This window comes from Streptococcus australis, assembly GCF_047463015.1.
Taxonomy (GTDB): domain Bacteria; phylum Bacillota; class Bacilli; order Lactobacillales; family Streptococcaceae; genus Streptococcus; species Streptococcus australis_F.
This window is the reverse complement of the sequence record NZ_JASHER010000002.1, coordinates 115,343-230,685: the sequence shown is the minus strand read 5'-3', so window position 1 is coordinate 230,685 and position 115,343 is coordinate 115,343. Positions and strand designations below refer to the sequence as shown.

113 protein-coding genes, 1 tRNA gene, 3 pseudogenes and 1 other annotated feature (2 of these 118 running past the window's edge) are annotated in these 115,343 nt (G+C 43.5%); of the genes and pseudogenes, 25 read left to right on the top strand and 92 right to left on the bottom strand.

From position 1 onward, the window contains the following. The 6 genes from QM873_RS02935 to QM873_RS02910 form a co-directional block, all read right to left on the bottom strand. Positions 1–661: the 5' portion of a GNAT family N-acetyltransferase gene (locus QM873_RS02935; RefSeq protein ID WP_006597235.1), read on the bottom strand. The gene continues 209 nt to the left of window position 1, outside the view; 661 of the gene's 870 nt are visible here — the first part of the coding sequence; it begins with the start codon at positions 659–661; its stop codon lies beyond the left edge, outside the window. Positions 662–724: 63 nt separating this feature from the next. Beyond that, positions 725–1,354 (bottom strand): orotate phosphoribosyltransferase, encoded by a 630-nt coding sequence (gene pyrE, locus QM873_RS02930; protein WP_006596443.1) that lies wholly within the window; start codon positions 1,352–1,354, stop codon positions 725–727. Between the two features lie 387 nt (positions 1,355–1,741). Then, entirely contained in the window at positions 1,742–2,434 is a 693-nt protein-coding gene (gene pyrF, locus QM873_RS02925) for an orotidine-5'-phosphate decarboxylase (RefSeq protein ID WP_006596444.1), read from the bottom strand. Positions 2,435–2,809: 375 nt separating this feature from the next. Then, a complete protein-coding gene (locus QM873_RS02920; protein ID WP_006596445.1) occupies positions 2,810–3,748 on the bottom strand; it encodes a dihydroorotate dehydrogenase in 939 nt (312 codons plus the stop codon). A gap of 10 nt (positions 3,749–3,758) precedes the next feature. After that, positions 3,759–4,565: a dihydroorotate dehydrogenase electron transfer subunit gene (locus tag QM873_RS02915; protein ID WP_195549809.1), complete on the bottom strand. Its 807-nt coding sequence runs from the start codon at positions 4,563–4,565 to the stop codon at positions 3,759–3,761. A 191-nt stretch (positions 4,566–4,756) separates the two neighbouring features. Beyond that, on the bottom strand, positions 4,757–6,124 hold the full coding sequence (locus QM873_RS02910) for a DUF6688 domain-containing protein (RefSeq protein ID WP_414278769.1): 1,368 nt from the start codon (positions 6,122–6,124) through the stop codon (positions 4,757–4,759). A gap of 138 nt (positions 6,125–6,262) precedes the next feature. On the opposite strand from QM873_RS02910, the gene QM873_RS02905 reads away from it, so the two are divergent. Then, entirely contained in the window at positions 6,263–7,171 is a 909-nt protein-coding gene (locus tag QM873_RS02905) for a LysR family transcriptional regulator (protein WP_048689847.1), read from the top strand. Positions 7,172–7,242: 71 nt separating this feature from the next. Here QM873_RS02905 and QM873_RS02900 read toward each other — a convergent pair whose 3' ends face one another. From QM873_RS02900 to rpiA, 8 genes and pseudogenes are all read right to left on the bottom strand, one after another. Then, positions 7,243–7,974 (bottom strand): NAD-dependent protein deacylase, encoded by a 732-nt coding sequence (locus tag QM873_RS02900; RefSeq protein WP_414278768.1) that lies wholly within the window; start codon positions 7,972–7,974, stop codon positions 7,243–7,245. 10 nt (positions 7,975–7,984) lie between these two features. After that, the gene (locus QM873_RS02895; RefSeq protein ID WP_414278767.1) at positions 7,985–8,743 is read right to left on the bottom strand and encodes a hypothetical protein; all 759 of its coding nucleotides are present in this window, start codon (positions 8,741–8,743) and stop codon (positions 7,985–7,987) included. Beyond that, a complete protein-coding gene (gene deoD, locus QM873_RS02890; protein WP_414278832.1) occupies positions 8,743–9,453 on the bottom strand; it encodes a purine-nucleoside phosphorylase in 711 nt (236 codons plus the stop codon). Before deoD ends, QM873_RS02895 begins: the two co-directional genes overlap by 1 nt. 548 nt (positions 9,454–10,001) lie before the next feature. Beyond that, positions 10,002–11,276 (bottom strand): annotated as a pseudogene (locus tag QM873_RS02885) (chloride channel protein). A 5-nt stretch (positions 11,277–11,281) separates the two neighbouring features. After that, positions 11,282–12,091 carry a purine-nucleoside phosphorylase gene (locus QM873_RS02880; RefSeq protein ID WP_061563907.1) on the bottom strand — a complete coding sequence of 270 codons (810 nt, stop codon included), beginning with the start codon at positions 12,089–12,091 and terminating at the stop codon, positions 11,282–11,284. A 13-nt stretch (positions 12,092–12,104) separates the two neighbouring features. Continuing rightward, entirely contained in the window at positions 12,105–12,647 is a 543-nt protein-coding gene (locus QM873_RS02875) for a DUF1697 domain-containing protein (protein ID WP_238656328.1), read from the bottom strand. A gap of 1 nt (position 12,648) precedes the next feature. Beyond that, positions 12,649–13,860, bottom strand: a complete 1,212-nt coding sequence (locus tag QM873_RS02870; RefSeq protein WP_414278766.1) for a phosphopentomutase — start codon at positions 13,858–13,860, stop codon at positions 12,649–12,651. Positions 13,861–13,986: 126 nt separating this feature from the next. Next, positions 13,987–14,664 (bottom strand): ribose-5-phosphate isomerase RpiA, encoded by a 678-nt coding sequence (gene rpiA, locus QM873_RS02865; RefSeq protein ID WP_040803071.1) that lies wholly within the window; start codon positions 14,662–14,664, stop codon positions 13,987–13,989. Between the two features lie 162 nt (positions 14,665–14,826). On the opposite strand from rpiA, the gene mnmE reads away from it, so the two are divergent. Beyond that, a complete protein-coding gene (gene mnmE, locus QM873_RS02860; protein WP_414278765.1) occupies positions 14,827–16,200 on the top strand; it encodes a tRNA uridine-5-carboxymethylaminomethyl(34) synthesis GTPase MnmE in 1,374 nt (457 codons plus the stop codon). Between the two features lie 44 nt (positions 16,201–16,244). On the opposite strand, the gene QM873_RS02855 is transcribed toward mnmE, so the two are convergent. The 3 genes from QM873_RS02855 to QM873_RS02845 form a co-directional block, all read right to left on the bottom strand. Beyond that, a complete protein-coding gene (locus tag QM873_RS02855; RefSeq protein ID WP_414278764.1) occupies positions 16,245–17,057 on the bottom strand; it encodes a PrsW family glutamic-type intramembrane protease in 813 nt (270 codons plus the stop codon). Between the two features lie 253 nt (positions 17,058–17,310). Beyond that, complete coding sequence (locus tag QM873_RS02850) at positions 17,311–17,598, bottom strand: hypothetical protein (RefSeq protein ID WP_414278763.1); 288 nt, start codon at positions 17,596–17,598, stop codon at positions 17,311–17,313. A gap of 977 nt (positions 17,599–18,575) precedes the next feature. Continuing rightward, positions 18,576–19,196 (bottom strand): tetratricopeptide repeat protein, encoded by a 621-nt coding sequence (locus tag QM873_RS02845; protein WP_414278762.1) that lies wholly within the window; start codon positions 19,194–19,196, stop codon positions 18,576–18,578. A 687-nt stretch (positions 19,197–19,883) separates the two neighbouring features. Between QM873_RS02845 and QM873_RS02840 the strand changes: the two genes are divergently transcribed. The 3 genes from QM873_RS02840 (at position 19,884) to QM873_RS02830 (ending at position 23,259) form a co-directional block, all read left to right on the top strand. Then, positions 19,884–21,140 carry an MFS transporter gene (locus QM873_RS02840; protein ID WP_229099947.1) on the top strand — a complete coding sequence of 419 codons (1,257 nt, stop codon included), beginning with the start codon at positions 19,884–19,886 and terminating at the stop codon, positions 21,138–21,140. Between the two features lie 65 nt (positions 21,141–21,205). Next, positions 21,206–21,937, top strand: a complete 732-nt coding sequence (locus QM873_RS02835) for an ABC transporter ATP-binding protein (protein WP_195611011.1) — start codon at positions 21,206–21,208, stop codon at positions 21,935–21,937. 17 nt (positions 21,938–21,954) lie between these two features. Continuing rightward, positions 21,955–23,259 carry a beta-carotene 15,15'-monooxygenase gene (locus QM873_RS02830; protein WP_195611013.1) on the top strand — a complete coding sequence of 435 codons (1,305 nt, stop codon included), beginning with the start codon at positions 21,955–21,957 and terminating at the stop codon, positions 23,257–23,259. Positions 23,260–23,628: 369 nt separating this feature from the next. On the opposite strand, the gene QM873_RS02825 is transcribed toward QM873_RS02830, so the two are convergent. From QM873_RS02825 to QM873_RS02805, 5 genes are all read right to left on the bottom strand, one after another. After that, positions 23,629–23,700 (bottom strand) — tRNA-Arg (locus tag QM873_RS02825). 43 nt (positions 23,701–23,743) lie between these two features. Then, on the bottom strand, positions 23,744–24,091 hold the full coding sequence (gene rplS / locus QM873_RS02820; RefSeq protein ID WP_003003254.1) for a 50S ribosomal protein L19: 348 nt from the start codon (positions 24,089–24,091) through the stop codon (positions 23,744–23,746). Positions 24,092–24,208: 117 nt separating this feature from the next. After that, complete coding sequence (locus QM873_RS02815; RefSeq protein WP_414278761.1) at positions 24,209–25,420, bottom strand: chloride channel protein; 1,212 nt, start codon at positions 25,418–25,420, stop codon at positions 24,209–24,211. Between the two features lie 9 nt (positions 25,421–25,429). Continuing rightward, entirely contained in the window at positions 25,430–25,702 is a 273-nt protein-coding gene (locus QM873_RS02810; protein ID WP_414278760.1) for a chorismate mutase, read from the bottom strand. Continuing rightward, positions 25,693–26,154 (bottom strand): flavodoxin, encoded by a 462-nt coding sequence (locus tag QM873_RS02805; protein WP_414278759.1) that lies wholly within the window; start codon positions 26,152–26,154, stop codon positions 25,693–25,695. The genes QM873_RS02810 and QM873_RS02805 overlap by 10 nt, the downstream gene beginning before the upstream one ends. A 176-nt stretch (positions 26,155–26,330) precedes the next feature. Here QM873_RS02805 and QM873_RS02800 point away from each other — a divergent pair, with 176 nt between their 5' ends. The 3 genes from QM873_RS02800 (at position 26,331) to QM873_RS02790 (ending at position 28,917) form a co-directional block, all read left to right on the top strand. Beyond that, positions 26,331–27,269 (top strand): DHH family phosphoesterase, encoded by a 939-nt coding sequence (locus QM873_RS02800; RefSeq protein ID WP_414278758.1) that lies wholly within the window; start codon positions 26,331–26,333, stop codon positions 27,267–27,269. Between the two features lie 178 nt (positions 27,270–27,447). Next, positions 27,448–28,452 carry a hypothetical protein gene (locus QM873_RS02795; protein WP_414278756.1) on the top strand — a complete coding sequence of 335 codons (1,005 nt, stop codon included), beginning with the start codon at positions 27,448–27,450 and terminating at the stop codon, positions 28,450–28,452. 222 nt (positions 28,453–28,674) lie between these two features. Continuing rightward, positions 28,675–28,917 carry a type B 50S ribosomal protein L31 gene (locus QM873_RS02790; RefSeq protein WP_023023047.1) on the top strand — a complete coding sequence of 81 codons (243 nt, stop codon included), beginning with the start codon at positions 28,675–28,677 and terminating at the stop codon, positions 28,915–28,917. A gap of 101 nt (positions 28,918–29,018) precedes the next feature. Here the strand turns inward: QM873_RS02790 and ldcB are convergent, their stop codons facing one another. From ldcB to hemW, 18 genes are all read right to left on the bottom strand, one after another. Continuing rightward, positions 29,019–29,792, bottom strand: a complete 774-nt coding sequence (ldcB, locus tag QM873_RS02785; protein WP_129269674.1) for an LD-carboxypeptidase LdcB/DacB — start codon at positions 29,790–29,792, stop codon at positions 29,019–29,021. Positions 29,793–29,802: 10 nt separating this feature from the next. Next, positions 29,803–31,596, bottom strand: a complete 1,794-nt coding sequence (locus QM873_RS02780) for a TcaA second domain-containing protein (RefSeq protein WP_414278755.1) — start codon at positions 31,594–31,596, stop codon at positions 29,803–29,805. An 80-nt stretch (positions 31,597–31,676) separates the two neighbouring features. Beyond that, on the bottom strand, positions 31,677–32,891 hold the full coding sequence (locus QM873_RS02775; protein WP_414278754.1) for a DUF6574 domain-containing protein: 1,215 nt from the start codon (positions 32,889–32,891) through the stop codon (positions 31,677–31,679). Between the two features lie 98 nt (positions 32,892–32,989). Continuing rightward, positions 32,990–33,271 (bottom strand): rhodanese-like domain-containing protein, encoded by a 282-nt coding sequence (locus tag QM873_RS02770; protein ID WP_129269024.1) that lies wholly within the window; start codon positions 33,269–33,271, stop codon positions 32,990–32,992. Positions 33,272–33,291: 20 nt separating this feature from the next. Continuing rightward, positions 33,292–33,783: a prolyl-tRNA synthetase associated domain-containing protein gene (locus QM873_RS02765; protein ID WP_129269022.1), complete on the bottom strand. Its 492-nt coding sequence runs from the start codon at positions 33,781–33,783 to the stop codon at positions 33,292–33,294. Positions 33,784–33,816: 33 nt separating this feature from the next. Beyond that, the gene (locus QM873_RS02760; RefSeq protein ID WP_129269020.1) at positions 33,817–34,410 is read right to left on the bottom strand and encodes a uracil-DNA glycosylase family protein; all 594 of its coding nucleotides are present in this window, start codon (positions 34,408–34,410) and stop codon (positions 33,817–33,819) included. 52 nt (positions 34,411–34,462) lie between these two features. Further along, positions 34,463–35,869 (bottom strand): dipeptidase PepV, encoded by a 1,407-nt coding sequence (gene pepV / locus QM873_RS02755; protein WP_129269018.1) that lies wholly within the window; start codon positions 35,867–35,869, stop codon positions 34,463–34,465. 136 nt (positions 35,870–36,005) lie between these two features. Next, positions 36,006–36,611, bottom strand: a complete 606-nt coding sequence (locus QM873_RS02750) for a nitroreductase family protein (protein ID WP_048788949.1) — start codon at positions 36,609–36,611, stop codon at positions 36,006–36,008. A 79-nt stretch (positions 36,612–36,690) separates the two neighbouring features. Beyond that, positions 36,691–37,527, bottom strand: coding sequence for a metallophosphoesterase family protein (locus QM873_RS02745; RefSeq protein ID WP_129269016.1), 837 nt, complete (start codon positions 37,525–37,527; stop codon positions 36,691–36,693). Positions 37,528–37,622: 95 nt separating this feature from the next. Next, complete coding sequence (uvrC, locus tag QM873_RS02740) at positions 37,623–39,455, bottom strand: excinuclease ABC subunit UvrC (RefSeq protein WP_414278753.1); 1,833 nt, start codon at positions 39,453–39,455, stop codon at positions 37,623–37,625. Positions 39,456–39,538: 83 nt separating this feature from the next. Beyond that, complete coding sequence (locus QM873_RS02735; RefSeq protein WP_023023028.1) at positions 39,539–39,733, bottom strand: hypothetical protein; 195 nt, start codon at positions 39,731–39,733, stop codon at positions 39,539–39,541. A 329-nt stretch (positions 39,734–40,062) separates the two neighbouring features. Further along, positions 40,063–40,431, bottom strand: coding sequence for an Imm6 family immunity protein (locus tag QM873_RS02730; RefSeq protein WP_023023026.1), 369 nt, complete (start codon positions 40,429–40,431; stop codon positions 40,063–40,065). A gap of 462 nt (positions 40,432–40,893) precedes the next feature. Further along, positions 40,894–41,853, bottom strand: coding sequence for a CPBP family intramembrane glutamic endopeptidase (locus QM873_RS02725; protein WP_414278752.1), 960 nt, complete (start codon positions 41,851–41,853; stop codon positions 40,894–40,896). Positions 41,854–41,865: 12 nt separating this feature from the next. Then, positions 41,866–42,495 carry a TIGR01906 family membrane protein gene (locus QM873_RS02720; protein WP_414278751.1) on the bottom strand — a complete coding sequence of 210 codons (630 nt, stop codon included), beginning with the start codon at positions 42,493–42,495 and terminating at the stop codon, positions 41,866–41,868. After that, on the bottom strand, positions 42,488–43,258 hold the full coding sequence (locus tag QM873_RS02715) for a TIGR01457 family HAD-type hydrolase (protein ID WP_306474651.1): 771 nt from the start codon (positions 43,256–43,258) through the stop codon (positions 42,488–42,490). The genes QM873_RS02720 and QM873_RS02715 overlap by 8 nt, the downstream gene beginning before the upstream one ends. Then, a complete protein-coding gene (locus tag QM873_RS02710) occupies positions 43,248–43,952 on the bottom strand; it encodes a hypothetical protein (protein ID WP_174705357.1) in 705 nt (234 codons plus the stop codon). The genes QM873_RS02715 and QM873_RS02710 overlap by 11 nt, the downstream gene beginning before the upstream one ends. After that, the gene (locus QM873_RS02705) at positions 43,934–44,692 is read right to left on the bottom strand and encodes an acyl-ACP thioesterase domain-containing protein (RefSeq protein WP_154852678.1); all 759 of its coding nucleotides are present in this window, start codon (positions 44,690–44,692) and stop codon (positions 43,934–43,936) included. The genes QM873_RS02710 and QM873_RS02705 overlap by 19 nt, the downstream gene beginning before the upstream one ends. A 3-nt stretch (positions 44,693–44,695) precedes the next feature. Beyond that, on the bottom strand, positions 44,696–45,826 hold the full coding sequence (hemW, locus tag QM873_RS02700) for a radical SAM family heme chaperone HemW (protein ID WP_414278750.1): 1,131 nt from the start codon (positions 45,824–45,826) through the stop codon (positions 44,696–44,698). A gap of 318 nt (positions 45,827–46,144) precedes the next feature. Here hemW and QM873_RS02695 point away from each other — a divergent pair, with 318 nt between their 5' ends. Next, positions 46,145–47,668 carry an ATP-binding cassette domain-containing protein gene (locus QM873_RS02695; protein WP_195610759.1) on the top strand — a complete coding sequence of 508 codons (1,524 nt, stop codon included), beginning with the start codon at positions 46,145–46,147 and terminating at the stop codon, positions 47,666–47,668. Between the two features lie 34 nt (positions 47,669–47,702). Here QM873_RS02695 and proC read toward each other — a convergent pair whose 3' ends face one another. The 7 genes from proC to QM873_RS02660 all read right to left on the bottom strand — a co-directional run bounded on the left by proC (position 47,703) and on the right by QM873_RS02660 (position 53,603). Beyond that, on the bottom strand, positions 47,703–48,518 hold the full coding sequence (proC, locus tag QM873_RS02690) for a pyrroline-5-carboxylate reductase (RefSeq protein ID WP_343094058.1): 816 nt from the start codon (positions 48,516–48,518) through the stop codon (positions 47,703–47,705). Between the two features lie 3 nt (positions 48,519–48,521). Continuing rightward, positions 48,522–49,766 carry a glutamate-5-semialdehyde dehydrogenase gene (locus QM873_RS02685; protein ID WP_195610757.1) on the bottom strand — a complete coding sequence of 415 codons (1,245 nt, stop codon included), beginning with the start codon at positions 49,764–49,766 and terminating at the stop codon, positions 48,522–48,524. A 12-nt stretch (positions 49,767–49,778) separates the two neighbouring features. Further along, positions 49,779–50,888 (bottom strand): glutamate 5-kinase, encoded by a 1,110-nt coding sequence (gene proB / locus QM873_RS02680; RefSeq protein ID WP_195610756.1) that lies wholly within the window; start codon positions 50,886–50,888, stop codon positions 49,779–49,781. A gap of 146 nt (positions 50,889–51,034) precedes the next feature. Continuing rightward, positions 51,035–51,925, bottom strand: a complete 891-nt coding sequence (locus QM873_RS02675; RefSeq protein WP_154858308.1) for an RluA family pseudouridine synthase — start codon at positions 51,923–51,925, stop codon at positions 51,035–51,037. After that, the gene (gene lspA, locus QM873_RS02670; protein WP_048716749.1) at positions 51,915–52,376 is read right to left on the bottom strand and encodes a signal peptidase II; all 462 of its coding nucleotides are present in this window, start codon (positions 52,374–52,376) and stop codon (positions 51,915–51,917) included. Before lspA ends, QM873_RS02675 begins: the two co-directional genes overlap by 11 nt. A gap of 3 nt (positions 52,377–52,379) precedes the next feature. Next, positions 52,380–53,282, bottom strand: coding sequence for a LysR family transcriptional regulator (locus QM873_RS02665; protein ID WP_048690250.1), 903 nt, complete (start codon positions 53,280–53,282; stop codon positions 52,380–52,382). A 21-nt stretch (positions 53,283–53,303) separates the two neighbouring features. Beyond that, entirely contained in the window at positions 53,304–53,603 is a 300-nt protein-coding gene (locus QM873_RS02660; protein WP_343094060.1) for a hypothetical protein, read from the bottom strand. Positions 53,604–53,820: 217 nt separating this feature from the next. Between QM873_RS02660 and QM873_RS02655 the strand changes: the two genes are divergently transcribed. After that, the gene (locus tag QM873_RS02655; RefSeq protein ID WP_343094061.1) at positions 53,821–54,609 is read left to right on the top strand and encodes a hypothetical protein; all 789 of its coding nucleotides are present in this window, start codon (positions 53,821–53,823) and stop codon (positions 54,607–54,609) included. Between the two features lie 201 nt (positions 54,610–54,810). Here QM873_RS02655 and QM873_RS02650 read toward each other — a convergent pair whose 3' ends face one another. Continuing rightward, complete coding sequence (locus QM873_RS02650; protein ID WP_343094062.1) at positions 54,811–55,020, bottom strand: helix-turn-helix domain-containing protein; 210 nt, start codon at positions 55,018–55,020, stop codon at positions 54,811–54,813. Positions 55,021–55,076: 56 nt separating this feature from the next. Between QM873_RS02650 and QM873_RS02645 the strand changes: the two genes are divergently transcribed. From QM873_RS02645 to QM873_RS02615, 7 genes are all read left to right on the top strand, one after another. Then, positions 55,077–55,460, top strand: a complete 384-nt coding sequence (locus QM873_RS02645) for a DUF2513 domain-containing protein (protein WP_343094063.1) — start codon at positions 55,077–55,079, stop codon at positions 55,458–55,460. Between the two features lie 483 nt (positions 55,461–55,943). Continuing rightward, positions 55,944–56,291 carry a helix-turn-helix domain-containing protein gene (locus tag QM873_RS02640; RefSeq protein WP_343094064.1) on the top strand — a complete coding sequence of 116 codons (348 nt, stop codon included), beginning with the start codon at positions 55,944–55,946 and terminating at the stop codon, positions 56,289–56,291. Positions 56,292–56,301: 10 nt separating this feature from the next. Beyond that, complete coding sequence (locus tag QM873_RS02635) at positions 56,302–56,688, top strand: ImmA/IrrE family metallo-endopeptidase (protein ID WP_343094065.1); 387 nt, start codon at positions 56,302–56,304, stop codon at positions 56,686–56,688. A gap of 102 nt (positions 56,689–56,790) precedes the next feature. Continuing rightward, entirely contained in the window at positions 56,791–57,255 is a 465-nt protein-coding gene (locus tag QM873_RS02630) for a DUF6978 family protein (RefSeq protein ID WP_343094066.1), read from the top strand. Next, positions 57,248–58,036 (top strand): DUF1828 domain-containing protein, encoded by a 789-nt coding sequence (locus tag QM873_RS02625; protein ID WP_343094067.1) that lies wholly within the window; start codon positions 57,248–57,250, stop codon positions 58,034–58,036. The genes QM873_RS02630 and QM873_RS02625 overlap by 8 nt, the downstream gene beginning before the upstream one ends. Before the next feature lie 116 nt (positions 58,037–58,152). Next, on the top strand, positions 58,153–58,800 hold the full coding sequence (locus tag QM873_RS02620; protein ID WP_343094068.1) for a site-specific integrase: 648 nt from the start codon (positions 58,153–58,155) through the stop codon (positions 58,798–58,800). Between the two features lie 12 nt (positions 58,801–58,812). Continuing rightward, the gene (locus QM873_RS02615) at positions 58,813–59,256 is read left to right on the top strand and encodes a site-specific integrase (RefSeq protein ID WP_414278749.1); all 444 of its coding nucleotides are present in this window, start codon (positions 58,813–58,815) and stop codon (positions 59,254–59,256) included. Positions 59,257–59,341: 85 nt separating this feature from the next. Here the strand turns inward: QM873_RS02615 and rpmA are convergent, their stop codons facing one another. The 5 genes from rpmA to QM873_RS02590 all read right to left on the bottom strand — a co-directional run bounded on the left by rpmA (position 59,342) and on the right by QM873_RS02590 (position 62,999). Further along, positions 59,342–59,635: a 50S ribosomal protein L27 gene (gene rpmA, locus QM873_RS02610; RefSeq protein ID WP_003002805.1), complete on the bottom strand. Its 294-nt coding sequence runs from the start codon at positions 59,633–59,635 to the stop codon at positions 59,342–59,344. 16 nt (positions 59,636–59,651) lie between these two features. Next, positions 59,652–59,996 (bottom strand): ribosomal-processing cysteine protease Prp, encoded by a 345-nt coding sequence (locus QM873_RS02605; RefSeq protein WP_006596492.1) that lies wholly within the window; start codon positions 59,994–59,996, stop codon positions 59,652–59,654. Between the two features lie 15 nt (positions 59,997–60,011). Next, positions 60,012–60,326, bottom strand: a complete 315-nt coding sequence (gene rplU / locus QM873_RS02600; protein ID WP_003007734.1) for a 50S ribosomal protein L21 — start codon at positions 60,324–60,326, stop codon at positions 60,012–60,014. Between the two features lie 33 nt (positions 60,327–60,359). Continuing rightward, positions 60,360–60,447 (bottom strand) — a sequence feature (ribosomal protein L21 leader region). 167 nt (positions 60,448–60,614) lie between these two features. Further along, positions 60,615–61,835: a tRNA uracil 4-sulfurtransferase ThiI gene (gene thiI / locus QM873_RS02595; protein ID WP_414278748.1), complete on the bottom strand. Its 1,221-nt coding sequence runs from the start codon at positions 61,833–61,835 to the stop codon at positions 60,615–60,617. A 21-nt stretch (positions 61,836–61,856) separates the two neighbouring features. Further along, positions 61,857–62,999, bottom strand: coding sequence for a cysteine desulfurase family protein (locus QM873_RS02590; RefSeq protein WP_129268985.1), 1,143 nt, complete (start codon positions 62,997–62,999; stop codon positions 61,857–61,859). A gap of 240 nt (positions 63,000–63,239) precedes the next feature. Between QM873_RS02590 and QM873_RS02585 the strand changes: the two genes are divergently transcribed. Together QM873_RS02585 and QM873_RS02580 are read left to right on the top strand one after the other, a co-directional pair. Then, complete coding sequence (locus tag QM873_RS02585; protein ID WP_414278747.1) at positions 63,240–63,803, top strand: hypothetical protein; 564 nt, start codon at positions 63,240–63,242, stop codon at positions 63,801–63,803. Between the two features lie 107 nt (positions 63,804–63,910). Beyond that, positions 63,911–64,315, top strand: coding sequence for a DUF6556 family protein (locus tag QM873_RS02580; protein WP_414278746.1), 405 nt, complete (start codon positions 63,911–63,913; stop codon positions 64,313–64,315). An 85-nt stretch (positions 64,316–64,400) separates the two neighbouring features. Here QM873_RS02580 and rfbB read toward each other — a convergent pair whose 3' ends face one another. The 10 genes and pseudogenes from rfbB to yghU all read right to left on the bottom strand — a co-directional run bounded on the left by rfbB (position 64,401) and on the right by yghU (position 71,526). Continuing rightward, positions 64,401–65,447, bottom strand: a complete 1,047-nt coding sequence (gene rfbB / locus QM873_RS02575; protein WP_126404123.1) for a dTDP-glucose 4,6-dehydratase — start codon at positions 65,445–65,447, stop codon at positions 64,401–64,403. Further along, entirely contained in the window at positions 65,444–65,983 is a 540-nt protein-coding gene (locus QM873_RS02570) for a hypothetical protein (protein ID WP_414278745.1), read from the bottom strand. The genes rfbB and QM873_RS02570 overlap by 4 nt, the downstream gene beginning before the upstream one ends. Positions 65,984–65,989: 6 nt before the next feature. Next, positions 65,990–66,583: a dTDP-4-dehydrorhamnose 3,5-epimerase family protein gene (locus QM873_RS02565; protein WP_414278744.1), complete on the bottom strand. Its 594-nt coding sequence runs from the start codon at positions 66,581–66,583 to the stop codon at positions 65,990–65,992. After that, on the bottom strand, positions 66,583–67,452 hold the full coding sequence (gene rfbA, locus QM873_RS02560) for a glucose-1-phosphate thymidylyltransferase RfbA (protein WP_006596504.1): 870 nt from the start codon (positions 67,450–67,452) through the stop codon (positions 66,583–66,585). The genes QM873_RS02565 and rfbA overlap by 1 nt, the downstream gene beginning before the upstream one ends. A 92-nt stretch (positions 67,453–67,544) precedes the next feature. After that, a pseudogene (locus QM873_RS02555) lies at positions 67,545–67,688 on the bottom strand (zinc transporter); the annotation flags it as partial. Further along, a pseudogene (locus QM873_RS02550) lies at positions 67,665–67,842 on the bottom strand (ZIP family metal transporter); the annotation flags it as partial. The pseudogenes QM873_RS02555 and QM873_RS02550, both read right to left, overlap by 24 nt. 221 nt (positions 67,843–68,063) lie before the next feature. Continuing rightward, complete coding sequence (locus tag QM873_RS02545; RefSeq protein WP_414278743.1) at positions 68,064–69,170, bottom strand: NAD(P)/FAD-dependent oxidoreductase; 1,107 nt, start codon at positions 69,168–69,170, stop codon at positions 68,064–68,066. Between the two features lie 9 nt (positions 69,171–69,179). Continuing rightward, on the bottom strand, positions 69,180–69,977 hold the full coding sequence (locus QM873_RS02540; protein ID WP_414278742.1) for a Nif3-like dinuclear metal center hexameric protein: 798 nt from the start codon (positions 69,975–69,977) through the stop codon (positions 69,180–69,182). Then, entirely contained in the window at positions 69,955–70,653 is a 699-nt protein-coding gene (locus QM873_RS02535; protein WP_414278741.1) for a tRNA (adenine(22)-N(1))-methyltransferase, read from the bottom strand. The genes QM873_RS02540 and QM873_RS02535 overlap by 23 nt, the downstream gene beginning before the upstream one ends. An 81-nt stretch (positions 70,654–70,734) precedes the next feature. Further along, positions 70,735–71,526, bottom strand: coding sequence for a glutathione-dependent disulfide-bond oxidoreductase (yghU, locus tag QM873_RS02530; RefSeq protein ID WP_414278740.1), 792 nt, complete (start codon positions 71,524–71,526; stop codon positions 70,735–70,737). Between the two features lie 139 nt (positions 71,527–71,665). On the opposite strand from yghU, the gene add reads away from it, so the two are divergent. Then, entirely contained in the window at positions 71,666–72,685 is a 1,020-nt protein-coding gene (add, locus tag QM873_RS02525) for an adenosine deaminase (protein ID WP_414278739.1), read from the top strand. A 306-nt stretch (positions 72,686–72,991) separates the two neighbouring features. On the opposite strand, the gene QM873_RS02520 is transcribed toward add, so the two are convergent. The 6 genes from QM873_RS02520 to recJ form a co-directional block, all read right to left on the bottom strand. Next, positions 72,992–74,179: a glycerophosphodiester phosphodiesterase family protein gene (locus QM873_RS02520; RefSeq protein ID WP_123159278.1), complete on the bottom strand. Its 1,188-nt coding sequence runs from the start codon at positions 74,177–74,179 to the stop codon at positions 72,992–72,994. Between the two features lie 21 nt (positions 74,180–74,200). Beyond that, positions 74,201–74,887: a DnaD domain-containing protein gene (locus QM873_RS02515; RefSeq protein ID WP_120702020.1), complete on the bottom strand. Its 687-nt coding sequence runs from the start codon at positions 74,885–74,887 to the stop codon at positions 74,201–74,203. A gap of 9 nt (positions 74,888–74,896) precedes the next feature. Next, positions 74,897–75,841, bottom strand: coding sequence for a homoserine O-acetyltransferase MetA (gene metA, locus QM873_RS02510; protein ID WP_414278738.1), 945 nt, complete (start codon positions 75,839–75,841; stop codon positions 74,897–74,899). A gap of 101 nt (positions 75,842–75,942) precedes the next feature. Beyond that, complete coding sequence (locus QM873_RS02505; protein ID WP_003002788.1) at positions 75,943–76,455, bottom strand: adenine phosphoribosyltransferase; 513 nt, start codon at positions 76,453–76,455, stop codon at positions 75,943–75,945. 155 nt (positions 76,456–76,610) lie between these two features. Continuing rightward, positions 76,611–77,204 carry a TipC family immunity protein gene (locus QM873_RS02500; RefSeq protein ID WP_414278737.1) on the bottom strand — a complete coding sequence of 198 codons (594 nt, stop codon included), beginning with the start codon at positions 77,202–77,204 and terminating at the stop codon, positions 76,611–76,613. After that, the gene (gene recJ / locus QM873_RS02495; RefSeq protein WP_414278736.1) at positions 77,204–79,417 is read right to left on the bottom strand and encodes a single-stranded-DNA-specific exonuclease RecJ; all 2,214 of its coding nucleotides are present in this window, start codon (positions 79,415–79,417) and stop codon (positions 77,204–77,206) included. The genes QM873_RS02500 and recJ overlap by 1 nt, the downstream gene beginning before the upstream one ends. A 585-nt stretch (positions 79,418–80,002) precedes the next feature. Here recJ and QM873_RS02490 point away from each other — a divergent pair. Next, positions 80,003–81,952: a Cna B-type domain-containing protein gene (locus QM873_RS02490; protein WP_023022951.1), complete on the top strand. Its 1,950-nt coding sequence runs from the start codon at positions 80,003–80,005 to the stop codon at positions 81,950–81,952. A 221-nt stretch (positions 81,953–82,173) separates the two neighbouring features. Here QM873_RS02490 and QM873_RS02485 read toward each other — a convergent pair whose 3' ends face one another. The 10 genes from QM873_RS02485 to miaA form a co-directional block, all read right to left on the bottom strand. After that, positions 82,174–83,532: a hypothetical protein gene (locus QM873_RS02485; protein WP_414278735.1), complete on the bottom strand. Its 1,359-nt coding sequence runs from the start codon at positions 83,530–83,532 to the stop codon at positions 82,174–82,176. A gap of 351 nt (positions 83,533–83,883) precedes the next feature. After that, positions 83,884–85,350, bottom strand: a complete 1,467-nt coding sequence (locus QM873_RS02480; protein ID WP_414278734.1) for a hypothetical protein — start codon at positions 85,348–85,350, stop codon at positions 83,884–83,886. A gap of 307 nt (positions 85,351–85,657) precedes the next feature. After that, the gene (locus tag QM873_RS02475) at positions 85,658–86,440 is read right to left on the bottom strand and encodes a hypothetical protein (protein WP_414278733.1); all 783 of its coding nucleotides are present in this window, start codon (positions 86,438–86,440) and stop codon (positions 85,658–85,660) included. A 333-nt stretch (positions 86,441–86,773) separates the two neighbouring features. Next, complete coding sequence (locus QM873_RS02470; protein ID WP_414278732.1) at positions 86,774–87,178, bottom strand: GNAT family N-acetyltransferase; 405 nt, start codon at positions 87,176–87,178, stop codon at positions 86,774–86,776. Position 87,179: 1 nt separating this feature from the next. After that, positions 87,180–87,890, bottom strand: coding sequence for a class I SAM-dependent methyltransferase (locus QM873_RS02465; protein WP_414278731.1), 711 nt, complete (start codon positions 87,888–87,890; stop codon positions 87,180–87,182). 10 nt (positions 87,891–87,900) lie between these two features. After that, on the bottom strand, positions 87,901–88,656 hold the full coding sequence (locus QM873_RS02460) for an SDR family NAD(P)-dependent oxidoreductase (RefSeq protein WP_414278730.1): 756 nt from the start codon (positions 88,654–88,656) through the stop codon (positions 87,901–87,903). Between the two features lies 1 nt (position 88,657). Continuing rightward, a complete protein-coding gene (gene rnz / locus QM873_RS02455) occupies positions 88,658–89,587 on the bottom strand; it encodes a ribonuclease Z (protein ID WP_195348018.1) in 930 nt (309 codons plus the stop codon). A 10-nt stretch (positions 89,588–89,597) separates the two neighbouring features. After that, positions 89,598–90,218: a cystathionine beta-lyase gene (locus QM873_RS02450; RefSeq protein WP_414278831.1), complete on the bottom strand. Its 621-nt coding sequence runs from the start codon at positions 90,216–90,218 to the stop codon at positions 89,598–89,600. Then, positions 90,202–91,452 (bottom strand): GTPase HflX, encoded by a 1,251-nt coding sequence (gene hflX, locus QM873_RS02445; RefSeq protein WP_195562879.1) that lies wholly within the window; start codon positions 91,450–91,452, stop codon positions 90,202–90,204. The genes QM873_RS02450 and hflX overlap by 17 nt, the downstream gene beginning before the upstream one ends. After that, positions 91,439–92,329, bottom strand: coding sequence for a tRNA (adenosine(37)-N6)-dimethylallyltransferase MiaA (gene miaA / locus QM873_RS02440; RefSeq protein WP_414278729.1), 891 nt, complete (start codon positions 92,327–92,329; stop codon positions 91,439–91,441). The genes hflX and miaA overlap by 14 nt, the downstream gene beginning before the upstream one ends. Before the next feature lie 83 nt (positions 92,330–92,412). Here miaA and QM873_RS02435 point away from each other — a divergent pair, with 83 nt between their 5' ends. Further along, the gene (locus tag QM873_RS02435; protein ID WP_003002781.1) at positions 92,413–92,583 is read left to right on the top strand and encodes a DUF3042 family protein; all 171 of its coding nucleotides are present in this window, start codon (positions 92,413–92,415) and stop codon (positions 92,581–92,583) included. A gap of 319 nt (positions 92,584–92,902) precedes the next feature. On the opposite strand, the gene QM873_RS02430 is transcribed toward QM873_RS02435, so the two are convergent. From QM873_RS02430 to QM873_RS02400, 7 genes are all read right to left on the bottom strand, one after another. Then, positions 92,903–93,208: a DUF4298 domain-containing protein gene (locus QM873_RS02430; RefSeq protein WP_414278728.1), complete on the bottom strand. Its 306-nt coding sequence runs from the start codon at positions 93,206–93,208 to the stop codon at positions 92,903–92,905. Continuing rightward, positions 93,205–96,888, bottom strand: a complete 3,684-nt coding sequence (gene addA, locus QM873_RS02425) for a helicase-exonuclease AddAB subunit AddA (RefSeq protein WP_414278727.1) — start codon at positions 96,886–96,888, stop codon at positions 93,205–93,207. The genes QM873_RS02430 and addA overlap by 4 nt, the downstream gene beginning before the upstream one ends. Then, a complete protein-coding gene (gene rexB / locus QM873_RS02420) occupies positions 96,885–100,163 on the bottom strand; it encodes an ATP-dependent nuclease subunit B (RefSeq protein WP_414278726.1) in 3,279 nt (1,092 codons plus the stop codon). The genes addA and rexB overlap by 4 nt, the downstream gene beginning before the upstream one ends. A 404-nt stretch (positions 100,164–100,567) precedes the next feature. After that, positions 100,568–101,332 carry a CPBP family intramembrane glutamic endopeptidase gene (locus QM873_RS02415; protein ID WP_195550570.1) on the bottom strand — a complete coding sequence of 255 codons (765 nt, stop codon included), beginning with the start codon at positions 101,330–101,332 and terminating at the stop codon, positions 100,568–100,570. A 286-nt stretch (positions 101,333–101,618) separates the two neighbouring features. Next, positions 101,619–102,293: a potassium channel family protein gene (locus tag QM873_RS02410; protein ID WP_195550563.1), complete on the bottom strand. Its 675-nt coding sequence runs from the start codon at positions 102,291–102,293 to the stop codon at positions 101,619–101,621. A 9-nt stretch (positions 102,294–102,302) separates the two neighbouring features. Beyond that, positions 102,303–103,685: a TrkH family potassium uptake protein gene (locus tag QM873_RS02405; RefSeq protein WP_195550564.1), complete on the bottom strand. Its 1,383-nt coding sequence runs from the start codon at positions 103,683–103,685 to the stop codon at positions 102,303–102,305. 31 nt (positions 103,686–103,716) lie between these two features. Further along, positions 103,717–104,481: a nucleoside phosphorylase gene (locus tag QM873_RS02400; RefSeq protein WP_195214016.1), complete on the bottom strand. Its 765-nt coding sequence runs from the start codon at positions 104,479–104,481 to the stop codon at positions 103,717–103,719. Positions 104,482–104,637: 156 nt separating this feature from the next. On the opposite strand from QM873_RS02400, the gene QM873_RS02395 reads away from it, so the two are divergent. Further along, complete coding sequence (locus tag QM873_RS02395; RefSeq protein WP_414278725.1) at positions 104,638–107,352, top strand: DEAD/DEAH box helicase family protein; 2,715 nt, start codon at positions 104,638–104,640, stop codon at positions 107,350–107,352. Positions 107,353–107,552: 200 nt separating this feature from the next. Here the strand turns inward: QM873_RS02395 and QM873_RS02390 are convergent, their stop codons facing one another. From QM873_RS02390 to QM873_RS02380, 3 genes are all read right to left on the bottom strand, one after another. Beyond that, positions 107,553–108,590: a zinc-binding dehydrogenase gene (locus QM873_RS02390; protein WP_195550206.1), complete on the bottom strand. Its 1,038-nt coding sequence runs from the start codon at positions 108,588–108,590 to the stop codon at positions 107,553–107,555. Positions 108,591–108,679: 89 nt separating this feature from the next. After that, complete coding sequence (gene hemH / locus QM873_RS02385) at positions 108,680–109,774, bottom strand: ferrochelatase (protein WP_414278724.1); 1,095 nt, start codon at positions 109,772–109,774, stop codon at positions 108,680–108,682. A gap of 110 nt (positions 109,775–109,884) precedes the next feature. Beyond that, on the bottom strand, positions 109,885–110,784 hold the full coding sequence (locus tag QM873_RS02380; RefSeq protein WP_195550204.1) for a cation diffusion facilitator family transporter: 900 nt from the start codon (positions 110,782–110,784) through the stop codon (positions 109,885–109,887). Positions 110,785–110,915: 131 nt separating this feature from the next. On the opposite strand from QM873_RS02380, the gene QM873_RS02375 reads away from it, so the two are divergent. Next, positions 110,916–111,455, top strand: coding sequence for a TetR/AcrR family transcriptional regulator (locus QM873_RS02375; RefSeq protein ID WP_229038969.1), 540 nt, complete (start codon positions 110,916–110,918; stop codon positions 111,453–111,455). Between the two features lie 38 nt (positions 111,456–111,493). Beyond that, entirely contained in the window at positions 111,494–111,826 is a 333-nt protein-coding gene (locus QM873_RS02370) for a glucuronide permease (RefSeq protein ID WP_195214023.1), read from the top strand. A 63-nt stretch (positions 111,827–111,889) separates the two neighbouring features. Here QM873_RS02370 and QM873_RS02365 read toward each other — a convergent pair whose 3' ends face one another. The 3 genes from QM873_RS02365 to QM873_RS02355 form a co-directional block, all read right to left on the bottom strand. Then, on the bottom strand, positions 111,890–113,410 hold the full coding sequence (locus tag QM873_RS02365) for an ABC transporter permease/substrate-binding protein (protein ID WP_195550203.1): 1,521 nt from the start codon (positions 113,408–113,410) through the stop codon (positions 111,890–111,892). Further along, a complete protein-coding gene (locus tag QM873_RS02360; RefSeq protein WP_123159289.1) occupies positions 113,403–114,131 on the bottom strand; it encodes an ABC transporter ATP-binding protein in 729 nt (242 codons plus the stop codon). Before QM873_RS02360 ends, QM873_RS02365 begins: the two co-directional genes overlap by 8 nt. 427 nt (positions 114,132–114,558) lie before the next feature. Next, positions 114,559–115,343: the final stretch of an alpha-glucosidase gene (locus QM873_RS02355; RefSeq protein ID WP_195550202.1), read on the bottom strand. It continues 823 nt past the right edge of the window; 785 of the gene's 1,608 nt are visible here — the last part of the coding sequence; the start codon falls outside the window, past its right edge — the gene reads right to left on this strand; it ends in the stop codon at positions 114,559–114,561.

Genomic DNA, 115,343 nt, shown 5'->3' with positions numbered 1-115,343 from the left:
AGGTCGTTCCCTGAGATAGATCCACCGTAACAGAAGCAAGAACTTGCTCTTGGTCACGCAAGACAAAGAGACGGGTATCCTGCCCCTCGAGAGACTCGGTCGCATACTTGAGGGCATAGTCAAGATCTGTCTCAAAAGCCTTGGATTGAAAATGCGCGATCTCTTGGAGCATGGACTCCTGAACTTCTAACACCATCAGCCCTTCTCTCTTCTCATGGTCGGTGACCTGACAAGTTGCCTCCAACCACAGTTCGTGGTCTTCCTCCTCTGCCTCCACAAAATGAAAATGACTGAATAATTCCGGATGTTGCTCCAAAAACCGAACCTCTGATACATACAGTCGGTCTTCTAACTGATAGTCTTGGGCCAAGTCCATAAAGTCTTCCCATAAGGAACGAGCAATCCCTTGTCTACGAAAAGAAGGTGTCACAAAGAGCTGAACCTCAGCTTCTTTGGGTTCATCCGCATAGATGGACAAAAATCCAACCAGTTGTCCCTCCACCGATGCAAGGATAAAGGCTGGCATCGTTAAATCAGCATTATAGAGATTATCCAAATAGGGCAAGCGATAAGTATGGTCAATTTGGTGACAGGCTCTTACAAGCTGTTCACACTGCTTTTTTTCTTCTAAACTTAGACGAATCCGTCTTTCAAGCTTCATGAAATTTCCTTTCATCACAAAAACAAAAGGAGAGCCAAGCTTTGGCCCTCCTCCATTATTTCTTTAGTCTTGCCAGGTTTCTTGGTTTTCTTTGAAACGGCGTAACAGTTCCAAACCTTCATTAGTGATATAACCCTGTTCTTCAGCCAAATGAATCAATTCAGTATAGTTTGACAAGGTTTCAAGTTGAACGCCAGCTTCCGCAAATTTCTTATCTGCTTTCTCCAATTGGTAGGTGAAGATAGCCACCACACCAAGGACATCTGCTCCTTCACGCTTCGCAGCTGCGACAGCATCTAAGACAGACCCACCAGTAGAAATCAAATCTTCAACCACCACCATCTTTTGACCTTGTGGTACACGGCCTTCGATTTGGTTTCCAGCACCATGGTCTTTTGGTTTGCTACGAATGTAGGCAAATGGCAAATTCATCTTGTCCGCAATAATGGCACCATGAGGAATCCCCGCAGTTGCCGTTCCAGCAATCACTTCTACTTCTGGGAAAGCTTCCTTGATTTTGTCCACGAAGCCATTTTCAATCAAGGTACGAGTTTCTGGATAAGCGAGGGTCACACGATTATCCGTATAAATAGGGGACTTGATCCCAGAAGCCCAAGTAAAAGGCTCTTCTGGTTTCAAATAAACAGCTTCAATTTTTAGAAGATGGCTGGCAATATCTTTAGCTAATGACATGATAACTCCTTTTTTACGATTTTAATCGAATACGAATTAAATCAATGATTTATTTTTAAATAACTGTACAGGTTAGTAAATAGTTTAGGGAAGGCTCTATCAGGCTTCCCGTAGAACTACAAAAGTTTAACTTTTAGTAGCAATTAGTGTTCCGACGATTATGAGAATAAAACGATACTTTTTATTCTCATAATCTAGTGAATAGTTTAGGGAAGGTCCTATCGGACTTCCCGTAGAGCTACAAAAGTTTTACTTTTACTTGCAATTATTATTCCGACGATCACAGAAGAGAAACGATTTTTTCTCTTCTGTGATCTAGTGAATGCGTTAGGGAAGGTCCCATAGGACTTCCCGTAGAGCTACCAAAAGTTCCACTTTTAGTAGCTCTTACGCATTCCATTGTCTCTTAATTTCATGGTAGGCATCCCATGGGTTTTCTGCTTGTATGATCGGACGTCCAACCACGATGTAGTCTGAACCGATGGCATGGGCTTCTTGTGGGGTCATGACCCGTTTTTGGTCACCAATTTCTGCTCCTGCAGGACGGATCCCTGGGGTGACGCAGACAAACTCTTCGGATGTAGCTTTCTTGATCAAATCTACTTCATGGGCTGAGCAGACAACGCCGTCCAAACCAGCTTCTTGAGCCTTACGGGCATAATTAACAACTGATTCTTGGACAGTGGTTTGGATGTTTTGGCAATCTCGCATGTCTTCTTCACTGGTAGAGGTCAACTGAGTCACCGCCACCAACTTAGCTCCTGGTCCAAGTGCCTTTTTGGCTTCGCGCATCATCTCTACACCACCGGCTGCATGAACTGTCACCATATCCACTCCAAAGGTACCTAGGACAGACATGGCTGACTTAACCGTATTTGGGATATCGTGCAATTTTAGATCCAAGAAAATGCTATGGCCACGACCTTTCAGATAGTGAACAATTTCTGGTCCGACTGCATAGAAAAATTCCATTCCGATTTTTACAAAAAGTTTTTCATCTTCTGGGAAATGTTCTAAAAAGTTTTTGACATCTTCAAAAGCTGGAAAGTCAAGGGCGATGATGGGACGTTCTTCACGCATGGGTTTCTCCTTTTTATGGCTGACATTTTTTCCACAAAAAAACCTTGCCCGAGGCAAGGTTACACGAAAATTAGGTAGTATCTACCCTGATTCACCGTCTAGACCTTAGGAGCCTCTCTGGACCACTTTAAAGGTTTTTCTACATTGTAGTACGATATGAAAGAAAAGTCAAGAAATAATCATAAAACGTTCGGATTCAATCTTTTTTTTTCATTCTTCGACTAGGTAAGATTCACAAACATGTCAAATTCTTGACGAAGATTCGATTTTCCTGTAAAATTTTTGTATGCTGAGTAAGGGTTGTTTTAGTTGTAGCTTACTCAGTAGCCTGTTGGAGTTGTAGCCAGCAGGCGTTTTTTGTTCTCTTGATGATCCTTATAATAGATTTTCTCGGACATGCCGACGCAAATCTTCCAAGCTAGTTATTCCATACTGATCCATGACCTTTGGTAAGTCTTGGATAATGGTCGGACAAGCATATGGATCTGTAAAGTTAGCAGTTCCGACTCCGATTGCAGAGGCACCAGCAATCATCATCTCAATAGCTGCTTCTGCTGAATCCACGCCACCCATGCCAATAATCGGCAGTTTGGTCGATTGGGCTACTTGGCGGATGAGTTTCAATGCTACTGGGAAGATAGCTGGTCCTGACATACCTCCGGTGCCATTGGCAATGATGGGCTTGCCTGTCTTGAGGTCAAAGCGCATCCCGACCAGCGTGTTGATCATGGTCAAGCCACTCGCTCCTGCATCTTCTGCAGCCTTGGCGACTTGAGTAATGTCCGCCACACTAGGTGTTAATTTGACATAGACAGGGACGGAGGAAGCTTCTACCGCTGCTTTTACTGCATCATAAGCCAACTCTGGAACCTGTCCGATTAAGAGGCCATTGTTGCCATGATCTACGTTTGGACAAGAGATATTGAGCTCGATGGCCTTGACATTTGGCGCTTGCGAGATCTTGCCAGATACCGTTGCATACTCTTCATTGGAGAAGCCAGCTACATTGGCGATAATCGGTAGCTCCGGATAATGCTGGGCCAACCAAGGAAGTTTCTCTGCTAGGACCACGTCTACGCCTGGATTTTGGAGCCCAATGGCATTGAGCATGCCTGCTGGCGTCTCAGCAACGCGTGGTGTCGGATTTCCGAAGCGAGCCTCAGCAGTTGTCGCCTTGATCATAATGGATCCAAGCAGGTCTAAGTCATAGTATTTGGCATATTCCTGACCAAAGCCAAAACAGCCAGAAGCCGGAATAATGGGATTTTTCAAGTCTAATCCTGGTAAGGATACAGCTAATCGATTACTTGTCATACTTTCCTCCCTACATCACAATCGTACCAGTTTCAAAGACCGGTCCGTCTTCACACACGCGCTTATTAGCTGCTTGGCTTTCATTTTCCAGATGCACTACACAGGCATAGCAAGCACCCATCCCACAAGCCATACGCGATTCCATAGAAATGTAGGCGCGAGGATGGTCATGGAATTTGGTATTGACATATTTGAGCATACCAGGTGCCCCACAAGAATAGATAGCATCAAACTCCTGGTCCATCTGATCAACGATTGTTGACACATAACCCTTGGTACCATATGAACCATCGTCTGTTGTAATGGTGACTTGGCCGTACTGCTTCAATTCTTCTTCCAGGATCACAGCTTCTTTATTGGCAAATCCAAGGACAGAATGGACTTCTACTCCCTGCTCATGTAGCTGTTTGGCCACTTGAACCAAAGGAGGTACTCCAATTCCGCCACCGATAATCAAGGCACTCTCCCCTTGACCAAGACCTTTTAGGTCAAATCCATTTCCTTGAGGGCCCATGACACTGAGGAAGCTACCGACAGGCAGCTGAGAAAAGATGGCTGTCCCTCCCCCTTCTACCCGATAGATGAGGCGACAGGTCTGGCTGCCTGGATCTATCTCAGAGATAGAAATAGGACGACGGAGGAGCTTAGAGTCATCCGGTACACGGATATGGAGAAACTGCCCCGGCAACATCTGCTCCACCATTTCCCCCTTCAAGACCATTGAAAAAATCCGTGGCGCAATCTCTTCTTGAGCGATTAACTCCATGTCTTCCATCATGATTTTTCCAAACCGTTTTTTACAGCTATCACTGACCATTGGTTTCCTCTTCTTTCTTCCAGCAAAAAAGACCTCGCAAAAGCAAGGTCCTACAAATTATCAGCTAGACTCGGTCCGCTGATCTTTTTTCTGTCTTTCCTTGCAGGCCTCTCTGGACCCCTTAAAGGTTAAATTTGTCTCATTATATCGCTCTCCTTGTCGCTTGTCAAGTAGAAGCCCGATGGCTCCGCTCATTTCCCATCTGTCTCAGGAGAAAACCCTTCTGGTACCGGTGGGATATACTGTAAAGCGATACGATTTTCAGGCTTGCGATCGACCAAGTAGAGAACCAACAAGAAGAGCCATTCCAGGGGCTTCATCAGATAGTAAATGATATCCATGGCCCATTTCTTCTTGATATGTTTGGCAAAGGGATAGCCATAGCGGTCATAATTACGACGCAGGAATCGATGGAAACGTGGCGTCTTTTCTTCTAGAACCTGCTCAAAGGCATTGGCAATACAGAGCTGGCGATTCACCACAACAGGATGACCATGCCGGACTCCCATCCGTTGGGGCTTGACCACCTTTTCATGACCACCTGCCGCAATCGTGCAGAGATAGTGCTCATCCATGATGAGATTCTGAGGAGGGATCTTTTCTGAGAAGGTCCAATCTGCCGTATTGGTCCAGGCCTTGACCAAGCTATCAGGACGTTGACCAAAGAGCATGAGGACCATGACCAATACCGCTAATGAGGGGAGGGCAAAGACGACTGCCAACCAAGGCCAGTGTTTGGATTGGTGGAGGATCAGGTGAAAGCGCTGGAGAATTGGATTGTCATAAGCCTTAATGGGATCAGCACCCTCCCACTCTTTTATCCTGGTCCGCAGGAGACTAATAGAATAAACCAACAAGAAGACCGTGTGACAACCGATGACTTGCAACTGGATGTCAAACACCGCTAACAATACCAATCCCATCAATATCCCACTGATACAAAAGATATTTAAAAGTGGGGACAAGGAATTAGCATCCCTATAAGAATAGATGACCAAAGCTAGGAAGGAAATCAGTGCCAAAGTAAGAATCGTCGGGAGTGCCTCCGACCAAATCATGGTATGCTTCTGCTCATTGATGAGCTGTTTGGTCCAATCATAATCTGTCAAATCCTTTACTAGATAGATGACGAAGGATTCCAAGATACAGCCAAAGACTCCTATCCAAAGGATCACAAAGTACTTGCGATTATTGACCCTTCGTTTAATTTTTTCCTCTTCTTTCTCATCGTAGACACCGACCAGTTCCTTATCCAAGGTCTGAGCCTGTATCGAAGACCAGCGAGAAATAACATACAAAATCACAAAAATATTGGGAACAAAATAACTAACCCCTAGGGCATGAACAAGAATTGTAACACTGTATATTGCGACTCCAAAAATAGCATTCCAGAAACCCAAAGCTTGGATATTTCCTGGTAAGCTACCAAGGATTAGAAAAACAGACAAACCAAGAAAGATCAGTAAATTGGTCATAAAGTTTATCTTTACTAAACTGGCTAAAAATTTGGTCTCCAGTTCCTGATTCCATTTTTTGTACCAGAAAACGATTTTCTTCATCACATCTCCTCCATCATTTCCCTCATTTTATCAAGCTACAATTAATCCTTCAATTCTAAACATGTTTTATAGGGAAAAATCCTTCTAGAGACTGATACTAGCTAGGATTTTCTGTCAAAAGTATGTTAAAATATAAGCATGAGAATCCAACAATTACATTACATTATCAAAATCGTCGAAACAGGCTCTATGAATGAGGCGTCCAAGCAACTCTTCATCACCCAGCCAAGTTTGTCCAATGCTGTGCGGGACTTGGAAAAAGAAATGGGAATTGATATCTTCATCCGTAATCCCAAAGGAATCACTTTGACCAAGGATGGGATGGAGTTCCTTTCTTATGCCCGTCAAGTCGTCGAGCAGACCCAACTCCTAGAAGAACGCTATAAAAATCCAGTAGCCAATAGGGAGCTCTTTAGCGTGTCCTCCCAGCACTATGCCTTCGTAGTCGAAGCCTTCGTCTCTCTCCTCAAGAAAAGCGATATGGAGAAATACGAGCTCTTCCTACGGGAGACCAGAACCTGGGAAATCATCGATGACGTCAAGAACTTCCGTAGTGAGATCGGTGTCCTCTTCCTTAATGGGTACAACCGGGATGTCCTTTCAAAAATGCTGGATGACAGCCACCTTAAGGCAACCCACCTCTTCACTGCCCAACCTCATATCTTCGTCAGCAAGACTAACCCTCTAGCGAACAAAGAGGTGGTGAAATTAGAAGATCTAGAAGACTTCCCTTATCTCAGCTACGACCAAGGGACCCACAACTCCTTCTACTTCTCAGAAGAGATCCTCTCCCAAGAGCATCACAAGAAGTCCATCGTTGTCAGTGACCGTGCCACCCTCTTCAATCTCTTGATTGGTCTAGACGGCTACACCATTGCGACTGGGATCCTTAATAGCAACCTCAATGGAGACAATATCGTTTCCATCCCGCTAGATATCGATGATCCAATCGAGCTGGTCTACATCCAACACGAAAAAGCTAGCCTCTCTAAGATGGGTGAAAAATTTATCGAATACTTACTTGAGGAAGTCCAATTTGATAAATAAGAACTAACTAGCTACACAAGCACAATAAAACACCTGAACAAAGTGGGTTTCCACTTCTCTCAGGTGTTCTTTTATTGTCTTAATTTCGAAAACACTTCCCCAATCTTCCCTTCGATGACCAGGTCTGCTTGCTTGTCCTGTGGGATACTGGTCTTATTGATGACGACCAGCTTCTTCCCTTGGAAATACTGGATCAAGCTGGCTGCTGGGTAGACAACGAGGGAGGTACCACCGATAATCAGCAAATCAGCTTCTTGGATGGCTTGGGCTGCTTGGCTAAAGACGTCCATATCGAGAGGTTCCTCGTAGAGGGTTACATCCGGCTTGACGACATTACCACAGTCCAGACAGTGTGGAACAGGCCCTTCCAAAGCTAGAAAGGACTCTAAATCATAAAATCGCTGGCAACTCGTACAGTAATTACGGTCGGCACTACCATGGAGTTTCAAGACTTTTTTAGACCCTGCCATTTCATGGAGACTATCAATATTTTGCGTCACCACTGCCTTGAGCTTACCGGTCTCTTCCAGCCAAGCCAGATAGCGATGGGCTGCATTGGGCTTGGCATCTGGATAGAGCAAGTATTTCTTATAGAAGTCGAAAAAGTCCTCTGGATAGCGCTCAAACATGGTATGAGAGACCAGTTGTTCTGCAGTAAAATGGCGCCCCAATGTGACGCTATAGACGCCGTCCGAACTCCTAAAATCTGGAATATTGGATTCTGTAGAGACGCCTGCCCCACCGAAAAAGACGATCCGTTGACTCTGATCAATGATTTCTTGCAACTCTTTCAGTTTATCCATGTCTTCCTCCTTACAAGAGTGCCTCGATAACAGCATTGGCCTGGTCGAAGTAAAAAGGTTCTCGCTGGTAAATAATCCCCGTCTCCTGAGCCAAGCTCACCAAGAGCTCCATAAAATGCTGGGAGGAGAAACCAGTCGTCCGGTGCAATTCTTCCTCATCAAAGGGTTTGATCAAGTGGGCCAGAGGATTGCGGACAGATTTCTCCAACTCCCGCAGTTGCTTGGCCGCATCCTTGATGGAATCTGTCAAGTCCAAGAGTAAGATCAACTCCGTCAAACTGGACGAATTGACCGCACTCTCGCTATGGAATTGTTGCAATGCTGGATTGTCAGAGGCCCGAATCTTGTCAAACTTCCAATGGTCATAGCTGGACTCTTTAGAGTTGTGAATGTAGTCCGCAATATCAGGGATCTGCATCTCAATCAAACGCATAAAGATCCGATAAATAGCTGGACTCACCGCCCGAATAAAGTCGATAATCTGCTCGTTGCGGAGCTTGGCTTCTAAATCATACAGATAGTTCGCCAACTGTTCCTTTTCAGGATTTTCATGCCAAAAAAGCTGAAAACCTGTTGCATCTAGCAAGTCAGTTTTCAACTTTTGGTTCATGATTGGTTGGATATTGAGCTCTCGACGCTCGGCCATTAACTGCAATAATATCAAGACCAGTTCTGGCACACTCTTCTGCTTCCTAGCAGAGCGTAGGGCCCGACTATACTGGTAGGTCTGAAGGTCGTAGAGCCACTCATCATGAAGGTTTTCTGTCATTAGTCTGCGATCAAGGTTTCAAGACCAACTTTCATCATATCAGTGAAAGTATTTTGACGTTCTTCTGCAGTCGTATCCTCATCTGGATTGACCAAGCTATCAGAAATGGTCATGATGGCAAGGGCATCCACATGGTGTTGAGCAGCAAGATAGTAAAGAGCCGCTGCTTCCATTTCCACAGCTTTCACGCCCCATTTACCAAGCTCCAAGTTCTTTTCAAAGTAGTTTGAATAGAAGACATCAGAAGACAAGACATTCCCAACGTGAGTGGTCATACCAAGGTCTTTGGCAATGTAGTAGGCCTTATCAAGCAAATCAAAGCTTGCGATTTGTGGGAAATCGTATTGAGGCCAGTCGTTACGGATGATGTTTGAGTTGGTTGCGGCAGCTTGCGCCAAGACCAATTCACGGACGTGGACATCGCCATTCAAAGAACCAGCTGTACCCACACGGATCAATTTCTTCACGCCGTAGTCCACGATCAACTCACGCGCATAGATAGAGATGGATGGCATCCCCATTCCAGTTCCCATAACAGATACACGATGACCCTTGTAAGTACCTGTGTAACCAAACATGTTCCGGACTTCGTTAAAACATACAGCATCCTCAAGGAAATTCTCAGCGATAAATTTCGCACGAAGAGGATCTCCAGGAAGAAGAATTTTATCAGCAATTTCACCTTGCTTAGCAGCAATATGGATAGACATAATTAAGATATAAAGGGTGACAGAGAACAAAGTAAAAATAGGAAACTGACGACGCATCGCAGATGCTAGACAGTTTATCTTTTTTACACAGTTCTCCGCCCGTATTCAGTTCAGCGAATACAGTTAACCCATCCTTTCTTTTTTTATTGAGTGTTTTGAAAAGCTTTCCGCTCGTGTTCAAATCAGAACACATGCTCTACCTTTCTTTTTTATTTTTTTAGAATAGGCGTTAAAGAGGCAAAGTAAAAATAGGAAATCCGACAAAGATGCTACGCATCTAGAAGGATTTATCTTTTTTACACAGCCTCTAGCCCGGGTTCAATTCAAACCCGAACTACCCTTCCTTTAATTTTTTGTTTTGAAAAGCTTTCCGCTCGTGTTCAAATCGCAACACAAACTCTAGCTTTCTGGATTCATCATAGAGGCCAGGCATCAAAAGTGAGGTTTATTCCAGCCCCAACAAGCCTGGTTCCTTATATGCTTAGTTAAATTATACCATAAGAAGATAGGTTTCATCTAGCTTGTAGGTTTAATCCTCTATATAAAAACTACTGAATCTTATCTACTGGAGACTCCTTTATTTTTCTCCCCATCAGACGATCCAATCCTTTGGACAAACCAACAGTTAGAAAAGCTGTCAGCAAGAGATAGGGTAGAGCTGTTAACCCTTGTCCCGTAAACCCAAGGACCAAGCCAGTTGCAGATAAGGGAGCTTTTAAGGTCACTGTCAAAAAGCAAACCGAACCTAGGAGAAAGAAAGCTGGAGTATTTCCAACACCAAGTACCAAAGAGATGAGGGCTGCTCCTGCCATTCCCAGTGCAAAGGAAGGCGTCAGAGTCCCTCCATAGGCACCTGCCCAAAAGGTAAGCAGAACGACTAGAGCTTTTAGGGTTAATAGAAGAAAGATTGTCTGCCATGTGGCCCCATTGAGGATTTCCTGAGCCATCATCCGCCCATTTCCAAGCAGGTGGGGCTGGAAGCTTGCTAGACAAGCTAGGAAAACAAATGCTAATGGCAAAGTGATAAGAATTCGTTTGTCCTTGATTCGATGATTGGCGGCCTTCTTTGTGAAACGGGCAAAGAGCCAGGCGACTGGAGTCAGGAAGGCAATGAAGATAACTATCTGCCATAAGACTGTAGGTGACCAAGTTATTTCGGGCACTTGATAGAGGGCTCTGTCTGAAATGACCCAACCTGCCGTATAAGCAGCCACATAAGTGGTAATCCCGGCCAAGACAAAGCGTTTCATCGAAAAAACCAGCCCCAAGGTTTCAAAGATAAAAAAAACACTGGTTAGGGGCACTTGGTAGACCGCTGCCAAGCCTGCGCCAGCCCCACAAGCAATCAGAAAGATGCGGTCCTAAAACGATAAGTCTAGTGCTCGTCCAAGCGGAGTTGCCAACAAGGCCCCAATCTCCCGTGGTGCCCCTTCTTTTCCAACTGGTGCTCCAGCTCCTACAGCAATAATTTGCCAGGTGGAATGGAGCAACTGTTTCCAAAAATGAAGACGATGATGGGAAGATTCCTCCTTCATCTGGCCCTTAACAGAGAGAATATTTCCCTTTCGCTGTAGGAGATACCAGACCAAGGCTGAGCTGGCACCAACAAGAAACAGACTGAGCCAAATCCGTGAAGGCGCCACTCCATCCGTCAAGAAGCCAGACTGGTGCTCTGAACGACCAAAAGCCAATCCTTCCACTAACTCTAAAAGGTAATGAAGCAGGATACCAGCTAAACCCGAAACAAGACCTAGCAGACAAGCTGCTAGGACTAGTCTTCGTTTATTGGGAATTGTTTTAAGGGATCTCACAATTCTTTTCAAGGATCTTACAATTCAGCAAGAATCGCTTTTAGCAAACCTTTGAAGTCTCCCTTAACGCGCTCTGTCACTTCTACGACTTCTTCGTGGTTGAGCTCTTCTTGGAAACCAGCCGCAAAGTTGGTAATACATGAAATACCAAGAACTTTCAAACCAGAGTGAGCAGCAACGATAACTTCTGGAACAGTTGACATACCGACAGCATCTGCTCCAAGAGTCTTATATGCACGGATTTCAGCTGGAGTTTCATAGGTAGGACCTGTCACACCGATGTAAACTCCATCATCCAATTTAATACCCAATTTGTCCGCTACTTGATGAGCAGTCTCACGGTATTCTGGAGTGTAAGCTTTCGACATATCAGGGAAACGTGGACCAAAGTCATCCAAGTTTTCACCAATCAATGGGTTTTGACCAGTCATGTTGATGTGATCAGTGATGGCCATCAAGGTACCAGGACCGAAGCCAATACCACCTGCAGCGTTGGTGACAAGCACTCCTTCACATCCCAAAACTTTCATGACACGAACTGGGAAAGTCACCACTTCCAATGGGTTTCCTTCGTAGAAGTGGAAACGACCTTGAAGGGCCAATACCTTACGTCCAGCAAGATCACCATAAACCAATTTACCAGCGTGTCCGACTACTGTGGATTGACCCCAGTTTGGAATGTCAGAGTAGTCTACTACGACTGCATTTTCGATTTCTTCAGCCAATTCTCCAAGACCTGAACCAAGGATCAAACCGAACTCAGGAGCTTCGATTCCTTTGCCCTTCAAAAATGCTGCTGTTTCATTGATTTTTGCTAATAATGTCATTGTGTTCCTCCTATTATTTCTTAAGTAATGTACCGATTTTGTCAAAGGTGTTGGCGTTGCGAATAGTGATCTGGCGGTAGAAAGGCATCTTCATCAGATGTTTGTGGTAGGCCGTTTTAGCATAGCTTTCTTCTGAGAATTTCCCCCAGAAAAGCGCTACCTTGCCAAAGTGGAGCACTTCTTCTCCCAATTCTAAAGCCAGCAGCTTCTCTTCTACGGATTCCCTATCTAAGCCCTCGGTGTAAAAGAGGACATCCTTGCGAGCCATCTCTTCTGTCCACCAGTTCGGCAAGTTCGCACATTCTGCTTCATAGTCTTCTCGACTCAGCAGAGAAAAACGCTCAATAAAGGGATAATGGTTCTCAAAGAAGGTCGACAGGCACTCTACTAACTGAGATCGAGAAAGATCCGTCGTAAAGAAGATATTGCCACTATTGATGTAGGTTTCCACTTGGCCAAGTCCTAGGTCGGTCAATTGCTGACGCAGATCCGCCATGGCTACCTTATTCTTGCCACCAACATTGATTCCTCTTACGAGTAAAGCAAAACGCATCATCTTAGACCAATTTATCTAAGAAGCTTTCACCGATCATGGCTTTCTCAACGCCGAAGTTGTCCGCAACTGTAGCTGAGATATCCGCAAAGTGTCCAACTGGGATCAAGCCACTACCCTTGAAGGATGGACTGTAAGCCAAGAATGGGATGTATTCACGCGTATGGTCTGTACCAGCATAAGTTGGGTCATTTCCATGGTCAGCCGTGATCATCAAGAGATCATCTTCTTTCATGGCAGAGATAATTTCAGGCAAGCGCTCGTCAAACTCATGCAAGCAATCACGGTAACCGTGTGGATCACGACGGTGTCCGTATAGGGCATCGAAGTCTACCAAGTTGGTAAATGAAAAGCCATGTTTGAAGTCTTCTGATTTCATAGCTTTGATCAAGTTGTCAATCCCGTGGCTGTTTGATTTGTTGTGGCCCATATCGTGGTTGATACCAGCGCCGTTGAAGATATCGCTGATCTTACCAACTGAGTAAGTATTGATACCAGCTTCATTCAATTTGTCCAAAACAGTTGGCGCAAATGGTGAAACAGCCAAGTCACGACGGTTAGCCGTACGTGTGAAGTTTCCTGGCTCTCCAACATAAGGGCGGGCGATGATACGTCCAAGAAGAGCAGGACGTTCCAATGTAATAGAACGAGCGTATTCACAGATACGGTAGAGTTCATCCAAAGGAATGATGTCTTCGTGAGCTGCGATTTGAAGAACTGGGTCAGCTGATGTATAGATGATCAACTCGCCTGTTTCCATTTGACGTGGACCGAAGTCATCGATGACAGCTGTACCAGAATAAGGTTTGTTAGCTTCGCGGATAACCTTACGACCTGAGAATTCTTCAATCTTTGTAATAATTTCTTCTGGGAATCCATTCCAGAAAGTATCAAATGGTTCTGTAATATTAAGACCCATGATTTCCCAGTGACCTGTCATGGTATCTTTTCCAAGAGAGACTTCTTCTAACTTCGTTGCGTAACCAGTTGGATTGCTCTCAGCAGGTACAGTTTTTAAGGGTTGTTCACGCGGAATATTTCCAAGACCTAGCTTTGCCATGTTTGGTACATTCAAACCAACTGCTTTTGAGATGTGTCCAAGTGTGTCAGATGCGCCATCAGGTACACTGGCATTGACAAAGTTATTAGCATCTGGAGCTGCTCCGATCCCTACTGAATCCAATACAACTAAATGCATACGATTATATTTTGGCATTTTGAATGTCTCCTTTATAATTTAAACTGAATACAGTATAACACAAATTTTTGAAAATGTAACGCTTTCATATAAAATTTTATAAATAAGTTTCATATCCTCAGAAAAAAGGACAAAATGCCCTTTTTAAAGTGATTTGCTAATGATTTTTGGACCTTCTGGTGTCCCGACAATAACTTTTGAAACCATTCCTAAGAAGAGACCATGATCGACAACACCGACAGTCCGGTCCAACTCTTCTGCTAAGGCTTCAGCGTCTGGGATCACTTTCAAATCCAAATCAATGATAAAGTTACCCTGATCAGTCACAAAACGCTGGCCATCTTTTTCACGATAAGCTGGTGAATAGCCCTTCTTCTCAAAATGACGGAAAAGATTCTCTGCCCCGTATTGAACCACTTCTACTGGCAGTTTAAAGGCACCAAGCGTCTCCACTTGTTTAGACTCATCGACAATCCAGATGCAGTCTTTTGAGTTGGTCGCAACGATTTTCTCCATCAAGAGGGCACCTCCCCCACCTTTGATGCCGTTCAAAGCAGGGTCTACTTCATCCGCACCATCTACGGTCAAGTCTACCACTTCTACATCGTCAATGGCTTTGAGAGGAATTCCCAAGCCTTCTGCCTGTTCATAGGTCACGCTTGAGGTCGTAACAGCAGTAATCTTCAAACCTTCTTCCTTGATGCGACGTCCCAATTCAGCCACAAAATAATAAGCAGTTGACCCTGTACCAAGACCTACAATCATGCCGTCAGTAACAAACTCAGCCGCCTTAATCCCTACCTGTTCTTTTAGGTTTACCATCATAGACCTCCATTTCTATTCATATTTAGTATAGCATATTGGACGACAGATTTCACTAGTTAACTGAAAACCTTTTCAACTTCTCCTTCTAAAAGCAATATCTTGCCCGACTTGCTAGTTTACGATAGAATAGAAGGGAATACACAGGAAAAGAGAAGATACATGATTACTAGAGAATTTGATACTATCGCTGCTATCTCGACTCCGCTCGGTGAAGGGGCTATTGGGATCGTCCGCTTGAGCGGGACAGATAGCTTTAAAATCGCACAAAAGATCTTTAAGGGTAAAGACTTGAATAGCGTGGCTAGCCATACCCTCAACTACGGCCATATCGTGGATCCAGATAAGGATGAGATCCTCGACGAAGTTATGGTCGGAGCCATGCGCTCTCCTAAGACCTTTACTCGCGAAGATATCATCGAGATCAACACTCACGGTGGGATTGCGGTGACCAATGAAATCCTACAATTGGTAATCCGCGAAGGCGCTCGATTAGCTGAACCAGGTGAATTTACCAAGCGGGCCTTCCTCAATGGTCGTGTCGATTTGACCCAGGCTGAGGCGGTCATGGATATTATCCGCGCTAAGACTGACAAGGCTATGAACATCGCTGTCAAACAGTTGGACGGATCCCTCTCTGATCTCATCAACAACACGCGCCAAGAGATCCTCAATACCCTGGCTCAGGTCGAAGTCAACATCGACTATCCAGAGTACGACGATGTGGAGGAAGCAACGACCGAGATCATCCGTGAGAAGACCACTGAGTTTGAAGCCCTCTTGACCAATCTCCTCAAGACAGCTCGTCGTGGTAAGATCCTCCGCGAAGGGATCTCTACTGCTATCATCGGCCGGCCAAACGTCGGTAAATCTAGCCTTCTGAACAACCTCCTGCGCGAGGAAAAAGCTATCGTGACCGATATCGAAGGGACGACCCGAGACGTTATCGAGGAATACGTCAATATCAACGGTGTTCCTCTCAAGCTGGTCGACACGGCTGGGATCCGTGAGACAGAAGACATCGTTGAACGCATCGGGGTGGAACGCTCTCGCAAAGCCCTCAAAGAAGCCGACCTGGTCCTTCTGGTCCTTAATGCTAGTGAACCACTGACTGATCAGGATCGTCAGTTGCTGGAAATCTCACAAGACAGCAACCGCATCATTCTCCTCAACAAGGTCGATCTCCCAGAGAAGATTGAAATCGACCAACTGCCAGAAGATTACATCAAGATTTCGGTTCTGAAAAATCAAAATATCAACCACATCGAAGACCGGATTAATGCCCTCTTCTTTGAAAATGCTGGCCTGGTCGAGCAAGATGCTACTTACCTCTCCAATGCCCGCCACATCTCTCTCATTGAGAAAGCTGTTGAAAGCCTCCAAGCAGTCAACGAAGGCCTGGCCATGGGCATGCCAGTAGATCTGCTCCAAGTCGATCTGACCCGCACTTGGGAAATTCTCGGAGAAATCACAGGAGATGCTGCTCCAGACGAGCTCATCACCCAACTCTTCAGCCAGTTCTGTCTTGGAAAATAACCATCAAAAAAATCGTATGTTTGAAACATACGATTTTTCTATTACTAATTCCCTTGGTCCAGACTTTGGACGGTGAGGGAGGCTTGGTAAATCAAGAAGAGTCCTACTGCTGTCAAGAATGGAATAGCGAGAGGGAGTTCTGTCTCGATTTGGCCAAATGGTGAATTGCCGACAAAGTGAAGGCCAAAACCAGATACAAAATAGAACCAACCCGTCAGCATCAACTCCTTGCGACCTTTTGTCGATTGAACGATTAAGAAGAGACCCACCATGAAAAGAGCTGTGTAGACCCAATGTGATACGACCCCATTCATGATCCGACCTAGGATACCAGATACTGCGTAAGAGAAGCCTTCTGGCATGTCTTGACGGATATAGGCAAAGTCCTCTACGATCTGGAAACCAAGACCAGATGCAATCGCTAAAAGGAAGATGGATTTGATCCGACGTACATTGAACAAGTAGAGGACAAAGAAGATTGGAATCAACTTGAAGGGTTCCTCAAAGAGGGGGCCTGCGATGGCACTCTCATACTGATTCCAAAAATCGCTATTTGGCGCTACGGCTTGAATCATCTCGTGGAAATAGGTATTGGCAAAACTAGACAACCAACCTGCGATAAAGCCCCCACCTAGGAGAGAAAAAAGAACCGGAATCCAAGACAACTTCCACTTCTTGGCGAAATGAAAGAGAGCCCAAACAGCAGGAATCGCATAAACTAGGAGCAAGAGGACAGAGATACCAATAATCCCATACTGGCTGCCTGTCATCCAACCAGCTGTGATAGATTGCGTCTCATAGGCCAGACCAATCGAGAGCAAGAATAAAAATAGAAACAAAATCGATTTGCGTTTCATAAAAAACCTTTCTTTAAAACAATTAAAAAGGCTGGAAGCCCAGTCTTTTTGTCTATATGGATATTGTAACAATAAAAGCTTAAAAAAACAATAAATGGCTACGGGTAATAGAGGCTGCTGGTGACTGCAAATTATTGAAGGCATTTTGGGACCATTCAAAACAACAGAGCTCTAGAACTAGGAAACATTAATACTACCACTCCACACATCCCACGTAAACGAATTCCCTTATGTTTTTTAATATTCTTCAAAACTATATCTTAAATAATTTATTTAATCTTTCTAACTCTGATACATTCATACACACTTCTACTCCAGTAACTACCCCCTTACTATAAATAATTCCACAAGAAAACACAATTCTATATTTACTCAAAATATTTGACAATACTACAAATGCTTCTAAAGCATAATCCTCTATAGTAATAAAACAATTATTTTCATCTTTAAAAAACTCTATAAATCCAATATCCTTACACCTATCACGTAAATGAAACCTAAGTGATTTTAAATAATAATCAAAAAACACATCACTCTCCATAGAAAATCCCTTCATTTTTAAAATATTCTATTATATCATACAAAAAATAAGTTTTGTGACCATTCGAAACAACACAGCAAGTTAAAATAAGGCTTTGTCCGTATCCGACTTGAAAAAGTGTGCACCGATTCGGTGCTTTTTTGTCTTGTTTTATTTATCTCTAATCAGTCATTATATTAACTTTATTTTACTCCTTCCTTCTTCAAAAATCAATTCATTATATCTAGATATTCCATCAATTGTTAACTTTAAATTTACAAAAATTCGCATTCACGAGTTACTTTAGATGGTGGATAAACTCCTATTTATATAACATTTCCCATTTATTTTCTGTAGAGACTTTCCGCTGTGAAAAAAGTGCCCTAGGCTCAAGAATTAGTCACGGAACTTCTACGATTTCTAGTAACCCAAAAATGTTTTTGAGCTAATCATTGTCAATTATGTACTTTATTTAAGTGAAAACTAAAAATTTTTCAATTGTACATTCATACAAAAACACGGCTCATGAATCATGGCCGTGTTATATTTTACTTAAGCTAGTTAGCTAGTTCTCTTAGTTAATATTTACATACCTTTTATTTGCTTTAATTCCTTTATCTCTTTTAGAATACTAAAAATATAGAAACTAAATAGAACTATACCTAAAAAAGATAAAACAAAGAAACCAGACGTAAGTTTTTCGCCTCTAACAGCTAGTACTCCAAGGGAAAAAATACCGATAGCCATTATGGAAATTATGAGGATAAACCACAAGTAAATCATATAAAACTTATAAAGATAGCAAAAGGACATATTTTTTTGTTTAGGCTTATCCTTCCATTCTAAATAAAAGAAATAAGGTATAAAAATAATTAAAATAAATAGAAATTCCATTTCTATCACAACCTCTCATCTTATTCCCCTTAATCAAATACATAATTTATAGCATATTAAAACTTTTTATTTAGGCAAACTAATAACAAAAACTAAATGTAAAATCATTCGTGAATCAATTCCTCAATTTCCTTTATCCCTTCAAACTCTCCAACACTTTCGAAAAGTTCTATAGCTCGTTTGAAATGTCTATTGGATAATTCCGTATCTTCCAAAGCTAAATAGATTTCACCTAACCCTCTATAGCTACAAGCTTGAGAAATCACATCATCAGTTTCTAAAGATTGTTCCAGTGATAGATTCATGAATGTAAGAGCTTCATCAAGGTTGTTTAATTTAAATCTCACATAGCCTTGTTCGTAGTTATTCACAGCTTTCTTTAGATTATCATTTGGAAAATGCTCTTCAATTATCTTCTCTTCATCTTTAATGAGTTTTAAAGCCTTATGGAAATTCCCCTGTTCCCTGTAGATCATCGCTAATTGATGTAATCCAATATGTTCATTTTCTTTATCTTCATTTAGTTGAGCTAATAAAATGTATTTCTCAAAAATATGTGTACATGAAACATAGTCTTTTTCTGCCAATAATAAATACCCCATCAGATTTAAAAGGCTAAAATCTGTACAGGTATCAATGGAAAAATCTTGTTCAACCAACTTTTTAGCTTCTGATGTTTTTCCCTCCAGAAACAAGTTCCAAGCTGTATCAAGTTTAGAGACCATCTATTTCCCCCTTTCAACTATAAACAACCTTCATAAAATAAAATCACTCTACAAGAATGTGCTAAACACTTTAATCCACTAAGCTAAAGTGTAGCAAAAAGCCCAAATAACTACTATTTGGGCAAAATGTTACTTAGTTTCTTTTTAAAGGAGCAATGATTAACTGAATAATATAAGCTAGAACTACAAGTGATAATAGAAAGAAAATAGAATATATAAAATAGATTTGCATATCTGATACCTCCTAAATAAAAGAGATAAGCCATCTTTTCCTCAATATTATTGTACTCCCGTTAGAAAGCGGTGTCAAGTGTTATGATAAATAGTATCAACATCTGGAATAAATTTAAAGCCTACAAAAAGCAAAATAAATCAATCTGTTTCATTTTGAAATCCTTTAACGATTGTAAAATATATCCTATTTTAGAAGAGGTACGTAAGAAGTTATCAATTTAGATAATGTCAAAGCAAGAGAGAAATATAATTAGTAAACATAAATACAATATTTTCTACATTTTTTAATATACTTTTATTAGTATAATTGGTAAAATCTTAATTAACAAAAATTATGGTTTATCTACTATCCCAATTACCTTACAACGCAGGTTCATTGAATAGGATCAGATAACCGAATCAGTGTTGAAACGAATGGAGGGGGTTAATATTAAGAATTTAATAAGTGATAAAATGTCTAATAGACAAATCATCAAAGACTTTATTAGTAGTTTTATTAGTTCTTTAAGTGGAAAAGCTTTTAATTTCGCCTTAGGATTAATGTTACTGGACCAAACAAAATCGGCAATGAGTTTTGGAATCAACATGATCATCTATCCTTTAGTCAGTTTGATTTTCTTGGTTCCAATCGGTAATTTAGTAGACCGATACCGTCATAAAAAGATCTTAATTTATAATTTTATCTTTAGGCTTATAATCTTTCTTCTGTTTTATGCTTTTTATTTTTTAACGAATTCATCTACTATCTTATACCTCGTAATCCCGTTTGTCATACTTCACTCTGTTACAGTTAACATCAATGATACTTGTTATTCAGCCTCTATCCACGAGTTAGTAAATGATACAAAAATTCAACGATTAAGCTCTGTTACACAAACTGCCATTGCTATCGCAACCATGCTTTCCCCAGCTATTGGAGTCATTTTTTATAATTGGTTAGGCTTCTCAGGCTTTATTCTCATAGAAATCATTGCAAATCTCCTTGCTTTAGGTGTCTTACTTACCATGAAATTCTTCTATGAACACGATGGGCAGGAAGCTGAGATCAAACAGAATGAAAACCATCAACACGGGGTTAAAGAAATTATCCGATTTTTAAAAGAAAATCAGATTGTCAAATATATTATTCTTGTTAGTGTTGTACTGAATTTTTTCTATACTTCCATTAGCATTGGAGTACCATTTGTAGTCAAAGAGCAACTCTTATTAGATAATGCGACAGTAGGTATCCTAGAAACTATGTCTGCGGTTGGAATGTTATTAGCCAGTGTGTCTATGTCACTATTGCCAGACAAAAAAGAAAATAATACACTTCTCTCTAATAGAATTCGCATTCCACTTTTTCTTCTAACCATCGCTATCGTTGGTTTGGGTATTACATTTGCAACTACTAACACCCAAGTGATTATTTCTTCCGTTGGCGGTTTATTTATGGGAATTATCGCATTCACTCTTGTTATTCTAAATATTGTCGTCATGACTTATCTTCAAAGTAGCATTGAAACGAATTATTTAGGAAGAGTAATGAGCACTTTATTCACACTAAATACATCTATTATGCCGATAGGTACCATTGTATTTACTTATCTATTTCAAAAGGACATAAACGGAGGTCTGATATTCATATTTGGAGGTGTTTCTCTCCTGATCTATACCATGATAATGTTACCTCGAATATATAGAATACTCCAAAAAGAACACATTTATTGATATTGACAGAATTAAAATATTGTATAATTAAATCAAAGATGACACTGGAATCAGGAGGATTTATTATGGTTAATAATGTAGCTGTTAAAGTCTCAAACCTTTCAAAAGAATTTTTGTTAGGGCAAGACAAAACTGTCTCTATTTTGAAAGATGTTTCTTTATCTGTCAATTATGGGGAATTTGTATCAATCCTTGGTGTCAGCGGTTCTGGAAAATCTACTTTATTAAGTTGTTTATCAAGTTTATCTGAACCAACAAGTGGCGAAGTTGTTATCAATGGTGTGAATCCATACACTTTAAAAGAAGGGAAACTTGCTAAATTTAGAAGGCAAGATATTGCAATTATTTTTCAAAATTATAATCTGGTACCCGCTCTACCTGTACTAGAAAATGTTACACTTCCTCTGAGACTCTCAGGAAAGAGTGTTGATAGCAATAAAGTAAGAAGAATGTTGGATAGTTTGAATTTTAAAGCAGAACTATCATCATTAGTTGCTACCTTATCAGGTGGAGAACAGCAAAAAGTGGCTATTACTCGTGCAATAATAGCTGATAGTAAAATTATTTTTGCTGATGAGCCAACAGGAGCTCTGGACAGCGTCTCAAGAAAACTTATTTTTGAAACACTTCGTAATTTAGCGAGTCAAGGAAAATGTGTTTTTATGGTCACTCATGATATTGAGTTGGCTTCAAAAACTGACAGAGCACTCATTTTAAAAGACGGAAAAATATCTCGACAAATTATTAAACCTTCAGCTGATGAGCTCTACCAAGCACTTGAAAGTAGTAAAGATTAATTTGAGGAGAATTTATTATGCTAAAATTAATCATTTACCAATTTCAGTACTCAAAAAGACAATGGTTAGGAACAATACCATTACTATTTGTATCTAGCCTGATTGTTGGAACATCTTTATTTGGTATTGCTAGTGCAATAAAGACTGCTAATATTAACGCTTCACAACTTTTTCAAATGCTAATAGTTTTTGGCGGGACTACTCTATTTTTCCTTATTTCAAATAATATAAGACTGCTAATAGATATCTTTAAAAAGGATTACCAATTATGGGCTATCTTAGGCGCAAGCAGAACTCAGCTGTCTTTACTTGTATCTGGACAGTTCTATTTAATGGCAGTGATTGTTAGTAGTATTGGTACAATACTTTCATTCTTCATGGCAGATAGTTACTACAAATTTTTACAAAATTTATTAGGAAGAGATGAGTTACCTGATTTGGTTATTACAGCCAACATTCAATCAATTTTATTGAGTGTTTTTATAGTCCCAACAATTGTCGGGATAGGGGCTTACTTTTATTCAAGTCGAATACTTAAAATAGCATCAATATTAAAACCAAAAAAGAAAAAAAGAAAAGTTACAGTAACTGGCTCTGTTCGTTTATTCCTATGGTTACTATGTATAGGTTTTATTGTTTCAGCAGGTTTTAGCAGAAATAAAGAAATAATTGCAACACAGTCAAGCATAATATTATTTTTATTAATTATTCACATCCTTATTATTCAATCACTATCTCCATCAATTCAAATGTTTCTAATAAAATTTTTAATGAGGATATTTCCAACTGAAAATTATGTAATCAATACAGGCTTTTGGAATCTACTATCCAATCCTAGCTATTTGAAAAGTATACAAACTTCAATGAGCATGGGAGTAACTCTCATTTCTGGGTTTATTCTTTACACCCAAAATATGTATTCATTCATGAATACAGCAAACGGTGTACAAGAAGCAAGAGCTTCCTTTATTGCTTATCTGTCTGCTCCAATTATTCTGATTATTACTAGTTCTATTTCTCTTACAATTTTATCTTCTAATAAAGATGTTGAGGACATTAAACAGTTAAAGACACTAGGAGTGTCAAGATTACAACTTTTTAAAATACGTATAGCCGAGGCAATAATACATTCGGTATTAATTTTATTAGTATCAGTAGTTTTCAATTTAATTATTTTACTTTTAGTTAGCTTTATTGGCCAACTTTTAGGCCGTAGTTTAGTAGATATATCAGGTTTCTGGCAACCGAGTCTTATAGTTATTTCTTTGTTAGTTATTTTTTATAGTATTACAAAGGGATTTTATATATTTCGAGATAGATAAATTGGAATAGTTACTGATTCAAAAAGAACACTCTTATTGACATTGAAACAAAAGCAAATACTAAAATGAAAAAGACAAGGATAAAGCACCTTGTCTTTTTAAAATACTAGCATCTTAGACTAATAATAAGACTTTTTTCATAATTTAGCACCTTTTTAGTAACCAGTTAAAAATACGGATGTATAGTCCAGATAAAGACAATTCAAATTAGATTACGTCTATTTATTTATTTTATCTTTTATTTGCTTTAAATCCTTTATCTCTTTTAGAATACTAAAAATATATAAACTAAATAGAACTACACCTAAGGAAAGTCTCGAAAAAAAGAATCTCTATTCAAATAGAAAATCCCTCATCGTCATAAATTCATGTCCCCTGCCGGAATCGAACCAGCAACTACTCCTTAGGAGGGAGTTGTTATATCCATTGAACTAAGGGGACCTATAAAAAAAGAAGCGAGATCACTCCCGCCTCCTTATTCGTCTTAACGACGGATTTCTTTAATACGAGCTGCTTTACCTTGCAATGCACGAAGGTAGTACAATTTCGCACGACGTACTTTACCGTAACGTACAACTTCAATCTTTTCTACACGTGGAGTGTGTACTGGGAATGTACGTTCAACACCGACACCGTTAGAGATTTTACGAACAGTGTACATTTCAGTGTGTCCTTGACCTTTACGAGCGATAACAACGCCTTCAAAGATCTGGATACGTTCACGAGATCCTTCGACAACTTTCGCGTGTACACGAACAGTGTCACCAGGACGGAATGCAGGGATATCAGTACGAAGTTGACCTTCAGTCAAGCTTTGGATTAATGGATTCATTTTATTCTCCTATCTTCGTCAATCTTGAGGGCTACTCCCCCAGCGGATAAACTGTATTTTTGTGCTTCCATTACGCACAAAGTTTATAATACCAAAAGAATGTCCGTTTGTAAAGGATTATTGCAACTTTTTCGCAACTTTTTGTCCACCATAGATAGACAAGGCTGGAAAGAGACGCGTAGCGACCAGACAGACCAAGAGAAAGGCTGGCCAATGCTGGAAACCAAAGACCTCACACCCGATCAAGATGGGGCCAATCGTCGTCGAAGTTGCTCCGGCGAAGACTGCTGCATAGCCCAAGGCCGCTACCAGATAAACCGGCAGTCCAAAGAAAGGAGCTAGCCAGACACCTAGACTCGCCCCGATAGAAAAGAGCGGGGTCACTTCTCCTCCCTTATAGCCTGCAGCAATGGTCGTTACCGTAAAGAGGAGCTTGAGGATCCAGTCTGCTCCAGTGATCAAGCTCTTCCCATCAGCTCCCGCAAAACTTTGGGAGATCAGATTGGTCCCCAGTCCTGTATAGCGACCTGTCCCAATCAGATACAAGAGAATACTCAGACCGAGACCGACTACTCCGATCCGCATATAGGGATTGGCAAAGGTCTTGACAAAGCTTTGTTTAAACTGGCCTAGAAGATAGGCAAAGAGCTTGCCTGTCAGACCAAAGATGACTCCTAAGACCAGCAACTGCAAGACTACTAGAGGCGATAGGGAGAGCTTATCTGAGATGACCTGGGTGAACTTCTCTAGCCCCAAGGTGTGAGAGGTCCAACTAGCGACAAAGGCTGCGATGGTAGCAGGATAGAGAGCCCGCCACTCCAGTCTCCCAACCACTAGGACCTCCATAGCAAAGAAGATAGCGGCTAGAGGCGTCTGAAAGAGACCACCGAAGCCGGCAGCCATCCCAGTGACCAAATAGATCCGTGAAGCGTCTGGGCCAAGTCCCTCTCTTCGTAGAGCATGGGCGACCGTCCCACCGAGCTGGACCGCCACTCCTTCTCGACCAGCGGATCCACCAAAGAGATGCGTCATCCAGGTAGAAAGAATAGTCAAAGGGATCAAGCGCTTGGGAATGTCTTTCTCCTTTCCCTCAGCCACTTCAAAGAGCAGCTCCATCCCTTTTTGACTCTTGCCCCCATAGGTGCGATTGAGATAGGTGATCAAGATACCTGCTAGAGCTAGAAAGGGCAAGAGATAGAGTAGATTATCTGTACGAACTTCTCCAATTCCAATCAAGACACGGCCAAAGAGGGTATCAATCACCCCAACGATCGCACCGATCATAAGCGCATCTAGGGTATAAACAAAGGTTCTTTTAATCATCGTCATCTCAGCACCCTAGTCCGCATCTAACTGATCGGCTTGATAGCCTCTGGAGCGCTTCATCAAGTCCCGATAAGTGGCAAGGATGGTTTCTTCATAGCGTTTTTCCTGGACCAAGCCGGCTACATTGGCTAAGACTTCTTCCTCTCTGGCCCGGTCCAAGACTGGGTTTTGATGGGTTTCTTTGTAGCAAATGACATCTTCCACACAGTGCATCCGGCGTTCTAATAGACGGACCAATTCTTTATCAATACTGTCAATCTCTTGGCGAATCTCCTCTAGTTCCATACACTGGCCTCCTCACTTTTTGCTACGACTTCTTCTGCAAAAGCTTCTAATTTTTCAATATCTTCATCTTCAGCTGACAAGTCTACCTTGACGCACTCAGAACCTTTAACCGCACCAGTCGCTGCAAAGACACGATCAAAGTCATCGACTGCCTTACAGAACTCGTCGTAGAAGGTATCACCGGATCCAACAACACCGTAGATCTTACCATTTAAGTCAAGACCCGCTAAGTCTTCATAAAAGTCTACGATTTCATCAGGAAGCTCACCATCACCGTAGGTATAGGTCGCTACGACTGCAATATCAGCTTCAAGAAAGTCCTCTGCGTCTACTGTTGTACATTCGTCGACTTCTACTTCGACACCAAGATCACGAAACTTATCTGCTACGATATCAGCAATCTCTTCTGTATTTCCTGTCATACTTGCAAAAACAATCTTTGCTAATGTCATAATTCCCTCCAAATAATAATCTTATGACATTATACCACTTTCGCGCGCATTTTGCATAGGGAAGTACTGGGAGCCTGGCATTGTTCGGAAATTGTCCACCTGAGGCTAGACAACCTTTTTCTTTTCCAAATGTCCTCCTTATGCTAAAATTGAAAGAGAATTAAATGAGGTACTATATGCAGATCACACAGGACATTTTAGAGAAAATCAACCACTACGATACCATTATCCTTCACCGCCATATGAATCCGGATCCAGACGCGATCGGAAGCCAGGTCGGTCTGAAAGAAATCATCCAGACCAACTTCCCAGATAAAAGAGTCCTAGCTACCGGCTATAACGAGCCGACACTTGCTTGGATGGCTAGCATGGATACTGTCACAGATGAGGACTATGCAGGTGCCCTGGTCATTGTCTGCGATACTGCCAACACTCCTCGCATCGATGACAAACGCTACACAAGCGGCGATTTTCTGATCAAGATCGACCATCATCCAAACGACGATGCCTACGGAGATCTCCTCTGGGTAGATACAGATTCAAGCTCTACGAGCGAGCTTATCACCCTCTTCGCTCTTGAACAAGAGCTTGAGATCAGTCCAGAAGCAGCCCGTCTCCTCTATGCTGGTATTGTCGGAGACACTGGACGCTTTCTCTACCCTTCGACGACCAGCCGGACTTTCGAGATGGTTGCCCACCTTCGTAGCTTTGACTTTGACTTTGCAGGTCTTTCTCGTCAGATGGACAGCATGAGCTCTAAGATTGCCAAGCTTCAAGGCTATGTCTATGACCATCTCGAAATCGATGAAAATGGAGCTAGTCGCGTGACCCTGACCCAAGAGCTCCTCAAACACTACCAAATCACAGATGCCGAGACCGCTGCGATCGTCTCAGCACCTGGTCGGATCGAAGACGTCAGCGTCTGGGCTATCTTTGTCGAGCAAACTGATGGCCACTACCGCGTCCGTATGAGAAGTAAGGCTCTGGTGATCAATGAGATTGCAAAACGCCACGATGGTGGAGGCCACCCACTCGCCAGTGGAGCCAATTCTTATTCTTTAGAAGAAAACGAGCAAATCTATCGAGAACTACAGGAAGTTGCCAAGGCCAAATAGATAGTGAAAATCAAGCAAGCAGGTCAGTCGTTTCTAGTGGAGACGATTGGCCTTTTTTCATTTTACACAAAAACGAATGAATTTTAATAAGATTTAGAAAAATGTGAACGATTTCTTAAATTTCCATTCCAGTTTGAGCTTATTTATGCTATAATAATCACAAAAAAGGAGACGTTTTATGCATAAACATCGTATTTTTATCATTGTCGCAGCAGCTCTTACTGCCATTTCTACCTTTTTGCCATGGAGTACATTCAATGGTGGATCCTACGGAAGTTATTCTTTCAGTGGAATTCGAGGTGAATTTGGATGGGTCATCGTTGTCCTAGCTATTGGTGCCATCGTTCTAGCTTGCCTTCCAAACATTGCTCCACCAATGAACAAAAATTTTTCCATTGGTGTCATTGCTATCGGTATTCTTGAAAGCTTAATTACGATCATCACTATGTTTAGAGTCTTGGGTGCTTCATCTGAATTCGGTGATGGCTTTTCTATTGGTTTTGGTTTGATTATTGCAGTCATTGCAAGTATTGCTCTTGTGATCACAGGACTTCTTGCCATGTCTGGTGGTAAAATCACTAAAGGGACATTCCAAGAACTTGCATCAACAAGTAGAGGATTCGCACAGTCTGTTGCATCATCTGTCCAATCACCACAACAACCGGGTCAACCTGGACAACAACAATGGCAACAACCACAACAAGGATTTGGTCAGCCTGCCCCAGGACAAGGCTTCCAACAAGCGCCTCAACAAGGGTTTGGTCAGCCTGCTCCAGGACAAGGGTTCCAACAAGCACCTCAACAAGGGTTTGGTCAACCTGGTCAACAACAATGGCAACAACCGCAACAAGGCTTTGGTCAGCCTGCTCCAGGACAAGGGTTCCAACAAGCACCTCAACAAGGGTTTGGTCAACCTAATCAACAACAATGGCAACAACCGCAACAAGGGTTTGGTCAACCTGCTCCAGGACAAGGGTTCCAACAAGCGCCTCAACAGCCTCAGCAAGGGTTCCAACAAGCGCCTCAACAGCCTCAACAAGGGTTCCAACAAGCACCTCTACAAGGTTTCCAACAAGCGCCTCAACAAGGGTTCCAACAAGCACCTCAACAAGCTTGGCAACCACAAGAGCAACAGCAACCTCAACAACAAGAACAGCCAACTACTGAACCTGGTCAAGAATAAAAAGATTTCTATTGATCTTGCATGTCTAACATTTCCTTTCTAGGACTGTTAGACAGAGTGGGAAAAGCTTACCTAACAGGATGAACTTCTCCCACTTTTTTTCTTTATAAAATGCGAAAAATTTGGTAAAAATCCTTGCCAAACTCTTTTGTTTTTGATAAACTAACTTAGTAACAATCTATGGCTCGGAAAGAGACCATGGCAGAAAGGAATTATTGCAAAATGAAAAAAGATATCCATCCAGAATATCGCCCTGTTGTCTTCATGGACACTACTACTGGTTATAAGTTCCTTAGTGGTTCAACTAAGTACTCTAACGAGACTGTTGAATTCGAAGGTGAAACTTACCCATTGATCCGTGTTGAAATTTCATCAGACTCACACCCATTCTACACTGGACGTCAAAAGTTCACTCAAGCAGATGGACGTGTGGATCGTTTCAACAAAAAATACGGTCTCAAATAAGAAACCAATCAAAACCACTTCCACTTGGCAGTGGTTTTTTCTTATCCTTCTCAACAAAAAAAAACCGCTCCTTCAGGCTTCCTGAAAGAGCGGTTTTCTTGTTATTCGTAGTCGCCACCGGTAAAGTTGAAGTATTCTTCTAGGCTTTTTCCTGATGCTGCAACGTCTTTTGCATCTTCTCCGATATAGCGAAGGTGCCAGCTTTCAGGCATGTAGCCTGTGCTCGCTTCTTTTCCTTCTTGATAGCGGACGATAAAGCCATACTTGGCAGCATTCTTGAGCAACCATTTGCTTGCACCTGCTTCTTGGACCAGATTACCACTGGTATCAATGAGGTCAAATGCTAGACCTGTCTGGTGCTCACTATAGCCAGGACGAGCTGAGTAGCGATCTGCTGCAGCTGCTCCGTCTTGATTGACATAGCTTTGGTAGAGATCAACCTGGGTCTCATAACTGCGGAAACCACTGTATTGATCGCTGATAGCATAGCCTTCTGCTTGCATAGCTGCGATCAACTCGTGCAAGGCCGCAACAGCTGTCGGATCCTCACCTGGATTGTAGTCTGCGGCTAAGGGATAGTGCTTGTTGGCGATGACGATATCCCCAGACTTCCCTTGGACACTGTAGTAAGAACCATTGAAGGAAACACCTTGGTCTACTGTGACTTCGCCAGCCTTCTTCGTTGACTTTTTGCTATCATCAGACGAAGTTGCTTCAGAAGAACTGGTTTCTTTGCTGGCTGACGACTGAGCGACTTGCTTACTAGAAGCAGGCTCTTTTTGCGTCGAACTCTTTGACTCCTTCTGTTGGCCACAAGCGCCCAGGCTCAAAAGAACAAGGCCTGCAAGCGTCCATTTTGTCATGCTTAATTTCATCATTCAACTCCTAATTATCAGCTGTGACCGCGATAGCCGTAATCACGTAGGTATCCCCTACTGGTTTTAGAGTATAGGTCTTGTCCTTGCTACTCTGGCTATCTTTTCGGCTGGTCACATAGTGTACAGTATATTCTTCGTGGGTTTTCACGATGATCATTCCGTTCTCTTCGGTAACGCTGAGAACGTTGAAAACACCTGGTGTATAGTAGTCAATTTCAGCCTTCTTGACGCCTCCACCTGTCGTCCACTCCACCATTTCCTTATAGGCGTCACTTGAAGTGTCATAGTACTTGGAATAGGTGTTGGATCTACTTGAGACAGATGAGAAGATTTCTGTCCGGTAGTCTTGGAGGAAGGAGGTGATAGCAGTTTTCTTCTCTTCTGCCTTCTTAGCTTCTTCTTCCTTGGCTTTACGAGCTGTTTCTGCATCTTTCAACCGTTTAGCCACATCCTTAGAAAGCTTCAAGGTGATGACTTCATCGTCATCAGGAGTTTCACCAATCGTAACCTTGGTCTTTTCAGTTGTATAGCTCTCATTGTTGAGGCTAAAGACTGCATGAACTTCGATTTCTTGATGGGCTACGACGTCGACTTCAAATAAGGTACTTGTGCCAACTTCCTTGCCATTCACGGCTACCTTGATATCCGTTGGATTGCTGACTTCCTCTGGGAATTCAACTTCAAGAAGACGTTTTTCGGAATTGAAGGTCAAGTCCAGCTTATTCTTAGAAGCTTGAGCTGGATCTAGCTTGACCTCACTAGAGATCTTTCCAACTTCGGTCTTACCGTCCAGTTGCATGTCTCGTGGTGCAAAGTGAACCTTTCCAAGTTTGGTCGTTTGGTTCTTCTTGAGCACTGTCGTGTCTTTTTCGCTGGTCTTAAGCTTGGCATCGTCTAGATTCGTAGTTGCTGTGACTTCAATTGGATAAGTTGCGATGCGGTATTCTTGGAAGATACCGAATTTCTTATCCGCCTTCTCAATCCCGATTAGCAGATTCTGTTTTTTATCTTTGACGATACCTGTTTTTGAAGACTGGGCAATATGATCTAATTCGTAAATCACATCGATCTTCTGAGCCGTCATGTAGTCAAGCAAGCCTTGAGCTTCTTCCTTGGTCCACTTGTCCTTGTCACTAGAAAGGATACTAGCCACTTCCCGGTAATCCTTTTGTTCAATGGCTGTGACCAATTTGTAAACTGTCACCTGTGGGCCCGTAGTTGTCGAGAAGTAATAGCCTAGTCCAGACAAGGCCAAGACCAACAAAGCCAAAATACTAAAGAAGAAAACTTTCTTTTTCTTGCCCTTTTTCTCTTTTTTGACTTTCTTCTCTTTCTTTTTCTTGCCTTTCTTGCCAGCTTCTTCTTGCTCTGACGCTTCTACTGGCACTAGGGCTTCAGCTGGCTGGGACAGGCTTTCTGGGGCCTCTGATGGACTCTCCACTGGTGCGAAGACCTGTGTTGTTTGATTGGTCTCTTCCAAGTCAATCGTCGGAGCAGGTGCTTCTACGATTTCAAAATTCTGGCTTCGAGCTGATTCGATCTCTTCTGGAAGTGGTGCACGTCCATAGAGGGCAACGAAATGCTCTTCCCATGGCTGTTGAAGAGGATTTCCAACCGCTTCTACTGGCCCCTGCTCTCCTAAAGCAGGCCCTTCTGAAGCCACTTGTTGGTCGATCGCTACTCCAGCAATCGATTTGATTGCCTTAAAATCAAAGCCGGAATCTCTTCCGGCAATGTATTCTTCAGGAGTAGGTTTGCGACCGATCACTTTTTCAAATAATTCTACCCATTTTTTGTTCATCGGTATGTTCTCCTAAAACCTAAAATATTTTTATCCGATATGTATATGAACAAGATTTTTATGACAAGGTTCCTATCTAATTAGAAGAAGGAAGCGATATAGACGGATACTTGTTCTAAAATACGTCTGTCAATAATGCCAACAATTGTGAAGATGACTAGAATGACTGCTGAAGAAGCAAGGAGCAACAAGAATTTGTCAGCCTTGAATTTTGTTCTGTTCAAACCTTGGTAAACAGTATAGAGCAAGCCTAAGAAATAGAGAACGAAGATTAACGATCGAAGGAAGATAAATCCTTCAAAGTACTTGACTAGAGAAAAAACCAAGACAATGAGGGATGCTGGCAAGGCGTAGATAGACAAGCGAGCAAACTCATCGAATGAGCGTTTATAGGTGTATTCTTTATCTTGCAAGACAAGGTTACGAACCAAGAAACCAGTTAATTGAGTAGCATAAATTGTAAAGAAAGTTACAATGACAATCAATAGGTAAGCCGTAAATCCTACTTCAGCGTAAGGGAAGGCACTCGCCACGAAGAAAAGTGAGAGGCTAAGGATAAATGCAGTTAAGACATAATGAAGGATACCATTCAATACTCTTGGTTGATTTTCTACTGTTGGACGAACCAAAGCAGAAACGAACCATGACCAGAATCCTTTCATTGCTTGACCAAAGGCATTTGGTTGAGCAGGTTGTGCATAATAGGCTTGACCTGGTTGAGGTTGTCCTGGATAAGGTGCTTGCTGGAAGCCTTGACCTGGAGCTTGACCTGGAGATGGTTGACCAAATTCTGGTTGTGGCTGTTGTTGAGGTGCTTGTTGGAAGCTATTTGGTTGTGCACCAAATGCTGGTCCTTCTGGCGCAGCAGTGTATTGTGGCACTTCTTGAACTGGTGCTTCTGGAGCAGCAGTATATTGTGGCGCTTCTTGAACTGGTGCTTCTGGAGCAGCAGTGTATTGTGGTACCTCTTGCACTGGTGCTTCTGGGGCAGCAGTGTATTGTGGTGCTTCTTGAGCTGGCGCTTCTGGTGCAGTAGTGTATTGTGGTGCCTCTTGAACTGGTGCTTCTGGTGCTGCAACGTACTGTGAAGTCACTTCTTCTGGTGCAGCTGGAGCAGCAACAAAGCCAGCGTTTACTTGGTCTGGAGCTACTGGAGCACCTACAAATTGTGAAACTTCTTGGGCTACCTGTTCTTCTTGGAACTCACCTGCAGCCAACGCTTGAGCGATCTCTGCTTCAGTTGCTGAACGACCGTTCACAGCTTCAAAGTAATCAAGCCAATCCTGTTTGATCATAAAATAATCTCCTTATAAAACAAAGTACAGATATATTATATAAAAATTTCCACTAGAATTCAATATTCTACCGGAATTCACAAGCTGCGATCTCGCAACTAGTCAAATGCATCCATGCCACCTTGGACGTTGGTTACATCATAGCCCGCTTCTTCCAAAAATTGACAGGCACGGGCTGAGCGCCGACCAGACTTGCAGATGACATAATAGGCTTGGTCTTTGTTCAGCTCTGAATAGCGTTCTGCCAACACTGATAAGGGAAGTAAGGTCACTCCGTCCAGATGAAGAGCATCATATTCCTCCTGCTCACGGACATCGACGACGTTAATTTCTCCTGCTTGGTACTTTGCTACAAAGTCATTAAATGGAATTTCTTTCATGATTTCTCCTATAGGTTCTATTATGGAAGTGTTAGTATTTCATAGTTAAAGTCAATGGACTCTAAAAAGCGGAATAGGTCTTGAGTTTTGACAAAGATGGTCTTTTCATTGGTGTTCGGATGGAAGGTCATGATCTCCTCTGACACAATGTCCTGATCGAAATAGACGAGAATATCTTTTTCTTCATTGTTTAACAAGCCAAATGGAGATACCGTCCCTGCTGGTAATTGCATTTTTTCTGCTAGCGATTCAGCTGAAGCCATGCGGATCCGATTGGCTCCTACTTGCTCTTTGAAGTTATCCATGTCCAAGGGTTTCTGATCATCCATGATGAGCAGATAGTACTGGGTTTTCTTTTTGTTGGTCAAAAACATGGTCTTTGTCCGGACACCTTCTAAACCTTCAATATAGGAATCGGCCTGCTCAGTCGTGAAGGCAGGTGGATGCTCCACCACATCAAATTCAATCCCGAGTTCGTCCAATTTGTCTTTGACTTTTTGATATGCATCCATGGCAATACCTCCTCCTGTAAATATCACTAATTATTATTTGTTAAACTCTGCTATAATCTGATGGACCCGAGCCTGGAGGGCCGGCACTACTTCTGCCTCAAACCATGGATTCTTGGCCATCCAGATCTGATTGCGGGGAGAAGGGTGGACCAGAGGGAAATAATCTGGCAGATAGTCCTTGTACCGACGCACCCGCTCTGTCACCTTACCACTAACCTTCTCATGGAGATAGTAGGCTTGGGCGTACTGGCCGATCAAGAGGGTGAGCTCAATATCCGGACACTCCTTGAGGAGTTGAGGATGCCACTTTTCCGCAAAGCCTTTGCGAGGTGGCAGGTCCCCTGACCTGCCATGCCCTGGGAAATAAAAGTCCATGGGAATGACCGCAAATAGTCCCGAATGGTAGAAGGTCTCCTCATCGACTCCCAACCACTCCCTTAGACGGTCTCCACTCTTGTCCTTCCAATAAAGGCCTGCTTCTTGGGTCTTGAGACCAGGCGCTTGGCCAATAATATTGATCCGAGCAGTCTTTGGTGCCGCAAATAAGGGTTCGATTCCTTTATCCGTATAGTCTTTGTTTTGTGGATCGGCCATGATGGCCTCTTTGATCCGCTCTAGTTGTTCCATTTCTCCTCCTCTAAGCAAAAACTCAGCCAGCATGTGCCGACTGAGTAGCGTCTTATTTGATGAGTTCGTAGATGGCTTCTGCGTAGATTGCAGCTGCTCGATAGAGATCTTCTACATCCGCAAATTCATTGGCTTGGTGCATAGTGTTCACATAGTCTGGGAACATGGCACCGAAGGCAACCCCACGTTTCAATAGACGACCAAAGGTTCCGCCACCGATTACTTGCTCATGACCTTTCAGTCCGGTTTGTTTTTCATAGACACGCAAAAGCGTTGAGACCAATTCATCTTCCATTGGAACATAGTGAGGGGTGTGGCCGTGAGCAGACAAGCTGACGGATGCCACTCCTTCTACTTTTTCAAGTCCAGCTTTGATGGTTTCTGGATCTGTTCCTTTAGGGTAACGAATGTTCAAGGCGATGGTGTTATCTGAGCTGTTTTCGTCGAAGTTGAAGACACCCGCATTCATGCTGAGAGCTCCCATCTTTTCATCCACATGGGCAATGCCAAGCTTCTCACCAGCAAAGTCTTCATGAAGAAGAGATGCTGACACTTGCAAGTATGCTTTGGCATCTCCACCGAAGTCAAACTGGTTCAAGAAGAGAGCCAAGTAGGTTGCTCCATTGATCCCAGCTTCTGGAGTAGAACCGTGGGCAGATTTTCCGATAATGGTGACTTTAAATTTACCATCATCCTCTGTTGCCACTTCATAACGAAGTTGGTGTTCATTAGCAAAGGCCTCCAAAAGACCAGCTAAATCTGGTAATTGCCCAGAAACGACTGCTGTCGCTGACTCTGGTACCATGTTTTCACGAAGGCCACCTGTGAAGCTATGAAGATGCGCTTGACCTGTATTTTGACCACCGAAGTGAAGGTACTCGGTAATATTTCCTTTTTCCCCGTTGATGATTGGGAACTCGGCATCTGGTGAGAAACCAAAGTCTGGATCAGGAAGACCGACGTGTTTGAAATAGTAATCCATATCGCCCCAGCCAGATTCTTCATCTGTACCGACCACGAAGCGCACTCGCTTAGATACAGGTAATCCCAGATCCTTGATAATCTTCAAGCCGTAGTAACAAGCTACTGTAGGCCCCTTGTCATCTGATGAACCACGCGCATAGAGCTTGCCATCGATAATCTCAGGTTTATAAGGGTCTGTATCCCAGCCACTACCTGCAGGTACCACGTCCATGTGGGCAAAGATTCCGAGCTCTTCTTCCCCTTGTCCAAAGGTGAAGTGTCCAGCATAGTTGTCCACATTGGTTGTTTCGTAGCCATCACGCTCAGCAATTTCCAAGAATTTCTCAAGAGCCTTGACGGGTCCAGGTCCATAAGGGTGAGTCGCATCCGCCTGGCTGTCATCCCGTTCTGAGTTGATTTCCAAGAGGCTGAAAAGATCAGCCATCATTTCTTCGCGACGTTTTTCTACTTCTGCTTTAAAGTCAATTGTTGTCATGCATTCCTCCGTTATTTCGATTTAAATTGAATCCTCTAGAATCCCTTCAGCGACTGTCTATCAGCCTGCCAAAGGATTCTAGAAAACCGGACTTGTATCGTACGAGACGAGGACCATCCGGTTCTTTCTGTTGTTATTAGCGTTTTTCGATGATTTCGTCTACTGGCAAGCGGTAGCTAGGTTCTACCTTCTCTGCTGCGTAACCAACCGTGATCAAGAGTTCTGGACGGAAACGCTCTTCGATTTCCAAGACTTCGTTGACTTTTGATTTGTCAAAGCCAAGGATGATGTTTGAGCCGATCCCTTGGTCCGTCAAGGCCAATACCAGGTTCATTGCAACCAATCCAGCATTCAATGCCAAGTAATCGCTAATCTGTTGTTCATTGTAGCGAGCATATTCTGCAGGTAGGTTTTGCATGAAGTATTGCAACTGCTCCTCTGTGAAGTTCTGGACCCCACCGACACGTGCAATCTTCCGAGCCCGACGTTGCAAATCGGTATCCGTAAAGAGAGCGATGGTCACAGGTGCTTCCATGACTTGGTCATAGTTCCCACCATAGGCTAGTTTAGCCAATTCCGCATTTTTCTGACGAACGACCACGAATTTCCATGGTTGGCTATTGTGCGCACTTGGTGCCAAGGTCGCAATTTCAATAGCTGTCCGCACATCCTTTGGATCGACCGGTTGGTCTGTGAAATGCTTGATCGCATGACGTTTTTTGTTGAGTTCTAGGAATTTCATAGTCAACTTCCTTTTCTAATTCTATTACCTCTATTTTAACACAAAATGAAAGAGCTTGCAGAGTTTTTTCATTGATCATTTAGGAAAGAAAATCATAGAAGTTCTTGACGTCTTGGTCATAGCCATACTGCTTATTCAGCCTTGCGAGGAGTTCATTGTTGTGGCCCCGATAATTATCCTCTCGTCTCAATTCTTCATACATCTCAATAAATGGAAGCCCCTTATCTTTAGCATCTTGGAGCTCTGCTTCATAGTCGTAGGCTACCTTGCGAAATTGCAGGTTGGTCACCCCATCTTCTTCAACATCGATCAACGCATACTGGGCTCTGTGATTTTGGAGCTGCTCCCAGTCAAAATAAGGCATACCAATGGTGCCGGGATTGATGATTTGCTGACCCTGACTACCATAGCGAAGCAACTGCTTGTGGACATGCCCGTAGATGGCCACATCGGTCTGGTCATCGAGCAATTGGTCAAAGTTCTCCGTCGCATTAGCTGGACGCAAGTCTCCACCATAATTCTTTTCTGGCAAGTTATGGGTCAGTGAAAAGCGAATGCCGTTGACCTCCTTCTTCTCCATTAGAGGAAGCGAGCGAAGCCAATCGATCCGTTTAGGATCAATTCCTTCCATAACATACTGAGTGAGACGAAGCAGCTGAACCTCCTGCGGATCCTCAAGCCCGTACTCGCCATCCAAGGACTCTAATAGACAATCGTCCCAATTTCCACGAACAGCTGCTGTAATCGGAATCGCATCCAGCAAGTCAAAAAGGTCCTCTCTTCCAGGCCCCGGAAGCAAAATGTCCCCTAAAAGCCAGTATTCCGTCGCGCCTAGAGCACGCGCATCCGCAATCACTGCCTCCAGGGCTGTCGTATCTCCGTGGATATCAGATAAAATAGCGATTCTATGGTTCATTATTACACCTCATTTGAAATCTAATTAGATTTGAATCTAGTATAACAAAATTAGGAGTAAAACGTAAAAACCATCCATGAAAATGGATGGTGCAATTACTCAAATCCTTGGGAGGGCTCCGCCACTTCCATCAAGTGACTTGCTTCTGCTTGCTTTCCTTGTTGAAGCTTTTCTTGCACTGCCTCCGCGACTGCTCGTGGGATGCCGACCGTGACGATCTCATCCACAGTGGCCTCTTTGATCTTGGTCAGTGACTTGAAATGTTTCATCAGCAACTGCTTGCGTTTTGGTCCCAAGCCTTCGATGCCGTCCAGCTGAGAAGAGAAGGAATTCTTGGACCGGAGCTGGCGGTGGAAGGTGATGGCGAAACGGTGGACTTCATCTTGGATCCGTTGGAGGAGGAAAAATTCCTGCGAGGTCCGAGAGAGTTCGATAACTTGGAGAGGATCGCCAAAGAGCAATTCATGGGTTTGGTGCTTGTCATTCTTTTGCAGGCCTGCAATGGGAATATCCAGCCCCAACTCTTCCTGGATGACTTGCTTAGCGACATTGACCTGGCCCTGTCCTCCATCGATAACGATCAGATCTGGTGGTGTCAGGCCATCCCGCATAACCCGGCTATAGCGTCTGCGAATGACCTCCCGCATGCTGGCATAGTCATCTGGCCCGACGACGGTTTTGATCTTGTACTTGCGGTAGTCCTTTTTGCTTGGCTTCCCATTGACAAAGACCACCATGGCTGAAACCGGACTGGTCCCCATGATGTTGGAGTTATCAAAGGACTCAATGCGCACAGGGGTTGGGATTTGCAGGAGTTTTCCAAGATTTTCAATAGCACCTTGGGTCTTTTCCATGGATTTTTCAAGGAGATTGAACTTCTGCTCCAGACTGACACGCGCATTCTTGATGGCCAGATTGACCAACTGCTTCTTCTCCCCACGCTGGGGCTTGAGGACCTTGGTATCCACTAGGGCCTTGACTGCTTCCTCATCGATATCTTGAGGGATCAGGATTTCATTAGGAATCAGGTGAGATTTCTCCTGGTAAAACTGCCCCACATAGGTCAAGAAATCCTCGTCCGGATCATTGTAGTAAGGGAAGAGATTGACGTCGCGCTCGATCAGCTTGCCCTGACGGACAAAGAAGACCTGCACACACATCCAGCCCTTGTCCACGTAGTAGCCAAAAACATCCCGGTTCTGCAAATCCTTGGCCATGACCCGCTGTTTGGTCCGCAGGGTCCCGATGGCCTGGATCAGATCGCGGTACTCGGCCGCCCGCTCAAATTCCATGTTTTGCGCAGCGGTAGTCATCTTGAGCTTGAGCTCATCGATAATCTTGTCATCCTGCCCCTTGAGGAAATTAGAGACTTCCTGAGCCATGCCCTTGAAATAGGCCTCGTCCTTGTGGCAGACTGTGTGGGCCATACATTGCCCTAAATGGTAGTAAAAGCAGACCTTGGAAGGCGGATTGGTACACTTGCGGAATGGGAAAATCCGATCCAAAAGTCGCTTGATCTCATTGGCCGCTCCCACATCTGGATAGGGGCCGAAATAGAGACCGCCATCCTTTTTGACCTGGCGCGTGATGATGAGGCGCGGATAGCGCTCATTGGTAATCTTGATGAAGGGATAGGACTTGTCATCCTTGAGCATGATATTGTACTTGGGCTTGTTCTCCTTGATGAGGTTGATCTCAAGAAGCAAGGCCTCAATATTGGACTCAGTGACGATAAACTCAAAATCCACAATCTCAGATACCAGGGCTTCCGTCTTGGTATCGTGACTCCCTCTGAAATAGGACCGCACCCGATTGCGAAGATTCTTGGCCTTCCCCACATAGATGATGGTACCGTTTTTATCTTTGTGAATGTAACAGCCCGGACTCGTCGGCAAAAGCTCGAGCTTGGATTTAATCAAGTTGTTCATACTCTCTATTATAGCAAAAAAGGGAGTGGGAAAGAACTCCGACAAGTTTAAAAGAGTTCGTCTTCCCACCCCCGCACAGTTGATTAGGCATCTTTGGAGCTTAAAAAGCGAACAAAGCTACCAATCAACCACTGCGTCATATATTTATTCCTATTAATTAAACAGCGAAGGGTGAACAGATTTTGCCCAACCTCTCTATAATCTATTAAATTGATTGATGATTTAACAAAAATAACATCTGAAAAATGACCGATCCAAATTGCAATTGTATTCTTCATTTTCCTTATAAAAGCTTATTATATTACGTCCACTTTAATGTGGATAACTAGCTCTACCTCTTACTATATAAACTAAAAGCTATATTGAAACAATAAGCAATGATTATTGAGTAAAATATAAGCTTTAAAAAAAGGGGGCATGTTAATTTATTGCTAAAATAAGCTATTGATGTCAGGATTAGAAGAGAGAAACAAAATAATGATAGTTTAATTTTAAGGCCACGCATTTATGCTTCTCCTTTCTAACCTAAACGAACTATTTTCGCTTTCATTGTAGCATAAAACATAATGGAATGTTCAAAATATCATTAAATTATCTTCAAATGTTTTCATTGCAACAATCCTATTCTCTTTAATTCGTTCAAGGCCTCTTTCTTAGATGGTGATTTGCCACGCGCAAGGAAGTCTTTGATATCCTGAACGTGATCATAAAAATTAAAATTGATTTCTTTTAAATTCTCAATAAAAATCTCTAACAAAGAACCGTCGATATTTTCCAAAGGAGACGATAGTGCTGCCTTATTTTCAAATGAATAAGCTTCTTTTGCAGTTGAGCCTATCGCGTAACTGATATTATCCCAGGATGGGATATTCGCTTCATTTTCATCCAATTGCATATAAATGAAAATACCACCATCATCAGTTCCATCATCCAACAGAGCATAGAGCTCTTCTCCACCTCTATCTTTATTCTCCAAAAAGCTCCAACAAGCATCGAAAGCAGAGCGAATCCGAGGTTTATAGGGTGTTGCCAGTTGATTAACGATCGCTTCTAAAAAGTAAGCATCAAATAACGATCAAACATACTTTCTCCTTGTCTTACACTCTCTCTATTATAATGGAGACAGACTATTGTTTTAAGTAAAATAGTTAGATATTTATAAAAAAATGACTTTTTTAGTCAATTAAGAGGATAAAAAACTTTCTGCCGTGAGAAAAGTGCCTGAAACAATTCGAATTTCAGGCACTCAGGAGTTTTGAGAGTAAAACAGTTTTGGGAACTGTTTTAGCCTGAGCCCAGAAATTAAAGAGCGAAGGGGCTCAAAACTAAGTCATGGAACTTCCTTGAAGTTCGCTGACGTCCGTACTCACCTAAGGAAAGTTTTTCAGAAGAATTTATCTTCAATCAAAGAGGGATCGAAAACGATCCCTCTTTGAGATTAATAGCCTTTTAAATAAGGAAGTAAGGACATCAGAGTTGTCCCAAGGACCAAGACCCAGAACCAGAAGGAATACAAGCTTCTTTGGAAGACACCAGGTGCTGGTCGGTTTTCTTGAATGTAGTGAAAAATAGCTTTTCTTTTTAAAATCAAAACGATGGTAAAGGCGATGGTTCCACCTAAAAAGACCAGAATTTGAACCCACTCGGCTACATTCATATTGACATGCGTGCCGAGGTAATGAAGTCCTTGCGAGAGGACCAGGTTGTTAAAGATATGGTAGAAAATAGCCCACCAGATCGAATATTCGAAGGTCAAGTAGCCAAAGCCTAAACCAATAATGGTCGCGAAGAACAACTGATCAAAATTGGCATGAAAGAGTCCAAAAGCGATAGCTGTCATGACGATTGCAAAGACTTTTCCATACTTTTCTAATGCTCTCAGTCCAGCGGCCCGGAAAACCAATTCCTCTGTGATAGGACCGATCAGGGTCGCATAGAGCAAGAGACTCCAAGACTGGCTGAGTTGCTCAGACATGTCCTCTTGAGGCTTGTAAAAGCCCAGGGTTCCCATCATGTGGTCTAAGAGTTGAGATAAGGCGCTAGAAGCCAACTGGGAGAACCCCAAGAAGGCAATGAAGACTAAGAAAGTCTGCCAGGTCATCTTGCGTCCCTTTTGTCTCACATCTCCTTTAAAGAGGGAGCCTTGCCGATAGAGGGCAAATAGAAGGACTCCTATACTGACAGATATTAGATAGCTAATCCCATTTCCATTGATGATTTTTTCTACATACTCCTGCTTCTCTGCCATCTCCAATCCATACCGTCCAAACATAAAGAGGGTAACGGCAAAGGTCGAAATGATGCTGACAAAGACCATGACCAAGAGATAGAGGCAAACCATCCCTGAAAAGCTTCCCAAATCCTTTTTGGGATCTATAAATCGATTGAACTGTTTCATCCATTCACTCCACTAATCTACTGTTTTTCTTTTCCGACTCCACCCGTAGCACCATCCAAAAGCCCCTTCATACAATACAAAGAAAATCAGAAAGGCATGAAGGAAATAGTCCTCTGGTAAAGCTAGAATAATTGGATCCCGATAAGGATCAAAGAGCCAGGTAGCATCTCCGACAAAGAGGACTTGGTGAAAGAGGGTAAAGAATTGATCAAAGCCAATAAAGAGGGTCACTCCTCCTATGATAATCGGTAAGAGAACCATCCCACCAAATAAAGGGCGATAGAGACCTGCGTAGCCCTTACGCATCACTGTTCGAATAAATCGTACAGCTACTGGCAACAAGATCAGGAATAAGACCTGGGTCAGGTGAAAGAGGTACTTGACTGCTTGAAAATGATGGAGCCCATCGGGAGAAGATGGAAAATCCGGCATGTCCAGCTTCCAGGTAAAGGGACTGGTCAAATACCGCATGAGGATCTGAAAATTCTTCTGAATGACTGTTGGAGCCAAACCGGTCCGATTCTGAATTCGTAACCAGCTAATCTCCATGGGATAGATCAACCAGGCTAGTAGAATGGTCCCCAAAATCACCGTTGCTAAGAGCCAGAGGACAAATCCCGTTACTTTCAACCGATCACGCATCGAAATCCCACTCCGCTAAGCTCGATAGGACGTGCGTTGGTGGCAAGGGCAGGTCTGGTACTTCTTCTGGCTTGGTAAAGCCAGTGGTCACTAGCAAAGTAGGAATGCCATTGTCAATCCCTGCTCGGATGTCGGTCAGGTAATTATCTCCCACCATGACCACTTCTTCGCGCTCTAGTCCCAGGTGAGCGATGGCCTTATCCATGATGATGGCATTGGGCTTGCCGATAAAGGTTGGCTTCACGCGCGTTGCTGCTTCGATCAGGGCATTTAGAGCACCAGCACCTGGCATCATCCCGCGCTCTGTCGGGATATTGAGGTCTGGATTTGTCCCGATGAAATGGGCTCCCTTTTGAATGGCCAAGGTCGCAATAGAGAATTTCTCATAGTCCACTTCCCAGTCAAGACCCACCACGACATAGGCTGGATTTACCGTATCTTCGACAAAGCCTGCCTCAGCAATGGCGTGTTTCAAGCCTACATCTCCAATGACATAGGCAGTTTTCCCAAGATTCATATCCACCATATAATCGATGGTTGCTAGTGTCGCTGTATAGATGGTATCTAATGGCGTTTCGATATTGAACTGGCCTGCCAGCATTTCTTGGACCATTTCCGGCGTCCGGGTAGTATTGTTGGTCACAAAGAGATAGGGGATCTGACGCTCTTGCAATTCGTGGACAAAGGCTTCCCCAGCTGGGATCCGCTCTTTGCCCTTGTAGATGGTTCCGTCTAAGTCGATTAAATAACCCTTATAAGTCATGGGATTCTTGATCTCCTTTTTCACTTGCTTCCTCTGCTACTTTCTCCTGATCTTGAAACTGGCCTCCTGCTCCATACAGAAGCAAACAAGCTCCATATAGGGCAAATTGAAGGACAAGACCGAAGAAATTGATACTTGCTTTTCCAGCCTGAGTAAAGAGGAAGGATGAAATCATCAAGATGACGATGGTCACCATCAAGCCACCGATCTTAGCCTGATCAATGGTGATGGTATAGACGCCGCTCTCTTTTTCCTCATTGCTTTCTTTCCCTGCCTGGATAGGCTTCATGGTCTCGATGAAATCTGTCATTAAAGTCGCTGCGAGGCTGACAGTCGTACTAAAGAGGACACCTTGAGAGAGCTTATCAAAGAAGTTACTCCAGAAGCTACCCGCTTGGCTGGTGATACTCAAGGAAAAGACAACGACTGGCAGGATAAAGGCCAAAATCAAATGAATCCAGACACGATACCAGCGAACATCTTCCTTGAGAAAACGCATAAAGGCTTCAAAACTCAACCGGTAGCGGATAAAGCGAATCGCTTCCTCAATAAAGATATAAAAGGCTGCGACTAAGGTCAAGAAACCATCTCCCAACACATAGAGGGGATTTTTCTTACGACGAGCATAAGCAACAACCCGCCGTTGAACCTCCATCAAGTCTTCTTTTTTCTGTTTTAATCTTCGTTTTTCCATAATGTCTCCTTATCTATTTCTTCCCAAGTGATGAGGGCTTGGGCGTGGATTTGGCCTTCTGATGAGATGACATGGTTGCTGATCATCCCTTCCCGCTCGACGCTAGAGGTGATCATTCCTCCAGGCAAGACTTCCTTGACATACTTGAGATGGACCCGTTTGGGGATATGCTGGGTTAGGAATTCCGCTCCCATGACTTCAAAGACCCAGTCCAAGTACTTGCTGTTGTTGACATGGCCGTTCATATCGAGATCATAGAAACGCACATGGTAGTCCTGCTCCATGGCTCCATTCAGTTCTGGATAGCGTGGACCACGGCGGATCTTCTTCTCAAATGGTGACTCATATGGCTCTGTGATCTCCTCTGGTACAGATTGGACCTTGCGGCTGTCCCGGTCCATCAAGACGAAGGTAGCCACCATCTCGACGATGGCTTCCCCCTTCTGGTCTCTAACGACAAAGGAACGATAGCAAAAGAGACGATTGTGGGCGAGTGCTTGAGTCTCAATGGTAATCAGTTCATCAAAGACCGGTAGGCGATGAACCCTGATGTCATAGTCGGTGATGATCCAGACTAGATTGTACTGTTCGAGCAGGTCCTTGTCACTGACACCGATCTCCATGGACTGCATGCCTGAGACCTGCAAGGACAGGAGGATGAGCTGGGGCATCTTGATAAAGCCATTCACATCGCTCATATCAAAAGGAACTTTCATGTCATACTGATAAATTTTAGCCATCTTTTACTCCAATATAAATTTCTCTGCTACGGTATCACCAAGGAACAAACCTCTCTTGGTCATCCGAACTTGCTTGTCATCTGGAACCAAGAGTCCCTGCTGGGTCAATTCCTCAACCACTGGTCCATATTGTTGGTCAAAATTCACACTAAATTTTTCTTCGAAACGCTTCTTGGAAACGCCTGTTTTCTTACGCAGTCCCAGAAACATCTCTTCTTCCATCATTTCAGTCTGAGTCAGATGTTCTTCTTGGACACGCGCATTTCCCTCTTCGACCGCCTGCATATAGTGACGGATAGGGCCATGATTCTTGTAGCGAACACCATTGACATAGCCAGATGCACCAGCTCCCAGACCATAATACTCGGCATTGTCCCAATACATGAGATTATGTCGACTTTCAAAACCAGGCTTGGAGAAATTGGATATTTCATAATGCTCAAAGCCCGCACGCTCCAACTCCTGAATAATGTATTCAAACATCTCCGCTTCTAACTCCTCTTTAGGAAGAGGAAGCTTGCCCCGTCTCATGCGATTCATAAAGACAGTGTGATTCTCCAGAATCAAGCTATAGAGACTCATATGGGGAATATCGAGGGCAAGAGCCTTAGCGACATTTTCCTTGACCTGCTCCATGGTTTGCGTCGGAAGCGCATAAATGAGGTCGATCGAAATATTATCAAAACCAGCCAGCTTCAAGCGCTCTATATTATCATAGATATCCTGCTCCTGGTGGCTCCGCCCAATCTTCTTCAACATCTTATTATCAAAGGTTTGAACCCCCAGAGAGACCCGATTGACCTGAGAGTCCTTGAGGACTGCGATCTTATCCGAATCCAAATCTCCAGGATTGGCCTCGATGGTAAACTCCTCTACCTCCGATAGGTCCATGACCTTGGGCAATTCTGTCAAGAGATAGGCCAGTTGCTGGGCAGATAGAGCTGTCGGAGTCCCTCCACCGATGTAGAGGGTCCGGAGTTTGCCAATCTCATAAGACCGCGTCTCCTGGATTAGGTGTTCCAGATAGGCATCGACCGGTTGATTCTTGATAAAAACCTTCGAAAAGTCACAATAATAACAAATCTGGGTACAAAATGGAATATGCACATAGGCAGAGGACGGTTTAGCTTGCATAACCTTTATTATACCACATTTCGCACCAAAGCCCGAGCAGAAAAGAGAGGGTAAAGCAAGGATTTCCTTGACAAGAAGGAATGAAAGGAATAGAATAAAGCTAATCACATTCGGAGGTAAGGAGATATGAACAACTAAGTTTCGTTAAATAAGATACTTTATTTAGTGGACTGCTTGTTCTATCTCTTTTTGTGTACCCTCTCGCCTATTCTCCAACCTTTTGTTGGCTAAATTAGGTCTTTTTCTGCTTGGGTTCCGCTTGAATACAGCTCTACTAAATAGGTAGAGCTGTTTTTTGTCCCAGTAGAAAGGAATCTTATGCTAAAACTATCCCACCTCACTATCCGCCATACAAAAGATTTACGCGATCTAGTACGTAATCTGTCCCTAACCATACATGAAGGAGAAAAAGTTGCTATTATTGGCGAAGAAGGGAATGGAAAATCTTCCTTACTTCAGGTCCTCATGTCCCCAAAATCTCTACCAGATTATCTGACCATAGAAGGAGAAATCACCACTTCCTTTCACTCCTATGCCTATATTCCCCAGTCTTTGCCGGAAGCATTGAAGGGAAAAACTTTGGGAGAATATTTTTTTGGAGAGGACGAGCTAGACTATGCCAGCCTCTACAGACTGGCTGATCAATTGCATTTTAATAGCGACCGCTTTGCAAGCGATCAAACCATCGGAAGTCTATCTGGAGGAGAAGCCCTCAAGGTCCAACTGCTTCACGAACTTTGTCGTCCTCATGAATTGCTATTTTTAGATGAACCCTCAAACGATCTAGATTTAGAGACCCTGGACTGGCTCCAGCAGATGATCCAAACAAGCCCCAAAACCATTTTATTTATTTCCCATCATGAGGATTTTTTGACTCAGACAGCGGATACGATCATCCATCTAAGACAGATCAAACACCGCAAGGAGGCTGAAACCATTGTAGAGCACCTAGGCTATCAAGACTACAGTAGCCAGAGGGAGCAACAATTCAAGCAGCAGTCCCAGCAAGCTGCCAACGATCAACGAACCTACCGAAAAACAATGGAGAAGCATCGTCGCGTCCGTCAGCAAGTTGAAACATCCTTACGAAACACTAAGGATAGTACCGCTGGACGTCTCCTGGCAAAGAAAATGAAGTCCCTCCTCTCACAAGAAAAGCGCTACGAGCGAGTATTCCAATCTATGACTCCCCAACCCTATGATGAGGAAGTCATCAATCTGCATTTTCCTCACCTCACTCCCTTGTCTCCTCAAAAACGAGTCCTTCTCTTAGATCAGGAAGATCTCGCAATTGGTGATCGGGTCCTGATTAAGAACCTCTCCCTCACTCTTCAAGGGCAGGACAAAATAGGGATTATCGGTTCTAACGGTGTAGGGAAATCCACTTTCCTAAAAATGATATGGGAGATCTTACAGAAGAATGAGAGCATCCGTACTGCCTATATGCCTCAAGATTACACTGAAGGCCTTCCTTTGACTCAGACACCGGTTCAATTTCTACAGCATTCAGGCGATCGCGAAGAAATCAACACCATTCAATTGCATTTAGCCTCCCTCAACTTTACCTATTCGGAAATGCACCATCCGATCTCAGAACTTTCTGGTGGCCAGCAAGGAAAACTCTTTCTCCTGCAACTAGTACTCACAAGTCCCCAGTTTCTGCTCTTGGACGAGCCTACCCGCAATTTTTCCCCCACTTCCCAACCAGAAATTCGACGCCTATTCGCAGACTACCCAGGCGGACTAGTTACAGTCTCCCATGACCGGACCTTCCTCAAAGAAGTCTGCCAAAAAATCTATCGTCTGACCGAAAATGGTTTGGTAGAAATAGAATCGCTCTAACGTAAAAAAGATTGGCCAAAAACCAATCTTTTTTCTATTTCTTCGCTGCCTCTTGTCCCATTTCCTGGGTACGTTTGTAGGCTGCTTCCACTCCTGCAATAATGTCGCCCCGTAAGCCAACTTGTTCCAGACGATTGACTCCTGCGATAGTAGAGCCACCTGGGCTACAAACTGCATCTCGCAAGCGGGCTGGGTGCTCGCCTGTCTCTAGGACCATTTGACTAGCGCCTTGGAAGGTCTGTGCAGCCATCTGCAAGGCTTGCTCTCGAGTAAGCCCTAAGCTTACTCCTGCATCTGCCATGGCTTCGATCATCTGATAGACAAAGGCTGGACCACAGCCTGCGACAGCCGTTGCAGGATCCATTAATGTTTCCTCGATTTCGTAGAGGACCCCTGCTCCTGTTAAGAGCTGGTTGACTTGGGCTACTTGCTGGTCTGTCACTACTTGGGAGCGGGCCAGACTGATGACACCTTGACCAATGGCTACGGGCGTATTGGGCATGATGCGGATGAGACCCACCTGGTCATTCTGGATCACATCAGCCATTTTTTCTAGCTCCAGGCCTGCAGCCATGGAAACCAGTAAGAGATTGGAACGTTCGGCCAAAATGTTCTGATACTCTTCTAGGAGAGGGAAGATTTGATAGGGTTTGACCCCTAAGAAGATAACCTCTGCCTCTTCAAAGGCCTGTTGAACATGAGACGCTGTGCCGCCATACTTGCTGATGAATTCTTCCACCTTTTGAGGGGAACGATTGACCAAAAGTAAATCTGTGGCAGCCACTTCTTTTGCGACTGCTTTGGCCAGACTAGCGCCCATGTTTCCAAGTCCGATAAATGCTACTTTCATCTCTTACCTCACTTGACCATTTCCAGTGACCAGATACTTATAGCTGGTCAGCTCACGCAATCCCATAGGACCACGCGCATGCAGCTTCTGGGTCGAGATCCCCATCTCACAGCCTAGGCCAAACTCTCCGCCATCTGTGAAGCGGGTCGAGGCATTGACATAAACGGCTGCCGAGTCCACCTGGTTGCTGAAGACTTCAATGGCTCTTGGATCTTCAGAAACAATGGCATCTGAATGATGGGTACTGTGGGCTTCAATATGAGCAATCGCTTCTTCTACAGAAGGAACCACCTTGACAGCCATGACATAATCTAAGAATTCCGTATCAAAGTCAGTCTCAGAAGCTGGTGTCCCAGCAATGATTTGTTGAGCCTGAGCATCCAAGCGCAGTTCCACTGGCACCGGAGCCTCTTCTACCAAGACTTTCTTCACTAGTGGCAGAAAGTCATCAGCAATAGCTTCATGCACCAAGAGAACTTCCATGGCATTACAGACGGATGGTCGGCTGGTCTTGGCATTCTGGATGATATTGAGAGCCTTGTCTAAATCTGCCGCTTGATCGACATAGACGTGGACAATCCCTGTTCCTGTCTCAATCACAGGGACAATTGCTTGCTCTACAACTGCCTGGATCAAGCCAGCTCCCCCACGTGGAATGAGAAGGTCTAGATCCCCCTTGGCCTTCATCATGACCAGACTGCTCTCCCGACTGGTATCTTCGACCAACTGGAGGACAGCAGGATCAATGGTGGTTGCTTGCAAACCTGTTTTTAAGGCGCTAACGATGGCATGGGCTGTCTGATAGGCATCCTTGCCACTGCGCAGAACAACAGCACTCCCGCTTTTCAGGGCCAAGGCTGCTGCATCAGAGGTCACGTTTGGACGACTTTCATAGATAATCCCAATAACCCCCATGGCCACTCGTTTCTTCTGAATGACCAAACCGTTCTCCAGGGTCCGCTCCTCCAAGAGTTCTCCGACTGGATCGGGTAGGGCAGCCACTTGGAGAATCCCATCGGCCATGGCTTGAATGCGCTCTTCTGTCAAGAGCAGGCGATCCAGCATTACCTCCGAAATCCGGCCCTGAGCTGCTTCCATATCCAATTGATTAGCAGCCAAAATATCAGCTGTTGCGTCAACCAAGGCGTCGGCCATCGCTCTTAAGGCTTTATTTTTCTCATCACTTGTTGCAGTATTAATACTTTTTTTGGCCTGTTTAGCCAGGCGAATCTGGTCAATCGTCTCCATCTAATCCCTCCTTTAAAATTCTGTAAATAAGAGTTCTACCTCAGGTGTGATGGTAATCCAATCATCCCGGTGAATGACAATACCCTTTGGCTTTTGACCATGGAGCAAATCCTTAATGGCCGCAGCCCCTAAGCGGGTACGCCCTTTCCCAATGACCTGTCCAGTCTCTCCATCATGAACCGTGATAATATCGAAGAAAGAGAAAGCTCCCTCAACCTTTACCACACCAGACACAAGGATACTCTTGCCCTCTTCTTTGACAGCCTTAACCGCCCCTTGGTCCAGCCATACAGACCCTTGGCTAGGGGCATAGAAGGCCAGCCACTGTTTCTGATTGCGCAAAAACTTGTCCTGAGCTGTAAAATAGCTACCATCCTGAGTCTTCTCTGCTGCTTCTAGAAGAGCGTCTTCCTTCAAGGACGAGCAAATGTAAACAGGAACTCCTGACTCGGTGGCAATGGTGGCTGCTTTGATTTTTGTCAGCATGCCACCTGTCCCATTACTTGAGCCTGCTCCACCGGCCATCTCGATAATGTCCTTGCTGATCGAATCGATCCGTTCCAAACGCTTGGCAGTCGGATCCTTTTGGGGATGTCCTGTATAGAGACCATCCACATCCGTCAGCAAGACCAAGAGATCTGCCTGGACCATAGCCGCCACTTGGGCACTTAGGGTATCGTTGTCTCCGACCTTGAGTTCTTCAATCGAAACTGTATCGTTCTCATTGATGATCGGAATGGCCCCTCTTTGCAAGAGGACAGAGAGAGCCTGGTGGGCATTTTTATAGCGGCGTTGGTCAACAAAGTCATCCTGGGTCAAGAGGACCTGGGCAGATACGATGTCGCGTACCAGTAGATTAGAGGTATATTCTTCTAACAGCAACCCTTGGCCAACTGCTGCAGAAGCCTGCTTGTCTGCGATTTTGGTCGGGCGTTTTTTAAAGCCAAGCGCACCAAAACCAGCCGCAATCGCCCCCGAAGAGACCAAAATCAATTCATGCCCTTGCTCATGTAAGAGAGCTAGTTGCTGGGTGATGGCCTTGACCTTGCTCCGAGACAAGCTTCCATCTTGATTGGTTAGGGAAGAGGTTCCCACTTTAAACACAATTCTCTTATTCTTCATCCATTCATTCTCCAGAGTATTCGATTGTAACATTATACCATGAAAGCCTTAAAAAATACTAAGAGCGGACCAGGGGAAACCCCCATTTGTCCACAAAAAAACGAGTTTGACCCACAAGAGGTAAACTCGTTTTGATGATTGAATGCTTATCCTTGACGAAGCTGCTCCAAGGTTTTTTGAAAAATCTCCGGAACCTCTACTGAAAACTCCATGACCTCTCCCGTCCGAGGATGGGTAAAGCCCAGTGTCTTAGCATGGAGGAACTGGCCATGGCCTTTCAAAGTCTTGCGAGGGCCATAGACTTCATCACCAGCGACTGGATGGCCAATGTAGGCCATGTGAACCCGAATCTGGTGGGTCCGGCCTGTCTCCAATTGCAACTCGACCAAGCTATAATCCCCGAAACGCTCCAAGACATGGAAACGGGTCAGAGCTGGTTTTCCTTTGGCTGTCACAGCCTGCTTCTTACGGTCCTTGTCACTCCGCCCAATCGGCGCCTCAATAACACCCCGATCGTTAGGAAGATTGCCGTGGACAATAGCCCAATACTTGCGCAGGGACTTCTTAGCCTTGAGCTCATCTGCCAAGGCTACATGGGCCACATCATTCTTGGCCACCATGAGAAGGCCAGAGGTGTCCTTGTCAATCCGATGGACGATCCCCGGACGAAGCTCACCATTGATCCCTGACAAGTCCTTGATGTGATACATAAGGGCATTGACCAGGGTCCCACTGGTATGACCGGCACTCGGATGGACCACCATGCCCTGGGGCTTGTTGACCACTGCGACATCCGCATCTTGATAGACAATCTCTAAGGGAATATCTTCTGCCTCGTAGGTCACTTCTTCCACTTGAGGGACTTCATAGCTGATAACATCCCCTTCTTTTACGGTATATTTGGCCTTTTTGACTTGACCATTGACGAGGATCTTTCCTTCCTTGATCTGCTCATTGGCCAAGCCACGTGAGAGTTCAGTCAACTCTGAGACGGCCTTATCCAGTCGCGCTCCAGCGACTTCTACTCTAACTTCCATGGCTCTCCTCTCTCAATAGATAAATCAGTAGCAGTCCCACCCCGATGGTTAAATAGATATCCGCTACATTGAAGATGGCAAAATTCATAAAATCCAAGTGGAACATATCGACGACAAAGCCCTGACGGAGCCGGTCAATAAAGTTGCCAATTCCCCCTGAAATAATCAAGGTCAACCCCAACAAAAGCCAAATGGAGCCTTTGATATGACGATAGAGATAGACAAAGGCTGCCCCCATCGCAATCAAAGTAATGATGGTAAAGAACCACTGTTGGTTTTCTAGCATGGAGAAGGCCGCTCCAGAGTTCTTGAGGTAGGTCAAACTGACCACTTTGGGAATGAAGCGACGCATACCCCCCAGTGGGATTTCCTTGACGACATATCCCTTCACCGCTTGATCCAGAAGGATCAAGAGGAGGATACTAATAAAAATACTTACTTTTCTCTTCATTGCCTACCTCTTCTCATCAAAGTAAGCTTCCATGACTTGGACAAACTTCTCAGCCACTGGTGAGAGATCTACCTCTTCCCGTTTGACATAGACCATTTTATTATTCAGATCATCGATCAAGGGGATAACCGTAATCCCATTCACCGACTGGCTATCCAAGAAGCCAGAACCAGTCGCATAGGCATCGGTCCGCTCTAAGATCCCATTCAGGGTTGCGCGGTCCGTCACATTGAAGAGCTGGGAACTGCTACTCGTATCGACAAAGTTCTCCGAATAGTAGAGATACTCATCCTTTTCCTGGGTAAAGCGAACAGTCGGTAGGTGTGCCAAGTCCTCCATCACTAAGGATTCTTTCTTGGCTAATGGATGGCCCTTACGCAAATAGATATGGGTCTGGAAAGGAATCAGGTCAACGACTTCCAAGCCCAATTTATCCACCCGTTGCATGATCCCTTTAGTATTTTGCTTATTGAGGTAGATAATCCCCAATTCACTATGACCCTGAGCCACTTCATCCAGGATTTGAACTGTCGTAGACTCAAAAATCCGGAAGTCTTTATTCTCAGGATAAAGGACTGAGAATTGGGTAATCAAAGGGGGAAGGAAATCATAGTGCTGACTCGAGATTGAGAATTCCTTCTTTTCTTCCTCAGGATTGGCATATTGGTTTTGAAAAACATCAAAGCCCTTGACCAATTCTTGGGCCTTTTCATAAAATTCCATCCCGCGGCGGGTCAAGAAAGTCCCTGAACTAGTCCGACGGAAAATCTTAAAGCCCAGTTCCTTCTCCAAGTCTCTCACAGAGATGGACAGACTCGGCTGACTGACGTACATTTTTTCAGCTGCTTCACGAAAAGTACCACTATTGGCAATCGCGACAACATAGCGTAATTGTTGAATATTCATGTCTTCTTCCTTCTAACAATATCACTCCATTATACCATAATCTAGAGGATGAAAAAAGATGGGGACATCAATAGAAGTCTGAAGACGAAGAAATAAAATATTAACCTCGTATTTATTGAAAGTTTTGTATAAGTTCAGCCCCATCTTGAACCATTTACAGATGGTATTAGAACTGCAATCAGCGTAGTGAGCTGCGCTTACGATAGATAACCAGCGTTTCTCAGCTGTCCCGTGAGAAAGAAAGTCAGTATAAGACTCTTTGAACTGCTCTCGTACCACCATCCTAATGCCACTTTCAAATTCTTCACTTAGGATGTTCATATTAACCTCCAAATGTGCTATAATCTAAGTAGTTATTTTTTTTGAGCCGCTGTTCCTGCAGTGGCTTTTTGCATTTATTCAATCAGTACCGACTACCTTAATGATTTTTTCAAGGTGGTCTTTTTCTTTTTCAAGATCATCAATAAATTCTTCCATTCCTTTCCTCCTTTTTATTTATGATATAATAATTAATAAATAATATTATCTGAGGCTAAAGATGTCCCGATATACAGATTACAAATACGCATCTGGTGTTTTAAAAGGAATCGAAAACAAACCAGAAAAATATCTCATTATTCATTATTCGTGCGAAAGTTTCTACAATCTAGGGGGGAAAAGCCCCAGAATTGCATCAATATCCGTTCGTCAATTCAATAATGCTCAAACGAATAACTTTTCAATTCATCAATACTCTGAAATGTTACACATTCCTATCACAGATGAGAATTACAGAATTATCGAAAAAGAATTGCTAAGTGATTTCTTTGCATTTGTAGATAAAAACTCCGATAAAACTTGGATTCACTGGAATATGAGAGATAGCGTCTTCGGTTTCAATGCTCTAGAACAACGATTCAAGGTTCTTGGTGGCTCACCAGTCGCTATCGACAACGATAAGAAAATAGATCTTGGTCATTTGTTCAAATTACTATACGGTGGTAATTATATTGAGAATCCACATATTGAAAAACTACTACATTTGAATAATTTTAATCCAAAACAATTCCTTACCGGCAAAGATGAAGCAGAAGCTTTCGACAATGGGGAATACGTAAAACTCAGTATGTCAACTTCGAGTAAAGTTAATCTGTTCTCCACATTTGTTACACATGCTATCAATAAAACATTGAAGACCAACGTTTCCATATGGACAATCAGGGGAGTATCTGTCAAGGGACTTTATTCCACTTTTCAGGAAACAACCTATGGACAAATGATTCTATGGATTATAAACCTTATCCTAGGTGGAATAATCGGTGCAGTAATCGCAAAATACATTCCATAACAGACCGTCTAGAAAGTAGTCCAAGCATTTTCTGAGCTTGTTCTACTTCTTTTTTTGCGTCTTCTATAGAAATTAGAGTTGGGTTATCGAACCAATCTTTTTCTAAATAATACTTTTTCTCATGCCCAGACATATAAGCAATCAATGACTGAAAATGCTTTATGCGTACATGAAGATGTTTTATATTTTCTTTCACCCTTCCTACTCCTCAAATTTTTCCCAGGACTCATTAATTTGCAACTTTTTATTGATACGAAGCTTCAAGTCATCACTGCCTTTACCATCCTTGAAAAGCTGTGTGATGGCTGAAGGACTAACACCTACAACGATAGCTAGATCACTCTGTGACCACCCACGCTTCTCAATGCGCTGTTTTACAAGTTCGATCCACTTACGATGTTGTTGACTCATGTAACTTTCTCCTTTCTGCTATAATAGTTTTAAAAAAATAATTATGAGGTGGAACAATGAAGCTGAACCCTGACTGCATTCGTGACCTATTACTTGATATCGAAGCAAAATCTACATTTGATAATGTTGTGATTTACAACGAAGAAAAGGACGAACCTTTGTTTAATAAATATGGAGTGGATACGATTTTTTACCATATTCGTCAAGCGGATTACGCAGGATTTTTTATTGGAGAAGTAACTTATACTTATGATTTATCCGCAATTATTATCGACTTGTCTCCAGAAGCACATGAGTTTCTGGCTAACATTAGACAAGATACAAATTGGAATAAAACTAAGAGCGTAGCTTCAAAAGTAGGTTCATTTTCATTGAATGTTTTAAAAGACATCTCTATAGAAGTCATTTCAAAAGTTATTTCAGACCAACTCAACAAGTAAAGTAACTTTTAGTTCAGAAAATTTTCTCGACACATCTAGCCTTTTCAATTCATAAAATTTTACCCCTTTTAATTCTTTGGAGTTCAAAATCAATTTATTGCCACGGAAACGCAAACTGTTAAATCGTGGCTTTTCTATGTTTCTTTTAATAACATACGGCCAATGTTTTGGTCTTGGCATCTGCTGTTCCTCCTCTCTATCAAATCTATAAGTTAAAGAGTTAGTAAATTATTTTATAAAACGCTTGACAGTTTTAAATAAATAATTTAAAATGTAAGCATAATTAAAAACCTTGATAAAACCTTATATCTATCAATTTTCTTGCTCGCCAAAGCTATTTATTTTTAGATAAGTTTTAACTTCGTTTTTTACTAACTCATTAACTTACAAAAACTATTTTAAATCATTTATTTACTTTGTCAACACTTTTAAATAAATGATTTAAATATTTTTTGTCAATCTCTCAGAAAGGTTGATAAATCAATGTTCCCAACATTTGAAAAAGTTAGAGAATTAGCTCGAAAAAAGGGCTTATCTCTAAATCAAGTTGAAGAAAAACTCGGATACAGTAAAAATACTCTGTATTCTTTAAAGCGACAAAAGATCAGCTCCGAACGATTACAAGAAATCGCTGACTACTTCAACGTGTCCACCGACTACTTACTAGGACGCACAGAAAACCCACACATTGCGAAAGATGGTGATGCTTCTGCACCATTAGACCTCAGAGACATTGCTGCACAATCAATGTTATTCGATGGAAAACCACTTACCGAAGAAGATATTGACTTTATTACAGCAGTCTTGGAGGCACACTTAAAAAATAAATAGAGGTGCATTTATGACTGTAAGAGAGCTTTGCGCCCAGGAGGGTGTGAGCCTATGCTACTTTTATGGAAGCGAATGGCACAGTCCAGGATTCTTCAATTCGGCATTAAAAGTCCTTGCTCTCGATATCAATCTATCGGAGCAAGATCAAAAACAAGTAGCTCTACATGAATTGGGACATAAAGAACATAGCCCAGTCCAGTATGAGGTTAATAGGGAGTTGTGTGAGCTACAAGCTGATCGTAGCATGATTCATCATCTATTAGAAGAAGAATTAAAAACTATGGATGATATGTCAGAATTTAATTACATCCATTTTATGGAACGGTATAATTTAAAAACCATCGCTAACGAAACGATGGTGATTGATGAATATAAGGCTTTAACAAGTCAACATTAACATTTACCGAAAATCAAACAATTGCAAGAATGTAAACATCCCTACACTTGGCCTTGCCAAATTTTAAATGTTGGGGATTTTATAATAAGGAATGATAAACTAATGAATTACAATGCTTTAAATGATCATGAAGTACAAGAATTAATTAACAAGTTGAAATACCCTAAAAGTCTGTTATCTTTTAATGAAATATATACCATAATCTCTTCTTTATTTGGTAAAATAGATGTAGACGAAGGTGTTATTGACGACGATGACATTCAATATATACTTCACATTTACAGAGGAAGAATAAAGCCTGAGAGATACAGTATTCATATTAGATTCAAAAATTCTCATGATCATTTGGTCAGAGTAGATATAAACCCATCTAATAGACATTTAAATCCTGACGGATCAATTATAGAGGGAAATCACATCCATATATATTCTAATCGATACGATAAAAAAGATAGTATTGCAATCCCACTAAAAAATTCTGACTTTCCTAATTTAACTCACATTGTGGACGTATTTTCTGAATTCATCAAATATACACACATAGAGACGGAGGTTGATGATGAATAACTCAAATACACTTAAAAAAATATTTTTTGATTGGTTGTTGAAAGAATACCAATTCAATGATTTAGAAAAGAATTTTGTAGAGATAAGTACACCGTTTTTAGACAATGATTTTGATCATATCGTATTATATGCTGAATTTTTATCAGATGGTCGTGTGACACTTACAGATGATGGATGGACAATTAACAATTTGAAAAGCCACGGTGTTTCCTTCTCTAATCGCTCAACATACAAAAATAATTTAATTAATACAATCGTAAACAATTTGGGAACAAAAATCGAAAATGGAGAGTTATGTATTACTACCAGTCTTGATAAATTTCCGCTTGCGAAACAACGCTTACTTCAGACTATTATGCAAGTGAATGATATGATTGTTTTGCGAGATACATCAATAAAAAATGTTTTTCACGATGAAATAGAAAAAACTTTAGTGAAGAGAGAGGTACTTTTCACAAGAAGGCCATCTTTTTCTGGAAAAGAGGGTATCACTGTTCAATTTGACTTTGCTATTCCTACAATCAAAAACGAGAGACTTATAAGAACTATTTCGAATGGAAACGATCTTAATAGAGCTAAGTTACTTGCGATGGATACACGTATTTTGCAAAACCATAAAGATAATGTTGAATACATTGCTGTCGTTGATGATATCCATCATAAATTTGATAAAGTAGCAGAAACGCAAGCTATATTTAATGAAAATAGTAAAAATAAAATAATATTGCTATCTCACAAAGAAGTTTTGGATAACTCTCGTTTATTATCAAATGCAATATAAAAAATTCCCCACACTCTCCTTCGCCAAAAATTGAGTGTGAGGAATGCGGTATAAGAAAAGCCATTCAAAAGGTCTTTTTCTTATACCCATTTTAACAAGAAATGAGGTAAAAATCAATGATCAAAAAATATAAAAAAGGTGATGGTTTCGCCTACTATTTTAAAGCCTATCATGGAATTGACCCTTTGACTGGCAAGAAGATTGTTACTCTTAGACGTGGCTTTAAAACCGAACGAGAAGCTAGACTGGCTGAAGCCAAGTGTTTATCTGATTATGAGAAGAAAACCTTTAGAAGCAGAAACACAACTACTACTTTCAATCAGGTATATGAAACTTGGAAAGAGCATTATCGAAATACAGTTAAAGAATCAACCTATGTTAGCCAAATTGACAGAGCAGACAGACTTATTATCCCTCATTTTGGAGATAAGCCTATAAATAAAATTACTCTATCTATGTGCCAAGCTCAAGTCAATAAATGGGCTGAAGAATATCAGCGATTTTTCGGGATCATCAGCATTGCTAATCAGATATTTGATTATGCAATATCTATGGAATTGATTGATAGCAATCCAATGAGAAAAACTCTAAAACCAAAAAGAAAAAAGAAAGATAAGGAAGAGCTTGAACAATTCTATAATAAAGAAGAGCTGAAAACTTTTTTTGAAATGGTCCAGGAACTTGATGATATAGAAATGCTCACTTTCTTCCGTTTGTTGGCTTTCACAGGGATGAGGAAAAACGAGGTAGGCGCATTAAGATAGACTGATATTGATTTGGAGAGTGGGCAACTAAAAGTTAACCAAACACTAGCAAAGGGAGAAAACAATAAAATCATATTTCAGACTCCAAAAACGAAAAAAGGCCAGCGAACAATATCGCTGGATCCAAAAACTATTGAAATTTTGAAAGATTGGCATAAATACAGTACAAAAGGCTTATTATTTAAAAACGAATCAGGCAGCCCTAAAAGTATTGTGCATGTCAATAACTTGCTGAATCGAGTTTGGAGAAGGTACCCTGATTTCAAGCGTATCACTCCTCACGGATTCAGACATACACACTGCTCACTACTTTTCGAAGCTGGTGCTACTATCAAGGAGGTTCAGGAAAGACTCGGTCATGAGAATATTCAAACCACTATGGACATCTATGCTCACGTCACCCAAAAAGCAAAGGATGAAGTAGCTAACAAGTTCGCTTACTACATTGGTTTTTAAAATATGGGTATCAGCGTGGGTATCAAAACAAAAAACAGGCTCTCCGAATATATCGGAAAGCCTTATTTTATGCTATTTAAAGCAATTATTTTGCGATTGGGTAAACAGAAACTTGTTTCTTATCGCGACCTTTGCGTTCGAAGCGTACTACGCCTTCAACTTTAGCGAACAAAGTATCGTCTCCACCACGTCCAACGTTCACACCTGGGTAGATGTGAGTACCGCGTTGACGGTAAAGGATAGATCCACCTGTTACAGTTTGTCCATCAGCTGCTTTAGCTCCAAGACGTTTAGCTTGTGAATCACGTCCGTTTGATGTAGAACCTCCACCTTTTTTGTGGGCGAAAAGTTGCAAGTTAGCAAGATTCAATTTCAACATAATTGTTTTCCTCCAGTTAGTTTTCTGTGATAACTCTTGTTTGGACGAACTCGGATGAGTTCTCCGATAAGTTTGCCATCCCTAAGAAAAATGATTCAAAGAATAGTTGGGTCATTTCTCTTTGATGAGGTGGAATGTCTGTCGGGATTGTGACCCGCATGAAGCCACCCTCTTCTTCGTTTAATTCTAGTTCCGGTTCATAGCCTGCAAATTTCTCAACTGAGTTGACAAAGTTAATGGCAAGCGTAGAAACCGATGCACACACGACATCTAAGCCGTATTCGCCACTTTCGGCGTGACCAGTAATTTCTGCACTCCTCAGCTCGCCATCTTCGGCTCGTTCAAAGACTGCTTGTATCATGTGTTCTCCTAAAAATTAAGCGTTGATTGCGTTGATGACAACTTTAGTGTAAGGTTGACGGTGACCTTGTTTACGGTGGCTACCTTTTTTAGGTTTGTACTTGTAAGTAACAACTTTCTTTTGTTTTCCTTGTTTTTCAACAGTTCCAACAACAGTAGCTCCTGAAACAAGTGGAGTTCCGACAACAGTGTTTTCACCACCAACAAGAACAACTTCGTTAAATGTAACTTCTTGACCAGCTTCAACGTTCAATTTTTCAACGTAGACTGCTTGACCAACTTCAACTTTAACTTGTTTTCCGCCAGTTTTAATGATTGCGTATGTGCTCATTATGCACCTCCTATGTATTTTTGGGTTTCCCCGTATTTTGTGAAGACTCGCCTAGCATCGTGGGACGAACCACTTACTCTCATGGAAATGAGCGACGATGTTCGAGCGGTTGCACAGGCATGTGCATAGTCAACTCTCTTAGTATATCACTTCTATCAGACAAAGACAAGCATTTTTGTCCCTTGAAAACGGATTTTCATCATTTAATGATAAAAATTGAGTAAAACAAGCGTTTTCCCCATTTTCATCGATTGGTCTCGCTGACTCTTCAAGCAATTTTACTAGATCTTACAACAAATCCTCAATCAGCTCATCGACTTCATCTGCTTCTGCTTGAGGCGTGATCTCTGTTACGATAATACCTGCGACAGCCCGCTCCACCAAGGCTTCCACGTCCATACGTTGCTCATACTGCTCTGCATTTTTGAGTTTTGGATTAGTCTTTGGACGATCCGGAGCAAAGATGGTACAGCAATCTTCGAAAGGCTGGATAGAGATTTCAAAGGTATCGATGGCTTGGGCGATATCGATAATCTCCAACTTGTCCATGGTCACCACTGGACGGATGACGGGCGTATTGGTCACGGCATTGATGGCCTGCATGCTCTCCAGTGTTTGGCTGGCAACCTGACCAAGACTTTCCCCATTGATGATGACTAGGCCACCACGAATTTGACGGATACGGTCTGTAATGCGCATCATAAAGCGACGGGTCAGAGTCATGAGATAGGCTTCTGGTGCCTTGGCTTTAATCTCTTCTTGAATCTCAGTAAAAGGTACCTCGATAAACTGGATATTGCCCCCAAACTTGGTCAATTTACGAGTTAAATCGTGGGCTTTTTTCAGCGCACCCGGGCTGGTATAAGGCGGGCTAGCAAAGTGAACCGCTTCAATGTCCACACCTCGCTTCAAGGCTAGGTAACCCGCTACTGGAGAATCAATCCCACCAGATAGCATGAGCATGCCTTTACCAGACGTCCCAACTGGCAGACCACCTGCTCCCTTAATGGTTTCATAAGAGATATAGGCTGCTTCTTCCCGGATCTCTACTTGGAGGTTGATATCCGGTTTTTTCATTTGGGCTTGGATACTTGGGATCGCTTCAAAGACAGCGCCACCCAAGGTTTGGTTGAGCTCACGGCTATCGAGTTCAAAGGTATGGTCACTGCGCTTACTTGAGATTTTAAAGGTCAAGCCGTCCTTGTAAATCTCCTTCATGATCTCTTGCACCGCCACTTTTAGAGTTGGGACTGATTTTTCAATCTTGTAAACGGGTGAAAAATTTTGAATCCCGAAGACCTGTTTAAGAGATTCAGCCACCGGTTCATAATCCGTTCCATTTAGATAGGCATGAGCTCGGTCTCGATCGGCCGTCACTTTGACAGCTGGGTAAATGGACAAAACATCTGAGATATTATTGCGCAATTTATTAATGAAGCGCATCCGGTTCTTTCCTTTAGTAGAAAGCTCCCCATAGCGGATCATAATTTCTGAATAAGTTAATGGCATAGTAACTTCCTTTTCTTTTCCTTAACGCACCTTTCGCGTCTTTTCATAGATCAGTTTGAACTTGGTCAAAAATTGCTCGACCTGACTCATGTCATTTTCGAGATCGAGGCTTAGGCGGACTGCTGTTTGTGCCAGAGCCTTATCGACTCCCATAGCAATCAGGGTTCCAGCTGGTTTGCCAGCCTTAGAAGAGCAGGCAGAGGTTGTCGAGATATAAATCTCATACTCTTCGAAAGCGTGGACGATGACTTCTCCTCGCACTCCCTTGATACCAAAAGTTAAGATATGGGGTGCAAAGCCCTCATCTCCTGAGAAGACAGTCACATCTGGGTAATGAGTTAATTCCTCACGAATGACTTCCTTCAACTGATGGCATTTACGCTCAAAATCCTCTTGACGCTCCATCGCCAAGCGCAAGGCCTTGGCAGTCGCTGCAATTCCAGCTAAGTTCTCAGTCGTCGAACGAAGGTCCTTTTCTTGTCCGCCACCTGTTAAGAGGGGACTGATCTTTTTGCCTTCTTTGAGATAGAGGAAGCCAACCCCACGAAGTCCATGGAACTTATGACTGGAGAAGGTCGCTAGATCCACCCGTTCTGGTAGGTAGAGAGCGGTTGAAACCTTAGCCAGCGCCTGAACCCCATCGACATGGAAAGTGATGGTCGGACGATCCGCCAATAGGTCTGCAATAGCTTGAATCGGCTGGATAGAACCCACTTCATTATTGACAGCCATGATCGAAACGAGGGTTGTATCCGGACGCAAGAGTTTTTCCAGCTCTTCTACTTGGACAAAGCCATGCGCATCGACTGGAGCAATATCCACTTCAAATCCTTGACCTTGTAGCCAAAGGGCCGATTCCTTCACAGCTGGATGCTCAATAGCTGAGACAATGATATGCTTTCCATAAGGAGCTTTTTCAAAAGCAACTCCCTTGATCGCCCAGTTGTCTCCTTCAGTCCCACCTGAGGTGAAATAGATTTCTTCTGCTTTCTTGCCTAGGAGGGTAGCTATCTGCTTACGAGATGCCTCCAAGATCCGGGTCGCTTGACTTCCCAGGTTGTGCAAGCTTGAGGGATTGCCCCAAATTTTGCTTGCGACTTCCGTGTAGGTAGCCAAGGCTTCTGGATAAGGTTTGGTTGTTGCTGAATTATCAAAGTAAATCATCTTCCACTCTCTCCTAGTCAATTTTCAATCATCTTATTGTAACATTTATAGGTTGGAGGGACAAGGATTTGGCAGGCTTCATTTTGTTCCTAGTTTCAGACAGAAAACTTGTAAATTTCTCAAAATAGCTTATGATGAAGATTGAGAGTTTTGTCAAGCGCTTACAAAACTACGTTCTGGCTTTTAAAACATTTGTTCAACAACTGAACTGGTCCCGAAAGATGATAAAAGGAGACAAACATGAAACGACCAATCTATCTATCCATTGCCCTAGGTGGAAGTCTTGCTCTTGGAGGACTGCTCACTGTCCTACCACCACTTCCATTTTCCCTCCCTTCTGCCCGACTAGCCTGTCACGGTAAAGGACAGTGTGACCTACAACAGCCCTTGGAGAAGCCACCTTACTTTAGGGAAGATGAAGGCAGCCTCCGCGAAATGAGCCTTATCCAACCAATCCCTGGTGAATCCGATAGCTACATCAAATTCAATTGCTTGGTCGAATACAATGGCTGGTTCCGTCGTATCATCCGTGTCAAAGATGTAAAAGTGATTTCAAAAACCAAGGAATTCAAGGGTAAGATTGACTACTCTATCCCGGATCCAAACAAGATAGAGGTTCAGGCGAACGGTCAGTTTATCTCTCCTAATGACTCCTCTAGTTTTAGTAACCATGAAATCATCAGCCAGCCTAGTCAAACAAACCAACCAATTTCCGTCTCTGAAAAAGAACAGGCAAACTTTGAAACGTCCTCTGAGGCAAGCGAGACACAAAGTGTCCAGTTTGAAAGCAATTTGAAATTTTAACAACCTCTTTCATTTCTTTTTAGACATTTTCTCAAAAATGACGTATAATATCTAAAGTGTCCCTCTAAATGAGACATGAATTGAAATGAAGAGGAAGAAAAAAGAGAATGTCAAACTATTCACGTAAAAACAAGCATCAAGATGATTCCAGACCCTCTAGAGGAGAAAAGGTCAAACAAAGCCTCTCCTTTTTCCAAATGATTGTCGCTACAATTGCTAGTCTACTCGGGATTATCGTCACTTCATTTACCATCTATAGCATCATGAAGCCGACTAACAAGACCGAAGATAAAAAAGAATCTAGCACCAGTGTCGTCGTTGTTCATGAGAAGGATAGTGAGAACACCAATACAACTCCTACCACTACGGAAACCAATACTAGCAGTGAGGCAACTGACACGAGCAACACTCAAACGGATGCAAGTAGTGCGTCACAAACAGATACGAATACAGGAGAAACAACATCTGAGACTACTCCTGCAGCCAGTGATACAACCACAACTGCCAACTAATAAAAAAAGACCGTTTGGTCTTTTTTTGTTTCTAAAATAGAAAAGCCTCAGTCAACCAGAATTCCTGATCAAGAGAGGCTTATTTTTATTTGATGACTTCTTGTGTCTTCGCGTAGTTGGCTTCAACAGCTTCTTTTTCAGCTTTCCACCAGTCTTGGTGATCGGTGTACCACTTGATGGTTTCTTCCAAACCTGCTTCGAAGTTTGTGAATTGTGGTTCCCAACCCAATTCTTCACGCAATTTTGTTGAATCGATGGCGTAACGCAAATCGTGACCAGCACGGTCTGTTACACGGTCGTAGGCATCTTTTGGTTGACCCATTTTTTCAAGGATGAGTTCAAGCACTTCCTTGTTGTTCTTTTCACCATCAGCACCGATCAAGTAGGTTTCACCGATACGGCCTTTAGTGAGAATAGCCCATACACCCGTTGAGTGGTCGTTGGTATGGATCCAGTCACGGACGTTCTTGCCTTCACCATAAAGTTTTGGTTTGATACCAGACAAGATATTGGTGATTTGACGTGGGATAAACTTCTCGATGTGTTGGTATGGCCCGTAATTGTTTGAACAGTTTGAAATCGTTGCTTTGACACCAAAAGAACGAACCCAAGCCTTCACGATCAAGTCTGAAGCAGCCTTGGTTGATGAATAAGGGGATGATGGGTTGTATTTGGTTTCAGCAGTGAATTTTTCACCCGGACCTTCCCCATGTCCAGGAAGATCTTCACGCAATGGAAGGTCTCCATAGACTTCGTCTGTTGACACGTGGTGGAAACGGATATCGTACTTGCGAGCCGCTTCCAAAAGTGTGTATGTACCAATGAAGTTGGTGTGGATAAATGGTGATGGGTCATTCAATGAATTATCATTGTGGCTTTCAGCCGCATAGTGAACAATCGCATCAGCCTTAGCAGCTAATTGGTCCACCAAGGCTGCGTCAGCAATGTCACCCACAACCAATTCAACACGGTCCCCAAGGATTTCTTCAATGTTGGCACGGTTACCAGCGTAAGTGAGTTTGTCAAGGACAGTCACATGTACATCTGGATGGTTGTTGTAGACATAGTGTACGAAGTTTGAACCGATGAAACCAGCGCCACCGGTTACGATGATGTTTTTGTATTCAGTCATTTTTTCTTGTCTCCAATCTGTGAATAATACTCTGAAATCCTATCAAAGTTAATTATCCCAATAAATGTTAATTCCATGGAAATCATCATACTAGTTATTATATAACAGATAAAGTTCCATAACACAGTACCAAAATAAATAAATATTTCAGTGGTTTTTTTCAAAAAAATATCTACCAGTGAATCATGCAATTCAGCTGACCAATTTGAGAAATTAGGAAGTTTAATAAATAGATAATTTAAAGCTAAAACAAAAAACAACATAATAATCGGCATTATAAGAAAGAAAAATTTCTCCCCTCTACTTTTTCTATTAAAAACTTCTTTCCAATCGTTAAAAAAATTTTCGTTTGCAAACATTCCCATAAAACTAATCAAAAAAGCAGATACGCCAATTGAAAAACATTCTAAAAATTGAAATGAATTTGCAGAGTTGAAAATTCCTTTTATAGTTATAACAAGGGATAATAATACAATAGATAAAAATTGATGTATTTGTATTTTTATAAATTCCCGAGATTCTAAAAATTCTTTCATAATAATTTACAAATCTTCTGCTTTTAGGGGTTTGACGTCTTTGAGCAATGGGTGATTCTTGTCAGCTTCTGAGACTTCTGCTTCTTCCAAATTTTCCCACTGGATGTCTAGACTTGGGTCTGCATAATTAACAAATGCATATTTTGGCTTGAGTTCCAATGCCCAGTAATCATTGACCAAATAGCTGTAGGCTACTTTGTCAGACAAGACTTGGAAACCATTGGCAACACCACGTGGTACGAAGATTCCTTTTGAAGCATCAATCACAGTTTGGTAGGTATTCCCGAAGGTCTCACCTTCACGAAGGTCTACCCAAGTTCCAAGAACCTTTCCTTCATCTGCAACAGAGATGTACTTGTCCCAAGGTTCTGCATGCAAGCCACGCAAAACATGCTTGCGTGAGAAAGAAACATTATTTTGCAACTTGCCTTCGGCAAAGAAGCTTTCAGGAAATCCAAAGGGAAGCATCTTCTCTTTTTGAAAGTTTTCTTTAAACCAACCACGGTTATCTCCATGAACTGGAATATCAAATTCCAGCAAACCTGGGATCGCTTCAATCTTACGGGCTGCTAATTCTTTTCCGAAAAATTGTTCTGTCATTAAGCTTCTCCAATCAAACGGAGCAAATATTGTCCGTATTCGTTTTTCTTCAGAGGTTGAGCCAATTCATAGACTTGCTCTTTAGTAATATAGCCCATACGATAGGCGATTTCCTCAAGGTTGGCTACTTGGACATTTTGCAAACGTTGAACAGTCTCGATATATTGAGAAGCCTGCAAGAGACTTTCATGAGTTCCTGTATCCAACCAAGCAAAGCCACGGCCCATGAGCTCAACAGAGAGATCTCCACGCTCCAAATAGGCCTTGTTGACATCGGTGATTTCGAGCTCTCCACGAGGACTTGGTTTGATGTTTTTGGCAATCTCTACCACATCATTGTCATAGAAGTAAAGCCCAGTCACCGCAAAATTCGATTTTGGATGTTCTGGTTTTTCTTCGATTGAGACGGCATTCATGTCCGCATCAAACTCTACCACACCAAAACGTTCTGGATCTTTGACTTGGTAACCAAAGACAGTCGCGCCTTTTTCTTTGGCTTCCGCCCGTTGCAACATCTTGGTTAAGCCATTTCCGTGGAAGATATTATCTCCAAGAACGAGGGCAACATGATCATCACCAATAAATTCTTCTCCAATGATGAAAGCTTGCGCCAAGCCATCTGGACTTGGTTGCTCTGCATAAGAGAGGGAAATTCCTAGTTCAGAACCATCTCCAAGAAGCTCTTCAAAACGAGGAAGATCCTGCGGAGTTGAGATGATCAGGATATCTTTGATCCCTGCCAACATAAGGGTTGACAGTGGATAGTAGATCATTGGTTTGTCATAAATGGGCATCAACTGTTTGGAAGCAGCACGGGTCAAAGGATACAAACGAGTCCCCGAACCACCAGCTAAAATAATACCTTTCATAATGTTAGGCCTTTCTACGTAGTCATTACCCTTATTTTATCATGTTTATATAAAAAAGTCACCTTGCATTTGTGTTGCAAGGTGATGACACTTTATCCCAAAGCGACGTCTAGGATCATCATAATGACAAAGCCAACCACGAGACCGAGGGTCGCAACATCTGTGTTGCCATTAGTCTGCGAGTCTGGGATCAACTCTTCGACCACTACAAAGATCATAGCGCCTGCCGCAAAGCCCATCATAATGTCCAGTAATTTGCGACTAATATGCTTGAAGAAAAAGACGATGGCTGATCCTACGATGGATGGTACAGCCCCATGTAAACAATCCTGCGAGAAAGGCCTGTAAGACCACGGATTGTGATTGAAACCAATTCATAACAACTCCCATTTTCTTGTTGATTCACTTGTTCTATTCTACTATTTTTATCCGAATGAAGGAAGGTCCTTCGAAAAAAAGAGAGTGGGACAGAAATCGGTAATTCGTTAGAATTCGATTTCGTCGTCCCACCTCCGCACAGTTGAGTAGGGCTGTAAAAGCTGATGAAATCAGCGTAGTAGAGCCCACTCAACCACTGCGTCTTGCTCGATAATCCAAAGACAATTGAGAGGCTAGGACTTTTGTCCCACTCTCTTCTTCACATATTGTTCAACTGGATAATCTGCTGAATCTAAGCGTAGGTTGCCTCCTGCCACTAGTTGGGCTAGATGCCAACCAATGAGGGGACCTGTTGTGAGGCCGGACGAACCTAGGCCACTGGCGACATAAATACCAGCTTGATTGGGAAGAGCCCCCCAGAATGGTGAAAAGTCACTGGTGTAGGCCCGTGTACCAACGCGCTCGCCAACAACTGTCGCTTGAGCTAGTTCTGGATAGTAGGCCAAGGCTTCTGTTTCCATCTGATTCAGCAGAGCTTGATCCACCATCAGGTCAAAGCCCATCTCATTCTCATGAGTGGCTCCCATACTGATCTTGCCCTTTTGGAAGGGAATGATATCCAGCTCTCCTTCTGGCATGACCACAGGATATTCATCAGTATCTAGGTCTAGCTGATAATCCCGCAGTTGCCCCTTTTGCGGACGGACATCAACTTGGTAGCCAATCGACTCGAGGATTTGTCCCAGCCAGGCTCCTGTTGCCAGGATAACTTGGTCATACCTTTCTCCTGCAATCTGATAGCCAGCACTTGAGACTGAGAGAGCAACCTCTTCCTTGATCACTCTTGCCCCACTTGCCTGAAGAAGGGTAACTGTCAGAAGGGCCCCCTCTACATGGGCTCCACCTGATGCATAGAGCAGCTTCTCAAAACCTTGCAGCCCTGGGAATTGCTGGGCCACTTCTTCTTTGGTTAAAATCGCTAAGTCTCCGATCAAGGGAGATTCTTCCCGACGACTCAGTGCCAACTGATAGAGTTCCTCTAATTTCTCCTCATTTTTCTTGAGAAGATAGACGCCGGTCTGCTGGTAAAAATCTCTTTTGATTCCGTCCTTGGCCAGGTCTTCTACCAATTCTTGGTAAAAGTCTGCTCCCAGACGAGCTAGGCGATACCAGGCCTTATTCCGCCGTTTAGAAAACCAAGGGCTAATAATGCCAGCAGCCGCCTTAGTTGCTTGGCCGACTCCATGGTCATAAACGGTCACAGCCACCTGTGCTTCTTTGGATAAATAATAGGCTGCAGTGGATCCCACGATCCCTGCACCAATAATGGCAACTTTCATGATGGCCCCTTAGATATGGTAAAAAGGATTGGTACTGGCTTGACTGCCAATCACTTCAATCTCCCACGCTTCTTCAGCCTTCCACTGGTTAAGCTTTTCTACTAGTTTCGAGACAAAGAGAACCTCGATATGGTGCCCTGGATCCAAGGCCAAGAGCCCATCGCTCAGCATGTCTTGAGCCGTGTGGTAGTAGATATCTCCTGTTATATAGACCTCAGCCCCCTTAGCAAGAGCATCCTTGTAAAAGGACTGGCCACTTCCTCCACAGATGGCGACACGCGTAACAACCCGATCCAAATCAGTCTGGTCATAACTGACCAAGCGCAAAGCATCTAGTCCAAAAGTTTCTTTGACCTTTTCAGCCAACTGACCAAAGGTTTGGGCGGACACCTGACCGATGCGCCCGATTCCGAGTCCTTCTCCTGTTATACTGAGGGGCTCTGTATCTTCAATGTCCAAAAGTTGGCAGAACCAATCGTTGAGACCATCTGGGACAATGTCAATATTGGTATGGCTGACGTAGACTGCGATATCATGCTTGATCAAATCGATATAGATCTGATTTTGAGCCCGATCAGCTACCAAATCCTTAATCGGACGGAAAATGGGCGCGTGCTTGACGATAATCAAGTCCACCCCATGGGCGATAGCTTCAGCCACCGTCTGCTCGCGGATATCTAGGGCAACCATGACCTTTTGGATGTCTTTTTGCAAGGTACCGACCTGTAGGCCACGGACATCTCCCTCCATGGAAAGCTCCTGAGGACAGTAAGCTTCATAGCGTTTAATGACTTCTCTTGCTAACATGTAGAACCTCCTTGATTTGTGCGATGCGCTCTTCTAACGATGCTCTGGCAGATTGATTCTCAACCGGGACCTGCTCCAAGGCAAAGGCTAATTTCTCTACTTCCTTGGACCACTTTTGGACAAAGGCTGGAGCTTGTTCCCGCATCAAATAGGGACCAAAGCGTAGTTCCTTAGCTGATAACTCTTGAGAACCCTGTTCGACCACAAGGATCTCATAAAACTTCTCATTTTCTTCCAAGATAGCTTCATCAACAATGCGGAAATCATGGTCGACTAACCAAGCCCGCAGTTCATCTTCCCGATTATTGGGTTGGAGGACCAAGCGAGAGACACTGGCTAATTTCTCAAGACCTGCCGCTAGGATATCTGCAATCAAGCGTCCTCCCATGCCAGCAATGGTGATACAGGAAATGCCATCGGTTGGGGCAAATGCTGCCAAGCCATTGGCTAGGCGGACTTCAATCTTGTCCTCTAAGCCATTATCGGCGACATTTTGCAGGGCAGACTGATAGGGTCCCTCTACCACTTCACCAGCAATAGCAACCTCAATCTTACCTTCTTGTAAGAGGGCGATTGGTAGATAAGCATGGTCACTCCCCACGTCCAACAGACGCGCTCCAGCTGGGACAAAGCTAGCCACTAAGTCCAAGCGATTTGATAATTTTGTAAATTCCATGTGCTACTTTCTAAACTTTTATTCCATCCCTTAGTATACCATGTTTGCACCATTAAAAAAAGGCGCGACGGCGCCCTTTTCTTATGCATTAATTTCCTTATAGTCCACTTCCAAGCCACGTTTCACAGCTGGGCGATTGGCGATTTTCTCTGTCCAGGCTTGCAAATGCTTGTATTCCTTCACATCTAGGAAAATTCCGGCACGGTCCCAGACCTTGTCTTGGGCTAGACGGCCATACCAAGACCAGATGGCAATATCTGCAATGGTATAGTCATCCCCTGCGATATAAGGTTTGGTCGCCAATTCCTTGTCCAGCAGGTCCAATTGGCGTTTGGCTTCCATGGCAAAACGGTTGATGGCATACTCGATTTTTTCAGGAGCATAATGGAAGAAATGGCCAAATCCTCCGCCTAAAAAAGGTGCCGCACCCGTCTGCCAGAAGAGCCAGTTGAGCACTTCTGTCCGCTTAGCAGGATCTGTCGGGATAAATTTGCCAAATTTCTCTGCTAGATACAAGAGAATATTGGCCGATTCAAAGACCCGAATCGCTTCCTCTCCTGATTGATCCAACATAGCTGGAATTTTCGAGTTTGGATTGATGGCTACAAAGTCACTACCAAACTGATCTCCCTCGCCAATCTTAATCCGATAAGCATCATAACCAGCTTCCACTCCAAGCTCTTTCAATTCTTCCAGCATAATGGTCACCTTAATCCCATTTGGTGTCGGAAGGGTATAGAGTTGGAAAGGATGATCCCCTTTTGGAAGAGTTTGTTCAAAGCGGGCACCTGCTGTTGGTTGGTTCAAGCCACCCCAGGCTCCTCCCATCTGGCTCGGTGCTTCCCATACTTCTGGTAATTGATAGTCTGACATCTCTTTTCTCCTTTGTCTATGTTACTACTAGCATATCAAATCCAGTCGCTAGTTTCAAAAATCTGCTACGCTAGCTTTACTTGACTTTTCTTGCCAAAATGATAGTATAGAAAAAATACATTTTTGAAGGAGAAAAAACATGTCCACGATCGACTTTCATAGTTTGGCAAAGACAGAACTACACTGCCACTTAGACGGTTCCTTGTCGCTTCCGACCATTCGCCAATTGGCAGCCATGGCCAATATTGACCTCCCTGCTAGTGATGAAGAGCTCAAGCACCATGTCACTGCACCTGCCCACTGTGAGAATCTTTTGGACTATTTGGAGGCCTTCGACTACATTCGCCCTCTTCTTCAGACCAAGGAAGCCTTGACCCTTGCTGCTTACGATGTGGCCAAGCAAGCTGCTTTGGAAAATGTCGTCTACATTGAGGTTCGTTTTGCCCCAGAATTGTCCATGGACCAAGGGCTCACTGTTCCAGAAACAATCGATGCTGTCTGTGAAGGACTGCGCCAAGCCCAGGATGAATTCGGCATTACAGCCAAAGCCCTCGTTTGTGGCATGCGCCAGTCGGATCAAGAACTCACCTCTCGTATCCTGGCAGAAGCCAACCAAGTTAGAGATCAGGATTTTGTTGGCTTTGACTTCGCTGGGGATGAGCACCACTATCCACCACAAGCCATTGATGCCCTCATCCAACAGGTCAAAAGATACAACCGTCCCATGACCCTGCATGCTGGTGAGTGCCACTGCCCAGCCAATGTCGCTCAATCCATGGCCTATGGTATCAAACGAAATGGTCACGTGACCTTGCTAGCGGATGAACCAGAGCTTCTAAATGAGTTTGTGAAAAATGGGGTCACCGGTGAGCTCTGCTTGACCAGTAACCTTCAAACCAAAGCTACTGCCACTGTGGCGGACTTCCCTTACCTCAAGATGAAGGAAGCTCAAGCCCATATTAGTATCAACACCGATAACCGGACCGTCTCTGATACGGATTTGACCAAGGAATATGCCCTCTACCATCGCCACTTCCAAACAACGCCAGCTGACTTTTACCAGCACAATGTCGATGACATCCAGGCTTCCTTTGCTAGTGATGAGAAAAAACAAGAACTCCTAACCAAACTAGAAAAGGCTTACGCGGACTATTTATAAATATATTAGCTTGCATTTAATTAAGCAATGGCTTAAGGTTGAAGACAGAAACTTATTGGAAACTTTCCTTAGGTGAGTACGGACGTCAGCGAACTTCGGAGAAGTTCCATGACTTAGTTTTGAACCTAACGTTTCAAAACTCCCGAGTGCCTGAAACACTATTGTTTCAGGCACTTTTCTCACAGCAGAAAGTTCCAATATTCGCTTGTCTCACGCTAAAATCACCAATATATTCTTTTGCATTTGATTCAAAAGAAGTCTGTTTACATTCAAAAACTAGCACTTTTGTAAAGTGCTAGTATTTTTTTATTTAGAAACTGATTCATACAATGCTACGTCTCTAGGAGTTAGCAAACCGGTATAAAAACCGTCTACATTTACATTGGCATACTTGGTTAAATCATCATAAGTATGAACGGTGTGAATGTAAATTCGTTTATTCAGTCGATGAACAGCATCAATAAAATCCTGATTGAAGCGAGGATCAGCAAATGAAATCGTCACTGCCTCGATTTCCTTATGTTTTGAAATAAAATCGATAACCTCTTCTGCACTATCTGGCGAAGAATATAAGGTATAGATGATATGTTGGAAAGGATAAATGGCTTCGATTTCCCCGAACATCTCTTGATTGTAGATTTGTGGAACCACACGATCCAATAGAGACTCATCTCGATTTTTAGCTTCAGTTACAATTTGCTCGAATTGCGTAACAGTATCTTCCTTAGGGATTTCCATCGATTTGGTATCTGTGATCAATACCATATCAGAGTTAATGACCATCTGATCTAAAACATCCCCAATCAGCATGGTCGTAAAGCGACTTGGTGTCTCTGGAGAACCATAGGCTTTGAAGTTTTTCCACTCCTCTGATGAAAGAGCAACACCATCTTTATTCCCAAATTGATGCCAGTCATGGACAGCCGCCAATTTACGATCGCTAGTTAAATAGAAATCCATTTCAAACAAACGATGCCCTAGACCATAATTCTGTTGCAAAGCTTCCAGGGAGTTGGTATAAAAAGTATTGTATTCTTTCTCACGTATGGTACCACCTGCATGGGCAACCAATCTTGGCGAATCCTTTAACCAATTCTTTTTCTTGTTCTCCGTATAGTGGACAAATCCGAAGGTGTTTGAAAATTTCCCGTTAGTAAGCACTTCTAAACTTTCTTTATCCACATACTGAGAAGACAATAATTTGGCTTCTTGCTGAGTCGAAATAAGGTAATGGTTTTTATCAAATTGCTTTTTCTCTTTATTCCATTTAATTGTAATGGTGACATTGGATTGTTTCTTTTCGAAACCATCCGATGTTTTTTTATAGCCTGCTTGGACCAAAGATTCTTCAACTGGATACAAACCAGACGAAATCATGCTTAGCTTGCTAATATACAAACCAAGAAAACCAAGAATGACTACTGTTCCTAATACAAATAAGGCTGAATAGATCCGTTTGTGCGATCTATTTTCCTTTCTATCTCCCCTTCTCATCTCTAAACCGAATCTCCTCTATTAATCTTTCCACAAATCCATCGCCTGTAAGAAATCATCTGAAACTGTGACATTTTCAGGCTGAAGAGCTTCCCGTTCTTGTTGTTTGATTTTTAATTGTGTCAAACTGGCAATCCCCTCCCGTCGCCAATTGCGCAGGATGGCCTGGATATATTTCCAGTGAGGCTTGCCATTAAAGACAGCTTCTCTCAAGGCAGCCTTTACAATATCAGGGTCTGTTTGGTCCTGTTTGACTGTCTGCGTCAAATCTTCGATTTCAAATGGCGTCAACAAACGTCCTAACTCCTGCTCAAAAGTTTTGACCAAATCAGCCAGTTCATTTTCTGCTTGCTTGTCTTGCCCACGCTGTACCGTGTCTGTCTTACTTTGAAGTAAGTCATCCAGGCGTTCGAGGGCAATGGTCGCATCAAAAAGAACTTCAATCTCGCCATCTAACTCAATTGTCCGATATTGGAGCAAACCTTGGTTGGTCAGGCGAGACATAGACTGGTTAACTTCTGCGACAGACTTGCCAATCGCATCTGCAATTTGATTAGGTGTGAGGCTGGATTGGTTGGTTGTGTTTTGCAAATAAAAGAACTGCCAAACCAGAAAATCCTCTGCGTCTTTAAATAAATGGTGATAATGGAAAAGTAAGGCACTTGGTAAAACCAAATTGCCCGACTTAAATGCTTGTGAATATGTCATACTACCCCTTTATAGGTAACCATAAAATGAAATATCTTTTTCTAACTCCTCCAAACGATAAGGAGTTTCTTGGTAAACTGCATAATTGATCCAATTACTAAAGAAGTTGGCTGCCGCTAAGTTCCACCGCATCCGAGGTTCCCGACTACTATCATCCTGATCGTAATAATTCTTCGGAAGATCTGGATTCAAGCCTGCTTTGACATCTCGCTGGTATTCCTTGGCCAAGGTATCACGGTCATACTCCAAATGACCAAAACTATAGACCTCTCGAAGGTCTGGACTGGCCAGGATAGATAGTCCTACTTCACCCCCCTGAGCCAGGACTTGCAAGTTACTCTTCTCTAGCACTTCCTTGAAGGGGACATCTGTATAACGTGAGTGAGGGGCCAAAAAAGCATCGTCAAAGCCACGCATCAAGCGATTCTGAGGATTCATGACTGTTTGCTCATAGATCCCAGATAGCTTGTCGCAGAGAGCTACTTTTTCAATCCCATAGCGGTAATAGAGACCAGCTTGGGCACCCCAACAAAGGTGCAGAGTTGAAAAGACATGGCGCTTCGACCAAGCAAAGACCTTTGTTAGCTCCTCCCAGTAATCCACTTCCTCAAAGGCTAGTTTCTCTACGGGAGCTCCCGTAATAATCAAGCCGTCATAATAGTTCTCTTTAATATCCTCGAAGGATTTGTAGAAGACTTCCATATGTTCTGCCGCTGTCGTCTTAGACTCATGGCTGGTCATATAGAGGAAATCCACATTAATCTGCAAGGGAGTATTGGCCAGGAGGCGTAAGAGTTGAGTCTCAGTGGCTACCTTAGTCGGCATGAGATTCAAAATCAGAACATTCATCGGACGAATATCTTGGTGCGTTGCCCGAATATCATCCATGACAAAAATATTTTCTGAGCGAAGAATATCAACTGCTGGTAATTTCTTATCTAAGGTAATTGGCATAAAAAGCTCCTATCTTACAAGTTGTTACCTCTTATTATAAGACAGGAGCATATAGTTTTCAATTATGGTTTTTCTCTATCTAGATATAGCTCTAAACTATATTAGTAATGCATCAAGACCTTGTAATCGTAGTCTCCGATAGCTTCGCGGCCTTTGAGATCATCGAGCTCGATCAAGAAGGCACAACCTGCAACCACTCCACCGAGTTTTTCGATCATTTCGATGGTTGCTTTAACGGTACCACCTGTTGCCAAGAGGTCATCGACGATGAGAACGCGTTGACCTGGTTTGATAGCATCAGCGTGCATGGTTAAGGTATCCACACCGTATTCTTTTTCGTAGTCAGCCGAGATGACTTCACGTGGCAATTTACCAGGTTTACGAACAGGCGCAAAACCAATACCGAGCTCGAAAGCGACCGGACATCCAACGATGAATCCACGCGCTTCAGGGCCGACGATCATGTCGATTTTCTTATCGGTTGCGTATTGAACGATTTCACGAATCGCATAACTATAAGCATTGCCATCTGCCATCAAAGGGCTGATATCACGGAAGGTAATTCCTTCTTGTGGATAGTTTTCAATGCTTGCAATGTAATCTTTTAAATTCATGGTTAACTTTCTTTCATAAAAAATTTTTACATTCCATTATACCATGAATTCTATTAACGTGCATCATTTTTTACTAAATCATTTTCCTACCCTCCTGCAAAGAAAACAAAATCCCACATCCAAAAAAGATGTGGGATTGGATTCGAAAAAATGTCTTACTTCTCTTCTAACAATTCATTGTACTCGATTGTCATATCGCCCAGATTTTTCAAAGAATAGCGCGAGCTACCATTCTTGAACCAGGTACCAAGGATGTATTGTTCGGCGACCTTCTTGCTTTGGTTTCGAAGCCAAGTGAGGTCTTTGCCGTAGGTAGCAAGTTTCTGTAAAAAAACACTTCCTTCAACTGTTTGATTATCCTCGTAAAGATACACTTTTTCTTGAATCAATGCTCTTTTTTTAGAATTGTATTTGAAGGTCATCCAAACGTATGCATTTTCGTTTAGATGGTATTCATACCAGTAAACCCATTCAGAACTGTCTCGAAACATCATGACAGATAGGTCTTCCTGACCACCAACGATGTCATCTGAATAGGGATACATTTGAAATCCTTCATCTTCCTTCCAGATGCGATCACTTCCGATCGTTTCTGTAAAGGGCCTAAACATGACATAGCGCATCCACCCACCATTTTCAGCGTAGTTAATCTCCTCCATGGGGTTTCTCAAACTCAAGTAGATCCCCAGCCAATAGAGGGCAAAAAGCAGGAAAGGACTGAGCCAGAGGATTATTTTCTTCTTGTTCATTAAATCGATCCTGTTAAATAATCATAGATTTCTTGCACAGATCCTAGAGCCATGAGCTCTTGGTCTTTGACCGTCTTCACCAAGTCCTGATAGATGGAACTAGAGGTAATCTCCTTCTTCTCCGCATCCTTGTTGACAGTCATGATGCCATTTTCAATCTGAACAAAGCCTAATTCTTGGAAAATCTTTATCATCTTGATCAATAAAACCTGTGGAATCTTAAGGTAGTCTGATAGTTGGCTCAGCTTATGTCGGATATCAAACTCAGGGAACTGGTACAGTGTCTTATAGAGTTTGGCATATTGATCGCGGTTGCCATAACCGGTCAAATAATAGGCCTTGTCTAGGTGATTCTTAAAATAGACCGCTTGGAAGCTCTGTTCTTGGAAGAGGGCTTTCAATTCTGTCAAGTCATCTGGTATGCGATCGATGACAATTGCTGGTGATTCTACCCCTCCTTCTAACTGACTAAAGAGTGGGATGGCTTGTGGGAGAGGAGCATTCTTTCCTCGGATATTGTAAAGCTGTACTCCTTCTACACGGGCATCCACCATCATCAATTGCAGGGTGGTCTGTCCATTCCATTGATTGATGGCCAAGGATACCACCAACTCCAAATTTTTCGCTTGGGAGAATTCCAATTCCAAATGGCCCTGACCAAAAGCCACCACATCAAAGCGGGCATTGCCTTTTTGAATCTTCAACTTCAGATGGCTATTGCCGGCTCCCATGGTCCGGCTAGACTCCACTTGGAAATCTCGAATGTAAAAGACGGGTTTCTTATGGTCCATCCCAAAAGGTGCTAAACGATCAAAGCTCTTCAAGGTATCCAAGGTCAGCTCTTCAAGGTCCAACTCCTCATCTACAAAGAGAGTAGATTTAGCCGTCAGGTCAATCCCTTTTTCACGAATATAATCAGAAAAAATCTCGGTCAGGCGAGGAAGATTATCTACTTCCAAAGTCATACCAGCTGCACCCGCATGGCCCCCAAAGGCGATAAAAAGATCACGATGGGGATCCAGGGCTTCGAAGATATGGACACTTTCTGGACTTCGCGCACTACCCTTGGCCTTGCCTTGGTCTATGGTTAGGACGATGATGGGCTGATGGAGCTCTTCTAGCAGTCGACCAGCCACGATTCCTAAGACACCAGGATTCCATCCTTCCTTGGCCAAGATTTGAACCGGAAGACTTGGATCGACCATAGCTTTGGCCTCATCATAGATGGCTTGCACGATCTCCTTGCGCTCTTCATTCTTAGCTTGAATCATCAGAGCAATCTCTAGTGCTTCTTCATCATCAAAGCCTGTCAAGAGCTCGACCGCTGGATTAGGGTCATCCAAGCGACCCAAGGCATTGAGACGAGGGGCAATCTGGAAACCAACCGTTTCTTCATTTACATCTTGAGGGGCGATGGAGGCCAACTTGAGCATTTCCTGAAGGCCGATCCGTTGGGTTTGACGAAGGACACCTAGGCCATACTTGACTAAGATGCGGTTTTCATCTGTCAAACTGACCATATCCGCAATGGTCCCAATGGCTACCAAATCTAGAAAATCTAGAGGCACCTCCTCTAGAAGGGCACAGGCCAACTTAAAGGCAACCCCACAGCCTGCTAGATGCTTGAAAGGGTAATCGGCATCTGGATGTTCCGGGTGAATAATGGCATAGGCATCTGGTAAGACTTCTGGCATGGCATGGTGGTCCGTCACAATGACATCTACTCCCATGCTTTGGGCCAAGTCAATGGCTTCGTGTCCAGCTACTCCATTGTCTACCGTGATGATGAGGGAAATCCCTTGCTGTTCGATAAAGTACTTGTAGACACTGGCATTGGGACCGTACCCATCTGTAAAGCGGTTGGGTAGATAGACTGCTACTTCCGCCCCCATCTGCTCCAAGGTTTCCTTCATGATAGAAGCGGCCGTCATCCCGTCTGCATCATAGTCCCCATATACTAGGATGTGTTCATAATCTTCAATAGCTTGGCGAATCCGATCCACTGCCTTGTCCATATCGTGAAGCAGGTAGGGATCATGGAGATCTTCTAGCCGCGGTTCTAGAAAACGATCCAGCGCTTCTTCCGTCTGGATCCCTCTTTCTCCCAGTAACTTGGCTGCGGATGCTTCTAATCCTCTCTTCTTTGCTTGCGCCAAAAACGTATCATCTGAAAAGGGCTTAGCAAACTGCCATTCATATTTTGACGTGATCATCTCAGTCCTTGTCTCCTGTTTTTCTTATCAGCATATTATAACATGAAAGCCAGGAATCAGGAAAATGAAAGAGCCTATTTAGAAAGATTGGGAGGAGTAAATAGAAGATAACCCATTATAGTTTCCCCACTAACACACTGGAACCCCATTTCAAGTGTATCCATTAGAACCACTCTATCTCCGCTAAATTCATTTTACGAATGACTGACCCTCCCTATAAATAGTTTCTACTATATTTTTTTATTATTTAGATACAAATTACTTGACACTGCAAAGGATTGTAATATAAGTGGCTTTAAATTATATGGTAACGGACTGATCGGTTTTTCAGCCGTCTTGGTTTGAAATCCTTGACTTTATGGCCATTGGAGTTATTAATTCTGTGTGTGGAAAGGACAATCAGTTTTTTATTTTAAGCTGTCCCAGTCGACTTCCGCTTTTCTCTGGCTACAATAATGGTCTCTACCATTCAGTCCTAGCAGAAAAACCGTCATAAACATCTAACCGACTCCTTGTCGGTATAGAACTGGACACGCTTAAAATGTGTGGAAAAAAAGTGATCTACTTCCAAACCAGGAAAAAGGAATGGAGGAACAAGTGAAAACTTTCTATAAAAAATTATTCGCGTTTGTAGCAATGATTAGTGTAGTTGCTCTTGGCTTATCAATTATTAAGCCAGTCTCTGCAGCGACTGTTACACCAACCATTACAAACCTTAAAGCAACAGCAGCTGGTCAAAAGGTCACATTTTCTTTCGACTGGGATTTAACAGGTAAATCTGTTAAAGAAGGTGACACTTTCACAATCGACGCTCCAGAAGGTGTCAATATTATTGAAATCGCAACACAATCACTACAAGCAAACGGTGCTGAAGTGGCGACTGTTTCGATGACAGGTAAAAAGATTACTTTTACTTTCAAAAAAGCAATCGAATCCATGAACCAAAACGTAAAAGGTGGATTCTCATACAAAGCGGAATGGGATAACACACCAGGAAACCCTGGCAACAAAACTGCCACTTCTAAAGTCGGTTCAGAATCCGTTGTCATCACTCGTCCTGATGGACCAGGCGTATTTGAATCTGTGATCAATAAATATAACCTTACTGGGGACTATGTTGCTAAGCAATTCAAATTAGATGCATCTGAAAACTATGCATGGATGAATGTTGGAGATGATTACTACCTTACAAAATGGTTCATCCGTATCAACGGAGATGGTAAGAAACAAGCCATCACAAATCCTGTTGTATCAGATAAAATCCAAGCTCCAGCGGTAGATTACTCAAAAATCACTTTTGCTCCAGCTGCTAACCATGCAGCAAGTGAATTCTTCGTGGGAACTTACTTGAAACCATCCTTCACATTAAGAAAAGGTGGACAAGTGGTTGCTTCAGGATGGGACTTCTGGCAACATGTGAAATTCGATGCTGACGGTAATGGATTTACTGTGAATTTATCAGATGTCAGTGATGTTTTCAAAACAGCTACAGACGAAGAATTAATCATTGAATACCAAACATTAATTCCTAAGACTACCATTCGTGTAGATAACAACGCTACATTGAAAGCTGACGAAATTACAACTCCTCAAGAAGATCCAGCTTTCTGGAACAACACTGAGTTGAAATTCTGGGTATCTGGTGACACAACTGTGACCGTTCAAAAAGAATGGGTTGGAGATAGCGAAGCAGACCGTAAAGATATCACAGTTCAATTGTATGCTGATGGCCAAGCCTTGGAAGGGATGACACAAACTCTTACGAAAGCTTCTGGTTGGCAAGCAACATTTACAAAATTGCCTGGTATCAAAGACGGTAAGAAGATTGAGTACTCAGTAGTGGAAACAAACACACCTGAAGGTTACACTTCAAAAGTTGAAAAAATTGATGATGCAAACGTGATCAAGGTCATTAACACATCAAACAAACCAACTACAACTACAACTACTACTACCACTACTACAACAACTACTACACCTGAGACTCCTGCTACGACAGTTTCATCAGAAGAGCCTAAGACTACAGTAACTACTACGCCTGAGACTCCTGCTACAACTGTTTCTACAGAAGAGCCTAAGACTACAGTAACTACTACGCCTGAAACTCCTGCTACAACTGTTTCTACAGAAGAGCCTAAGACGACAGTAACTACTACGCCTGAAACTCCTGCTACAACTGTTTCTACAGAGGAGCCTAAGACCACAGTAACTACTACTCCTAAGACTCCTGCTACAACTGTTTCATCAGAAGAGCCTAAGACTACAGTAACTACTACACCTGGAACACCACATACAACACCAAGTACAACACCTGAAGGACCAAGTACTAAACCTAGTACAACACCTGAAGGTACTAATTCTTCTACCACAACTACACCTGAAAATCCAACTGGACCAAACGGTGGAAGCAATGGTGGCGGACGTAAGAAACTTCTTCCAAGTACAGGTGAAGTTGTCGCAACAGGTCTTGTCCTTACAGGAGTATTGGTCTTGGCTGGTGCCGTTGTCTTGAAACGTAAAATGACTGATAAGTAATTCAGTTCAGATTACCACTATTAGCTTGCACTAGCTCCACCTCCTAGTCACTAATAGCACGAGAGAGAATCACATTCTCTCTCTTTTTTATGGACCTATGACGATAGAATAAACTAGAAAACCAAGTCCTACCTCATTCTCATTTTTCTGTCCTAGAGGTTATATAAAAGAGCCTGTGAAAACTTCACTAGGCTCTTTTGTATCTTCACTTATATTCCAGTCTATTTCATATATGGGAATGTTTCTATTATTTTCTTCCTTAATTTTTCATTTTCTATCTTTTCAATATTGAGGACCTCTTGAAATTGGAGCGTATCTTGAATCACATGTTCTTGACCATCTTTTGAAAACTCGGCGGGAATGGTCAAATTTTTAAAAAGCTCTTTCCTTATGTATCCTTCTGGTGTTTCTTCGTAAAATATATTCATAAGATCTAACTCAAAATTAGTACTGTGTTTTTGAGGCTGAGATTTGAAGTATTGAAGAAATTCTTCTTTATTCTGAACAAGGTGCTCTTGCCCATCTACAGAAAATTCAGCAGGAAGCGTGAAATCTTTAACGAATGAATCATAGGGACTTGTTAGTAATTCTAAAAAGGAGAGACGAAACTCTACATCTTCTTTGCCTAAGAAATACAAAACTGAGCGATAGTGATTTTTCAACATCTGATAGACCTTTGGATAGACTGATGCTAGAGATATTTTGTACCTTTCAGATTCCCTAAAACTTTCATTAAACCTAAGTTGTAATCCTCTAGAAAAATAGTCATTTCCTCCGGAACCAGATAATTTCGTCTTTGTCATAAGAGCGAATGGATGTCTATTTTCAAGTCTCTGTTTTGACTCCGTTATAACTTCTTCAACACTTTTACCAGAGGAACTTTTTTTAGATATTTTTCCTGTTTTTGCATCAATCAACCCCTCCTCAACCGGGTACTGTGAAGTCTCTTTAAACTCCTCCGTAACAACTTTCATAGCCCCATTTTCAATCACTACTTTTGATTCCTTAGGTGCTAACATAGTAATAAGAAAGTATACTTCATTATCCTCTGTTTCGTATATTTCTTCTGAAATATCGAGTGGGATATATTTCTTATTATAGTCACGTACCATTTTAAAGACATCATAGGTTTTAGGTTTTAGTTTTCGATCCTTCGTGTCGTATACATCAATCAACCAATACTCCCCTTCTTTGGGCTCATTGTAACTTAGATAAGGCGCAGAATCTGGTGCAGTACGATATCGTGAAAACTTATCACTACTCGCTTTTAACTTATAGCTTTCTTGCATGATATAGCGCTCACCACTTGCACCATCATGTGTATTAAGTTGGTACGCAAATTCTGGTTTACCTTTATTAACTTCTTCAATTAATTCTCTCTCATCACCATCGTCCCATTCGATAACTAGTGCTTCCCCGTTATGAATAAATTCATAGTCCTTAATTACTGGCCTCGGTTTCCATTGAACATACTGACGCAATTCCCTTTCACGAAGTTGTTCTTTGATAGAGTACACAAAGCCAACTACCACGACGAATAAAGTAAATAAAAACATCTTTGACTTAAATAACTTAGGCATAAACAGTTCCCCCTAATCACTAGCTCCTACAAACTATTTTACCATGATTCTTATAAAGTGTCAGTGGTTGAAAAAAGAGGCTGGGACAAAAGTCCTAGCCTCTCAATTGTCTTTGGATTGTCGAGCAAGACGCAGTGGTTGAGTGGGCTCTCCTACGCTAATTTCATCAGCTTTTACAGCCCTACTCAACTGTGCAGAGGTGGGACGACGAAATCGAATTCTAACGAATGACCGATTTCTGTCCCACTCTCTTGCATTATGTGATGACTGTCTAATAAAAAAACTAAAAGTCGACAAACACGAGACTGGACCTACTCTTCTAGTCCATCAATTCCTAGCTAGAAGTATTCCTTATTTTTGAATCACCCATTTCGTGTCACCATATACGATTATAAATGGTCCATCCCCATCTGTTAAATAGTTAATTTTATATTTAGCTGACTCCCCCGCCTCAAGGACTGTTAGCTGGTCGTAATTTAGCGTATTGTTCAGCATATAAGCAGATTTTCCTTTGCCATCATAGAGCTCGACATTGGAATAATTCGGGGTACTTTCAATACGAAGAGATGTTGGATTTGATAGTGTGAATTCAACGATCAGTCTATGTTGTTTTTTCGATTTATCGATACGGTCTTGATCATCCTGAACATCCAAATTTGGATCGTCTATTACACTATTCAGTGTAACTTCTAAGCCATTAGCAAATACAACTGGCTCTCCAATTGCATATTTTTTGACCGGATTTTGTGGGTTAAAATCTTTTAGCTTTTCACTTACCTTTCCTTCATCAGTGACGCTATCAGTATTGATGGGCCAGAAGATACTATTATCATTTCCACCTCCAGATTGATTAGCTTTCTGCATTTGTTGAGGAATTTGTAACAAGAGTGCCAAATTTTTAGTATCAATTTTAACTTGACCTTGGTTGGTCACCTCCATTTCAATCGTCATTTCCGTACTACCAATCATATTACCGGTTGAAAAACTCGCATTAAAATTTTCCTTAACTAAATGTTGTAAGATGGTAGAAAGCATTATATAAGAAAGATGGTCTCCTCGGTTGTCTTTTTCAGCATACTTCTCGTGTAGTTCATCTAACCAAGCATACATGGTCTCATTTGGATTATTGGGATCAATACTCAATCTGTACCCTTTTCCTCTTGGTAATTGACTTGGGCTATAGGCTGGTGTTTGAATTTTAAGGATTACCTTATTCCCCTTAACTGCATATCCCTTTAATTCGTAACTCTTTTCAGTACGGAGAGCATTGGTCATTAATTTTAAATACATGGGACCATAGATTTTGAGCGGATATTTTTCTCCTAGATACTCAAAATAAGTATTTGAATCAAATGTCCTATTACTTTCTTCTATTTTAGGAACAATATAGTCCTTCCAGATCCGGTTGTACATTTCTTCCTGACTCATTACTCCACTAGCCTTGACTACTGTGCCCATTTCATCTTGGTCAATGTAAATTGCTTCAACTACTTGCAAAGCTTTTTGAACTTTTCCCTCTTCATCGAGAGGAGCTTCATTTTGTTGCAGACTATATTTAGAAATCCCGTCACTCGGAGCTGATCTCATATATGAAGGATCATGATCAAATGTTCTGTATTTATTACCACTCTTAGCATTCCAATCAAATGATGCAGCTGGTCCTGTTTTGTCAAAATGGATGTCTTCTCGAACCGTTTTCTTCGGTAGATTCTTATTCGAGGAATCCTTTTTTTCTGTACTTCCTTGATGACAAGCACTTAAGAATAAGGGGAATAGCATACCCCAAAATAACAGACACCGTTTTATATTTTTCTTCATCTTATCTCCTCCCGATTTCATTCTTATTTTACCATCAATACCCTCTTTTGTCAGTCAAATATATAATAGAGAGTGGGACAGAAATCGGTAATTCGTTAGAATTCGATTTCGTCGTCCCACCTCCGCACAGTTGAGTAGGGTTGTAAAAGCTGATAAAATCAGCGTAGTAGAGCCCACTCAACCACTGCGTCTTGCTCGATAATCCAAAGACAATTGAGAGGCTAGGACTTTTGTCCCAGCCTCCATTTAAGTAGCATTATAAAAATAGATTTATTAAATCTTATTAGGATACCCAAGAAGTCTCTTTTTAGTTTTGATCTTCTAGTCCGTCCTGTTGATCTTCATAAAAAACAACTTTCCCATCTTTCACTTTGAAGGAGTAACTGAGCGTGTCTTCCGAATCATCTTTATGATTGGAATAGTAGAAACTATAGGAACCATTCGGTAGTTTGCTCGCATCTAGCTTTTTAGCTGCCTCCTCTAGGTCTTGCTCCTTAACGGACACGGCATCATCTACATAAATGGTCATACGGATTAACTCTTGATCGATCAAGGTTTGAAAAGGAATTTGATAGTAGCCGGCAAAGTCTTTTTTCCCTTCTTTGAAATTTTGTCTTGCAATGCTATCCAGGATTTCCTCCTTTTCTTCCTGATAAAAGTTACTTAAAAAGATAGAGAATTCAATTGGAAGGCCGAGAGATTGCTTCTTTATTTCCTTCTCTAGTTTTTCCTCGATATTTTTTATGGATTTCTGCTCTAAAAACACTTTCTTATAGTCTGGAAGAAAAATAATAGATGAACTTGACCAGTCATCATGAAAAGTTGTTTCATTTTCCAATCGTACCGTTTGATCATCGTAGGTTTTCTCAGAGTAGGTGTAGCTTACATGATAAGTTGGGAATTCTAGGGCAGTCCAAGATAACTTGGTGATGGTTACTTTTCCATGAAGACCAGCTTGAGCAAGCTCACTGCTAACAACTTCTTTAGCCTTTTTGTAATCACTCGATGTCATGATCTTACAACTGGTTAGAACCATCGTTAAGAATAAAATGGGAACTAGGAGTAAAAGGGAATAACCTTTGTTTTTCATAGGTCTACCTCCAAAAATAGAAAACTTCCAAAAGTTAGATAGAGGACTATATAGGATGAAAGATTCTCACAAGTTGAAATACTCATCAACGTATCATTTATCTAGCTCTATTCTACCATTATTTACAAGGAATGTCAGGAAAAACAAGAAAAGAGGCTGGGACAAAAGTCCTAGCCTCTTAATTGTTTTTGGATTGTCGAGCAAGACGCAGTGGTTGAGTGGGCTCTACTACGCTGGTTTCATCAGCTTTTATAGCCCTACTCAACTGTGCGGAGGTGGGACGACGAAATCGAATTCTAACGAATTACCGATTTCTGTCCCACTCTCTCTCCGTCAATTATTATAAATCATCCCTGTACAAGCTTGCTCTGACAGTTCGACAAAGCCCAGGGATTGGTAAAAGGCTAGATTTTTCTCACTCCGTTCCGTGACGAGGAGCCGTTGATAAACATGTGGGAAGGTCGCTAAGGCCTCTTCTAAGAGTTTCTTTCCGATGCCTTGGCACTGGTGATCTGGTCGCACCAAGAGATCCTGCACAAAAATGACAGAGTGGCCATCACCTACCAAGCGAATGTAGGCAACGAGCTCTTTCTCATCATAGACGGCCAACTGCAAGAGACTGGCTTTGACAGCTTCTTCTAGCATAGTTGGATTGTTGGTATAATTGGTCCAGCCGACCGAACTGTAAAGTGCGACTAGGTCTGTCATCGCTGGAATTTCTTGTTTATAATCTAACATCTTAACCTCTTTTTAACCTATAGTGCTGGAAGAAGGCTATATCCCGATAAGGGGACTCTTGGCAGACTGCCAGCTCCATCTCAAGCATAGACTCTCGCCAGCCTTTTTGGCTTTTGAAGCGATTGTCCTGCAAGGCATAAAAGACTCGAATTCCTTGGTAGTCCTGAACTTTGAGGGTTAGGTCTTCTACTACTCTATCTAGATCATAGGCCTGGGCCAAGCCCATGGAGTGGGTTTCCAGATCTTGGCCGGCTAAGAGATCAAGCGCCTTCTTAGGATCATTTTCAAAGACGACAGTCTGCAGGACGCGGCCAACCTCATTGTGCTTGACGATGGAGAGTAGACCTCCTGGTTTCAAGAGGCGGGTGAATGCCTTGAGGACGGCCTCGCGATTCCCTACATACTCCAAGACATTGTGGCAGATGATGACCTCAAAGCTGGCATCTTCAAGACTTGCCAACTGATCCAGACTTCCGACCAGTTGCTGGTAGGGATGGTCTTGGATCCGCAAGGCCACCATTTCCTCATTGGGCTCCACAGCAAGGACCTCATTGTCTTTCGCTAGGTGGTTGGCCACCAGTCCAAAGCCACTGCCAAAATCAAGCACCCGCTTACCTTTGATGTCTTTTAATTGTTCAAAAAGGATATCATAATAGATCTGTCCCCAGGGTTGCCGGAGGTTTTCTAAATAAGCTTGAATATTTGCGGCCATCTAGATCCTCCTATTTGAAGTTAAACATCTTGCTGGCTAGCTTGTCCGAGATACGAGGGAAAAGGGTATAGAGCTTGTGGGTTAGGTTCAAAAGCCAAGGCAGATTGAGCTCACGTTTTGGTTTTCCAAAGTGTTTGACAATTTTCTTGGCCACAAAGTCTGGTTCCAAAATATAGCGGTCTACAGCTTTGACATAGGTCCCGTCTGGGTCTGCCTGGTCAAAGAAAGTTGTCCGGATGGGTCCTGGATTGACCGTCGTCACATGGACTCCAAAGGGCATCAGTTCTAACCGCAGGGCATTAGAGAAGCCAATGGCTGCAAACTTGGTCGCCGAATACAGGCTAGATTTGGCAGTTGCAACTAACCCCGCCATGCTGACGATGTTGACGATGTGCCCCTTGCCTGCTGCCTTCATGCGGGCCCCCATCAAGCGTGAGAGGTTCATGAGGGCAAAGGTGTTGACTTCAAACATGGCATGGATCTGCTCATTGGTAATCTGGTTAAACTCTTCAAAGATCCCATAGCCTGCATTGTTGACCAAGACATCGATCTGTCTATAGCGCTGATAGAGCTCTTCGACGAGCTTTTGGACAGCTGAGGAATCTGTGATATCGATCCCGATGCATTCGGCTTGAGGATGGCCAGCATAGACTTGTTCTAGTTTTTCTTGATTTCTGCCTAAGAGAATAAGCCGGTCCTCAGGAAGGAGCTTGACCATTTCCTGTGCTAAGCCTCCACTCGCTCCTGTGATGATGATAGTTCGCATCTTAGATCTCCACTTCTTCCAAGTCCTTGACCACATGGACCTTCTCAAACACAGTCGCAGCATCCTTGCGCAATTGACTGACGTCCTTGGAGAGGAAGCGGGCACTGATATGGTTGAGCAGAAGGCGTTTGGCTCCTGCTTCACGCGCCACTTCTGCTGCCTGCATATTGGTCGAGTGGCCATGCTTACGAGCAATCTTCTCATCGCCCTTGCCATAGGTAGACTCATGCACGAGAACATCTGCATTGACGGCAAGTCTGACGCTGGCATTGGTCTTCCGGGTATCGCCCAAGATAGTGATGATCTTACCCGGTCGAGGGGCTGAGATATAATCCGCAGCAATGATCTTGGTACCATCTTCCAGGGTAACATCCTGCCCATTTTTGACCTGGCCAAAAAGTGGTCCAAATGGAACCCCTGCTGCCTTGAGCTTGTCTGCGTCGAGGGTCCCTTCCAAATCCTTCTGCATGACCCGGTAGCCGACACAGAAAATGGTGTGGTCCAAGGCCTCGGCATAGACCGTGAACTTATCAGTCTCCATGATTTTCCCAAGTGAACCTTCATCGAACTCATGAAAATGGATCTTGTAAGGCAAGCGGGAACCAGAAACCCGAAGACTGGTCAAGACAAAGGATTTGATCCCGACCGGTCCATAAATCTCTAGATCAGTCTGCTCTTCATTGGCCTGAAAGGCGCGGCTAGAGAGGAAACCTGGTAAGCCAAAGATATGGTCCCCGTGTAAGTGGGTGATAAAGATCTTGCTAACTTTTCGAGGACGGATGCTGGTTTCTAAGATTTGATTTTGTGTCCCTTCTCCACAGTCAAAGAGCCAAACTTCATTGATCTCATCCAAGAGTTTGAGCGCTAGACTTGAGACATTACGAGATTTGGACGGCTGGCCCGCACCCGTTCCTAAAAATTGAATTTCCATTGTATTCTTTCTAACTAATATAGATCATAGCAGTCCGATTCTTCGATCGAACGGCGATTTTTCCTGGGTAGGCCCTAGCTAATTGTGCCAATTCGTCCTGGTTGTAGCCAGTCAGGCGGATGCTGCCATCTGCCAAATCTTCAAATTGAGACAAAGCTGACAATTCCTTGGTCTCTACCACCTCTTGATCGTTCACCGGACGCATCAAGATTAAGCCTTCCTCTTCATAGACGAGATAGTGAGGAAAGATTTGCGCAATCTCAAACAAGAGGTCCATACGAATGTCTTCTGCTTGCTGGGCAAAGACTTGAGCCAGCCCCTTTTCTCGGTAGCAAAAACCATAGGCCTTGCCAGACAGATTGAGACGGACAAAGGGTTTGTCTTCCTCAAAGCTAGGACTGGTCTGATAGAGGTCAAAGGCCTCAGTGACTTGTTCAAAGTAGTCAGTTGCTGCTTCGGGGCTCTTCTTTTGGTAAAGCTCAGCGAAGTAGGCATTGATCACACTGGGCGGTGGCGTGATAAACTGGAGCTTTTGCTCTTCTGTCAATCCCTCTAAGATCCGCTCCAAATAGACCTTGTCGAGACTGGTATAGCCTCCATAGCTGAGGGCGATATTAAGATAATCCATGATGATAAAACTCCTCTAGTCTCCATGCATTTTTAGGGGCGATGTAGCCTGTTATGACCTCACCAGTTTCCTCATAGGAACGCTCAGCCAATATGGCAATGGTCTCCAATTCATGGATGCGGTAGGCTTGATCAAAAGGAACCTGAATCGTAAAGGGATGGAAGAGCTCCTGCATCTTTTCAAGTAGAATGTCCTGCAGTTTAGTCCGACTATCGGGATCCTTGGCCGAAACCAGGCGATAAGGTGTCTGAGTCGGAGTAAAGTCCGCGACTTTATCAGCTTTATTGTAGAGAGTTAAGCGTGGAATCTCCAGCATCTCCAAATCCTTCATAATCTGAAGAACTGTCTTTTCATGCTCTTCATGGTTGGGATCAGAGGCATCGATGACATGGACCAAGAGATCCACATTCTTGCTTTCTTCCAGGGTCGACTTAAAACTGGTCACCAACTCTGTCGGTAAGTCCTGAATAAAGCCGACTGTATCTGTCAGAGTTACTTGTAGATTGCCTGTTAGATGAATACTCTTGGTGGTCGCATCCAAGGTCGCAAAGAGTTCATCTGCCTCGTATTGGGTCTTACTGGTCAAGGCATTCATAATGGTTGATTTGCCGGCATTGGTATAGCCAATCAAGCCAATCTTAAAGATGGGGGATTCTAGGCGTTTTTCCCGTACCACTTCACGGTTCTTCTCGACCACCTTGAGTTGACGCTCGATATCGGTGATTTGATTGCGGACACTCCGGCGGTTCAACTCCAGCTGACTTTCTCCCGGTCCACGGGAACCAATCCCCCCGGCCTGACGGCTGAGCATGATCCCTTGACCCACGAGACGGGGCAAGAGGTACTTGAGCTGGGCTAGATGAACCTGGAGCTTACCTTCGTGGCTTCGTGCCCGCATGGCAAAGATATCCAAAATCAACTGCATCCGGTCGATGACCTTTACACCTAAGATTTCTTCTAAATTCACATTCTGGCGAGGGGTCAAACGGTTGTTAACGACAACTGTCGAAACCTCATCTGCATCGACCATTTGGGCAATCTCTTCTAGCTTTCCAGAGCCGACAAAAGTCTTGCTATCGTACTTTTCTCTCTTTTGGGTGTAGATCCCTACGACTTCTGCCCCGGCTGTCTTGGCTAGACTGGCCAACTCCTCCATAGACATGTCAAAGTTCTCCATGCCTTGGAGCTCGACACCAACAATGAGGACCCGCTCCTGTTTTTTCTCAGTTTCTATCATTTAAAAATCTTTCTATATCTTGAAGGACCCGCTCCTTAAAGCCTTCTTCTCCAATCTGGTAAAAATGAACTGTCATCCGATTGCGGAACCAGGTCAACTGGCGTTTTGCAAAACGGCGCGTGTTTTGCTTGAGCTGTTCAAGAGCCTCTTCTAAGCTTTGCTCCCCCTTGAAATAAGGAAAGAGTTCCTTGTAGCCAATCCCTTTCGCAGCCTGAACCTCAGGATGGTGGTCATAGAGCCACTGGGCTTCTTCTAACAAGCCCTGCTCAACCATGAGATCCACCCGTCGATTGATGCGGTCATACAAGGCTTGGCGATCATCGTCTAGACAAATGATATAGGGTTCATAGGCTGGAGCTTGATTTTCCAAGTCCTGACCGAAATGGGAGATTTCCAAGGCCCGCATTGCTCGTCTACGATTGATCTGCGGAATTTCAATTCCCTCTTTTGCTACTCGATCAAACAGTTCTTCATCAGTGAGGGGGGACAAGGACTCCCGATAGGTTAGAATGTCCTCGTGGGCAACATCCCCTCCTAGGTGATAACCTTCTAAGAGACTTTGAACATAGAGGCCTGTCCCTCCAGCAATAATAGGAAGGTGCCCCCGTCCTTGAATCTCCTCGATGGCTTGGCTGGCTTCTGTCACAAAATCGTAGGCTGAGTAAGTCTCTGTCACCTCGCGGACATCGATCAGATGATGGGGAGCTGCTGCCTGCTCTTCTGGACTAGCCTTGGCCGTTCCAATATCTAGAGTGCGGTAGACCTGCTGGCTATCTCCGCTGATGACCTCCCCCTGAAAGCGCTGGGCCACCTCGATAGCGAGGGCTGTTTTCCCAACAGCGGTCGGTCCCACTATCACAATTATCTTGTTTTTCATCGTTTTTCCTTGCAAAAATCGCATTTTTTCGTTACCATATATTATAACATAAAAATTTAAAGTTCTAAAAAGGAGAAATTCTCATGGCTAAAGGATTTGGTAAAGGTTTTGTTACTGGTGTTGCTGGTACAGTTGCTGCTGTAGCAGGTGCAGTTTACACATTCAAGAAAAAAGTAATCGAGCCTGAAGAACAAAAAGCAGCTTTCATCGAAGAAAACCGCAAAAAAGCAGCACGTCGTCGTGTATCACACTAATCAAAAGAAAAAACTCCGGGAAACCGGAGTTTTTTTTGTGAATGTAGACAAACTATTTTTACATTACTAGCTAGATAATTTTTTCAAAAAAGTTATTTATTATTTAAGATTTTAAGCAAGTCAAAACTTTCCGCTGTGAGAAAAGTGCCTGAAACAAATATGTTTCAGGCACTCGGTAGTTTTGAGACCTTAGGCTCAAAACTAAGTCATGGAACTTCTTTGAAGTTCGCTGACGTCCGTACTCACCTAAGGAAAGTTTTTCAGAAGAATTTATTTTTAATCTAAAAAAACTCCGGTTTCCCGAAGTTTTTTTGTGTTCTTATCGTTCTTTCAACATCTTGGTGGCAAGGTCTAGCATCTCTACCGCCTTTTGGTAGTGCTCGTCCAACAAATCGTAGACGGCATCTTCCGATAAGACTCCACAGTAGACCTCTTCAGGAAAGTCTGGCTGATTAGACAATTCGACATCGTCCATGTAGACCTGGCTAGTGTAGTAATCGCGAAGGGCGATATAGCTAGACTGGCCAGCTTCTACCCGTTTCAAACATGCTTCGAGCTCTTCGATTAAACCTTGGTAGGTGTTGAGATGACCTTCCATCTTTTGGATTCGTTCAATTGGGGTCATGAGTTGTCCTTTCTATCTGCTAGAGAAACGACTTGCAACTGCTCGCCACCCAGTAAAATCAAATAGGATTCAACCTGGTCCACAGCATATGAGCGGCGGAGGGCTTCTGCGTAGAGTTTCAGTTGGGCTTGGTAGCGATCCAGCAATTCTTGAGGGTTCCGGTAACGGTCTGTCTTGTAGTCAAAGAGAAGAATCCGATCTTCCAACAGTAGGTAGCCGTCTAAGATCCCCCGGACCACAAAGTCCTGGCCACTAGCTGGATCTGTCTTGAGCATGGCAAAGGGCGCTTCACGATGGACCTTGTCGGACTCTTTGAGCAAGAGTTGGCCCAAGTCGGTCTGGAAGAAGGCCAAAACCTTCTTGAGGTCGATTCGCTTCTTGACAGCTAGGCTGGCATTGACTTCTTGGAGAACCATTGCTAGGCTCTCCATGGTTGGAACCGTCGTCAATGGGATCCGTTGCATCAGTTCGTGCAGGGCACTACCGACTGCCGCCCCTGTCACAGCTTCTTCCTTGCCAAAGGTTGGAAAGTCAAAGCTTGGTAAGGCAAGATCCGCTTTTTCCATGAAGTCCACTCCGTCAATATCTTGAATGGGTTCATAGAATTTTTTGATTTGACTTGGAGTCCGTACGCTAGGGAGTTGGATGGCTGCTTGGTACTGGGTGTTGAGCCGGTCCACTGATTCTATGACATCTAAGGCCCGGCGAATCTCTTCTGATTGCCGGTTGTCCTTGAGGTCATCGACTGGGAGAGAAGACTTCAACTCCAAGTGACCGATTTGCTCCGGCGTCAAGTCTTGGTCGGTCACAAAGCGGGTCTGATAGGACAAGTGTTGCTGGGCAAAGACTGCCTGGATGGCATAGAGCCAGTCTTGGAAACAATTGATCTCCTTGCGAAGAGCTGGACTTAAGCGTCCATTTACACTGGCTCCCCATTTTTTCTCTTCCAACTTATCCTGCCGGCCCTTGCCCACCAGATAGAGCTTGCGCTCTGCTCGGGTCATAGCGACATAGAGGAGGCGCATCTGCTCAGACAAGGCTGCCAGACGAATTTCCTCAACATTTCGCTGGTAAGGCAGGGTCTCAATGACCAAGCGTACCGATTCGGGAAGTCCCTCTTGATCAGACTTGATGGGGAGACTCGCAACATACTTGATGCCAACCCCATTTTTCCGACTGATAACAGCATTGGTGGAAAGTTCCTTGCCGACAAACTTTTTGTCAGTATTGAGGATAAAGACATAAGGAAACTCAAGTCCCTTGCTCTTATGGATGGTCATGAGTTGGACAGCATCCTTAGAAACTGCCTGGGCTACATTGGCCAAGTCGTGTTGGTTTTCCAAAATCTTATCAATCATGGAGATGAAACGTGGCAAACCTTTGAAACTAGAGCTTTCGAAGTCATTTGCCCGCAGGGTCAAGGCATAGAGATTGGCCTGCCGTTGGGCTCCATTTGGCAGGGCACCCACATAATCATAATAGTGGCGATCCTGGTAAATCTTCCAGAGCAGGTCATAGAGAGAATGCGTCTGAGCATAGTCACGCCAGGCATCCAGTGTCTCCATAAAGCGGGTGAGCTTCTCTCTCAAGCTGGAATCGATCAAATGAGGAGCACTCCCTGTCTGGTCTAGCGCGTGTTGCAGTTTCTCATAGAGATTCTCTGCTTTTTTGCCTTCACCTCTCTGTAAGGCTAAACGGGCTAACTGGTCCTCGTCAAATTCAAACATGGCTGATTTCAGGAGGGCCACCAAGGGATAGTCCTGCAAGGGATTGTTAATGGTCCGGAGGGTGTCCAAAAGGACCATGACTTCAACGGACTGGAGGTAGTTTTCCTCTCCTCCATCTGCAACGATAGGAATCTGATAGGCTTCAAAAGCTGCCAGCACCTTGTCGTTGCGAGTCCGAGACGCCGTCAAGAGTGTGATATCCTTAAAGGGAACCCCTTCTTCGTTGTGGAGGCGGATGATTTCCTTGATGACCAAAAGGACTTCACCTGAGGATAGGCTATCCCCTTCTTGCTCTTCTTCTTCAGTTGCTTCAGCCTCATCCTGACTGCCATCGTAGAGCAGGAACTCTGTCTCATAGGCGGGTGTCGGCTCTTTCTTCTCGGGATTGCCCGCAATTAAGCGGTGGCTCTGGTCATAGAGAATCTCCCCAACTTCCTCATCCATGAGGCGTTCAAAGACATGGTTGGTCGCCTCTAAGACCTCTACGTGGCTTCGGAAATTCTCCTTGAGCAGGATCAACTTACCATCAGCCCCTTCTTCTTGATAGGCCTTAAACTTATCATTAAAAATTTGAGGATCTGCCTGACGGAAACGGTAGATGGACTGCTTGATATCTCCCACCATGAAGCGGTTTTGGCCATTGGACAAGAGTTCCAACATCCGCTCTTGGGTATGGTTGGTATCCTGGTACTCATCGACCATGACCTCGTGGTAGCGCTCTTGATAGAGACTACGGATATGGGGGAATTCTTCAAGGATCTGGATAGCAAAATGGCTGATGTCGCCAAATTCAAAGGCATTTTCCTGCTTCTTGCGCTCTAAATAAGCAGTAGAGAAAGCTTGGACAAAGTCCCTGAGCAAGACCAGCAAAGGCAAGGGTTCATCCTTGAAGCGAATCTGATAGGTTAGTTGGTAGTGCTGGGAAGCTGCTGCCCGCAAGGCTTCGATGCGTTCTTTGCGTTCGTCATTGAAGGCCGTAGCTAACTCTTTCAGGTCTTCTTTTCGTGTCGTGATGGCCAGACTTCGTCCTCCGCTAGCACGGGAGATCAAGACCACCCGCTCTAAGACCTCAAAGATAGCTTCCTGGCTGGATTTCTCATTGAGACTAGCGATTAAGTCTTGAATAGCGGTGACATTCTCTTGGTACTTGGCCCCTGCAAAGGCTTGCCCCTCATTGGCCAGGTGGAAGGTAAAGAAAGATTCCAGTTCAAAGAGTTGCTCTTTTACCCCTTGGGCCAACTGGTCCAAGGCTTCATCATAGTCCAGGTCCTGATAGCCTTTGAGGAAGGACTCCTCCAACCAGGCTTGGGGATCCGCAGTGGATTGGAGGAAGTCTATCAGGGCATAAACCTGGTCCTTAAAACCAGCTAGCGACTTGCCCTTTCCTGTAAAGTTTTTGACCAAGCGACTAAAGAGGCGGTCAGGCCCTTGCTCCTCATAAAAGCGCTCAAAGACTTGTTCAAAACAGTCATTCTTGAGCAAGTACTGCTCGCTCGCACTTTGGAGGATGCGGAAGGTCGGCGAGAGCCCTAATAAATAGCCATATTTAGAGACCAGGCGCTGCATGAAGGCATCCATGGTTCCGATATCACTAGTTGGTAATTCTGCAATTTGTTGAGCCAAGTGGTGCTTGAGCTCCTCATCCTGGCTAGCCTTGAGGCTCTTCTCCAACTCTTTTTCTAACCGTTCCTTGAGCTCGGTTGCTGCTTTGACGGTAAAGGTCGAGATGAACAATTGCTGGATGGAAATCCCCCGGTGCAATTGATCAAGGATCCGTTGGACCATGACGAAAGTCTTCCCAGAACCAGCCGAAGCCGAGACCAGGATATTGGTCCCTGATGAATAGATGGCTTCTATCTGCTCAGGGGTCCGCTTTTGTTCCTTGTCAGACTGGGCCTCCTGGATTTGGAGGTCTTGAATCTGGCTGGGACTTAAAAATTCAATTGGTTTCATTGATTCAATTCCTCCTTCATTTTTTCTATCCAGGCCTGGCGGAGCTTGTCACCGACTGGGCGTTTCTCGTACTGACTTGGATCTAGTTTCTCCAAGAAGCGGGCTTGTCCCAGGTGGAGATTGGCTTCAAATCCTGTAATCGATTTGTATTGTTCTACATAGGGAGCAATGCTTCTGCCATTTTCAGTATAAGGGTTGATAGCAAAGTTACCAGACAAGATGCCCTCAGCTGCCTCTTGATAGAGATGGGCATTGTAGAGCAAGAGCAGGTCTAGCTCCTCTTGACTTAGGAGCATAGCTTTGTTTTTCTCATAGTTCTCGTCAAGTTGGCTAGCCTGATCTGCCAAGAAAAGACCCTTGTATTGCTGGGTTTTTAGAACGGCTTGGACAGCATCATCGACCGCCTTGGTATCCTTGAGAGCCACCAAAGGATCCGTCATCTGCAAGTACATGGCTCCGAAGATCCCCTTGTCAGGATCAAAGGCCTGAAAGTCTTTGATAGCGGACAGATAGGTTGGCAACTGGGAGTTAAGGCCATTATAGAACTTCTCAAAGTTAAACTTGGTCTCACTGGACTTGTAGTCCACCACTCCCAAAGCTCCTGTGTCAGATAGTCGGTCAATCCGATCGACCTTGCCCTTAACCAAGAGCGGACGGCCATCCTCTAGGGTTAGGAAGGGACGATCTGCCTGACCGAAGAGAGCTTCTTCTCCAATGGTTTCAATGCAATCATTGTGAGCGAGGACACGACCGGTCGCTCGAGCTGTATCCAAGAGCAATTCTTTTGAAAAGGCAGCCATGGCATTCTCCTGATAAAGGAGGGCAAACTCTGTCTCCTGGCTGGTTTCGCGAATGGCCTTGGTCAAACGCTCATCAAAATCCCCTTCTGAAGGATCTTTCAGCACCCGTTCAAAAATACGGTGCAAGAAATTCCCATGGCTTCTCGCGTCTGGGCGCAAGTGCCACTCCTCCTGCAAACCTAGGACATAGTGGAGATAATAGCTGTATTGGTTTTGGTAGTATGTGTTGAGGGCTGAGGCAGATAAAGACAGAGCCTGACCTTTAGGATAAAGAGCTTCCAGCGTCTCATCTTCTAGGACCTTGGTTGTCAAGCTTTGGCTGATTTGCGGAATGTGCAAGCCTTCTGACGCTAATTTCTTCCGAAGGACACGAATGGCAACCGCCCAGAAGGTCGCTTCTTCCTTGCTCAACTCCTGGTCAATTTCTCCCTGGTGCAATTCAATCAATCGAGCTAAGAGGGCCTGGTAAGAACCCATATCTTCACTAGAAGCCGTTGCTTTCTTCGGAATGACAGATAAATTGAGCGGTTCCTTGGTCAGCTCAAGCAAGTAAGGGGACATCTTGTCATCCACTTCATTGACTAAAATAGGACTGGACAAGACTAACTGTTTGGTGGCCGCATTGAAGAGAGATAGGGCAACGAAGCGATTCTTCCGTAAGTTGTCCTGACTGGCAATTTGGAGATGAGCCTGTTCGTCTGAAGCTTGGTTCAAGACCTGACGCTCCTCATCTGTCAGCAAGGATTGGTCCTTGGCAATCTTAGGGAAGCGCTCCTGGGTCAAACCAATAGCATAGACATAGGGAGCTGATAAGGGCTCAATCAAATCATAGGACTGGACCGTCACCACATCTACAGTCGCTGGGACCGTCCGATAGCTTGCCAACAAGATCCCTGACAAGAGGATGCTAAGGAAATCATCCAAGGTCACCTTGAGTTGATCAAAGACCTGGGCAAATTGTTCTAGCACATGGCTAAAGGACTTCCAGACCTGGTCATAGCGTTCCATCTCCTGCTCAGAGCCACGACTGGCTAAGGTTTGCATGTTTTGCATCAACTGGGCATCTTGACAAAACTGGGCAAACTTCTTCAGAAGTCCCTGGCTGGTCTGACTCTTGGTCTTGTAAAAGTCCTGCAGAGGATCGATGACTTGCTGGCGAATCTGATTGAGACGCTCTAGGTCAAATTTGTCCTGGTGGTTGGCTGTAAAGTCACGAGAAAAGGCAGCCAGACCCTTGATCTCTGCGAAGCGAACATATTGTTCGAAATGGTCAATATCCTCTCGTGTCAGCATCCCATAGAGCCCCGTCTTCAAGAGGTTGACCACATCCTCGGCCAAAAACCGATAACGACGAAGGCGATCCAAGGATTCTACCCATTGGACCAGGGGATGTTGGGCCATGGATTCACTCTTTCCAAGATAGAAAGGAATCTGGTACTGGTCAAAGATGGTCTTGAGCTGGAGTTGATAAGCATCTACATCCCCCAAAAGCACCCGAATATCCTTGTAACGCGCTCCCTCATACAGGCGTTGGCGAATGGATCGGGCTACAGCCTCTAGTTCTTCCTTTTGATGGTTGCAGGTCCAAATCTCTACCGCTTCTCTGTCTTGGTCAGACAGCTTACCATCTACCTCCGTAAAGTCATAGCGCGCTTCCAAGATCCGCGTCATCCGGCTAAAGGCATCTTCTTTTCCTTGACCGACGTAGCTTGGCGTGACCTGGTAAGTTCTGGCCAAGTCTAGCAGGAAGTCCACACTGGCCTGGTAGAGGTTCCCCTCACGAAAGGTCGAGCGATAGGCTTTCTCACTGGCGTAAGCCCCAATAATGATCTCGACGCCCTTGTCATGTAGTAAATGAACCAGGTAGTCCTCCTCGGCTGAAAAACGGGTAAAGCCGTCAATCACTAGAGCCAAGTCTTTTAACTCCTCATCCAAATCCCCCTTGATAAGGTGAGAGGCAAAACGAGCCAACTTAGACTCAGACTCAAAAGCACCTGCAACTAATTGCTCTTGAACTGACTTCAAGATATGGACCAGATCTTCTCTCTTCTCCTGATCCGGCAAGGCATCCAAGTCGGACGGAGTCATCTGGGCCGTCTGCAACTCATGAAAGAGCTGGATCAATTGTTGGATAAACTGGGGATCCTTTTTGAGACGGGCATAGACCTTGAGCTCTTCATCTGGCATCTGAGAAAGCACCTTAAAAAAGAGCATACCGAGACCGATATCATCAAGTGCTTGTTGCTGATGGCTTTCATTGAGTGTAAAATAGCGTGCCATCTGGGCAAAGCGCGTAATGGTTATGGCAAAAGAAGCCTTTTGGTCTAGGAGTTGCAAGACTTTGCGCTCCTTCTCAAAAGATAGAGAGTTGGGCGCGATATAAAAGACCCGCTTCCCTTCTTCAACCAAGCGATTGGCTTCATCCACCAAGACCTGGGTTAAAGGCGTTCGAATATCTGTATAGACTAATTTCATAATGTACTGATTCCTGTAAAATGATAGTTCTATTATACCATCTTTGTGCCTTTTCTACAGGGATATTCCCATCATTCAGTAGATTCAAAGCAGTTAAAAAAACCAGACAAAATGTCTAGTTTTAATGTAGATTAACTATTTTTTCATAAAATGGTTAGATAATTTTTTAAAGTCTTTATATATTTTTGAGTCATTTAAACAGAACTAAAACTTTCCGCCGTGAGAAAAGTTCCTGAAACGCGATTGTTTCAGGAACTCGGAATTATTGAGACCTTAGGCTCAATAATTAGTCATGGAACTACTACGAAGTTCGCTGACGTCCGTACTCACCTTAGGATAGTTTTTAAGAAGACTTTATCTTAAATATAAAACCGGACAAAACGTCCAGTTTTTCAACCATGTTATTAAGTTCCCCAGTTGATTAAAAGATAGAGTATGCTAGAGCCAAACATATCGGCCAAAGCATGCATGAGGAAAAATGGCAAGAGGTTTTTGATCACCTTCTTGTAGAGAACATAGTAGAAGAGTCCATAGATTACTCCGATAACCACTGCCCAAAGCAAACCTTGATAGGTATGGAAGGAGATCCGAATCAAGATCGAATAAGCCAGTGCCCACCACTTGTACTTCTGATTAACAGATGTCATGACTCCTAAGAAGAAGAACTCTTCGTAGAAACCATTGAGCAAGGCATAAGCAATTGCCATGCGACTAAGCGCTAAGAACTTGTGGATAATCTGCATGGGATCGATATAAGCGAGGAGATTGATATTGAAGTAATCATACTCTCCACTCACCGTTGTCACGATATCCCCAAACAGACCAACGATAGCAAAAATAAAGGGTACCCAAAAGAGGACGGACCATTTAAAACGGATAGGAAGCTGTTTAAAATCAAAATTCCGTAAAAGCAAGTAGGCCAAAGCGAGGGATAATAAGATGATCTGCAAGGTGAAGTTGCTAGAGTATGCTGCCCCATCCCTAGCTGTTTCATTCGTCGTTTCTGCTACACTGGTCACCGTTTGAGTAACTGGGTGAAGACTGGCAAGGAAGAGTTCTGTAGACCAGACAATAAACTGCCCAAACATGATCGCAGTTACAATGGCGATATCATACCACTTGAGCTCTTTTAAGGGCTTTTCTGGTCGTATAAACTTAAGAATGTTCATCATTCATCCTTCTATTCCCACTATGGAAGTATTTCTGATAGTTCTACTATATAAGAAATAGCTTAAAAAAACTTTAATTCTTAGTTAGTAATAAAATGGTATCGATAAAGAGGCTGGGACAAAAGTCCTAGCCTCTCAATTGTCTTTGGATTGTCGATCAAGACGCAGTGGTTGAGTGGGCTCTACTACGCTGATTTCATCAGCTTTTATATCCCTACTCAACTGTGCGGAGGTGGGACGACGAAATCGAATTCTAACGGATTACCGATTTCTGTCCCACTCTCTCTTAGTTTGATTCCTCTAAGAGGTCTTGGATTCTATCCAGATACTGGTTGTCTGTCACTGCCATCACACGCACCCCTTCTGGCCAGATAAAGGCGGGACTAATCTGAATCTGAAGTGGTTGGTCTTCCGCATTTCGATAACCAATAATATTGAGATGGTACTCCTCTCTGACTGCCAAGTCTTGAAGGCTTTTGCCTACCCAGCTAGCTGGGACTGTAAACTCAGCTACCACCACTTCTTCATCCAACTGAAAAACTTCAATCCCATGTTGGAAGAGAATCATCTTAGCTAGGGACATCCCTGCTTCTACCTCTGGTAGGATGACCAAATCAGCCCCAATTTTCTCAAGGACTTCCTTGGTCACTTCATTCTTGACCTTGGCAATGACGTGCTCGACGCCAAGGGCCTTACAGTGCATGACAGCCAGTACACTAGATTCTAGGTTTTCACCCGTCGCGATGACGACTGTGTCACAATTCCCAATGTCTGCCGCATCCAGGAGGTCCAACTCCGTAATATCCCCGACAATTCCAGTTGTAATCATGGATTCATACTGGTTGATCACATCTGCGTGATCGTCAATGGCAATAATATCCACATCCTGATCCTGCAGCGTTTTCAGGACACTCTGTCCAAAAATTCCTAATCCTAAAATTCCAATGGTTCGATTCGCCATGAGTTTCTCCTATCCGATAATGATGTCTGCCTTGGCATACTGCAAGGTATCTGCTTTCTTGGCTTGGTAATTGTTCAAGCTGAGCATGAGGGTCAAGGGACCGATCCGTCCAATAAACATGAGGACCATGATAATGCCTAGTCCCGCTCCATTTAAGGTCGAGGTTACATTGGCGGTCACTCCCACTGTCGCTAGAGCGGATACCACCTCAAAGACCAAATAAATAAAGCGTTGGCCATCCGGCGTCACCAAACAGATTCCTAATAGTCCCACTAAGAAGGTCAACTGGAAAATCACCGCCGTCCCAAAGGAACGTTGAACAAGGTCCGGTGAAATTGTTCGTTTTCCTAAGTTGGTATGTGGTAGCCCCAACAGTTCCTTCCGAGCCAGGAGCAAGAGGACCAGGAAGGTGGTGATCTTCATGCCCCCTGCTGTCCCGCCTGGTGCCCCACCTAGAAACATCTGCAAGAGATAGATGATGAGTGTCACTGGCCGGACTGCTGTATAATCTAAGGAGGCAAAACCAGCTGTCCGCATGCTGACGGTTTGGAAAAAGCTGACTAAGATCTTGTCTCCCAATGGGAGAGACCCAATGGTTGCCGGATTATCAAACTCGGTCAAGAGACTGGTTACTGTCCCAAAGAGGAGGATCGCAGCTGTTAACCAGAGAACCACCTTGGTATGGAAGCGTAAGGTCCGCCGTCCTGATTGATTGCGGGCCTTGGTGGCGAGGTCAAACCAGACCATAAAGCCCAAGCCCCCCGTAATAATAAGGGCAGACAAGGTCAGGTTCACCAGCCAATCGGTCTGGAAACTCATCATGCTATCTCCCCCAAAATTATCAAAGCCCGCATTACAAAAAGCCGAAACCGCGACAAAGATGGAGTTAAAGATTCCATGGCCCCAGCCAAAGCGAGGAATGAAGCGAATCATGAGGAGCAAGGCCCCAAGTCCTTCGATGGTAAAGGTGGTAATGAAAATAGAACGGACAAAACGAGCCAAGCTCTGGTTATTACTAAAGCCAAAGCTATCCCGAATGGTCTGCCGGTCCTTGTAGCTGAGCTTTTGACGGCTTTCCATAAAGAAGAGACCGATAAAGGTCAAGATCCCCAGGCCACCAATCTGAATCAAGAGCATACAGATCAACTGCCCCCAGGCATTATAGGTCGAAGCCACTGACTGGGTAAAGAGCCCCGTTACACAGACCATAGAGACTGCTGTAAACAGGTGGTCGATATAACCTGCTTTTGAGCTTGCTTGCTGGACAAAAGGCAGACTCAATAAGAAAGAGCCGATCAAGATAACCAAGGCAAAGCTGAGAAAGATTCGCCTTGCCGGAGACAGGCTTTTAATCTTAGACTGCCATTGTTTAAAAAATAATTTGACTAACATAGCTTCATTGTATCATAAAAAGAGAACAAACCTACAAGTGATGAACCATTTCTAGGCATAATTCTAAGGCTTTCTCAAATGCTTCAGACCCCCAGTCACGCTGGTCATAATTTTCCAGGTCTGCAAGAGAATCTGCGGTAAAGAGGAGCAAGCCCCAAACCGCATCTCGAAGCTGGGCTACTGCTGCAAGTGAGGCGCACTCCATCTCCACCACACTACACCCTTCTTCAATGCGATAGGCCACCTTATCAGGCGTTTCTCTATAAAAGCCGTCCGTCGACCAAGTCATGACCTCTTGATAGGGAATGGAAGCTTGTTTTAGAACCCTTTCAATGGCGGTCAGTGCACGACGATCCACTTCTATATACCGAGAAGGCGCCACATAATGGTAACTAGTTCCCTCATCTCGCAAGGCCTTGGTCGGGATCAAAAAGGCATTTTCTTCCATATCCACCAAGACGCCACAGCTACCTGCCGAAATAATCTTCTCCACCCCGTAGCCAATCAACCAATCCATGAATTGGGCAGCAGGGGCTGATCCAACTGGCGCTTGGGCCAAGCAGATTTCCTCTCCTTTACGCTCTATGACATAGACCGGATAAGTCTTGGTAGCGGAGATAAAGCTAGCTACTTGTTTGGCTCCGACAGCTTTCGCAAAGCGATCAATCTCATCCTCTAAGAAAGCATAAACGCATTTTTCAGGCAAGTGCAGGTCTAACCCCTCATGAGTCGGCATAATGACTGCCTGTGGGTTATCATCAAACTCTAAAATCGGAATGTCATGTTTATGAATCATCCGCTACCTCCAAACTTCTTTTGAACATTATATAAGTCCATCTAGCCTGTGTCAAGAAGAGTTAGCAAAAAGAACTAATTCCCTTCCATAGCAACTCCCTTTCAAATGAATACCTCCAACTATGATATAATGGGGACAGTACAAGGGAGGAAACCAATGTTACAAGAACTAGCTTTTACAGGTCAATGGAGACACTACCAAAAACGCGTTCTCGATAAGAGTGACGCTTTTATGGCGGATGGCCACCTACATTTGGTAGCGGCTCCTGGCTCTGGAAAAACAACCTTGGGTATCGAATTTATCCGGCGCTTTGGCCAGCCAACCTTGATTTTGGCACCTACGGTCACGATACGTCAACAATGGGTCGACCGGATTGTTCAGGCCTTCTTGAAGAATGAAAGCCAAGCGGAGCAACTGATTTCTCAGGACCTCAAACATCCTAAGTTGATTACAGTGGCTACCTATCAGGCCCTACACAGTGCCATGAATCAAATCGTCGGCCAATCACAAGTTGAGGATACCGATGACCAGGCAGAGATTGAAACCTTTGATTTTAAAGGCTTTGATATCTTTTCTACCTTTAAAACGATTTCACTCGGGACCCTTTGTTTGGATGAATGTCACCACCTTCGCAATGAATGGTGGAAGAGCTTGGAAGCCTTTCGTCAAGCCTTCCCTGACTTAAAGATGATCTCCCTCACTGCTACCCCTCCCTATGAAGGGGACCCCGCCCTTTGGGAACGCTATATCCGCATGTGTGGTGAGATCGATGAGGAAATTACGGTTCCCGAATTGGTCAAGGAAGAAACCCTTTGTCCCCACCAAGACTATGTCTACTTTGCCTTTCCAACCAAGGAAGAGCAGGCTCAGCTGGATGCCTTTAGCCAACAAAAGAATGCCCTCTTGCAGCAACTGACTTCAGACCCCCTCTTTTGTCAATACCTGCAAACCTGCCAAGCTTTATCTGGTCAGATCAGTGATGATGAATTGCTCAATGAGCCCAAGTATCTCTCTGCTACCCTGATCTTTCTTCGGAGCAAGGGAATCGCCTTTCCCCAACGTTTCCAGGATCTTCTAGGAGCAAAAAAACTTCCTGCTTTCACCCTAGACTGGCTTGAAATTCTCCTGCAAGGTCTGCTCTTTCAGGTGCCTCACTGGTACAATCTACCAGAAGAATACGAAAAGCAACTCCTCCATGAATTAAAAGCAGCGAGCTTGATCGATCGAAAACAAGTCAAACTGGTCCGCAATAAAAAACAAGACCTCCTGCTGAACCAATCCCTGGGAAAACTCAATGCGGTTCGAGAGATTTTCAAGGCAGAATATCAGGCTCTTGGAAGCCAACTGCGCCAACTGGTCTTAACAGACTACATTCGTCAAGACTTTGAAGTTCATCTAGGGGGCAAGGACGCCCAATTCACTCAATTGGGAGTGCTCTCGTATTTTGAATCCATTCGCAGAGAAAGTCTAGAGCTAACTACTCCACCTGCCATCGCTGTCCTAACAGGTAGTATCGTCATCATCCCGACAGTTGCTAAGCCAAGACTAGAAGAGCTTCTAGGAGCGAATCGGCTGACTTACCAAAGTGTCGGCCAATTATCCCCTGATGATTTTCTCAAGGTTCGCTTGGTTGGCTCTCAACATGATTTAGTGACAGCTGTAACCCAACTTTTTCAAGAAGGGATTATCCAAGTCGTGATTGGAACCAAGTCTCTTCTAGGAGAAGGCTGGGATGCTCCTTGTGTCAACTCCCTGATTCTAGCTAGCTTTGTTGGGAGTTTTATGCTTAGTAACCAAATGCGAGGTCGTGCCATCCGAGTGTGGCCCGAAGAGCCAAATAAGACCAGTAATATCTGGCATTTAGTCTCTATCAATCTTTCCCTAAAGAAATGGTATGAAAAGTCAGATCTTGAAAAGGAAGAAATTGAAGCTATCACTGATCAGCTGAAACAATATAGTCCTGATTTAGAGCTCTTAGAGAGACGGATGAAGCAATTTTTAGGCCTCCATTACAAGGAACCTTTCATCGAATCCGGCATTGAACGTTTGGCCTTTGATCAGATCCGCTATACTAAAAAACACTTAGAAAAACTGAATGAAGAGACCTTAGAGCGCTCCACCCATCGTCAAGAACTCAGAGATGGCTGGCAAAAAGCCCTTCCTATTTTAGAGAATATGGAGATTGCAAATGAGGTCCAAGTGGACAAACACTTCCTACCTCTGGCTCTATTTTTCGATGCTAGAAAGCTGGCACGGTGGCTTACGGCCGGCGCTTTGACCGATGCTTTCGCCAACCTTATTTACTATTCACTTAGAGGAGGAAGGAATTCAGCTTCTCTGATTCTTCTCTTCTTCTTAGCGGTTCTCTCACTCCTTGCTTGGCTTCGCTACTATCTCTATAAGAGTCCTTACAAACGCTTAGAAGTCTTTGGCCAAGCTATTCACAAAGTCCTGCTTCTTTCGGGACAGATTCAAACACAGGAAACCCGCATCCAAGTAGTACGAGACAGAAAGGATGCTATCAACACGCTGATTTATTTGAAGGGCGGAACCATGCGGGAGAAGGAACTCTTTTCGCAAACCATGATCGAATTTTTCGCACCCATTGAAAACCAACGTTACATCCTAAAAGCACAGGAAAAAGTGTCCGATCAGACAGAATATTTCGCTGTACCAAGCCTCTTTGACAAACGGAAAGAGGATGCGCAAGCCTTTGTTGAGCAGATTCGAAAGAGCCTAGGTAAGTATGACCTCATCTATACCCGAAGCGCTGAAGGCCGTGCTATTCTTTTAGATGCACGCATCAAGGCACTCGCCAACAAACAAGAGCGCACCTTCACCAAGAAGCAAGTGATGTCAGATTTGAAATAATCGTTTATGTAACTAAAAAGAGGCTGGGACAAAAGTCCTAGCCTCTCAATTGTCTTTGGATTGTCGAGCAAGACGCAGTGGTTGAGTGGGCTCTACTACGCTGATTTCATCAGCTTTTACAGCCCTACTCAACTGTGCGGAGGTGGGACGACGAAATCGAATTCTAACGAATTACCGATTTCTGTCCCACTCTCTTTTCGTTATTCTATCACAATCATAGCCTTAATGGTCTTGCGTTCATCCATATCTTTATAAGCTTGATCAATTTCGTCCAAGCTATAGCTATGGGTGAAGACGCGTCCAGGATTGATGTCGCCATCAAGGACAGCCTTGAGCAAGAACTGCTTGTCATAGGTGGTAACAGAGGCTGCTCCACCTGCCACGGAAATGTTTTGGGCAAAGGTTGATCCAAGCGCACGATTATTATAGTGAGGCACACCTACAAAACCTAAACGCCCCCCATTGTGAAGGACCCCAAGGGCTTGATCGACAGCTGCTGCAGTACCGACACATTCAAGGGCGGCATCTGCTCCTCCTCCAAGGATTTCACGAACCTTGGCAATTCCTTCTTCACCCCGCTCTGCTACAACAGCTGTTGCACCAAATTCCAAAGCCATTTGTTGGCGGTCTTCGTGACGGCTCATGAGGACAATTTGCGATGCTCCTCGCATCTTAGCAGCAATCACCGCACATTGCCCTACGGCTCCATCTCCGATGACCACGACTTTGTCACCTGGTTTCACATCTGCGACACGCGCCGCATGGTAACCCGTCGGCATGACATCTGCTAGTGTCAAGAAGGATTTGAGCATGGCTTCGGTATAATCAGACGGTTGCCCCGGGATTTTGACGAGAGCCCAGTTGGCATAGTCGAAGCGTATGTACTCCGCCTGCACCCCGTCAGACCAGTTGGTCCCAATATGGCGGTCACAGGTCCCATCATAGCCAGCACGACAAGCATCACACTCCCCACAGCCATGGGTGAAAGGCGCAATCACAAAGTCACCCGGTTTCACCGTTGTAATAGCTTCTCCGATTTCTTCGACGATCCCAATGGCTTCGTGACCACTATTTTGGTGGCCCTCTTCAATATCTGGATTGCGGTAGCTCCATAGATCAGAGCCACAGACACAGGTGCGAACGATGCGGAGAATGACATCATCTGGTGCTTCTATGTGTGGACGCTCCACTTCTACAAGGCCCACTTGCCCAGCTTTTGTATAAACTGTTTTCTTCATAGGAACAACCTACTTTCTATTGCTTACTTACCTATAGTATACACTTTTTATCGAGCTCTAGCCCACTTCCTGATTTAAAGCTCCATCATTTAATCATATTTTTTCCCATACTTCTTTTCTAGCATTTTCTTAACTAGATATGGCATCTTGACATTCTCTCGACCTTTTTTAGCAATCAATTTTTTGACGAAATCAGGCATCTGAATATCTTTTTCTGCTTCCAAAATCTGACCTGTACTTGAAGGAGCTTCCAACTCATCAAAAGTCTCTAGTTGAGGTTGATAGTCACTATAGTCACCATCTATATGAGACTGAATGGTTGAAAGAAGGGCTTTAATCAAACGAGAATCGCTATTTGGCATAGGAGGACGGTGATAGGCCACACCAAGCTCATGACAAAGCTCCTTACACTCCACATCATTATCAAAAAGAACCTCAATATGCTCACTAATAAAAGCTATCGGGACAAAAATATAGTGGTCAGGGTGTTCCTTCTCATCACGAAGGTATTCTAAGACATCAGGCTTAATCCAAGGAATACCAATATCACTTTCACTCTGCCATGTATTGGTATACTGGTCTTCTTCAAGGCCTAAAATTTCCACAATCAAGCGAGTATTGTCATAAATTTGATCGATATAAGGATCGCCAAAATCAAGTGCCAAAACTGGGACACTATGAGCTGAAAAAATCACCTTATAGCTGTCATCTCTAATTTGATCTAAAATATTTCGAATCTCATCCGCCCAATAGTGGAGAAGTGAAGGTTCTTGGTACCAATCCTTGATAATTTGGAACCTAATCTGCTCACTTTCTAAAAATTTCTCATATCCCATGACGGAATAGTAAGAATAATGGGGCTCTAAAATCAAGCACAAACATTCTTCAATTCCGTCATTCTCCATCTCTTTGATTACATCAGTGATAAAAGGGCGGGAAAATTTATTAGCAAAGTATACTGATGCGTGTTCTCCAAGAGCAGAAGCAACCAAATCCACTTCTTCTCTAGTTATCCTTTGGAGTGGAGTTCCGCCAATTCGTACGTAATTGTCATATAAAGTCTGAATTTCATGTGGTTCAGGACGAACACCACGCCGGATATTCGTGAAAAACTCCGCTACTCCTTCATAGGTAATCTCTTCAGGCGACCCAAAAGTCATCATCAACACAGCTCTTTTACTCATAATTACTCCTTGTTCCACGTTTGTTCTATTTTAACATGAAAAGGTATACTTTAGGGAGTTTAGTGTCAAAAAAACTCCTAGAGAAGCCTCTAAGAGTTTAAAAACAAACCTTAATGATGGTGATGATCATGTCCGCTCTGACTCTCTATGGCATGGATATCCCGTTTATGGCAGGCATGACTATCTTGATCGCTATCCACTTCAATGGTAATATTATGAAAGCCAATGTCCTTTAGATGATGACGGATAGCTGTTTTACTCGCTTCCATGTCTTCTATCTGCTTGAGACAAACATGAACAATGGCATTTTTTTCCAAACCATCCATGGTCCATAGATTAAGCTGATTGATACTAGCGACATTGTCCAACTGCTCTAAGTCATTCTTAACTTGCTTGATATCTACCCCTTCTGGCACAGCATCCAAGAAAATCTTAAGGGTGCTCCAAAAACGTGGAAGAGCTTTTGACAAGATAAAGAAGGAAATGACAAGGGACAAGAGGGGATCAAGGAAATACCAGTCCGTATAACGCAAAATAATGGCCACGACAATTACAGCTAGCCAACCCAGTGTATCCTCAAGGAAATGAAGACTCAGGATGGATTCATTCTTGGTCTGCCCCTTCCGGACAATGAGGCTAGCCGTTAAATTGATAGCAATGGCAATGACTCCCAACCAGAGCATGCCCTCATGATCCACTGCTTGGGGCTCAATGAATTTGCTGATATTTTCTAAAATAACGAGAGTGGAACCGGTAATGAGGATGACTGCCGTCAGGATGGCACCTAAGAGACTAAAACGCTTGTAACCCAAGGTATAGAGACTGTCCTCCTCACGGTTAGAGATACTTTCTAGAAAAGCAGAAATGCCAATAGCCAAGGCATCTCCCAAGTCATGGACGGCATCCGCTAAGATCGCACTGGAGCCAAAGAGACCACCAAAGATAAATTCGATAATGGCAAAACTAAAATTTAAGAGAAAGGCTAGCCAAACGGCAAATTTTGAACTCAATTTTTGACCTCCTTTGGTATAATAGTAATAGTATTATCTTCTCACTAGTATTATCTCTAACTCTAAAAAGAAAGGATAGGGGCAAACTGTTTAGGATGTACGTTACTGAACAATTTGTTCAAAGTGTCCATATGACAACACAGGATCGTCGTATTACCAAAACTAGAAAAGCTATCTATCATGCTTTTTTACACTTACTCAACCAAAAAGACTACGACATTATTACCGTTCAGGAAATTATTGACCGTGCTGATGTTGGTCGCTCAACTTTTTATAGCCATTATGAGAGCAAGGAACTCTTACTGGATGAACTCTGCCAAAAACTCTTTCACCACCTCTTTGAGCGAGATGATCAGCTCTCTCCCCAAGACTACCTAGCCCATATCTTTCAGCATTTCAAGAAAAATCAAGACCATGTGACCAGTCTCTTGCTTTCCAAAAATGATTATTTTATCCGGCAACTGAAAAAAGAACTGGAGCACGACGTCTACCCCATGGTAGCTGAGAAACTGATTCAATCGCACCCCAACATCCCCCACTCCTATCTCAAACACCTGGTCGTAACCAACTTCATTGAAACCCTGACTTGGTGGTTGAAAAAAGGCAAGACTTACACCGAACAAGAAGTCATCCAGTTTTATTTGGAGATTTTAAACGTCGCTTCTAACTAAGGTGCGACTTTACATCATGTATCATAGAAAGGAAAACTATGCTCCTCCCCATTCTTCTCGGCTTTTTTACAGCCTTCTTAGCCCTTGCTTTTGCTCTTCTTCATTTATTAGTCAGCCTTTCCGAATTAAAAAAGGGCAATAAGACCCTTGGAATTTACCTACTTTTTATAGGAAGTAGCCTTGCGACCTTCTCTTTCATCCTCTACTTCCTTTTGCCAATTGTTGCTTTATTCATTTGGCTGATCGGAGTTAGCTTGATTTGCTATGGAGCCTATTGGAATGGCAAGCACAAAGAAAACTTCCATCTAGCCCATCATGTCATTCGGATTGGAATCGCTCTGGTACTTACTATCTTGTTAGCCTTAGTATGAAAAAAAGGATTTTTTGATCCTTTTTTTCATACTCATAAATTAAGCTAATACTCCTTTAAAAATCTATTTCTTGATCATCTCTTCCTGAATCAAAAAATCACGCGCTACTTGATTAGCTGACTTGCCTTCCACACCCACTTGGTAGTTCATCTGGCTCATTTGATCTGCTGTGATTTTCCCAGCTAGTTTATTAAGGATAGCTTCCAACTCCGGATGTTTTTCGAGTAATTCAGCTTTCATGAGTGGGGCCCCTTGATATGGAGGGAAGAGTTGCTTGTCATCTTGGAGGACCACGAGGTCATAGCGAGCAAGCTCGGCATCCGTTGAGTAGGCATCTGTTATCTGGATATCACCGGACTGGATAGCCTGGTAGCGAAGGGCTGGCTCCATGGTGGAGACTTGTAGATGGAGGCCGTAGACCTTCTGCAAGCCCTTGTTCCCATCTTCTCGATCATTAAACTCTAGCGTAAATCCCGCCTTGAGTTGTCCTTCCACCTTTTTCAAATCGGAAATGGTCTTGAGGCCATACTCTTGGGCAATTTTCTTAGGCACTGCGACAGCATAGGTATTCTGATAAGCCATGGGTTTGAGCATGGCCAGGTCGTCTTGTTTCTTGATCCCATCTCGGGCCGCTTGATAGACTGCTTCTGGATCATGACTGACTTGCGGCGCCGGCTTAAGGAGACTTTCGGTCACGGTCCCTGTAAACTCTGGATAGATCGCGATATCCCCTTTTTTCAGAGCTTCATATAGGAAGGTGGTCTTGCCAAAATTTGGCTTGACGGTCACTGTCATGTCCGTGTTTTCTTCGATCAAAATCTTGTACATATTGGCTAGAATTTCAGGTTCTGGACCTAATTTACCAGCTATGACCAGGTTTTCTTTTTTCGGTTTGGGAAGAAGACTTGGTGTATAAGAAGCTCCTAATCCAATAACCATCACAGCAAAGGCCGTAAAGATGGTCCGAAATTTGGCCTTTTCCATCCATTTGAGAAGCAGGTTAAAAGCGATGGCTAAGAAAGCAGAAGACAAGGCCCCAATCAAAATCAGACTGGCATTATTGCGGTCAATCCCCAGAAGGATAAAGGAACCAAGTCCCCCTGCTCCAATCAAGGCAGCAAGGGTAGCCGTCCCGATAATCATCACAGCTGCTGTCCGAATCCCGGACATGATGACGGGCATGGCCAAGGGAATCTCAAACTTCTTGAGTCGTTCCCACTTGGTCATCCCAAAGGCGATCCCTGCTTCTTCGAGGCTAGGGTCAATTCCTTGCAAACCGGTGATGGTATTTTGAAGGATGGGGAAAATGGCGTAGATAACCAGAGCTGTCAAGGCCGGAAGCGTCCCAATCCCCATGATGGGAATGAAGAGCCCCAAAAGGGCCATAGAAGGTATGGTCTGGAAGATGCCAGCTAACTGTAGAACCCAGTTGCTCGCTCTCTTACGAGTACTTAAATAAATAGCCAGTGGAACAGCCAGAAAAATAGCAAGAAGCAAGGTCAGTAATGACAGTTGCAAATGTTGCCCCAGTGCAGTAACCCAGTCTCCAAAGCGTTCTTGAAAGGTTGCAAGTAGTTTAGACATGGTGAGTACCTCCAAATAAATCCGCAACAAAGTCGTTGACTGGCTGGGCTAGAATAGTCTCCGCATTCGCTACCTGTACAATCTCTCCTTCTTGTAGAACCGCAATCCGATCGCCTAATTTCAAGGCCTCGTCCGTATCATGAGTTACGAAAATAGTCGTCATACCAAATTCTTTGTGCAAGTCTTTAGTGAGAGACTGTAGCTGCTTACGAGAAATAGCATCCAAGGCTGAGAAGGGCTCGTCCATCAATAGAATCTTTGGCTCTGCAATAATGGCCCGCACAATGCCGATTCGCTGTTGCTCCCCACCTGATAACTCGCTCGGTAACCGATGAGCATAATCTACAGCAGGGAGACCCACCTTGTCCAGGAGCTCTTCTGTTTTAGAGGCAATTTGTTCCTTGCTCCACCCCTTCATCTCAGGAATGAGAGCAATATTCTCAGCGACAGTTAAATTTGGAAAGAGGGCAATGGCCTGCAAAACATAACCAGTAGAAAGACGCAACTCTCGTTCATCATAGTCCTTGATGCGTTTTTCATCCATATAGATATTGCCATCTGTCGGCTCCAAAAGACGATTGATCATTTTGAGCATGGTGGTTTTCCCAGATCCTGAAGGTCCCACCAAGACCATAAATTCTCCTTGCTCAATACGGAGATTGACATCTTTTAAAATGTCAGTATCCGTGTAGCGCAGGACTACATTTTTGTATTCAATCATGTTCTTCCTCACCATCTTCTTAAAAGCTAAGATTCTTATCCCACTTTTTATAAGAGTGTAATCATCATAACATTGTAATACTAGATATTACATCTGTCAACGATTTTGATTTGAAATTATATATAAGAAAAAGAGGCTGGGACAAAAGTCCCAGCCTCTCAATTGTCTTTGGATTGTCGAGCAAGACGCAGTTGTTGAGTGCTCAAAGCACTGCTTTGAGGTGGCGGATAGAACTTGCGAAGCAAGTATCCTAAGTCTTTATTCGCTTTTTAAGCTTCAAAGATGCCCTATGTTGACGGAAACTATGTTTCCTTTATCTGCAACCTTCAACAGTCTCCCAGACTGTTGAAGCTGTGCGGAGGTGGGACAACGAAATCGAATTCTAACGAATGACCGATTTCTGTCCCACTCTCTTTTCTTACCTTCATTAGGCCAACTTGACACAGAAGGCATCCCAAGGGGCTAATTTTCCGGATTCAAGTACTTGCTCTACCTTGGTATTGGAAATGATGACCTTCTCAACTCCATTAACCAGCGGTAACTCTTGCTCTTGGCTTGAAAGATTGACAACAACTAAATAAACTTGCTTCCCTTCTACCCGCTTATAGGCAAAGACCTTGTCTGCTGCGTCCACCAATTCATAATGAGCCGTTACAAGCCAAGGCTGCTCTTTTCGTAAGGCAATGAGAGCTTGGTAGGTATAGAATATAGAGTCTGGATCTGCCAGGGCAGCCTCTACATTGATCTCTTTATAGTTTGGGTTGACTGCAAGCCATGGACGACCTGTCGTAAAGCCAGCTTCTGCTTCATGATTCCACTGCATCGGTGTCCGTGCATTGTCCCTACCAATATGGCGGATTTGATCCATGATCACTTCAAGCGGTAGACCTTTTTCTAAGGCTTCATGGGCATAGTTGATTGACTCGATATCTTCTACGTCCTCAAGGGTCTCAAATGGATAATTGGTCATCCCAATTTCTTCGCCTTGATAGATATAAGGAGTTCCCTTCATCAAGTGAAGCAGAATAGCCAAAGCCTTGGCGGATTTGACCCGATAGTCGCCATCATCCCCCCAAGTGGACACAATCCGTGGGAGATCATGGTTGTTCCAAAAGAGCGAATTCCAGCCTTCTTCTGTCCCCAATTCTGTCTGCCACTTAGTGAAAATTTCCTTCAATTTAGGCACATCCAATTCCTTGGCGTAGTGCCATT

What these genes read in the sequence shown, in the direction of transcription:
- QM873_RS02815 (WP_414278761.1), bottom strand. Translation starts at nt 25,420, where the DNA reads ATGACGATGATTAAAAGAACCTTTGTTTATACCCTAGATGCGCTTATG.
- rfbB (WP_126404123.1), bottom strand. Translation starts at nt 65,447, where the DNA reads ATGACTGAATACAAAAACATCATCGTAACCGGTGGCGCTGGTTTCATC.
- rnz (WP_195348018.1), bottom strand. Translation starts at nt 89,587, where the DNA reads ATGGAAATTCAATTTTTAGGAACGGGTGCGGGCCAGCCGTCCAAATCT.
- QM873_RS02565 (WP_414278744.1), bottom strand. Translation starts at nt 66,583, where the DNA reads ATGACAGAACAATTTTTCGGAAAAGAATTAGCAGCCCGTAAGATTGAA.
- QM873_RS02620 (WP_343094068.1), top strand. Translation starts at nt 58,153, where the DNA reads ATGATCAAAAAATATAAAAAAGGTGATGGTTTCGCCTACTATTTTAAA.
- QM873_RS02735 (WP_023023028.1), bottom strand. Translation starts at nt 39,733, where the DNA reads ATGAAGAATACAATTGCAATTTGGATCGGTCATTTTTCAGATGTTATT.
- QM873_RS02875 (WP_238656328.1), bottom strand. Translation starts at nt 12,647, where the DNA reads ATGATGCGTTTTGCTTTACTCGTAAGAGGAATCAATGTTGGTGGCAAG.
- pepV (WP_129269018.1), bottom strand. Translation starts at nt 35,869, where the DNA reads ATGACAACAATTGACTTTAAAGCAGAAGTAGAAAAACGTCGCGAAGAA.
- QM873_RS02910 (WP_414278769.1), bottom strand. Translation starts at nt 6,124, where the DNA reads ATGAAGAAAATCGTTTTCTGGTACAAAAAATGGAATCAGGAACTGGAG.
- QM873_RS02645 (WP_343094063.1), top strand. Translation starts at nt 55,077, where the DNA reads ATGAAGCTGAACCCTGACTGCATTCGTGACCTATTACTTGATATCGAA.
- hemW (WP_414278750.1), bottom strand. Translation starts at nt 45,826, where the DNA reads ATGCAAGCTAAACCGTCCTCTGCCTATGTGCATATTCCATTTTGTACC.
- hemH (WP_414278724.1), bottom strand. Translation starts at nt 109,774, where the DNA reads ATGAGTAAAAGAGCTGTGTTGATGATGACTTTTGGGTCGCCTGAAGAG.
- QM873_RS02750 (WP_048788949.1), bottom strand. Translation starts at nt 36,611, where the DNA reads ATGAAATTCCTAGAACTCAACAAAAAACGTCATGCGATCAAGCATTTC.
- QM873_RS02880 (WP_061563907.1), bottom strand. Translation starts at nt 12,091, where the DNA reads ATGACATTATTAGCAAAAATCAATGAAACAGCAGCATTTTTGAAGGGC.
- QM873_RS02705 (WP_154852678.1), bottom strand. Translation starts at nt 44,692, where the DNA reads ATGGCTAAAATTTATCAGTATGACATGAAAGTTCCTTTTGATATGAGC.
- QM873_RS02800 (WP_414278758.1), top strand. Translation starts at nt 26,331, where the DNA reads ATGCAGATCACACAGGACATTTTAGAGAAAATCAACCACTACGATACC.
- QM873_RS02805 (WP_414278759.1), bottom strand. Translation starts at nt 26,154, where the DNA reads ATGACATTAGCAAAGATTGTTTTTGCAAGTATGACAGGAAATACAGAA.
- QM873_RS02695 (WP_195610759.1), top strand. Translation starts at nt 46,145, where the DNA reads ATGCTAAAACTATCCCACCTCACTATCCGCCATACAAAAGATTTACGC.
- QM873_RS02395 (WP_414278725.1), top strand. Translation starts at nt 104,638, where the DNA reads ATGTTACAAGAACTAGCTTTTACAGGTCAATGGAGACACTACCAAAAA.
- QM873_RS02870 (WP_414278766.1), bottom strand. Translation starts at nt 13,860, where the DNA reads ATGCCAAAATATAATCGTATGCATTTAGTTGTATTGGATTCAGTAGGG.
- rpmA (WP_003002805.1), bottom strand. Translation starts at nt 59,635, where the DNA reads ATGTTGAAATTGAATCTTGCTAACTTGCAACTTTTCGCCCACAAAAAA.
- QM873_RS02490 (WP_023022951.1), top strand. Translation starts at nt 80,003, where the DNA reads ATGGAGGAACAAGTGAAAACTTTCTATAAAAAATTATTCGCGTTTGTA.
- rplU (WP_003007734.1), bottom strand. Translation starts at nt 60,326, where the DNA reads ATGAGCACATACGCAATCATTAAAACTGGCGGAAAACAAGTTAAAGTT.
- QM873_RS02535 (WP_414278741.1), bottom strand. Translation starts at nt 70,653, where the DNA reads ATGGAATTTACAAAATTATCAAATCGCTTGGACTTAGTGGCTAGCTTT.
- proB (WP_195610756.1), bottom strand. Translation starts at nt 50,888, where the DNA reads ATGAAGAATAAGAGAATTGTGTTTAAAGTGGGAACCTCTTCCCTAACC.
- QM873_RS02745 (WP_129269016.1), bottom strand. Translation starts at nt 37,527, where the DNA reads ATGAACCATAGAATCGCTATTTTATCTGATATCCACGGAGATACGACA.
- QM873_RS02665 (WP_048690250.1), bottom strand. Translation starts at nt 53,282, where the DNA reads ATGAATATTCAACAATTACGCTATGTTGTCGCGATTGCCAATAGTGGT.
- ldcB (WP_129269674.1), bottom strand. Translation starts at nt 29,792, where the DNA reads ATGAAATTAAGCATGACAAAATGGACGCTTGCAGGCCTTGTTCTTTTG.
- miaA (WP_414278729.1), bottom strand. Translation starts at nt 92,329, where the DNA reads ATGAAAAACAAGATAATTGTGATAGTGGGACCGACCGCTGTTGGGAAA.
- QM873_RS02500 (WP_414278737.1), bottom strand. Translation starts at nt 77,204, where the DNA reads ATGAACAAGAAGAAAATAATCCTCTGGCTCAGTCCTTTCCTGCTTTTT.
- QM873_RS02415 (WP_195550570.1), bottom strand. Translation starts at nt 101,332, where the DNA reads ATGAACATTCTTAAGTTTATACGACCAGAAAAGCCCTTAAAAGAGCTC.
- QM873_RS02365 (WP_195550203.1), bottom strand. Translation starts at nt 113,410, where the DNA reads ATGTCTAAACTACTTGCAACCTTTCAAGAACGCTTTGGAGACTGGGTT.
- QM873_RS02515 (WP_120702020.1), bottom strand. Translation starts at nt 74,887, where the DNA reads ATGACATATTCACAAGCATTTAAGTCGGGCAATTTGGTTTTACCAAGT.
- pyrE (WP_006596443.1), bottom strand. Translation starts at nt 1,354, where the DNA reads ATGTCATTAGCTAAAGATATTGCCAGCCATCTTCTAAAAATTGAAGCT.
- rfbA (WP_006596504.1), bottom strand. Translation starts at nt 67,452, where the DNA reads ATGAAAGGTATTATTTTAGCTGGTGGTTCGGGGACTCGTTTGTATCCT.
- QM873_RS02430 (WP_414278728.1), bottom strand. Translation starts at nt 93,208, where the DNA reads ATGACCCCAATTGAACGAATCCAAAAGATGGAAGGTCATCTCAACACC.
- QM873_RS02635 (WP_343094065.1), top strand. Translation starts at nt 56,302, where the DNA reads ATGACTGTAAGAGAGCTTTGCGCCCAGGAGGGTGTGAGCCTATGCTAC.
- QM873_RS02795 (WP_414278756.1), top strand. Translation starts at nt 27,448, where the DNA reads ATGCATAAACATCGTATTTTTATCATTGTCGCAGCAGCTCTTACTGCC.
- deoD (WP_414278832.1), bottom strand. Translation starts at nt 9,453, where the DNA reads ATGTCTATCCATATTGCTGCTAAGCAAGGTGAAATTGCTGATAAAATT.
- pyrF (WP_006596444.1), bottom strand. Translation starts at nt 2,434, where the DNA reads ATGCGTGAAGAACGTCCCATCATCGCCCTTGACTTTCCAGCTTTTGAA.
- QM873_RS02405 (WP_195550564.1), bottom strand. Translation starts at nt 103,685, where the DNA reads ATGTTAGTCAAATTATTTTTTAAACAATGGCAGTCTAAGATTAAAAGC.
- QM873_RS02470 (WP_414278732.1), bottom strand. Translation starts at nt 87,178, where the DNA reads ATGTTAGATTATAAACAAGAAATTCCAGCGATGACAGACCTAGTCGCA.
- QM873_RS02850 (WP_414278763.1), bottom strand. Translation starts at nt 17,598, where the DNA reads ATGGAGAGTGATGTGTTTTTTGATTATTATTTAAAATCACTTAGGTTT.
- thiI (WP_414278748.1), bottom strand. Translation starts at nt 61,835, where the DNA reads ATGCCATTAACTTATTCAGAAATTATGATCCGCTATGGGGAGCTTTCT.
- QM873_RS02400 (WP_195214016.1), bottom strand. Translation starts at nt 104,481, where the DNA reads ATGATTCATAAACATGACATTCCGATTTTAGAGTTTGATGATAACCCA.
- QM873_RS02580 (WP_414278746.1), top strand. Translation starts at nt 63,911, where the DNA reads ATGTCAAACTATTCACGTAAAAACAAGCATCAAGATGATTCCAGACCC.
- QM873_RS02915 (WP_195549809.1), bottom strand. Translation starts at nt 4,565, where the DNA reads ATGGTCAGTGATAGCTGTAAAAAACGGTTTGGAAAAATCATGATGGAA.
- QM873_RS02480 (WP_414278734.1), bottom strand. Translation starts at nt 85,350, where the DNA reads ATGAAGAAAAATATAAAACGGTGTCTGTTATTTTGGGGTATGCTATTC.
- lspA (WP_048716749.1), bottom strand. Translation starts at nt 52,376, where the DNA reads ATGAAGAGAAAAGTAAGTATTTTTATTAGTATCCTCCTCTTGATCCTT.
- QM873_RS02460 (WP_414278730.1), bottom strand. Translation starts at nt 88,656, where the DNA reads ATGCGAACTATCATCATCACAGGAGCGAGTGGAGGCTTAGCACAGGAA.
- QM873_RS02465 (WP_414278731.1), bottom strand. Translation starts at nt 87,890, where the DNA reads ATGGCCGCAAATATTCAAGCTTATTTAGAAAACCTCCGGCAACCCTGG.
- QM873_RS02840 (WP_229099947.1), top strand. Translation starts at nt 19,884, where the DNA reads ATGTCTAATAGACAAATCATCAAAGACTTTATTAGTAGTTTTATTAGT.
- QM873_RS02360 (WP_123159289.1), bottom strand. Translation starts at nt 114,131, where the DNA reads ATGATTGAATACAAAAATGTAGTCCTGCGCTACACGGATACTGACATT.
- yghU (WP_414278740.1), bottom strand. Translation starts at nt 71,526, where the DNA reads ATGTCAGACTATCAATTACCAGAAGTATGGGAAGCACCGAGCCAGATG.
- QM873_RS02640 (WP_343094064.1), top strand. Translation starts at nt 55,944, where the DNA reads ATGTTCCCAACATTTGAAAAAGTTAGAGAATTAGCTCGAAAAAAGGGC.
- proC (WP_343094058.1), bottom strand. Translation starts at nt 48,518, where the DNA reads ATGAAAGTAGCATTTATCGGACTTGGAAACATGGGCGCTAGTCTGGCC.
- QM873_RS02390 (WP_195550206.1), bottom strand. Translation starts at nt 108,590, where the DNA reads ATGAAGAAAACAGTTTATACAAAAGCTGGGCAAGTGGGCCTTGTAGAA.
- QM873_RS02725 (WP_414278752.1), bottom strand. Translation starts at nt 41,853, where the DNA reads ATGAAACAGTTCAATCGATTTATAGATCCCAAAAAGGATTTGGGAAGC.
- QM873_RS02775 (WP_414278754.1), bottom strand. Translation starts at nt 32,891, where the DNA reads ATGATCAAACAGGATTGGCTTGATTACTTTGAAGCTGTGAACGGTCGT.
- QM873_RS02370 (WP_195214023.1), top strand. Translation starts at nt 111,494, where the DNA reads ATGCTCCTCCCCATTCTTCTCGGCTTTTTTACAGCCTTCTTAGCCCTT.
- QM873_RS02905 (WP_048689847.1), top strand. Translation starts at nt 6,263, where the DNA reads ATGAGAATCCAACAATTACATTACATTATCAAAATCGTCGAAACAGGC.
- QM873_RS02760 (WP_129269020.1), bottom strand. Translation starts at nt 34,410, where the DNA reads ATGGAACAACTAGAGCGGATCAAAGAGGCCATCATGGCCGATCCACAA.
- QM873_RS02375 (WP_229038969.1), top strand. Translation starts at nt 110,916, where the DNA reads ATGACAACACAGGATCGTCGTATTACCAAAACTAGAAAAGCTATCTAT.
- QM873_RS02685 (WP_195610757.1), bottom strand. Translation starts at nt 49,766, where the DNA reads ATGGAGACGATTGACCAGATTCGCCTGGCTAAACAGGCCAAAAAAAGT.
- QM873_RS02435 (WP_003002781.1), top strand. Translation starts at nt 92,413, where the DNA reads ATGGCTAAAGGATTTGGTAAAGGTTTTGTTACTGGTGTTGCTGGTACA.
- QM873_RS02520 (WP_123159278.1), bottom strand. Translation starts at nt 74,179, where the DNA reads ATGAGAAGGGGAGATAGAAAGGAAAATAGATCGCACAAACGGATCTAT.
- QM873_RS02790 (WP_023023047.1), top strand. Translation starts at nt 28,675, where the DNA reads ATGAAAAAAGATATCCATCCAGAATATCGCCCTGTTGTCTTCATGGAC.
- QM873_RS02605 (WP_006596492.1), bottom strand. Translation starts at nt 59,996, where the DNA reads ATGATACAAGCAGTCTTTGAACGAGCCGAAGATGGCGAGCTGAGGAGT.
- rpiA (WP_040803071.1), bottom strand. Translation starts at nt 14,664, where the DNA reads ATGGTAAACCTAAAAGAACAGGTAGGGATTAAGGCGGCTGAGTTTGTT.
- QM873_RS02485 (WP_414278735.1), bottom strand. Translation starts at nt 83,532, where the DNA reads ATGCCTAAGTTATTTAAGTCAAAGATGTTTTTATTTACTTTATTCGTC.
- QM873_RS02545 (WP_414278743.1), bottom strand. Translation starts at nt 69,170, where the DNA reads ATGAAAGTTGCCATTATTGGTGCAGGGATCGTGGGATCCACTGCAGCC.
- QM873_RS02770 (WP_129269024.1), bottom strand. Translation starts at nt 33,271, where the DNA reads ATGAAAGAAATTCCATTTAATGACTTTGTAGCAAAGTACCAAGCAGGA.
- QM873_RS02590 (WP_129268985.1), bottom strand. Translation starts at nt 62,999, where the DNA reads ATGATTTACTTTGATAATTCAGCAACAACCAAACCTTATCCAGAAGCC.
- QM873_RS02835 (WP_195611011.1), top strand. Translation starts at nt 21,206, where the DNA reads ATGGTTAATAATGTAGCTGTTAAAGTCTCAAACCTTTCAAAAGAATTT.
- QM873_RS02570 (WP_414278745.1), bottom strand. Translation starts at nt 65,983, where the DNA reads ATGAAAGAATTTTTAGAATCTCGGGAATTTATAAAAATACAAATACAT.
- QM873_RS02900 (WP_414278768.1), bottom strand. Translation starts at nt 7,974, where the DNA reads ATGGATAAACTGAAAGAGTTGCAAGAAATCATTGATCAGAGTCAACGG.
- QM873_RS02675 (WP_154858308.1), bottom strand. Translation starts at nt 51,925, where the DNA reads ATGGAAGTTAGAGTAGAAGTCGCTGGAGCGCGACTGGATAAGGCCGTC.
- hflX (WP_195562879.1), bottom strand. Translation starts at nt 91,452, where the DNA reads ATGATAGAAACTGAGAAAAAACAGGAGCGGGTCCTCATTGTTGGTGTC.
- add (WP_414278739.1), top strand. Translation starts at nt 71,666, where the DNA reads ATGTCCACGATCGACTTTCATAGTTTGGCAAAGACAGAACTACACTGC.
- QM873_RS02650 (WP_343094062.1), bottom strand. Translation starts at nt 55,020, where the DNA reads ATGAGTCAACAACATCGTAAGTGGATCGAACTTGTAAAACAGCGCATT.
- QM873_RS02715 (WP_306474651.1), bottom strand. Translation starts at nt 43,258, where the DNA reads ATGACTTATAAGGGTTATTTAATCGACTTAGACGGAACCATCTACAAG.
- QM873_RS02720 (WP_414278751.1), bottom strand. Translation starts at nt 42,495, where the DNA reads ATGCGTGATCGGTTGAAAGTAACGGGATTTGTCCTCTGGCTCTTAGCA.
- QM873_RS02810 (WP_414278760.1), bottom strand. Translation starts at nt 25,702, where the DNA reads ATGGAACTAGAGGAGATTCGCCAAGAGATTGACAGTATTGATAAAGAA.
- QM873_RS02710 (WP_174705357.1), bottom strand. Translation starts at nt 43,952, where the DNA reads ATGGAAAAACGAAGATTAAAACAGAAAAAAGAAGACTTGATGGAGGTT.
- QM873_RS02780 (WP_414278755.1), bottom strand. Translation starts at nt 31,596, where the DNA reads ATGAACAAAAAATGGGTAGAATTATTTGAAAAAGTGATCGGTCGCAAA.
- QM873_RS02625 (WP_343094067.1), top strand. Translation starts at nt 57,248, where the DNA reads ATGAATAACTCAAATACACTTAAAAAAATATTTTTTGATTGGTTGTTG.
- rplS (WP_003003254.1), bottom strand. Translation starts at nt 24,091, where the DNA reads ATGAATCCATTAATCCAAAGCTTGACTGAAGGTCAACTTCGTACTGAT.
- QM873_RS02920 (WP_006596445.1), bottom strand. Translation starts at nt 3,748, where the DNA reads ATGACAAGTAATCGATTAGCTGTATCCTTACCAGGATTAGACTTGAAA.
- QM873_RS02475 (WP_414278733.1), bottom strand. Translation starts at nt 86,440, where the DNA reads ATGAAAAACAAAGGTTATTCCCTTTTACTCCTAGTTCCCATTTTATTC.
- recJ (WP_414278736.1), bottom strand. Translation starts at nt 79,417, where the DNA reads ATGATCACGTCAAAATATGAATGGCAGTTTGCTAAGCCCTTTTCAGAT.
- mnmE (WP_414278765.1), top strand. Translation starts at nt 14,827, where the DNA reads ATGATTACTAGAGAATTTGATACTATCGCTGCTATCTCGACTCCGCTC.
- QM873_RS02855 (WP_414278764.1), bottom strand. Translation starts at nt 17,057, where the DNA reads ATGAAACGCAAATCGATTTTGTTTCTATTTTTATTCTTGCTCTCGATT.
- QM873_RS02830 (WP_195611013.1), top strand. Translation starts at nt 21,955, where the DNA reads ATGCTAAAATTAATCATTTACCAATTTCAGTACTCAAAAAGACAATGG.
- metA (WP_414278738.1), bottom strand. Translation starts at nt 75,841, where the DNA reads ATGCCAATTACCTTAGATAAGAAATTACCAGCAGTTGATATTCTTCGC.
- QM873_RS02655 (WP_343094061.1), top strand. Translation starts at nt 53,821, where the DNA reads ATGTCCCGATATACAGATTACAAATACGCATCTGGTGTTTTAAAAGGA.
- QM873_RS02505 (WP_003002788.1), bottom strand. Translation starts at nt 76,455, where the DNA reads ATGAATTTAAAAGATTACATTGCAAGCATTGAAAACTATCCACAAGAA.
- QM873_RS02585 (WP_414278747.1), top strand. Translation starts at nt 63,240, where the DNA reads ATGAAACGACCAATCTATCTATCCATTGCCCTAGGTGGAAGTCTTGCT.
- uvrC (WP_414278753.1), bottom strand. Translation starts at nt 39,455, where the DNA reads ATGAACAACTTGATTAAATCCAAGCTCGAGCTTTTGCCGACGAGTCCG.
- QM873_RS02660 (WP_343094060.1), bottom strand. Translation starts at nt 53,603, where the DNA reads ATGAACATCCTAAGTGAAGAATTTGAAAGTGGCATTAGGATGGTGGTA.
- QM873_RS02630 (WP_343094066.1), top strand. Translation starts at nt 56,791, where the DNA reads ATGAATTACAATGCTTTAAATGATCATGAAGTACAAGAATTAATTAAC.
- QM873_RS02410 (WP_195550563.1), bottom strand. Translation starts at nt 102,293, where the DNA reads ATGGCGAATCGAACCATTGGAATTTTAGGATTAGGAATTTTTGGACAG.
- QM873_RS02845 (WP_414278762.1), bottom strand. Translation starts at nt 19,196, where the DNA reads ATGGTCTCTAAACTTGATACAGCTTGGAACTTGTTTCTGGAGGGAAAA.
- QM873_RS02540 (WP_414278742.1), bottom strand. Translation starts at nt 69,977, where the DNA reads ATGTTAGCAAGAGAAGTCATTAAACGCTATGAAGCTTACTGTCCTCAG.
- QM873_RS02765 (WP_129269022.1), bottom strand. Translation starts at nt 33,783, where the DNA reads ATGGATGCATATCAAAAAGTCAAAGACAAATTGGACGAACTCGGGATT.
- QM873_RS02895 (WP_414278767.1), bottom strand. Translation starts at nt 8,743, where the DNA reads ATGACAGAAAACCTTCATGATGAGTGGCTCTACGACCTTCAGACCTAC.
- addA (WP_414278727.1), bottom strand. Translation starts at nt 96,888, where the DNA reads ATGAAACCAATTGAATTTTTAAGTCCCAGCCAGATTCAAGACCTCCAA.
- rexB (WP_414278726.1), bottom strand. Translation starts at nt 100,163, where the DNA reads ATGAAATTAGTCTATACAGATATTCGAACGCCTTTAACCCAGGTCTTG.